We start from the raw sequence: 81,019 nt of genomic DNA, 5'->3' as shown, positions 1-81,019 counted from the left end.
TATATGATGATTCTTACAGAAGCACTTTAGCTAAAAATTAGTGAATTTTTACTTGTTTTTTACCACAGTACTTTGTTAGCAATATGTTTGGTTTCTTTAAAATGTCTTTTATCCTAATTACAAATTGTATTTAATTCTTGATACTCAGATATTGATACAGTTGAGATTTCCTGACTACTTGAAATTTTAATACAGGTTAAATTTGAATTTCTATCTACCCTCAAATCTATTAATTTTTGATTGTTACTAACATCGAGACTGGTAAGTAAGTTACTTGAACTATAAAGGTGTGTTAAACTAGTATTATTTTCTATATTTATGTCTTGAAGCTTGTTGCCAGAAATTAACAAACTTTCTAACAATGTATTAGAGCTAAAGTCTACTGTTGTAAGCTGATTAAGTGTTAATAACACATTTTTCAGATTTAAAGCATCATTAGTGTCAATAGATCTCAATAGGTTATCACTAATAAGTAAATCTTCAATAGATTCATTTTTAATATTAATTTCTTCAAAGTTATTATAGGATAAATTCATCTTTTTCAAATTTAACAATTTTGATACCCCATTAATTGAACTAAGTTTATTTGAATGAATATCCAATAAAATTAGATTTGAGTTGTTACCAATATCAATATTGGTAAGATGGTTTCCATAAAGAAATAAAGTATCTAACTTAGTGTTAAAGCTTAAGTCAACACTTTTAATTTCCTGCATAGCCGCAGACAATAATGTTATGTTCACAAACCCCTGAATTCCTGTCAAATCGATTATTTCACCAAAATTGGCAGAAAGGTTTAAATTCAATTGACTTACTGCTTCAGCATCTGATTTTAATATTTGTTGGTTAATGATACCGTCTGAATCTATGCCTTGCTCAATTAATTTTGTTTCAAAATGAATATCTGGAATACTTAAATAAATATCATTTATCGGGTTTTGGATTTCATTGTCATTTGAACATGATACAATGTGAAATAGTCCTAGGATAATAATTATGTAAGCTTTGTTATTATAGGTAATTTTCATTTTTTTAATTATTGCTAACTACATATAAACGCAACTCATTGCGTTTATTTCGCTAATATGGTTGTATAAACGCACATTTGGCTTGCTAGTTGTTTTATCTTTTTCATTTTTAAAAGCCAAATCAAAAGATTTGGCGAACTTAGTAAATATACACAAACCTTTGTTTAAACACCAAAAACCGTATAATTATAGCCATTGCTGCCCACAGTTATTTTTCAGGAGTTAGTTTAAATTCAGTTCGTTTATTTCCACCCATTCCCATAAGCGAAAAATTAGTTTCAACGTCCATAATTCCGTCATATGATATCCAATATCCTTTTTCTAAATCAAATTCAGCTATTGCTTTGTGGGACATTCTCATAAATGTTTTTTTATCAGCTTTATTTTTAGAAAACATATTCATAATTCTATTTCCGAAATCTCCAGAAACGAATTCTTCAATATCATATTCGACAACAGCAATCTTTTTTCCGTTATCGCTTTTAATGTCTTTAAGTTTTACCACGTTTTTTTTGGAAAGTGTATCCGCTTTAAAGTTTTGGTCCATCGAAATCATATCAACTTTCACTTCCCATTGGTCTCCAATTGAAACTGGTTTAGTCGGAAGTTCAAACAATATCGAAATCAAGTTGTTTTGAGCACTTTTGTAGTAGAAACTCAACAATTCTCCGTCAGGACTTACTTTCCCTCTTAAAACTACATTTCCATTCATTTTAGCCATTCCTGAAAATAAAGTTTTGGTTGTGTCTGCTTTCTCTTTTTTAAGCATCATAGCAATGTCCACATTTCCGTTTTTGTCAGGAAATAGTTTTGTTTCGTATTTCAAGTTAGATAATTGTTCTTGCATTGCTTTAAACATTCCGCTCATTTTTTTTGAAATAGAATCGTTCTCGGTTTGTTCTTCGCTTTTCTCTAGAACTATATTTCGCATTACTGTTTTATAAGTCAGCGTATCGCTTATTTTCCACTTTAAATCCACAGTTTCTTTTTGCTGTGCGTTTAATGATAATGCGATTAGTATAAATGGAAGTAATAGTTTTTTCATAATTATATACAGCGTTTATGTATAAGAATAGTTGCGGGTTTGTATTCTCGAGGATTCTCCGAAAGGAAATAAGACGTTACAAACACGCAACGCCCCTTGATTAAGCACTAAATCGCAATTATTTTTATAAGGTGTTGGCAATAGTTATTTTATTTTCTTTCCGTTTCGATATTCTTTTTTGGTTTCAGTACCGTCGTCATTCAGGCAGTATTCCGTTCCGTTTTTCTTTCCGTTAATAAATTCACATCGATATGTCATTTTCTCTCCGTTTTCTCCATAACAAAACTGAAGTCCGTGTTTCTTTTTTCCTAAATATTGACAACTATAAGTCAGTTTTCCGTTTTTAAATTGTTCAACAAGGATTTTTATTCCGTCATCATTATAAGTTGTAGTTTCAAAAATTTCGCCATCCAAATGATATTTAATTTCTTTTGAAAGGGCTAATGGTTTATTCGGATTATATATCGTTTTATTGGAAACTCTTATTTCTTTTCCATTATAATATAGATTACTCGACAGAATAACTCCATTTTTATATTCCTCTTCATAAACTAAATGTCCGTTTTTCCGTTTGCTTTGAGCAACTCCAGAAAACAGTTGGTCAGTAGCGTTTTTATAAACCAAATTAATCTCAATGTAGACTTCTTTCATTCCGATTATTTCTTGCGAAATCAGTTCGTTGAAAGTAAAAAACATTAATAAAATTAGTAGGTTTCTCATTTGGTTTTAATTACTGCCAACGTGTTTGTATATGGTTTGTTGCGGGAAATCCGCGAGGATTTTCCGCCGTGACCTAAAGATAGCAAATTGCAATGAATTCCGATTAGGAATTCAGCCGCAATGAGCTATACACGTTGTTGCCACACGTTTTTTATTTAAATATGTCATTAAAAACCTGATTAATGTCATTCGCAATATTGACATTTAATTCATTATCTGTTATTTGAAGCTTGTTAATATTTTTGCCAGCTGTCCAATCAACAAAAAATTTGCTTTCTACTCGCTCACCGTTGAGAATTTCTTCGTGCTTTTCGTTCAGTTTTTTGATTTTAACATCGAATAGCTGCATTTTCTCACTTGATTCAGTTCCGTACAAGAATTCAGATAGATTTTTCATATAGTTTTTTCTTTTATGTTATAGAGCAAAGATATGAAAAATATTAATACGATAGTTTTTACCTATGGCGCTCTTAGAGTTTATATGTCAAAACTATTTATCCCCTTGATGTGGAAGAGCCACTTTTAAACTGAACTTTATTCGGGACGTTGTTTCGTTAGTCAAATTTTCAGAAGTTGAAGCTCCCAAATTCAGAACTTGAATTTTAAGTCCGCCACCTATTTTGCTGTTTTCTTCATTAGAAGCAGTTACAGCAACGTCAAAATCCACAGTTGTTAAATGTCTTCTACCATCCTTACCATCCTTTCTCCAAATAGAAGTTGTTTGGTCGTGGTCTTCTATTTGTTCCATTATGACTGGATTTATTATTGCTCCATTCGATTCGGCAAATTCCTTTGAATCATTAACAGACTTAATAATCGATTTCAAGGTTGTGGTAATAAATTGGTCTAATTCCATATGTTTTTCTCAAATGTGTGGCAACTAGTGGATAAACGTAACTCATTGCGTTTGTTCCGCCAATATGGGTGTATAAACGCACATTTGGCTTATTAGTTGTTTTTTTTGGTTGTTAAATTTTCCTACAATGTAAAACTATTTTTTATACCCTAATTAGGGAAATGTGTAATTGGGTAGTTTTTTAGTATGGTTGGTAGTTTTTACATCTTAGATAAAATTTGAGCTTTTTTATCATCAAATTCCTGTTGGCTTATTAACTCTTGTTCTAAAAGTTGTTTTAGTTTTTTGAGATTTGTAACAGGATCATGATTAACATCTGGCTTTTGATTGTTGCCAGAGTTTGGTGTATTTACAATAATTCCACCACCCGCTCTAGCTCTTGAGTTTTCTAATTCTCTTTGTCTTCTATATTCATCCATTTCTTCTTCTCTTTCTTGTGCATACCTATATAAAAGTCTAGCTTGGGATTTTGGTAAGTAATCTAGAGATATAATACCACCACCTTTTAATTTTTTCACGGTGAATGTTGCTCCTAAAATTCCTTCTTTCATATGGCAATCAGCGATTTCCTTCCATAATAAATCTTGAAAGTTCATAGAAAGACCAAACGATTTTGGTCGGCAAAAGATTATCCTTTTGCTTGTTAATGCTATAGAGTCAGGCGAAAGGTTTACTGCTGGTTTTTTTTGAACAGCAACATATTCAACTATTTCATCCTTAGTTAGTAGCTCCCCAATTTTCCCCAAAACTTTTTCAACAGTTTTTGGGTCTTGTGATTCGTTCAGAAATTTTTTTAAATCCATTTATATCAATTTTAATTCTTTTTTTTAATGTTCTAAAAAAAAAGATTGTTATACGCATAAACTATTTATAGCGTCAAATTTTCACACAATGTATAATTAGTTTTCATACTTTAATTACGGATATCTGTAATTGGGTAATTTTTTAGTATAGTTGGTATTGGTTTTTTTGTTTTGGTAGTAAAAGCAGCACTAAGGCTTGCTTTTTGTTAATTTCTTTCTGTACCAACCCTAAAAAAAACCACCAATAAAAACCTATTTTTGTTTTTAGTTATGAAAGTATGTATTGCAGAAAAACCAAGTGTTGCCCGTGAAATTGCCGCCGTATTAGGTGCTAATGCCAAACATGATGGCTATTACCAGGGCAATGGCTATGCAGTAACCTATACTTTTGGCCATTTATGTACCTTGTTTGAGCCTAACGACTACAAACCACACTGGAAAAGTTGGGACCTTAACAACCTGCCAATGCTACCTAATAAGTTTAAAACTAAGGTGGTAGACAATGCCGGAATTCAGAAACAATTTGGTATTGTAAAAAAATTATTTGATAAAGCTAGTGTTGTAATTAACTGTGGTGATGCTGGGCAAGAAGGGGAGCTTATACAACGTTGGGTTATAGACCAGGCAGAGTACAAAGGTGAGGTACAGCGTTTATGGATATCGTCTTTAACTACAGAGGCCATAAAAGAGGGGTTTACTAAATTACAACCCGCTACACAGTATGATAATTTATACTACGCAGGTTTTTCTAGAGCCATTGGAGATTGGCTTTTAGGGATGAATGCCACACGCTTGTACACCGTTAAGCACGGTGGTTACAAACAAATGCTTTCTGTTGGGCGTGTGCAAACGCCTACTTTAGCAATGATTGTAAATAGGTTTAAAGAAATTGAAAACTTTAAACCACAACCATACTGGGAGCTGCAAACCTTGTATAGAGATACCTTGTTTAATTGTGAGGAAGGTAGGTTTTTAAAGAAAGAAGAAGGTGAGGCTTTTGCTAAAAAAGTACAAGAAAACGATTTTGAAATTGCATCTATAACCAAGAAAAAAGGAAAAGAGTATGCGCCTAAGTTGTTTGATCTTACTGGGCTGCAGGTGTATTGCAATACCAAGTTTGGGTTTTCTGCAGATGAGACTTTAAAAATAGTTCAGAAATTATACGAGCAAAAAGTGGTAACATACCCAAGGGTAGATACTACTTTTTTACCTAATGATGTGTACCCAAAAGTAGCCGGAATTTTAAAAAAGCTAACCAAATATCAAAATTTAACAACCACCGTATTAGCGGGTAAAATAAGAAAATCTACCAAGGTTTTTAACGATAAAAAAGTAACAGACCACCACGCAATTATACCTACAGGTGTAGAAATGAATCTGCAATACAGTCAGCAACAGGTGTATGATATTATTACCAAACGTTTTATTGCTGTTTTTTATCCAGATTGTGAGGTTGCTAACACCACAGTAGTAGGTAAGGCAGATACAGTAAGTTTTAAAACTACCGGAAAAGAAATTTTAGAAAAAGGTTGGCGTGTAGTTTTTGAAAATCCTGATGCTAAAAATAAACCAGAAAAAGGCATTTTACCAACATTTGTAAAGGGCGAAAAAGGAGCGCATGAGCCATCGTTTTTAGAAAAGGAAACAAAGCCACCAAATCAGTTTACAGAGGCTAGTTTGCTGCGTGCAATGGAAACCGCAGGTAAGCAGGTAGATGATGATGAAATGCGAGAGTTGATGAAAGAAAACGGTATTGGAAGACCGTCTACCAGGGCAAATATTATAGAAACACTTTTTAGACGCAAATACATAGAGCGTAAAAAAAAGCAGTTGTTGCCAACCCAAACAGGCATACAGCTTATAGATATTATAAAAAATAAATTGTTGACTTCTGCCGAGCTTACTGGTATGTGGGAAAAACAATTAAAACAAATTGAAAGTGGCAATTACCATGCTGGTGTTTTTATAAAGAACATGAAGCAAATGATTGATGATTTGGTGTACGAGGTGCGTACAGAAAAAAGGCACGTAAAAATATCGCACGCAGCAGCAAAAGCAGCAGCTCCAAAACCCAAAAAGGAAAAGAAAACGGCAGCAATGCAGGGCAAAACTTGTCCTAAATGTAAACAGGGTCAAATTTTAAAAGGAAAAACAGCTTACGGTTGTAGTGCTTATAAAACGGGTTGTACATTGGTGTTGCCTTTTGTTTTTAAGGATAAAAAAATATCAGAAAAACAATACATACGTTTACTAGATAAAGGTTGTACGGTAAACTTAAAAGGCTTTAAAACAGATAACGGAACCACAGAGGGCTTGTTGCGTTTTAATGATGATTTTAGCTTGGTTTTAGAAGAAAAAAAGACTGTTGTAAAACATAAAAAAGAGCAACAACAAGAGGTTCCAGACCCAATGCCGTGCCCTGTTTGTACTACAGGTAGTGTGCTAAAAGGCAAAACAGCTTATGGTTGTAGTAATTATAAAAATGGCTGTAATTTTAAGTACCCTTTTAGTTTGCTAAGAGAAAAAGCAGCAGACAAGCCTTTAACCAAAGAACTGGTGTATAAATTATTAAGCAAAAAGTAGTAATGCTTTTTTAAGCATTACTAGCAGTAGTTTTTACAAGCTTGTATTTTATCATTAAAAATATGCCGTAAATAAAACAAGGCAAGGCTAATACTGTAATTAGTGCAGCAGTCTCTAAAGACATAAGTTCGCTTATTTTTTCTTTTATAGGCATACCTACAACATCTAAATCTGCTACAAAATCTATTATGGTGTGCACAATAATTAAAGGGTACAGTCTTTTTGTTATTACTAATAAAAAGCCAAACATTACACCAATAAAAGTAGCGTAAATAAGCTGTGCCAACTCGCCATAAATACCGGTATCAAAATTTAAAAGATGAATAACACCAAAAAAAAGTGCTGCGGTAAAAACAGAGATAATACTATTTTTACGCGTGTTGCCTAAATAATTTATAAGGTGAGATTGTAAAAAACCTCTAATACTTAATTCTTCTGCAAAGCCTATAGAAATACAGTATGTTAAAAAAAGCAATACGTTTGGTAGCAATGTTTGTATATCTACAACATCTATAATTAGTATGTTTAAGAGTACTAAATATATTAGAGGAAATAGTAACAGGTACCATTTGTTTACTTTTCTTTTTTGAAGCCCTGCTAACTCTCCAAGCTTATTTTTTTGAATAAAAAAGTAAGAAACAGCAATTAAAATTAAATTGGCACAAATATTTAAAAGTGTGTGTATGGCATAGGATTCAATTTTTTTTTGAATGAAAAGGTATGATAGGTATTCTCTTATACTTAAAATTAAAAGTAGAGCTGTAATAAAAAGTATTAGCTGATTCCAGAACTGTTTTTTGGTCATAACAAATGGTCTTAGTAAGGTTGTTTACTTACTAGACGTTAATAACGCTTATAACGTTGCCTAAACAAAGTTGTTTTTAGTGTATTTTGTCTTTAAGTTCTAGTAATGCAGCATACGGGTCTCCTTTTAAACCTAATAATTTAGCAAAAGCGGGTTCTGTTTTTATGCCGCTATTTTTTAATTCTTTTATTTGCTGCTTAAAATCAATTCCCTTTTCTTGTAAAATCTGATGCTCTATAACCATATGCAGGTATGCATTTTGTTTGGTTGTAGGTATATCTTGACCAAATATTTCAAACAAAAAATGCTCTGTTCTAAACTCTGCAATTGTAGCTGTAATGTTGTTTTGTAAAGTGGTATAAACTTTAAAGTTTTTATAAGTAGAAAATTCCTGTTGCAAGTATGCTAAAAACTCAGCGTTATTTTTACATTCACAAATAATATCTAAATCACTCTCTGCAATATCAATATCTATTGGTATTGTACCAGTTAAAATAGGATTGTACTTTTTAAGTTTCTCTAGAATTTTATATTTGTTTAACTCAGAAAAAGCCAATCTTTGTCTTTGGTTTCCGTGTTTAAGGTATGCTATGTTTTTAAAGTTTATTGCCAAGCCTTTATGCTTTAATCGTAATACTCGTTTCCGTTAGCGTCTATATAACCTGTTTTATTATTGGTGGTTGTAAATTTAGCCAATCCGTTAGCAAAAGGCTCTACATTTTTGTATTTAACTTTTGTAATGTTGTAATACCCAACCTTATTGTTTGTCTGTACTTTTAAAATGCCGTTTGCGTAGGTTACAGCATCAAAATAACGTACCGTATTGTTGTATAAAACACCTTGTTTTTTGCCTTTGTTAATTAGTACAGCATTTAAAAATATTTCTGTAGCGTAAAACATAGATTCGTTAGCATCAAACGTTACTTTTTTTGTTCCATTTGGAAAATTAATTTTATCAATTCCCGCAGCACTTATACTTTCAATTTCTTTGGGTGCAACGTTTTCTTCACCATCGTAACCCACTAATTCTGTTACAATAAATGTATTGTTTTTGCGTAGTATTTTATAGGTGTAATTTGGTACTGTGCCACAAACTTCTGTTATTAAGTTAGCTTCTTTTACTTTAACGCCATTTTCGTTAATATAAAACATACTATTTTTTTCATCTAAAACTTGTAAAAAACCATTTAAGCGTACAGCTGTTTTTAGGTTTTTTAAAATCACTTTTTCATCATTCTTATGTACCTCAAAAGTGTTTGTATTTAAATTTTTATACAGCTTAAAATTGGTTCCAAAAGCAGAAATTAACGAATCTTTTTTTTGTGCAAAAGAACTCATTGTGCTAATTGTTAAAATAAAAATTAAAAGTGTTTTCATAGGTTGTTTTGTTACACTAAGCTAACAAATTAACAGGAGTAACCATATCATTACTCTTATAGCTTAATACGTAAACAGGTTTTTCTTTTTTTGATGGATTTGCTATTACAAACTCTATAGTGTTGTTTGTATACTTCTCAAACATAATATTAGCTTTTGCAGTAGCTTCTTCTTCGGTTATAGTGTTTGCTTCTAGTTCCTTATTAAGAGCTTCTATTTTAGGATTTACATCTTTATCGTTTACAATAAACTGCTCAAGAGCAATATTTTTTTTAGCTAAAATTTTAGCAGATTTATTGGCAATTATAACACCTCCAATTTGCCATTCTTTTTGACCTTGACCATTGGTTTCAAAAACAATATACCCAACAGTTCCAGATATAGAATATACAGGCGTATTTCGTTCTAATTTAATCTTGTATAGTTTTTTTAAACTGTCTATTTCTTTTTCTGTGAGGACTCTATCATGGGTTAAGTTTTCTAAAATACTGGCTTGTGTCCTTTTCATATCTCCTTTGCCTTGGTAATAGTTAATGATACTTATAATACCTACAACTAGCATAATAGCAAATAAGATTAATTTAATGTAGCCCATAATTTTTGGTTTTTTATAAAAGCAGAAATATGCTTTTTTATAGTTTGGTTTAAGTGCAATTTATAAGCACTACAGTAGTAACTAACGTCTTTTTAATAGAATAGTTGTGTGGTAAATTAGAAATTTAGGGAATGTTACTCCGTAGCCTTTATTTTTTTTGCAGCGTCGGATGCTATTATTAATCCGGCAGCCATCATAATAATATCTTTTAAAACTAGCCTCCCTGCTCCAGAAAGGTATGGGAACCCGTAGTGAGGAGTAGGCATATCTCCGCCTAAATTAGGGACATAAACCTCTGGAGTGGTGATTAAGAAAGTTAACGTAACAATAGACATTCCAAAAGTTAATAAACCTCCCCAAAGACCAATTTTAGGGAACCAAATTCCCAATAGAGTTAAAATTCCTATGGTTACAATAACAGTTCCTAATCCATAAGAAAAAATATAGGTATTGTTTAATTTGTGCCAGCTTATATTCTCCTGTACCATTTTACCCTCAGGGTTTTTGTGGAGCTTATATTCTTGAACATATTCACCATCTATATTATAGCTTTCTTTAGAAGCGTTTTCATAAAAAAAACTCATAAAAGGACTATTTGTTACAAAAGGAACAATTCCGTCAGCTTCATATTGATAGGCTTTTAAACCACCAATCCAGGCCATTACAATAAATATAGCGACTCTAATAAAATTTGTAAAATGTAGTTGTTTGTGTATTAAAAAGGTAAGTAAGTTGTTCATAATTATGATTCTTTTAAAGAACAAAATTATGTGTTGAAAAACGATTTAAGAATGGATAAAACAGGATTAATAATGGACTATTTTGCCACAATAGAAATTCCTACTTCTTCTCTAAAATGTGTTGGTGATAGTCCAACTTCTTTTTTAAAGTACCTGCTAAAATAAAATTCATCATCAAAGTTTAATTCTAGGGCAACCTCTTTTACCGTTTTGTGTGTTAAGTGCAGTAATTTTTTTGCTTCTAAAATAACACGCTCTTGTATTAGTTGTGTTGGTGTTTTTTTAAATCGATATTTTACTTTTTTACTGAAGGAAGATGGGGACATTGTTAGTTTATTGGCGTAGAATGAAGGATTTCGTTCTTCACGAAAATGCAACTCTAGCATTTCTTGTAACATAAATAAGTCATTGTTATTGCTTTTTAAACTGGGTGTAGATCCCAATTGATGATCTTTTTCATTACTGCAAATTGCTAAAATAAGTTGCAAGTAAGATTTAAGAACAGAGCTAGAAAACCGTTTGTTTACCTTAACTTCTTTTTCCATTTTAGTCAACAATTCCGATATTTCATCAAATACAACTTTGTCAAGTGTAATGTACGGTTGTAAATAAACATTGTTAAACAAAAGGCCATTACAGGCAACTTCGTCTTTTTGAAACTCAATGCAATAAAAGTCTCCATGAAACTGGAGTAATTTTACTTTTGAAGAAGTAGTGTTATGCCATTTTAAGGTCTGATAAGGAGAAAGAAATAATATAGATTTTTCCTTTGTAATGTATTCTACAAAGTTGACAGAAAAATGGGAATCTTCTTCTAGTAATAATATAGAGTATAAAGGAACATTATAATTTTCAGTAATTTTTTTTGCTTCCTTAAATTGAATTGAGAACATTTTCTTTTGTTTAAATTATTTAAAATTTATTCGGCATAGAAGCTATGTGTTTGTTATAGAGTTAAATGTATAAATTACAATTACGCTATTATAGGAAGTTTTGGTTATATACTATTTTTTAATGTAATTTGATGCTTATCAACTGTTTCAAAAATAATTTGATCTTCCTCTTTGTAAAAGGGAATATTGTTATGTAACAATCGTTCTTTAAAAATAGTTAAGTCTCCAATAAAATTTATACTTTTAAAACCGTTGTCTGGTGTTTTGTTTAGTGAAAAATCTGTTTCATTTTCGCTATTCCAATAGTACTGAATTTCAATAAATAAATTATTTTGTTGGTACATCCATTCTCTGTTTTCTAGTGCATCAATATCTGTTCTTGGAGCTTGTAAATTTTTATCGCCCAAAAAATATAATGTAAATCCTTTTCCTCGGTTTACATACATCCTAACAAATAATTTTAGATCTAAAACATCTTCAAAACACTTTATACTCTTTATAGGGTCTTTTGTCCTAATCGTAATTAGACCAAGTATTGGGTTGTCTAATAATGGAGAACTAGTGTTGGGAGGGGTTTGTTTGGTGTTTTGTTTAAATGTTTTTTGGATAAACTCTATCTGATGATTTTCTAAATCAGCTGTGTGCGATAAATACCCAATAGCACCAAATTGAAATGGTTCTTTAATAGGTATATGATACTCTTTAATTTTTTTATAAACTCTTTGTATATCATCTACAAAAAGACTGTATTTCCAATAATTATCTGTTGCTGTTTCTTGGTATTTTATTTTTGTTAATTCTGGGGTATATTTTAATTGAAGGTAAAAAGGAGAATCTTTAAAGCCTAAATTGTAAAATGTAGAGCCACTTTTCACGTATTTTTCTTCTAGTCTAAAACCAAGTATATCAACGTAAAAGGATATTGTTTTTTCTGGTTCAAAAATTTGTAGTGTAAAACTGTGTAACTTCATATATACGTATTTTGGCTGCTTTTATAACTTATAAAAACAGCCTTTTTTTATAATTAATATTGTTTTAAAACTTTAAACTCATCATAGCTTAAAAGCCATTGGTCATTTACTTTCTCCCATTTTTCTTGGTATATTCTGCCCTCACCAATGTTCATACTCCATTGCGATGCTAAAAACACGCTAGTATTTGTAGTAACTTTAAATGTTGGGTTGTGGTAGGTTAGGTTTGTAGCACCATCGTGAATTAGTTTATCCCAAAAACTATAAATGCCCTGTTTGCCATTAATGTTCGCAAATGGAAGCGCATTTAATGTTGCGTCTTCTGTATATCCATTACCACAAATGTCACTTTTTTTAGTATTAAAACCATTTGTAAACTTCATAGACGCTTTTATTGCATCTTCTAAAATTAGATGACTCGCTATAGGGTTTGTATCATTTTCTTTAGGGGATGTAAACTGCTCCAAAAGTTTAAAGTCGTCATATGTTAATACCCATTTTCCGTTTTTATTTTCCCATTTTTCTTGGTAAATAATACCTTGACCAATATTCATACTCCAATTTGCAGATAAAAATGCGGTTGTTTCGTCTACAACTTCAATACTAACGTTAGTGTATATTATATTAGTAGCTCCAGATGTAATTAAGGATGTCCAAAATTCAGAAATTTCTTCTCTTCCTGTTTTTATGCCAAAAGGCATAGAACGCATTACGGTGTTATCATCATAAGCTTGTACGCAGGCTTCTACATTGCCTTTGTTAAAATTTGTTATCCACGCCTTACTGGCACTTAATACGTCCAATGCTATTGCATGATGTGCCGTTGGTGTATGTTCTGTAAAAGATTGTTTAACTAGTTTTTTTTCAGTTTTTTGCCCATAAGAAGCAACCGCCATTAATGTTGTAAGTATAATAATAGTTTTTTTACTTTTCATTTTGAATGTTTTAGAATTGTAGAACAAAGAAAAATGAATTAACGGGGTATAACCTGTGACATTTGTTACAACATTAGCTTTTATCTAAAATTAGTATTTCTTTTTGTCCAAGATGTAGTTTGTTATTTTTTTCAAGCGTTTTTAGGAGTCTAGAAATTACTTCTCTGGTTGTACCTAATTCTTTTGCTAATTGTTGATGCGATTTATTTACGGTTAAATTACTTGCTTCTGAAACGAGATAATCAAACAAGCGGTCTTTAAGAGGTTGAAATGCTAAAATTGAATACTGATTAATTAGGTAGTTGTAACTTTCTCTAAAAGTATTGGTCGTAAAGGTGTTCCACGATTTGTATTTAAAGTTCCAATCTTGCACAAACCGTACAGGAATATTTAAAATGGTACAGTTTTCTTCAGCAATTGCATTTACAGTACTTTTACAGTCTTCAAAACAAGCAGATAAGGATAAAGTACAAGTTTCCATATCACCTAAATAATAAATAAGAATTTCTCTATTTTCATTTTTTTGGTAGACTCTTACTTTTCCTTTTAAGACTATTTTTAATACTTTTATATATTGATCATATTTAATTATAAAATCTCCTTTTTTATGTGTTGTAATAGTAGCATTCTGCCTAAGTTCATCTTGTAGCTCTTCTTCTGTAATTTGTAATTGAGTTATGAAATCGTTTAGCATTTGAACTATATTTAAATTTGGGTATTTTAATTTTTTCTTAATTGATGTTCGCCTTGGACTAACTTCCAAATTCCTAAACCAAAAAGTAATATTGCAGGTATGCTTATGCTTCCTTTGATAAGTAAAAAAATATTAATTAAAATAGAAACAACCAGTAATACAATACCAATTGTTATATTCTTTTTTCCTTTTTCTCTTAATTTATTTTTTACTTCATTTAAATAATTGGAGTCAACATTAAAGTTTTCTTTTAAATCATTATCTATTGTTTCTTTTGATTCTCCTTCAAGTTTTTTAGATTCAATATAGTTTACAATTATATTTTCTTGTGACTGTTCTTTCTTTATAACATCAAACATATCTATGCCCATTGTATTCAGCTTAAATTTGATATTTTCAATAGATTCTCCAGCTTCTAATTCTTTTTTAATATAATTTTCAGGATCAAAATTGTCTCTTAATTCTTGCTCGTTCTTTTGGTTTATAAGGTGTTTGGTTATTTTAGAAGCTTCCTCTAACTCATTTCGTTTAATTAACTCTTCTTGTAGTAAAACAATAGCTTCAGGTTTTAAACCGTCTATTTCTTTAGCAATGTTTAATAGTTTATCGGTAGTGAAAACTGAATAATTTTTACTTATTTCGTTTAAGTTAGACATTGTAATACGGTTGTTTTTTGGTTAAGAATTTGAGATCCTAATTTTAAAATGAATTATGTGATTTTTTTGGATATAAATTGTCTAAATATAGAGTTTATTAAATGGGAGGGAGACTTTTTAAAATAGTCTCTTTTTATTTAAAACGTTGTATTGTTTATAAATGTTGTTACTTTATTATTTTTTAATCGCAATACTCTATTCCTTCTCTGCTTACCCATCCCTTTTTACCATTGGGGTATTTAAACCTAGCGTAATTTTCTATATAGTCACTTAAATATTCATATTTAGGAGTTAGACCAATATACGGGTAGTACGTAACTAAATTATTTTTTTCTAAAAGTAGGTGAGTTCCTTTTTTTGGGGTGATGTTATTATAATTAAAAAGAATACTATTTTCTTCTTCTTTTATGTCCCAAACGCCAAACGTTTTTTTCTTTTTAACAACAATATAACTTGGTTTAAGTGGCTTGTAAAAACCGTTATAATACCAATAATCTTCAGCACTAATTTCTGTTGTTTTATTATTAACAAACCTTACTTTTTTAAATTCTTTAGGTAGCTGTATTGTAGTAGTTGTAATATCTGATAATAGGTAATAGCTTAATTTTTCTCTGTATTTGTCTGCTTTAAATATTTTTTTTAATAAAAATAAATCTTCAAGCTCTTTGTCACGAGCAAGATTCTCTATCTCCTTAAGTTTTAAATATTTTTTATCCTGATTTATACTTTTAACATCGTATTCTAACATACTCATAGTCATAATAGATTGAGTAGAGTCATTAAAAATGTCAAGTTTTTTACGGCTTAATTCTGTGTATTTGGTTAGACTAAAAGATTTGTGTCTGACTTTAAGAATTTTATTTTTAAAAGTGTAATATGTTGTACTCGTATTTGGATCACTATCATTACCCCACATAGTCCTTTGCTTTGTAGGTTTATCATAAGTAGCACCTAAAGAGTCTATAAAATACATTTTATTTTTTGCACCTATAACTTGATGATATATGGTTGAGTATGGGTAAAATGACTTTATATTTTCACATAATAATTTTCCTTTTAAATTATATAATGATGTTTGATCTAATTTGAAAACGGCGGCTATACTGCCATAAATTTTAAGGGAATCACAAACATTATCAATAATTTTTTTACCATTTAGAGTAACGCCTATTTTAGAATTAAGGACATCAAAACTAATATTTGGGTTGTAATAATTAATGTCGTTAACTATTTCGTTATCAATTAAAATAAGAGAGTCTCTGTAGGCTTTTCTTGTTTGAGTATATGTGTAATTCTTATAGTAATTCCAATCAACTTTATATTTATTATTGTTCTGTTTTACAACTAAAGCCTTATAGTTTGTATCCTGTTCACCAGATCTGCCAAAAAGAATAATCATAGGTATTTTATGAAGTACTTTAAACTTATAAGTGCCTAAAGTTTTTTTTCCGGATGCGTTAATGGTGATGTAGTACTTGTTGTTTACAAAATAGATGTCACTTTTAGAATTGCTTGCACCTTGTTGGGTTATTGTGCTATTTATAAGTTCGTTGGCGGTAAAACTAGTGTCTACGTTGCGAAATAGAATATTGTCCTTAAAAATGTGTTTTTCAATCTTTTGATAAACAGATTCCTGGTCTTGGGCAGCTATGGCTAAATGAAAAAATAATAAAAAAAATAAGGGTAATTTATTCATTCTTAATTCTGCATATTATTCTTACTCCTTAAAAAGTACTTCTTTAAACGTATTTTGGTTATCCTCTGTAATTGGTGGTAGCTCTAGATGAGCGTGACCTTCATCAAACATTTTACCAGTCACTTTTTTAACCTTATACCATGATTCTTGCGTTTCAGATACAACACTAATGTTGTAATGGTCTTTTTTTTCTAAAATGCGCATACTACCATTAAAATTGGCTATATCTGCGTAATTAAAAGAGTCTATGGCATTACATATAAACGCTATGTTTTTTTTAATTGATTCTGTTTGTAAATAATAAGGTGTTTTTTCTTGAGTATTATAACCTGCAGGATTAGCAACGGTGCTTTTGTAACCAGATCCAGTAGTTAAATTTACACCAACATGGTCATAAAAAACAGTATTTAATGGCAAGTACATAACAGGATTAGAAAAAGCAACATAAACCTCTGTGCCGTTACTTTGTACGCTAGTTTTAGAAAAATTTTCTAAGCTTACATTTTTATCTACTAAAGGCAGAGCTAGCTTAATAATAGAATCTCTACCTAATTCTATCAATTGCTTTACTTCTTTAGTCATTTTTAACTTGTTTGTTTTTTGGGCATAACTAGCAGAAGAAATAAGAGTAATTAGAATTAAAATTGATGAAAATTTTATTTTCATAAAACTCTATTTTAAAAGACCTATTCCAAACGGACTTTCTGCATCTTCTGAGTAATCTCTAAAAAATCCCCATCTGGTTTTGCTAGTAATATTTTGCTTTTTAGCTCCACCTTTAAATCCATCATTACAGTCAACATCAAATGAAATAGCTATTAATTCATTATTCTCATTAAAATCAAACGACTTATAAGTAAGAGTAATTCCGTTAGAAGCTAATTTCTTCTTTATATTAATTAAATCATCAGGCTGTAAATTACTATTAAATATAATTTCAATTTTTAGTCCGTTTGGCTTTGTTTCAGAATTTTTTTCATTAGTGTTAAACGCACTAAAGGTTACAAATAATAGTAGAATTGGTAATGTTTTTAATAGGTTTTTCATAATAATTATTTTTTTAAAATTTAAAAAATATGATAATACACACTAGTATTAAAGGCGTGTGCAACGGTTATTTTTATTAGTTATAGCAATTACTCACCAACTAGTCCTAATTCTTTCTTTATGTCTGTTCGTTTAGATAATACAGTAGGATTTACACTCCATTTACCAGCAATCTCCATAACTAACATTTCATCTGCATAGGTTAAATCTTGTCTTTCAAAATATGCTTTATTCTCAGCATCTTTAGAGAAAGAATTAAACAGAGTTAATTGGTCCTCGGCATTAGTTGGTTGTCCAAACACTTTAATGTTTTCCATACTTTCTCCAAGATACGAATAAATCCGTTCCATTTTTCCATTCTTAGACTTCATCCAACTATGGTATTCTACTACTCGGTTGGTACCAAAGAATTGAGCTTCTCCAAACTCTGCACTTAAATAATCTAAGAGAGTTTCTAAGGCAGCCATATTTTCTTTGTTATCTCCTTTGTTTACCAATCTATTTCCGGTAATTAAGGTCCATTCTCCAATTTGCGGAGTAATGTAAATTCCGTCCTCATAAGCTGTTTTAATACCACTTTTCCAATTTGCCGGTTTAATGCTTTTTAATTTAATAATTTCAGCAAGTCTTTTTTTCTGATTTGTTTTTACTGCAATCCAAACCATCTTGTATCCAAAATCTAAAGGATTATCTATAGTGTCAGAAACAGTTAGTGCTTTTTGTTTATTGTGAAATTCAGAATTTACACCAGTCTTTTTAGCATACCAAACAGAAATTATAATCAGTAAAACGACTCCAATGATAATTAAAAACTTCATTTTTTTGTGTTATAGCAAGTGGTTAGTATTATAGTTGGTATAAGAAATTAGTATTTAACTTAGATTAAATGTCAAAAATTATATCAATTAAGATCATTATTGCCTGTTTTTTTTATTCTAAAAGCACATATCAATACCCAAGTTAAAATTAATAATTCAATAACTCGTTGGTATAGGCCTAAAAAATCTGATTGAAGGTTAGAAAATAATAAAAAAACAGAACCAGCACTTAGAGTACCTAAAATAATAGATGAAAAAGAAAGAGCCTTGTATTTAGAGAATTTTGTTAAACCAATACCTGCTATAATAATGCTTATAGGAACAATAGCATATATTAATAAGGCTGATAAATTATGTATTACTTGCGAAATACTTGGGTTTATAAATTCGGGATTGCAACCGCTATCACAAGCAAATATAGACGTTACAATAGTTCCAATACCATAGAATACACCAACACCCAAAAATCCAGTTTTTATTAATTTAGAAGAAGGGAAATACTTAATTGCAGCAAAGCAAAAAATAGTAAATAAGATGCCACTAGGTATGTAGCCTAAGATTCTTAACCATAATCCATATTCTGTATCTACCGCATAAGTTTCACTTATGTATTGGCTAGTAACACTGTAATCATCAATTAATAAACCTCCAATAAGGGCGCTACTTATAAATATGATTGTGGCTAATACACCTATTAAATATACTGTTTTGTTACTCATTTATTATTTTTAAATTGTTGGTAAGGCACTTATGTATAAAATTTAGTAGAGGTAATAAGTACTATAGTTTTGGTTTGTAACTTAGCCAAAAATAAATATTATGTATTGGGTTTAAATAGCTAATTTCACAAAGGTTAATTTATGTTTAAAGCGGCACTAACTTCAGGTATTACAATTATATAGTCAAAGCCTTTTAATGTTTTTAGCAATACCTTATTGTCTATTTTTATTTTGTTAGAATTTACACCTTTTAAAATTTTAGATGTGTTAAACAAGTGCCATTCTTTTCCTTCTGTATTTTCAAAAAACACACTATAATGTTTTAAATCTTTGCTGTTTAAATCTATTTTTTGAACTTCCTTACTAAAAGGAATTCCTTGTGTTCCATTTTTGCCTATTATCATTACATGTAAAGAAGAGTCAAAATTTGCATCAGTTATATTAGAAACAAAATTACCAATGTCATAACCACCCAATATACTCTCGCCTTTATTTATATGAATTGCTCCATATTTAAATAAATTTTTATGTTCTTTTAAAAGTTCAATATTTTTGAAAACATTATTTTTCATTAATTGAATTCTTAAATAGTGATTTTGTGTAATATATATTTCTCTAGATAACTTTAAATCTTTTACAATCAGTTTTTCTTCTAAACTTAATTTAAGTGTTTCAAGTTTTTTAAGGTTTTGTTCAAACTTTTCAGAAAAAAAATAGGGACCTCCTTTTTTATTTATAAATAATTGAAAATGTTCATCAGACCTCTTTTTTATATCTTCATATATTGTTTTAGCAACTTCATTCTTTGTTATCTCAAGTAATTTTATTGCCATTAGTTTATCTGCAGTTAACATAATTTGGTCTGTGCCAATTATGTTTGTATTAGCTTGGACTAAATCTTTTAGCATATTAAATTCAGGTACCATAGAATAAAAAGAAAATGAAAGATTATTACTTAGGTCACTTACATATTGTGTAAGTTCATTTTCATTTAAGGTATGTATCTTTTGTTCAATTATTTTTGCAGAATAAGGATCTATTTCGCAAAAAAAGTTGTCAAATTTTACTTGTGATGTTGCTTTAGAGATAAATAAAGGAATTTCATTAAAGAAATGATCTTCACCAATTAGAACATTCTTGTGTTCTTTTATTTGACCCAATATTTCTTCCCATCCATCTCCTTTAAACTGATTATCCTGATAATGAAAAGTTGAAGTATTTTTCTTTATTATTTCGGAGAGCGTTTGCTGAGAATATGCATTAAATAGTGTAAATAATAATGCAATAGTTAAGTATAAGTGTTTCATGTGTTAGTTTATTCATAAGACAATTAACTAGCTAAAATGTTACAGTATATTTTTGTTAATTGTATTTTGTATAAACGTAGCGTGTAAAAAGACACTCATAAAGGTAGCAGAAAAGAAAATAGGATTAATGATGTAATCTTCTTCATAATTGTGTAAAACCACCTAATAATCTCAATGTATTACGTTTGTTCTTCCCATATGCTATAAACACATGCACTTAGGTTTTAAGCTTTATTTTTTTATAGTTTATGAATATTTTATTCGCTTCACAAAAGCAAATAAATGTAATAGTTCTTTTTTTTTGTTATAGTTGATAAAGCGTACATTTTTAAAAACAAAAAATCCAGAGAAGCTAGCTCCTCTGGATTTTGTAATTAAAATTATTAAGCTGTACTAAGTACAGTGTTATGCTTAAAAGGCGTAGCGTTGTGGGCCACCTCTTCTAATTTCTTCATTAGCGTAAGACTCAAACTTGGCAAAGTTTTCGCGGAACGCGTTAGACAATTTAAAAGCAGTTTTGTAGTATGCTTCATCATCATTCCAAGTTGTTCTTGGGCTAAGTACTTCTGTAGGTACACCTGGGCACTCTCTTGGTTGTGCAACACCAAATACAGAGTGTATGTGGTATTTATCATAAGAGTATAAACCTAAATCGCCATTTAATACAGCATTAATCATAGCGCGTGTGTACTTTAATTTCATACGTGTACCAACACCGTAAGGTCCGCCTGTCCAGCCAGTATTAACCAACCATACATTAACACCTGCTTCTTGCATTTTTGCACTTAGCATTTCTGCATATTTAGTTGGGTGTAATGGCATAAAAGGTGCGCCAAAACAAGCAGAAAAAGATGGTACCGGCTCTACAACCCCAGCTTCTGTACCTGCAACTTTAGCAGTGTAACCAGATATAAAGTGGTAAGCAGCTTGTGCAGGAGTTAGTTTAGATATTGGAGGCAGTACACCAAAAGCATCTGCTGTTAAAAAGAATATATTTTTAGGGTTAGTACCTATAGATGGTTCTTGTATGTTCTCTATATTATAAATAGGGTAACTAACTCTTGTGTTTTGTGTAATAGAAGTGTTTGCAAAATCTACAACACCTTTATCATCCATTACAATGTTTTCTAAAATGGCACCTTTTTTAATTGCACCAAAAATTTCTGGTTCGTTTTCTGCAGATAGGTTAATTACTTTAGCGTAACAACCACCTTCAAAATTAAAAACAGAATTTTCATTTGTCCAACCGTGCTCATCGTCACCAATTAATTTTCTGTTAGGATCTGCAGACAGGGTAGTTTTACCTGTACCAGATAAGCCAAAGAAAATAGCAGTGTCACCATCTTTACCAACGTTTGCAGAACAGTGCATAGGCAATGTGTCTTTGTAAACAGGTAAAATAAAGTTTAACGCAGAAAAAATACCTTTTTTAATTTCTCCTGTGTAACCAGTACCACCAATTAAAGCAATTTTTCTTGTAAAGTTTAAAATTGCAAAATTGTGTTGGCGTGTACCATCTACTTCTGGGTCTGCCATAAAACCAGGGGCATTAACAACAGTCCATTCTGGATCAAAGCCATTTAGCTCTTCTACAGTTGGTCTTAAAAACATGTTGTAAGCAAACATATTAGACCAAGGGTACTCGTTAATAACTCTAATGTTTAACTTGTAATCTTTATCAGCGCATGCGTAAGCATCTCTAACATAAAGTTCTTTTTCGTTTAGATAATCAATCACTTTGTCATAAAGTGCATCAAATTTATCTGGTGCAAAAGGAATGTTAATATCTCCCCACCAAACTTTGTCAGCAGTTACATCATCCTTTACAATAAATCTATCCATAGGAGATCTACCTGTAAATTCGCCAGTATTAATTGCTAAAGCTCCAGAAGAGGCTTCTTTACCCATATCTTTTTCCAAAGTTATTTTGTGCAATTCTGACGGAGATAATTGATAATTAATGTCAGTGCTTGTAATACCATATTCCTCCAACGAAATCGTTTTCGTGTCTGGACTATAAGTGCTCATAGTTTTAGTTTTAATGTTAATGCAAAGCTAAAAAAAAAATACAGTTATATGGTTTAATTATCAAATGTTTAGTTAAAATGTTTAAAAATGCGATAACCTAATAAAAACCATCCAATTATTAAAAATAATCCACCAATTGGAGTTGCAAAAGCAATAGATTTTGCATTAAATCCTAAAATAGTATCAATACTTAAAACATATATAGAGAAGCTAAAAAGAATAATACCTATTACTAAAACGTAAAAAATTGGTTTCTTTTGCTTTGCTGTAAGCTGCGGTATTAGGCCTAAAACAAGTAAAAGCAAGGCGTGATACATTTGGTATTGAGCTCCGGTTTTGTATGATGCAATAGACTTGGCATCTACTAAATTTTCTAATCCATGAGCACCAAATGCACCAATGATTACAGCTGTAAAACCAAAAAATACTCCTGTACTTAAAATTGTTTTGTTCATAACAAAAAACGTTTGTAAATTTATAAATGTAACAAAACTGATGTTTTCATCAGTATCACTATCAAAAGTAATAAAACATATGTTAAGACAAATACTTGTATTGGGAGCCGGAAAATCTACAGCTTATTTATTAGATTATTTACTTGGTAAGGCAAAAGAAGAAAACTTACATATAACTATAGGAGACCTACAACCGCAAAATATAGCTCCAAATATTGCAAACCACAATGCGTGTACAGTTGTTGGTTTAGATATTTTTAATATTGAAGAGAGACAAAAGCTAATACAAAGTGCTACTATAGTAATATCTATGCTGCCTGCTAGTTTACACATATTAGTAGCTAAAGATTGTGTTGGTTTTAAAAAGCATTTAGTTACAGCATCTTATGTTAGTGATGAGTTAATGGGCTTAGATAAGCAGGTTAAAGAAAATAAACTTGTTTTTATGAACGAGATAGGATTAGACCCTGGTATAGATCATATGAGTGCTATGCAAATTATAGATAATATTAGGGAGCAAGGCGGTAAAATGTTGTTGTTTGAGTCTTTTACTGGTGGTTTAGTAGCGCCAGAGAGCGATACTAATTTATGGAACTATAAGTTTACTTGGAACCCAAGAAACGTTGTTGTTGCGGGTCAAGGTGGTGCAGCAAAATTTATACAAGAGGGTACTTATAAATACATACCTTATAACAAACTGTTTAGAAGAACCGAATTTTTTAATGTAGAAGGTTTTGGTAGGTTTGAAGGCTACGCAAACAGAGACTCTTTAAAATATAGAGAGGCTTATGGCTTACAAGATGTACTTACTTTATATAGAGGAACAATGCGCAGAGTTGGTTTTTCTAAGGCTTGGAATATGTTTGTAGAACTAGGAATGACAGATGATAGTTATACTATTGAAAACTCTGAAAATATGAGTTACAGATCGTTTACCAATTTGTTTTTGCCATATTCACCAACAGATTCTGTGGAGCTTAAATTGCGTCATTACCTAAAAATAGATCAGGATGATGTTATGTGGGGTAAGTTACTAGAGCTTCATATTTTTGATGATTCTAAATTTATAACTTTAAAAAATGGTACTCCTGCTCAAATATTACAACAAATTTTAGAGCAAAGCTGGACGTTAGATAAGGATGATAAGGATATGATTGTGATGTATCATAAATTTGGCTACACACTTAACGGAGAACAAAAACAAATAGACTCTAACATGGTTGCCTTGGGTAAAAACCAAACGCATACTGCAATGGCAAAAACTGTTGGTTTGCCAGTTGCCATAGCAACCTTGCTAATTTTAAATAATAAAGTTAAAAATTACGGTGTGCAAATACCTATAACTAAAGACATTTACGAACCTATTTTAAACGAGTTACAAGAGTATGGTATTGTGTTTAAAGAATATAATACAGAGTATAAAGGGTATAATTCTACAGTAGAACATAGTTAGCATTTAAAGCTATATTGGTATATTTACGGTTAATTTATAACTAGACTTATGAAATTTGATAACGATAGAATAAAAATTGACGGAATAGACAAGAAAATTATAAGGTATCTAATGCAAGATGCTCGTAAGCCTATTTTAGAAATTGCTCGTAAAATAGGAATTTCTGGTGCTGCAATTCACCAACGTTTACGTAAGTTAGAAACGTCCGGACTTATGTCTGGTTCTAAGTTTGTTATAAACCCTAAAGTTTTGGGCTATACCACAATGGCATATATTGGTATTTTTTTAGATAAAGCTATGAGTAACCCAAGTGCAGTTAAAGAGCTAGAGAAAATTCCAGAGGTTTTAGAGTGTCATTATACTACGGGTAACTGGTCTATTTTAATAAAAGTTTTGTGTAAAGATAATGAGCACCTTATGCAGGTGTTAAATAAAGAAATACAACAAATACAAGGTATTTCTAGAACAGAAACCTTTATATCATTAGATCAGCAAATAGATAGGCAAATACAGATATAATTGTAGCTATTTATGACAAATGTTCTAGTTTTAAACTCATTTTAATAGTAAATTTGCGGCGTGAAACAAACGTTACTCATAATAGCATTTATTATATGTCTTAAACCAATATTCCCGTTTATGGAGTATGTGGTTAATTATGATTATATCTCTAAGGTTTTGTGTATAAATCAAGACAAGCCAGAGTTAGAGTGTAATGGTAAGTGTGCTTTAATGAAATCTATAGAGAAGTCTACCCAGGAAGAGCACAATGAGCAAGGTGTTGTAAAATCTGAGTTTCAGTTGTTGTTTCATCAAAATAGTGAAGATCTTTTTTTGAGTTCACAATCTACTTTAGAAAAAAAATCGAAAATACTTTCTGCAGAGAGTACCTATAACTACAAATCGGTTTTTGGCCTTTTACGTCCTCCTATTTCTTAAATTTTATTAGTTAAGCTTCGTATTAATGTGATTTTTCAGTCTTTGTAAAATCATAATTTCTTTGTGTTGTTTATTATCAACCTAAAGCTTAACAACGCCGCTGTTTATTTTTTTAAAAAAGTCAATACTCCCATTTCGTTTTATAGAAATATGGTGCTGTAATATGATTTTTTTAGAACTAAACGCACAATAAAATCATACAAAATAGAATAAGAAATAAGTAAAAGTTTAAAATGAAAACAAATTTTTTAAAATCGATAGTAGTAAGTTTTAGTTTAATAGCATTAGCATCTTGTTCGTCTGATGATGACGGAGAAATGGATAATGTAAATCCAGGACAGGTTACTTTAGAGTTTGATAGTGGCTTTGCAGGAAATGAGTTAACACTAGGAACAGCTAATACAGCAAATGCAAACGGTGAGGCTTTAACGGTATCTCGTTTAAACTACATAATAAGTAACATTGTTTTAATAGATGAAGACGGTATGGAGTATTCATACCCAAAAGAAAATAGTTACTTTATTATTAGTGAAGATTCTAATGATGAGCTTGCTGATAATACAGAAATAGTTTTAGAAGGTGTGCCAGCAGGTACATACAAAGCTGTTAAGTTTGGTATTGGTGTAGATAAAGAAAAATACGACCAAGGTTTAAGTGGGGCAGGAGATTTTTGGGATGCTGCTAGTGAGTATGATATGACATGGTCTTGGGCTTCTGGTTACAAGTATATCAATTTTGAAGGAGCTTATACATCTGGTACAACTACAGATGAAAATTTTAAAGTTCACTTGGGTAGAGCTAGTGATGAGGTTACTAATTATGCAGAAACAACTATAGAGGTTCCTGCAGGTTCTGCAATTATTGTAAATGAAGATATGGCTCCAGAAGTACATATTATTACAGATGCAAATGCACTTTTAACAGCTAAAGAAGCAGTAAGTTTAGAGGCTTATGGCAATGCAATTATGGGTGGCGAAGGTGCTGTAAAAGTAGCGGCTAACGTACCATTAGTTTTTAAGGTAGATCACGTACATAATAATGAAGCTGGTAACAGTAGTCATTAAAATTTAATAGTGTGTTACGGGCCTGGTTTTAGTTTTGGTTTTAGCTGGGCTTGTAGCTCCTATTTTTATTTAGTTGATATGAAGAAAATTAGTTTCTTTTTAGCTTTGTTAGCTGTTGTGGGTTGTCAAAATAATGACGATGGTTACACCAATGTTTCGGTAGAACTAGAGGTGCCAGCTCATTTTCCGAAGGTAACGTACAACTTAACTAACAACCCGTTAACAGAAAACGGAATAGAGCTTGGTCGTAAATTGTTTTATGATGGTGCAGTATCTTCTACAGGTACAATTTCTTGCGGATCTTGTCATGAACAAAAATATGCATTTACACATCACGGACATACATTTAGCCATGGCGTAAACGATTTAGAGGGAACAAGAAACACGCCGCCTGTGCAAAATATGGCTTTTTTAGAAAATTTTGCCTGGGATGGTGCAACTGGTCATTTAGACCTTTTTCCTGTAATTCCTATTACTACAGAGGTAGAAATGGATGAGACGCTAGAAAATGTTATAGAAAAACTGAAGAACAAATCTGGTTACAAAAAACTGTTTGCTGAGGCTTTTGAAGATGGAGAAGTGAATTCTGAAAACTTTTTGTTAGCATTATCGCAGTTTATGGTAACTATGATTTCTGCAGATGCAAAGTATGATAAGTACATAAATAAAGAAGTTCAACTAACCGAAGTGGAAGAACAGGGTTTAGCTCTTTTTGAGCAAAAATGTGCTAGTTGCCACGCTACAGCATTGTTTTCTGATGGAAGTTTTAGAAATAATGGCTTGCAACCTAATCCTAAATTAGATGATATAGGAAGAGGAAAAGTAACTGGTTTTGTGGCTGATAATTACAAATTTAAAGTGCCAAGTCTTAGAAATATAGCAGTAACAGCGCCATATATGCATGATGGGCGTTTTGGATCTTTAGAGGCGGTATTGGCTTTTTATAATGAAGGAGTTGTAGACTCAGAAACGCTAGATCCGTTGTTAAATAACAATGGTAATTTAGGTATTGCTACAACAGAGGATGAGAGGGTTGCAATTATTGCTTTTTTAAATACCCTTACGGATAATACCTTTTTAACAGACGAACGATTTTCAGAAAAATAGAATATGAAAAAATTAATAATAATAGCATGTCTATTGGTTGTGTGCAATGTGTTTGCCATACATAAAACGGAGCCAACAGATAGTTTGCAAACGGTGACAACTACAAAGCATTACATTTTTGAGGACTTTTGTGACACTTGTGGCTGTAGTGGTAATGGCGGTAGCATGGGGTTTGGTACTGGTTTAGATACTAATTTTGCAGGAGTGCGTTACATATCTCAAAGTTACCAATCTAGGGATGGTATTTTTAACGACTCTCCTTGGATAGATGAAAACTTTAATACACTACAGGCTTGGGGTAGAGTGCCAATTGGTAAGCGTTTTTTAGTAAATGCAATTGTGCCTTATCATTTTCATAATAGAGAGTTTGCAAACAAATCTTCTCAGAATATTAATGGTTTAGGAGATATAACAGTTTTAGGTTTTTACAAAATATTAGCAAAACAAGATAGTATTATGGTGGTTGGCCCACAACACTCTTTGCAAATAGGTGGTGGTGTAAAAATGCCAACCGGTAGTTTTGATAGAGCTAATAATACGGGCAGTGTAAACACCAGTTTTCAGCTAGGAACAGGGAGTTGGGATTATGTTACGGCAGTAAATTACGGACTTTCTCATAACAATTGGGGAATGTCTGCAATGGTAAATTATACTTTTAAAACAAAAAACTCTAAAGACTATCAGTTTGGTAATCAGTTAAATTATGGGTTAAACACTTATAAAACATATTACTTGTCTACTAATTTTGCGCTAACACCTGCAATTGGTGTTGGTGGTGAAAATTATAGTGAGGATGAGTCTTACAACTTAACGGTTTTAAATACGGGGGGCGATGTATTTTTTGGTAAGCTAAGCGTAGAGGCTAGTTATAAAAAGTACTCTTTAGGTGTTACAAGTATGTTGCCAATAGATCAGGATTTAAACAACGGAAAGGTTGAGGTTAAAAACAGGTTTTCATTGTATTTAAACATTAACATATAGCAAAGTAAAGTTGGGTGTAGTGAGCAACGCTAACTAGAGTTGGTTCTAATGGTTTGGGGAATTTTTTAGAGCAACATTATGCCCAATAAAAAAGGGTGTCTTTTAAAGACACCCTTTTGCTTTTTATGTACTGTAAATAGTTAATCTCTAGCAAATACTTGGTAAGCCCAGTATATTAAAGAGGCTAATGCACCTAAAGCAGCAACTAAATATGTTCTGGCAGCCCATTTTAAGGCGTCTTCAGCGCCAGCATATTCTTCTTGGCTAAGCATATTTTTATTTTTTAACCAAGCTAATGCACGGTTACTGGCATCGTACTCTACAGGTAAAGTAACAAAACTAAATAATGTAGCAAAACCCATCATTACCAAACCAGCAACTGCTATCCAAAATCCTACACCACCAGCAATACCAGACACTGCCATTAAAACAACGCCACCGTAAACTACCCATTGAGACATACTAGATGTTACACTAACAATAGGTACTAATTTAGAACGCATTGTTAGCCATTGGTATGCTGTAGCGTGTTGTACTGCGTGTCCGCATTCGTGAGCAGCAACCGCTGCAGCAGCTGCATTGCGTTGGTTGTAAACACCTTCACTAAGGTTTACTGTTTTATTTGCTGGGTTATAATGGTCTGTTAACATACCAGGAGTAGAAATCACTTTTACATCTCTAATGCCATTATCTGCTAGCATTTTTTCAGCTATTTCTGCGCCACTCATTCCGTTGCGTAATTGCACCTTAGAGTACTTTTTAAATTTGCTTTTAAGTCTATTGCTAACAATCCAGCTAACTAAAGCAACTGCACCAATAATAATATAATATGTATACATAGTTTGTGTTTTAAAAAATAAATATAACAATTAAAAAGCAAAAACCTCGCCAAATTTAGCGAGGTTTATTTTACTGACATGTGTTTAAGTTTATGCTAATGCTTCTTCCCAACCAAAAGCTTCAAGAATTTCATTGTAAACTATTTTACCTAATACAATGTTTAAGCCTTTATGTAAAGAGGCGTCTTTTTTACAAGCAGCTTCCCACCCTAAGTTGGCTAGTTTTAAGGTGTAAGGCAGTGTTACATTGGTTAATGCCATTGTAGAGGTGTAAGGTACAGCTCCTGGCATATTTGCAACAGAATAATGTACAACATCATCTATAATGTAGATTGGGTCTTCATGGGTAGTTGGTTTGGTAGTTTCTACACAGCCGCCTTGATCTACGGCAACATCTACTATTACAGTACCGGGTTTCATTTCTTTTAGCATATCTCTGGTGATAAGGTTAGGAGCTTTAGCGCCTTTTAAAAGTACACCGCCAATAATAAGATCATGTGTTTTAATGTGTTTTCTAATGTTAAACTCGTTAGAAAATTCTGTTGTAACATGTGGTGGCATTACATCATTAACATAACGTAAGCGTTTCATGTTTACATCTAGTATGGTGACGTGCGCGCCCAAACCAGCTGCCATTTTAGCAGCTTGTACGCCAACAACACCAGCGCCTAAAACCAAAACTTTGCCCGGAGCAACACCAGGTACGCCACCTAAAAGTACGCCCCTACCTTTAACTGGTTTCTCTAAGTATTTTGCACCTTGTTGTATTGCCATTCTTCCTGCAACTTCAGACATTGGAGTTAGTAGTGGCAAAGTGCCGTCATTGTCTTCAACAGTTTCGTAGGCAATACATATAGCTTTTTGCTTTATCATAGCTTTGGTTAATGCTTCACTAGATGCAAAATGAAAATATGTAAATAAAATTTGTCCTTCTTTTATAAGCTCGTATTCTTCTTCTATAGGTTCTTTAACCTTTACAATCATTTCACTCATTGCGTATACTTGTGCAATGGTGTCTAAAATTGCTGCTCCTGCTTGTTGGTAGTCTTTGTTGCTAAAGCCACTGCCTAAGCCTGCGCCAGATTGTACGTATACGGTGTGATTGTTTTTTGTTAACTCAAAAACTCCACCAGGTGTCATACCAACTCGGCTTTCATTATTCTTAATTTCTTGTGGGATACCAACAATCATAATTAACTATTTTAGATTTTGGTGCTAAATTAAATTAATTATTAAAATTATTTCTAATTAATTGATAAAATTAAGGGGTGCGTGGCTAAAATTATCATTTAAATAAAAAACACCCCTATAAAAATAGGGGTGTATCTAAAATATATTGTTTTTTTAAGGTTTTTACCCCACAATGTTTATTATTTTTCCTGGAACTATAATTACTTTTTTAGGTTCGCGACCTTGTAATTGAGCAATAGTTTTTTCATGTGCCATTACTGTAGCTTCAATTTCGTCTTTAGATAAGTCTAATGGCAATTCTAATTTAAAGCGCATTTTACCATTAAAAGAAACAGGATATTCTTTGCTGCTTTCTACAAGGTGTGATGCATCAAACTTTGGAAAAGGAGCTGTAGCAATAGAAGTTGTGTGTCCTAATTGCTGCCATAATTCTTCTGCTATATGTGGTGCATAAGGAGAAACTAAAATAGCTAAGGCTTCTAAAATTTCTTTACTAGTGCATTTTTGACTAGACAACTCGTTTACACATATCATAAAGGTAGATACAGACGTGTTAAAAGAGAAGTTCTCTATATCTTCTGCAACCTTTTTAATGGTTTTGTGTAATGTTTTTAAGTTGTCTTTTGTTGGTGCGGCATCTGTAAATTTAGCGCCATTGTCATCTAAATATAAACGCCATAGTTTTTTTAAGAAACCGTGAGTACCTGTAATACCAGCAGTGTTCCAAGGTTTAGATTGCTCTAATGGGCCTAAAAACATTTCGTACAAACGTAAACTGTCTGCGCCATAATCTTCGCAAATACTATCTGGACTAACCACATTGTATTTAGATTTAGACATTTTTTCTACCTCACGCTTAACCTTAAAAGTACCATCTTCTTCAGTAATAAATTCAGCGTCTTTGTATTCTGGTCTCCAGTTTTTAAAAGCTTCAATGTCTAACTCATCTGAAGCATTTACGAAAGAAACATCTGCGTGTATTAATCTAAAAGAAACTTCAGAAAGTTCATTTTCAGAAATTCCTTTGCTATTTAAAACTTTTAAATGTTCCTTATATTTAGGATGTTCTGAATCCAGGTAGTTTGGACCGTCAAATAACCCTGCTGATTCATAAATTTGTAAACTTTTATCATTGTGAAGAGCTTCATACACAAAAGCACTTGTACCTGTAATCATTCCTTGGTTAATCAGTTTTTTAGCAAACTCATTTTTAGGAACAACGCCTTTATCAAACAAAAATTTCTGCCAAAAACGTGCATATAATAAGTGTCCGGTTGCGTGCTCACTACCACCAATGTATAAATCTACATCTTGCCAGTAGTTAATTGCATCATCAGAAAATATGGCATCTGTATTATTTGGATCCATATAACGGTTAAAGTAAAAACTACTACCTGCCCAACCTGGCATTGTGTTTAACTCTAACGGAAATATAGTGTCATTGTTTATTTCACTATTGTCTACAACTTTATTTTCTTTAGTGCACCAAGCCCAAACGTTAGCGTTACCTAATGGTGGTTCGCCAGTTTCGGTTGGTAAGTATTTTTCTACCTCTGGTAATGTAATAGGTAAATGTTTGGCATCTATCATTTGTGGCATACCATCTACGTAATACACAGGAAAAGGTTCTCCCCAGTAACGTTGCCTGCTAAAAACAGCATCGCGCAAGCGGTAGTTAATTTTGCCTTTACCGTGGCCTATTTTTTCTAGCTCGTAAATGGCTAGTTTCATTGCTTTTTTATAAGGTAATCCGTTTAAGAAATCTGAATTGGCAATTATAGTTTTTTCTTTATCTGCATAAGCTTCTTCAGAAATATCTACACCTTCAAAAACATTAGGGATATCAATATTAAAATGTTTAGCAAAATCATAATCGCGCTGGTCGCCACAAGGTACTGCCATAACAGCTCCGGTTCCGTAGCCGGCTAATACGTAATCTCCAATCCAAATAGGAATAAGTTTTTTTGTAAAAGGATGTTCTGCGTAAGCACCAGTAAAAGCACCAGAAATGGTTTTTACATCTGCCATACGCTCGCGCTCACTACGTTTTGCAGTGGCTTGTATATAATCTTCTACTTCTTGTTTTTGCTCTGGTGTTGTTATAGTTGCAACAAGCTCATGTTCTGGAGCAAGAGTCATAAAACTAACTCCAAAAATAGTATCTGGGCGAGTAGTAAAAACATCTATTTGCTCTTTATGGTCTTTTACATTAAAAGTAACAGATGCACCTTGACTTCTTCCAATCCAGTTGGTTTGTGAGTCTTTTAAAGGTTGTGGCCAGTCTATTGTATTTAAATCATCTAATAAACGTTGTGCGTAAGCAGAAATACGCATACTCCATTGTGTCATTTTTTTACGAATAACAGGATGTCCGCCACGTTCTGACACTCCGTTAACAATTTCATCATTAGCTAATACAGTACCAAGAGCAGGACACCAGTTTACTTCGGTTTCTGCTAAGTATGTTAGTCTGTATTGTAATAAAATTTCTTGTTGCTTTTTAGTGTCGTATGCTTGCCACTCATCAGCAGAAAAAACATTAATATCATCATCAGAAACAGCATTTACGGTTGCGTTTCCTTCTTTTTCAAAAACCTGAATTAAGGTAGAAATATCTTCAGCCTTATTGGTGTTGTTATTGTACCAAGAATTAAATAACTGAATAAATATCCACTGTGTCCATTTGTAATAATCAGGATTAGAAGTACGTACCTCACGACTCCAATCAAAAGAAAAACCAATTTTATCTAGTTGTTCTCTGTACCTGTTAATATTTGTTTTAGTAGTAACTGCAGGGTGTTGCCCTGTTTGTATAGCATATTGTTCTGCCGGTAAACCAAAAGAATCGTATCCCATTGGGTGTAACACATTAAACCCTTGGTGTCTTTTATAACGAGCATAAATATCACTTGCAATATACCCAAGTGGGTGGCCAACGTGTAACCCCGCACCAGAAGGGTAAGGGAACATATCTAAAACATAAAATTTTTCTTTATCAGAATTATTTTCTGCCTTAAAAGTTTGGTTTTCTGCCCAATATTTTTGCCACTTGGCTTCAATTTCTTTAAAATCGTAGTTCATATGCTTGTCTTCTGCTATTTAGAATGGGGCAAATTTAAGAATTACAAGCCAAACAGCCTACTATTGCTTTTACTAGTATGTAAAAACTTAAACACCCTGCAAAACAAGGTGTTTAATGATATTTTTTAAAAGATATAGCCTAATGAAATTTGTAGTACGCCGTTTTTAATATCTGGGTTTTCTGCAACTGTAGTAATGCCAAAATTATACCTTGCTTCTGTAAAAATACCAGCACCTAAATTAAGTCCAAAACCGGTGTTAAAACCAAAATCTACACTTTTGGCGTCTGTATCTAAAGTGCCAATATTGTCGTCATAAAAAACAGCTTTATCAGAAACTAAAAAAGAAACCTGTGGGCCGGCTTGTAAAAACAACTTAGGTAATACGTTGTATTTAAATTGAATAGGAATAGCTATGTAGTCTAATTTTGCTTTGTACAGACTGTTTAAATCTGCACCTTGCCTAGAGTACAGTAGTTCTGGTTGAATATTTAACTTTTCTGAAATTTTGATTTGAGTAAAGAAACCAGCGTGAAAAGTAACAAGGCTATTTTTATCTTGATTGTTGCCGTACAAATTAGAAACATTTAAACCTGCTTTTGCGCCATAATTTATTTTTTGAGCAATGGCATTACTGCTGTAAACAAAAAGAGCTGCTAAAAGTAAAAAGGTAATTTTTTTCATAATTATATGTTTTTTGTTTTGTAGGATTTTACAACTACTATGCCAAAAAGTGTTAATTTACAATAAGCTTATTCTTGTTTTTTGTAGATTACTAATTACAAATACCTTTAAAATGTATTATTACAAATTACTTTACTATTTTTACGTATTGTTATAAGTTATGAGTAAATCTTTTGAACGTTATCAAAAAAGGAAATTAATTTCCTCTTATTTTTCTGTAGTGCTTAGTATAGCTTTAGTATTATTTTTACTAGGTATGCTTGGCTTATTGGTGCTTAATACCAAAAAAATGGCAGATCATTTTAAAGAGCAAATTACGGTTTCGGTATTTTTAAAGGACGAGGCAAAACAAGTAGAAATAGACCAATTGCAAAAAAGTTTAGCAATGGCAGATTATACTAAGCAGGCTATTTTTGTATCTAAAGAAGAAGCTGCCGAGCAACATACAGAGGTAATAGGTGAGAATTTCATAGAATTTTTAGGCTACAATCCTTTAAAAAATTCTATTGATGTACAATTAAAAGCAGACTTTGTATCGCCTACCCAAATTGAGGAAATAGCAGAAAATATACAAGCAAAAGATTATGTAGAGGAAGTAAGTTATGATAAACCCCTTATTTCTTTATTAAATGATAATGTAAAAAAAATTAGTTTGTGGATATTAGTAGCTAGTGGCATATTTGCATTTATTGCATTTTTACTAATTAACAGTTCTATACGTTTGTCTGTATATTCTAAGCGTTTTATAATAAAAACAATGCAAATGGTTGGGGCAACAAAACGCTTTATACGTAGGCCTTTTTTATGGACAAATATAAAGTTAGGAATGTTAGGTGCGCTAATAGCAATGATAGGTTTGGCTATAACTATATATTATGTAAACGATTTTTTTCCGGAATTAACTTTATTTCAAGATCCATTAACATTAGGGTTGTTATTTGCTGCAATTTTTGTTCTGGGTGTATTAATTTCGTTTATAAGTACATTTTTAGCTACACAACGTTTCTTAAATCTTAGGACAGACGATTTATATTATTAGATTTGCACTGTTAAAAATTAGATAAGGATTAAATTTTTTACAAAATGAAAAAAAATAGTAATACCACAGGAGAAGATTCTAAAAGAGAATTTATTTTTCAAAAGAAGAATTATATTTTTATGGCTGTAGGTCTTGCTTTTTTAACGCTAGGTTTTGTGTTAATGAGTGGTGGTGGTAGTGATGATCCAAATGTTTTTAATCCTGAAATATATAATTTTAGAAGAATTCGCCTTGCACCAACTTTGGTGTTAATTGGTTTAGGTATAGAGGTGTATGCCATTTTGTTAAATCCACACAAGAAGAAAAACTAAATTTTGGACATATTACAAGCAATTATTTTAGCAATTGTAGAAGGTATAACGGAGTATTTACCAGTATCATCTACAGGGCATATGATTATAGTTTCTTCTTTTTTTGGGATTGCCCAAGAAGAATTTACAAAATTATTTACCATAGTAATACAATTAGGAACAATACTATCTGTATTTGTACTTTACTTTAAACGCTTTTTTCAGAGTGTAGATTTTTATTTAAAGTTACTAGTTGCATTTATACCCGCAGTAGTTTTAGGTTTGTTGCTTAGCGACGTTATAGACTCTTTGTTAGAAAGTCCAATAACGGTAGCCATATCTTTAGTATTAGGAGGTTTTATTTTATTGCGAGTAGACCATTGGTTTGCAGACTCTGAAGAAAAAGAAATTACATACCTAACAGCACTAAAAATTGGCTTTTTTCAGTGCTTAGCTATGATACCTGGTGTTAGTAGAAGTGGAGCAAGTATAGTAGGTGGTATGTCTCAAAAACTATCTAGAACAGTAGCAGCAGAATTTAGTTTCTTTTTAGCGGTACCTACAATGTTAGGTGCAACTTTAAAAAAGAGTTACGATTTTTATAAGCTAGGATATACATTAACAGGGGAGCAGGTTAACTTGTTAATTATTGGTAACGTAGTTGGTTTTTTAGTAGCCTTATTTGCTATAAAAACTTTTATTGGCTACTTAAGTAAACACGGCTTTAAAATGTTTGGTTACTACCGTATTGTAGTTGGGTTAGCAATATTGGCAATTCACTATTTTGTATACCCATTAACAGTAATCTAATTTTTAAAGCGTGACAACCAAAGAAGAATTTTTAGAAGGGCAAATATTGCTTATAGATAAGCCATTAACCTGGTCATCTTTTCAGGCAGTAAATGCTTTAAAATGGGGTATTCGCAGAAAATTTGAATTAAAAAAAATTAAAATTGGCCACGCAGGTACATTAGACCCTTTGGCTACAGGTTTATTAATTATTTGCACTGGTAAATTCACTAAAAAGATACCAACACTACAAGGTCAAGTTAAAGAATATACAGGAACTGTAACATTGGGCGGTACAACACCATCTTATGATATGGAAACTGAAGTAGACCAAAGTTACCCAACAGAACATATTACAGAAGAGCAAATAAACGCTGCTACTGCTAATTTTATGGGGAAAATACAGCAAGTTCCACCCGTTTTTTCAGCATTAAAAAAGAATGGTAAACGTTTGTATGAGTATGCAAGAGAAGGGCAAGCTGTAGAAGTAAAATCTAGAGAAGTAGAGATTACAGAATTTGAAATTACAAAGATAAATTTACCAGAAGTAGAGTTTAGAGTAGTGTGTAGTAAAGGCACCTATATACGTTCTTTGGCCAACGATTTTGGTAAAGCATTGCAAAGTGGCGGATACTTATCTGCCCTTAGAAGAACCAAAATAGGTGATTTTAACGTAGATAAAGCAGTAACCCCTGCAGATTTTCATACCATAGTGTTGGGGATGCCTAAACCAAAAGAGTAGTTAAATCTATATTTTTTAAAAAGAGTATAAAATATTTTTTTAAAAAACGGGTTATTAGTTATATGCTTAAAGATAGTAGATACTTATCATTTTTAATCACATTCTTTTCTATGTCTATTGTAGTATTGTCTTTGTACAATATACACTTAGGAGCAAAGGAGAAGGAAGAGTATGTGGTAGAACTAGCAATGCTAGAAGAAGATGAAGAGTTAGAGGAGATGCAGAAAGAAGAAGAACAGCAGCCTACCCAACAAAAAGAGATTAAAAGCCATATGGCGTATAATGAAAAGGCAAAGCCAACTTATGGTAATCCAGAGCCTTTAAAAACGCTAGAAGAATTAATGGAGGAAGCTAAGTCTGATGCAGAAAGCGACCCAAACTCCAAACTAATAAGTTCTGAAAATGGTTACGCAGCTAGTCTAAAAGAATTAGCAAAAAAACGAGAAGAAGCCAAACAAAAGTTAGGTGAAAAAGATGCAAAAAAAGATGAGGTTTCTCACAACTTAGCAAAACGTAAAACATCTATTTCTTTTTCTTTAGTAAAACGAAATGCTTATGATTTACCACCACCAACATATACGTGTATAGAAGGTGGTAAAGTGGTTATAAACATAGAGGTAGATAGCTTTGGTAACGTTACAGATGCAGAATTTAATAAAAAGAGTTCTGGCACTAGTAATGGGTGTTTGGTAGATAATGCTATAGAGTACGCATTAAAATCTAAATTTAGTAACTCATCTAAAGAAAAGCAAAAAGGAACAATTACCTACCTATTCCAAGGCAAGTAATTGTGTTAAGTCTTCAATAGTATTTTGGCCTTTATCTTTATTGTACCAAACTTGTAACTCTTGTTTAAATTCTGGTGTTAAACCGCCATTTTTAGCCTTAAAATCTTCAACAATTTTAGTTAGCTTACTAGGCCTTGGTCCCCAATCACCTATAACTTCTTGCGTGTCTTCATTAAAGGCAATAAGTCTAGGTATAGATAATGTGTTGTTGTATAAAAAATGATTCATCAACTCTAGGTTTTCATCTCTAAGAATCACTTTTACATCAATATTAGGATTTTGATCTGCAAATTTTTGCATTACAGGCATAGACTGTGCAGCATCTCCACACCAGCTCTCTGTTAAAACCAACCACGTTGTTTTGGCTTTAACTTGTTTTATTTTGTTAATAGTAGCATCAGGTAGCTTTGTTGTTTTGTCTAAACGCTTCATACGTTTATCATTAAGCATAGTGTAATTTGCTAAAGCATCTGTTTGTACAATACCAGTAGATTTGTTGTTAGCAACCAAATTACGCATTAGTTCTCTATACTCTAAGTAAGGCATAGCAGAAGAGATTGCATTGGTTAATAATGCGGTTACTGTATCATTTGTTGTGTTTGTAGAATTCATAACTAAAGGCTTTACTTTTTTATTCAAAAATAATATAGAAACTATTTTTATAAGCTGATAATCGTCATATTGGTAGTAGAAAATTATAAAAACTTACAATGTATATTGTTAAGATAAGTTTAACAGAATTGCATTACAATTAGTTAACATAGTAGAGCAAACTTAAACTTTAAATAATAGATTTCTAACATAGAAAAAATAGATTTGATTTTTTTAATTGTTGATCCATTTTTTATGAAAAGTATACGACCAGACTTACGTGATTATGAAACATTTTCTCTTTATAAATTTTTAAAGGAGAAAAAGATGGATAGCTTAAATGAGAATGTTTTTGAAGTAGTTTTTGATAAAAATGAATATTTATACGAGCCGCCTAAAGTAGAAAACTATATTTATGAAATAGTAACAGGCGCTATAAAGCTGGGAGGGTACTCAGAAAAAGGAGATGAGTATACTTACGCTGTATTACACACAGGAGAGTTTTTTGGAAACTTAATGTATTTAAACGGTCAGTTTTCTGAGTTTGCTAAGGCATTAGTAGATGTAAGAGTTAGAGTATACGATTTAAATTTTTTTAAGAAAGAAGTAAAAAGTCACCCTATTTCTGCAGAATGGTTTTTTAGCTATCTAACCAAAAGGTGGTATATGGCAGAAAAAAAGCTTTGCAAAGTAAATGAAAAGTCAATTACAGATAAGTTAAACTTTTTAAAAACAGTATATAACTTTAAAGTTTTAGACGCTAACGGTAAAGCTTATAATATACATTGTTTGTTAACCCAAAAAGATAAGGGTGACCTTATTGGGGCCACCCGACAAACTATAGCTAATGCTTTAAAAAATAATCAGTTTGTTTTAGATAAAATACCTGGGTAAAGAATTCCGTCTTTTGCGGTAAAGTTTAATTTAAGTAACTCACTAATTACAGGAGCTACATCTTCTAAGCCCATTTTTTCTATGGTTTTACCCTTGTTAATGCCTGCTCCAAAAGCAACAAAACCAGTTTCTATTTCTTTAAAGTCCGGAAAAAAACCGTGCGTGCCTCCTCTTCTAGGAGATAGTATACTGCCATTGGACCTAGCAGACATTGCAATACCAGGTATTGGTGCTAAAGCTAATACAGCATTTGGGTCTGCACCAATTTTATCTAATTCTTCTCTGTTAACCACTCTAAATAATTTTTTAATATTATCAGGTAAATTATTTAGTTTGTTACGAACTTTTTCAATCGTTTTTTTGTCTTTTTTATCCTTTACCATTAAAAATGCAGAAGCTCCAGATGTGTGAAAAGTAGCTTTCCAATTTCCTCTATCTTTTTTACTCTCCATTAAACCTTCTTCTACCAACCAAATATTAGGATTTAATGCAGAATGTATGTCTACAAAACCGTGATCACCAGTTATAATAAATGTTGTTTTATTTTCTATGCCAGCTCTTTTAGAGGCTTCCATAATTTTACCAATAGCCCTATCTACTGCTGCAATAGAAGTGTATACTTTTTCGCCATCTCTGCCTTGCTCGTGCTGAAAATGATCTACAGCAAATAAATGAATAGAAATAAAGTTTGGCTTGTATTTTTCAAGTGTATATGCCGCCATCTCTCCAATTCTATCTTCTCTATTTAAATAATCGCCATTAAATGTATTCTTATTTAATTTTCCCAATACTTCTTCTTCCATTTCAGCTAAAAAACCTTTAGGAGTTTCGAAATCTCGCATAGGTTTAATACTACCGTAATCTCCTTTTAAATACCAATATTCTGGTATGTTATAGTTTACATCTGCGCCTACAGACACAGGCCAAAGAAAACTAGCGCTTGTTTTGTTAGCTTCTTTAACAGCGGTCCAAAGTGTTTTTGTTTTAATAAGATTGTTTTCCCAATACCAACGACCAGTTTGTCCTTTTTCTTCAAAAGGACTATTGTAATAAATGCCGTGTTCTTTTGGGTAAGCACCTGTAATTAAAGTAGTGTGTGAAGGGTATGTTACAGATGGAAAAATACCTCTAACTCCTTTAGCGGATACGCCTTCTTTAACCATTTTTTTTAAATTAGGAGCCGGCCACTTCTCTTCTAAATAAAAATCTGGTCTAAAACCATCTACAGAAATTAAGATTACGTGTTCTGTAATTAACTTTTCTTGCGCCTCACAAATTTGAGAGGAAATTAAAAGACTTAATAAGTATATAATTTTTTTCATATTATTTTTAAAATGAAGGGCTTGCTTAATTATTATTAGCAAACCCTTCTACTATTAAACAAAAATTAAAATTCTTAATTAAAGGTATATCTAGCACCCAATTGCAATCTCCAAGGAGTTCCGTTTATAGGCTCTGTTCCGCTAGAAGTTTGTACAGAATAATTATAGTTTTGGTTAGTTTGATCAAAGCCTGTTATTCTCATTAAATTTCTATTGCCAAAGTTGTGAGACTGTCCCCAATCTTTATTTAGCATATTGGCAAAGTTGAAAATATCCATAGATAACTCTAAGCCTTGTTTTTTATTTTTAGTTTCAAAACGCTTTTGCAATCTTAGATCTACAAATGCAGAAAAAGGGTTTTTTCCGCCGTTACGCTCAGCAAAACTGCCGTAACTATCTTTTAAATACTCTTTAAAACCATTTGGAGTTTTTGGGTCGTTTAGTATTTGGTTGTAGCCGTCTATAATAGTTTGTGGAGTACTTGGGTCATTTGGATCAAAAATATAAGCAACATCATTACTTAGGTTAAAGTCTCCGTTAGCACTAGTGTTACTATTTACTTTAAAAGTATATCTAGTACCTCCTTGGCCAATTACTTTTGCACCTAATGTAAAACCTTTCCAGGTAGGTGTAGCACCGTTTACAACAAGTTTAGTGTCAAAATGGTTGTCTGCAAAGCCGTAGTTTAAATCTCTAGGGTCTCCAGATACAGGTAAAAAAGTAGAGGTGTTAGCAACACAACAATTGTATGATGAGTTATCTTTAGATCTATTAAAAGTAACACTTGCGTTTACATAACCATCTTTCCCAATTTGTGCAGAGCCTTCTAAAACAAAAGCAAGGTTGTCTAACACACCATCAGAAGTCATTACTAAAGTTCTACCAACTTGGTTAGATATTCTAGAGTTTTTCCAGTCTACAGATCCGTTTTCTGTAATAGTATTTGCAGGTACAAAAACCTCTCTTCCTTGTTGTGTAACAAAGTAAGGTTCTTTAACTAAATTAGCTTCTTGGTATGTGTAATTATTTTTGGTATGGCTAAATAAAGTATTAAAGCCAAGACTATATTTACTGCCAAAAAAGTGAGTGTAGCTTAAGTTAGCCTTGTATGTTGTTGGTACTTCAAAATCTTTACCCACAGCATTTATTGTAGAAAAAGGAGTAACACCAGCAGGTACACCAGGGACAGTATTAGGGTTATTACGATATGATTGAAAATCTGGCGTAGGAACATTACTGCCAGTAACATCTATTGCGCCTAATAGCGTGCCACTATTTTGAATATTGTTTACTTGTGCGTAGTAGTGAGGTTGAGCAGAGAAAACGCCTCCTCCTAATTTAAATACGTCTTTATTTTCTCCTTTTAGGTTGTATGTAAGCTGAAACCTAGGTTGTATATTGTTGTAATCATCTAGCTTTTCATCTGTACGTATACCTAATTCTTGGTCTACTACCGGATTGTATTCTGCAGCGTCTAAAAACTTAGTTGCGTCCCAACGTACGCCGGCTACCAAATTTAAATCTGGGGTAATATCAAAATCTACTTGTGCAAATAAAGATAAATCTAAAACGGTTTGCTTAACAATAGGTAAACCTTGTAAAGGTACTTCTCTAGCGTATCTAGAAGGGGTTAGGTTTTCAAAATCATCTAAAGAATCAAAATAAAAACGACCATTTTGTTCATTAGAAAGTAATGTTTCTAATGACGTAATCATATTATCTGTACCAAATGTAAAGTTTGCATTGTCTGTATTAATGTAGGTAGTGTTTGTAAACTGTATTTGGTTTTCTACATTAGTTTCGGGAGAATAACGTTGCCCACCTAACTGTACACTTTTAGTACTGTTGTTCCCGTTTGGTAAAACAGATGATACTTGTACTATTGCTCTTGGCATATTAGATGGTGGCAGTTGTGAGCTAGGTGTGTAAGCCCTTTCTGCGTGTTGGTATTGAAACTTAAATTCGTTAGTAACAGTAGGACTAAACATAGAGCGTAAAGAAAGCATAGTACTATTTTCTTTAGATGCAAAATCTGAATATGTTTCTGCTAATTCTATGCTAGAGTTGTCACCAACACTAAAAGGATTATCCCATTTGTTGTATAAGTTACGTAGTGTAAGTCTGTGCTTGTCGTTTATTTGCCAATCTAAACGAATAAAAAGGTTATTTGCTTCAGTTTCACGATCAAACTGACCAATTTGTTGTTGGTTACCCAAGCCGTATGAGTTTCTGCCAATGCTTAAGTAGCGGTCTAAATTGTTTTGTGTTATGCCTAATCTATTCTCATCATCTGTACTTTGTATATCTGCAATATACCTAGGTTCTCCGGCATCTTGTCTTTCAAAAACAGCAAAAAAATGAAGTTTGTCTTTAACTATTGGTCCGCCTAAACTAACACCATACTGAGAATTGTAAAAATCTGCAGTACGTTCTTGTCCTTGAATGTTGTATTTACTTTGTAGGCCATCTGCTCTGTGGTAAAAGAAAGTACTACCTTTAAATTCATTAGTACCAGATTTGGTTACAGCAGATATAGATCCTCCGGCTTGTCTGCCTTGTGTAACATTATAATCATTAGTAGAAACTTCAAATTCTCTAATAGCTTCTTGTGATATTGTGTAAGGTCCGCTACCAATATCGCCAGCAGTTAGTTGGTTTCTTGCATTAGTGCCATCAATAGTTACATTGGTAGAAGTTCCTCTTTGTCCGCTTAAATTATAGCTTCCGCCACCTTGCAGTGGAGATAAACTAGTTAAGCCAGTAAAGTTTCTTCCTTCAGTAGCAAGTTTTTTAATTTGGGTAGCTCCAATTTTTGTAGAAGCACCAATTTGTTCAATTCTTTTAGATAAACTGTTAGATGATACTACAACTTCATTTAATGTTGTAGAAGACTCTTGTAGTTCAAAATTAATAGTAACTGCATCACTTAAATTAAGCATAATGCCTTCTCTAACAGATTCTGAGAAACCTAAGTATTTTGCCGTAACCTTGTATGGTCCGCCTAATGGAAGTTGCTGAAATTTAAAATCTCCGTTTTCATTAGTTAATGTACCAGAGATAAAGCCTGTAGAAATATCTTTTATTACAATTTCTGCACCCATAAGAGGTTCTCCAATGTTATCTTTTACAGAGCCTTTAATAGTTGCATTTGTAGCTTGTGAATAGGAGTTTAGTGAAGTTCCTAGTAAAATAAATAAAGCTATTACCCGTAAGTAATTCTTGTATTTTGTTTTCATTTTGTATAGTTTGTTATTTAATTGGCTGCAAAAGTAGTGGCAGCAACAAACTGAAAAATGTTAGTTTTTAACATTACTTACGGACTTAACCTTAAGTTTAATATTTGATAATATAGGAGTTGTAATGCTGAAAACTATAAATTTAGTTTTTTAATTATTTTTTGTGTGTTTGCAAGCATATTTTTGTTTGGTTCTTTAGATTTATTATTGTTTTAAATTAAATGAATTATAAAAATTTAAAATAAACTTACATACCTTTAAAACATATAACTAATTAAAATTATGGAAAAACATAGATGTGGTTGGTGTGTAGGAGATGACTTGTATGAAGCATACCATGATGAAGAGTGGGGAACTCCTGTAAAAGATGATAAATTGTTATTTGAATTTTTAATTTTAGAAACTTTTCAGGCTGGGTTAAGTTGGATAACAATTTTACGCAAGCGTGAAAATTTTAGAAAAGCCTTTGATAATTTCGATTATAAAAAAATTGCAAATTACAAACAAGATAAAATAGATGTTTTGCTACAAGATGCAGGCATTATTAGAAATAAGCTAAAAGTGAACTCTGCTATAACCAATGCAGCTGCTTATATAAAAATACAAAAAGAGTTTGGTAGTTTTAGTTCGTACATATGGAGCTTTGTAAACAACAAGCCAATAAAAAATGCGTTAACTAATTATAAAGAAGCACCTGCAAACACGCCTTTGTCTGATGCTATAAGTAAAGACTTAAAAAAAAGAGGATTTAAATTTGTTGGTAGTACAGTTGTTTATGCATTTATGCAAGCAACTGGTATGGTTAATGATCATGAGGTTAATTGCTTTAGATATAATGAAGTATAGTATGTTTAGATTAAAAAATATTGGTTTCTCTGTTGTTCTACTTTTTTTCTGTGTGATAACAGTTGCAGCTCAAAATAAAATAGAAAGAGAACACAGAATTTTAAAATCTCAGTTCCCAGAAATTAGCTACACCAAAGAATTGTTGGGTAATGATATAAAAAAAATAAAATATTACAAAGAAATTGGTGCGCAAGAAGTTGTGTACAGAGCCAAATTTAAAAAGGTAAAATTGCAATATCAAATGCAGTATTCTGCAAATGGAGATTTACAAAATATAGGATTTAGAATAAAGCAAGTAGATTTTCCTTTTGAAGCTTTTACCGCCATAAATAATCAGTTAGTAGAATCTTTTGATCAATTTAAAATTAGAAGAATGTACCAGCAGTATCCTGTAAAATCTAAAGAAGACGAAGATACTGTGTACAAAAGTGCTTTTATGAATTTAATGGTGCCAAATATGGAGTACAAATTATTGGTTAAAGGTAAAAAAGATAATAAAAAAGTATATAAAGAGTATTGGTTTTCTGCAACTGGTAAACTTATAAAAACAAGAAATATGTTACCAGCTAATTTTGATAGGGTTTTATATTAACGACTAAAATAAAAATATGAGAAATAATTTTTTAATGCTTGTTTTATTACTAACATTAATAAGCTGTGGTAATAGTGAGAAATCTGATCTTAGCAAGCGATTAGATATTTCTGATGCAAGCGAAAAGTATTTATCTGGCAATTCTGAAGTTGCTAGTCAGTTAATGGAAACTTATGTTTTAAGCGAAAAAGAGAATGAGTATGCTTGGGCACTTTTAGGTAATACGTATATTGATTTGGAGGAGGATGCTAAAGCTAAAAATGCCTTTGAAAATGCAGTAAGAGTAGATCCAAAAATGGAAGAAGCAATTACAGGTTTAGGAATTGTTGCTCGTATAGAAGGTGATTATGAAAAAGCAGCTGATTTGTATGAAAAAGCAATAGCAATAAACCCTAAATACGCAGAGGCTTACTCTAGTTTAGTTGTAATTTATTTAAAGCAGAAAGAGTTTGAAAAAGCAACAGAGGTAGGAGTTAAAAGTTATGAGTTAGATAAAGGAAATCCTGTTATAGCAGCAAATTTATGCGTTGCCTTTCATTATGCAGGAGATTCAATTTCTAGAGAAAAATATTTTAATGAAGCCAAAATTAATGGATATCCTAATCTGATAGGGATAAGAAACATTATAGATGGTGAACTAACTGTTTTTGATTAGTTTATAATACCAATAAATTACATCCTCTAATATCAGAATTGTCAAACCTACCAATAATTTCAAAACTTTGGTCATGGTGTACTTTACCTAAATCTTGTGTGGCAATAAACGAGCAAGAGTTTACATTGGCTAAATCTATAATATTAATTCCGCCTGTTTTTCCTGTTTTTTGTAGTGTTAGCGGATCTTCTGGGTCTCTAGTTAGCACTTTCATCCACGGAGGAGTATTAAAAATACCATTTTCTTTAGAATACCCTTGAGAAAGTAACTCGGTCATTCCGTACTCAGAATGTATGTTGTCAACGCCAAAACCATTTTTTAATTCTTGGTGTAGCTCTTCTCTAATTAATTCTTTTCTTCTTCCTTTCATACCACCAGTTTCCATAATAATGGTGTTTTTAAGGTGAAGTTTGTATTGTTCAGCAACATCTAATAGAGCAAAAGAAACGCCAATTAAAAGTACTTTTGTGCCTTTTTCTTCTAGTGATTTTAGTTTGCTAACCAGAGCATCAATATTATGCAAGTAAAAGCCGCTATCTGGGTGTTCACTTTTTTTAATAAGATCGTCTGCCATATATATTAAAGAAGATCCTTCTCGTTCTAAATAAGACGGTAGTAAAGCCAAAACACAATATTCTTTTATGTTACCGTAAAAGTGCTTAAACCCTTTTAAGTAACTATCTATATAAACTTGCACATTAGATACGTAGTGTTTGCTGGTGACCATACCAGTGGTACCACTGCTGCTAAAAGTTATTTGAGGAGTAGTATTATTTATAAGTACCTTTTTACTTTTAAAAAACTGAATAGGTAAAAAAGGAATATCTGTGTAATTAATTACGTTGCTACAATCTTTGTGTAGATGATTACAAAATTCCTGATAGACTAAATTATTGTTGTACTGAAATTTAAATACATCTAATGCAGTTGTATTAAAATCTTCTTTAGTCTGTATGTTAAAAATAGTTTCTGTATTCATTTTTACAAATAATAGTACAAAAGTAAGCAACTACTTAGTTGTAAAAAACAAAAAGCCCTAACAAGTTGTTAGGGCCTTTATGTGGTTGTTTGGGTTTAATTTTTATTTCACGACTAATTTGCGTGTCACTGTTTTTTTATTTTCTGTTACTTGCATTAAATACATCCCAGGAATTAACTTAGAAATATTTAATTGTTTAGCAATTAACCGTTGTTTTAAAACTACTTCGCCAAAAATATTATAAACAACAATGTCTTTAGCTCTGTTTTCTTTAGTAGTAATATAAACGGTTCTGTCCGCTACCGGATTAGGGTATAGTTTAAAATCTGCAATTTGGGGAATATTGCTATTTTGCATAGGTAAGTTAACTACCTTTTCTTGGGCAGAAACTAGCAAGCAAAACGTCATTAAAAACAAAATGTAGATTTTCTTCATTTTTTTTGCTGATTTGGGATTAGCTGTGTAAATGTAGAGTAAGTGTAAGCTTAAAAATATTTAATGTTGTGAAAAGGGAATTATTGTAGGTTAAATCACCTTTTTTAAGTTGTTAAGAAATAAAATTTTGAAAAATGCGTTGCTCGGATGAACTGCAACTCTCTATTTAATAATAAGTTTACGTGTGGCAACTTTATCTTTTTCAAAAATGCGTATTACATATACGCCAGCATCTAAATTAGAAACATTTAACTCTTTGCCAATTAATTTAGTATCTAGTGCTTTTGTTCCTAAAACATCAAAAACTAATATTTTTTTAGGAGCATTTTTTTTAGTACTAATGTAGATTTTGCCATTAGTCACAGGGTTGGGGTAAAGCTTTAAACCTTCAATATCAGACACCTTTTTAGTGTCTTGCCCAAAGGCAACCACTGTAGAAAAAGCAAAGAATAATACAAGGTATAATTGTTTCATATAAAGCTGTATACAATAAATATACTACAAATATACTAAACTGAAGCTTTTAACGTTGCAATAAATTTAACATTTTCGATAAACGGAAAAAACTTTTTTAAAAGAAAGAAAAAACTTCACAAACAATGAGTCTGTTTTAATCATAAAAAAACCGCCTAAACTGTGTTTAGGCGGTTAATTTTAATACGTAAATGCTTTTTTAGTCTATATAAATTTTTCTATCTCCATTTTTACTTTTTATAATATAAACTCCTTTTGGTATAAAGAGTGTTGCTTTGTTTTCTTCCTCTGTATTTTTCACTTCTTTACTTAATACTTTTTGCCCTTTAAAATTATAAACATCAATTATGTATGGTTTTTGTTTGATTGTTTGTGAATTAGTAGCTAGTGATCTAGATTTAGAAGATTCAGAGGAATAACTATAAGGTATAGAGTAATTAATGTCATTATTAATTGAAACAATTAAGTAACCAGATTGTTTTACTGTACAAAGCCCCATTATTGAATTGTATATAGATATCTCTCTTTTTTTAGTTCTTACTTCATCAGGAGCTAAATTTATCGAGTATTCTGAAGTACCGCCTCCTGTATTAGTGCAATCATTAAATTGATCAAACCTATTGTCTTTTGATTCGGCAATTACCCACATAATTTTTTTTTGGATTTCACCGCCAACATTTTTTATTTTAACCTCAATACTGTAATCATTATTATTATTTAGAATTAGCTTTGAATTGTTTACTTCTGAATTAAAAACAACTTTATCATCACTAACTTTATTAACAACTATTTTTTGGATTTCAATCTTAGCGGGTTCATTGGATACTGGGCATCCGTTATTAGAAGCTGAACCGGCTTCATTTGGGCAATTATCTTCTGAGTCAGGAACACCATCATTGTCTGAGTCTTTTATTGGACACCCATTATTGCTACTTGGCCCTGTTTGAGTAGGGCAATTGTCTTTGAAATCTGGAGTGCCGTCATTGTCTGAGTCTAAACACTCAATTTTTTGTATTCCATATGATGAATATAGTTCTTCATCAACATCATTAATATCAACATTTGAAGATGATAAGTAATAATAGTTTTTGCCTCTCCCAAGGTCTAAATAGTAGAATTTTTTAGGTTCTAACGCTTCGGTAAGTGGAATCTCAATTCTATATCTTCTACTTAATTGTTGAGTTGTATATACTTTATTACAGTTTTGTTTTGCTATTTCTTTAGTGATATTGCCCACTTCTCTTATTTCAGAATAAAATATGTGACCTATATAATTTGTTTGAATAGGACAGCCGTTATTTGAAATTGGACCTAATTCATATGGGCATTTGTCGTAATGATTAGTTGTGCCATCACCATCGTCGTCACGATCATCCTGTAAATCACAAACATCACCAATACCATCATTATCAATGTCAGATTGATTTAAATTTGATTTTGTTGGGCAATTATCCTTTGAGTCAGGTATTCCATCATTGTCAGTATCAAGTTCTTTGTTGCAGATAACTCTATCTATTTCTGTAGTATTAATTCTTTCATCAACATCATTTATATCTATATCTGAATATAGCAGATAGTAATATCTTTTCCCTTGACCAATATCTATATAGTAGAATCTTTTAGGTTCTAAAGGTGTTTCTAATTTAAGTTCAATTCTATATCTTTTACTTAATTGTGGATTTGTATATACTCTATTACACTTTTGTTTTGCTATTTCTTCAGTGATATTGCCTACTTCTCTTATTTCAGAATAAAATATGTGCCCTATGTAGGTTGTATTTTTCTTAATATTGTAATTTTCTGTTCTACAATTTGTATTTTGTGCTTTATCATCTTTATTTAAATTAGTGTAAGTTGACATAGCATTCACAGCGAATGAATGGCAAATAGTTAACAATAAAAATATTATTTTTCTCATAATTAAATAGGATTAAGTTTTTTTAAAAGTAGTATTTAGACTACTTAAATGCATTATATAAACATTAATACTTTGTTATTATAAGATGTAAAAAAACCGCCTAAACTGTGTTTAGGCGGTTTTTACCATTTATTATACTTGAATAATATTTAGAATATTATTTAATTCCTTCTAGCCAAGTAGGCTCATTAGCACCGTTACCAGCTCCTGTTGCAGTAGTTGCTCCAGAGAAAGTAGCTCCATTTAAATCTGCATCGGTAGCAGTAAATTGATAATCAGTTACTGTGAAATCACCAGCTTCAATTCTTGCAGTTGCACCAGAACCAGAATCTAATTTACAAGCAGTAGCAATACCATCTACAAATAAATTAGTGTATGCTTGCTTTCCACCACCTTCTTTAAAGTTAATTGCTTGCTCACTAGCTGTAAATTTAGCGTCAGCACCTTTAACTATAGATATGTTGTTGATTTTAGCATTAGTAATAGGCTCAGCAATATCATTATCACCATTGTTAGAACCTTCAACACCTGCTTTAGTAATACCAGAAATAAATACATTTGTTAATGTACCTGCATAACCATCAGCAAAATCTAAAGAATCATCATAAGAATTTACTATAGCTATGTTAGATGCGTTAACTGCTCCTCCAAAAAATTCAATACCATCATCACCACTTTCGTAAGCGTAGATGTTAGATACTTGTGTGCCACTACCTACTGCAAAAAAAGAAACTCCATTGAACTCTTTTTCAGCTGAAAACTTTGAACCAGTATATTCAATTTTTAAGAAGTTTATCTTTCCAGAAGAATCAGTATTGTCAGTGCCACCATAACTAAGACCACCTACTTCAGTAGTTCCATTTACTCCTGTATTTGCAATACCGTTACCACAAATAACTAAACCACCCCAATCACTTTGTGCAGGTGTAGCTTTACCAGAAGTCATTACTACTGGGTTTCCAGATTCTCCATTAATGTTTATTGTAGCGTCTCTTTCAACAGCTATATATAATGATGTGCTAGGTAAATTAGCATCAGTTTTGATTGTAGTTCCAGCAGGAATTATTAATGTAGCACCACTTTTTACTATAAGAGCTCCTGTTAGTGTGTAAGTTTCAGAAGGGTTTAGTGTTACTGTGCCGTCAGTAATATCTCCTTTTAAGTCATCAGCCATTAATTCAAATGTGCTTTTTGGAGTTGTAGGAGTATCGTCATCACTGTTACAACTTGTAAAAGTTAAAGCTATAATTGCTGATAAAGCTAAGATTGATTTTTTCATTTCGTTTTAAATTTTTGTTTTGTAGTTTTCTTTCGGCAAAGAAAGGGACTATCCTTTGATAAGGTGTTAAGTGAGTATTACATTGATGTTAACTATCATTTAAATAAAATAACAGAACTTAACTTAAAATTTACAATTAAAAAATTTGTAAAAAAAAGAGCAACTACGTTGATGTAGTTGCTCTTGTATTGTGAAAAGGATTGTTTTAGAATTTATAATTTAAAGACAGGCTAAATTTAGAGCCAACTTTAAAAGAACTTACTAATACATCTCCAGAAGTAGAACCAGGAACCTCACTTTGTTCTAGTACTCTTTCGTATTTAGGGTTTAATATATTTTTATAAGATAAACCAATATTTAAATTTTTAGTTATTCCAGTTTTTAAAACAAAATCTAAGTTATTTATGGCTTTGTCTACCATATTACCCTTGTTTTGTGTTCCAATTACAGCTAATTTATCAGAAAGGTATCCGTAAGATAATGTTGCAGAAACGTTTTTTGTTTCTGAAAACTCTTTAAGAAAAGATACATCTGCATTTGCTAATAAGTCAGAAGCTCCAGAAAGGTCAACTTCATCAAAAGTAAAATTAGCTCCAAAGCCATTTTCATTAAAAACTTTGTCTTTGTCAAGGTCTTGATTGGTGTATATATAAGATGCATTAACACCAAAAGATAATTTTTCTTTTAAATTATCATCATTTTCTTTTTCGTAAATGTTTTTTCGTAATTCAACTTCTACACCAACAGCTAGGGCCTTGTCTCCTGTGTTAGCATACGTAATATTACCAGAAGAAGAGTTGGTAAACATTTCATTTATTGGGTTTTGAATTAATTTACCAAAGGTAGTAACAGAGATTAATTCTGAGTTACTAGGGTATAATTCCCAACCTAAATCAATATTGTAATTTGTAGAAGCGTATAAGTTTGGATTTCCTTCGTAACCTTGGTTAACCTCTTCAAAAAGCAATCTTACTTTTTCTTTAAACTGCGGTAATGTATAGGTTTTACTAAAAGCAAATTTTAAATTTTGCTTTTCGTTTAGTTCGTACTTAGCAGTTAAACTTGGTAAGAAGTTAAGAGGAGAAAAATCTGAATTTCCTCCAGCTGGTTGTAAAGATGTTATAAAGAAAACACTTTGGTCTAATTGCTCAACTCTTGCTCCTAAAATGGCAGAAAGCTTGTCTGTTAACTTGTACTGTATGTTTGCGTATGCGGCGTGTACATCTAAGTTTCCGTCATAAGACTGAGGAATTTCACTAGATCTATCACCTTGTGTTGTATCATAGAAGCTTTCTCCTAAATAAGTATCCACATTATGTATGCCTTCTGCAGGAAAATTAATTCTGTTTGTAATTGGAAAAAAAGAATATTGATCAGATGAAAAAGAAATATCTTTTAATTTTCCAGAATACCCTACTGTTGCTTTTCCTTTAAACTCGTCTTCAACTTTATTAAAATTGTATGAAAGAGCTAGGTTTGCAGAAAGTTCCTTTTCTTCTAATTCTTGATAGTAACGGTGATTATGTATACTAGAGTCTGAGAAAAAAGTATAATTTGAAGATCCATCTCGTGATGGTACAAATGTATTTTGCATACGGTCTGGGATCTCATTGTCTAGTATGCTATATCCTACAGCCCAGTTTAAATTCCATTCTTCATTTATTTTATGTTTACCTAATAATTGGTTAACAAATAACTTTGTTTGGTCATATGTACCACGCTTAATAAAACCAGATAGGTCATTGTCTCCAGGCGCACCACCATCAAAATTTTGGTTTTCTCCTTCGTACTCACTGTAATCTTGTGATGTAGAATTTAAAAATAAAGAGGTAAAAGATATAGAGTTTCTGTAGTTTAGTTTGTAATTAACAGAACCCATTACTGTTGTATTGGTATTGTGCTTGTATGATTTTCTGTAAAAATCAGAGTTAATTGTTCCTTGAGCTGTAATGCTACCTCTGTCAATACCTTCTGTGTATTTGTTTTCGGCGTCAAATGAAGCTGTAATAAAAGTACTTAAGCTACTTTCTTCGCCTAAGTTAAATCTTTTTCCTCCAGATAAAGAATAACTGTTGTTTATTCTATTTTTACTGTTTTGTCTGTCCCAACTTGTATTGTAGCTAGATGGGTCTAAAGGAGTGCTAGGGGCTTTAACGGTATTAAAACCACTATATGATGGGCCGTCTTGCAAGTAAAATTTGTCTAAGTCTAAAACATTAGAGTTTCCTCCAATTCCAACTCCTACATTAATGTAAGGTTTCCCAGAGAAGTTTTTAGACACAATATTTATGTTTGCACCACCAAAATCTGCATAGTTTTGAGTTTCAAAAGTTTTACTAATTCCAACATATTCAACTATGTCCGTAGTAAAAATATCTAAGATGATATTTTTATTAGACGGGTTGTTAGATGGTAGTGGTAAGCCATTAAGTGTTGTAATGTTGTAACGATCTCCTAAACCACGAACAAAAATACTACCAGAACCTTCTTGTTTAGATACTCCAGTTGTTTTAGTAACTGCACCAGCAACATCGCTTACACCTTTTCTAGAAAGTTCTTCTGCTCCAATAGCAGTTTTAAATGCAACTGCTTTCTTTTGGTCTAATAATAAAGCAGTTTCAGAATCTTTTCTTGTAACTGTTGTAATAACAATTTCATCTAGCATCATACCTTCGTTAGCTGCCATTGGTACATTTATTGTGGTAACCTTACCAGCAACAATTGCTACATTTGGTATTTCTACAGTTTCATAACCCACATAACTAAACTGTACAGTGTATGTTCCTGGCTCTAGATTTGCAATTTCATATAAACCATCAAAATCTGTTGTAGTCCCTTTAGTTGTTCCTTTAATTAGTACGTTAGCAAATGGTAACGGGTCATTATTCATTTCTTTGTCTGTTAGTTTCCCAACAATGCTTCCTGTTTCTTGTGCCTTTGATACTAAGCACGTTAGTAGGCAAAATGTCAATAATAAAAGTCTCATTAATTTCGTTTAATAGTTGGCGCAAAGAACGTGTCAACCTGTGAACGCGATGTTATCTACGTGTTAACAATTTAAAACCTAATTGTTATTTAAATGTTACGATATTAAATGAATGTTAAGCGGCTTTGAAGTATAAGTATTATCTTTACTTTTGGCGAACCAATCAATAAAATATAAAAATGAAAAAGAAGGATATTAAGATACTTTTAGTAGACGACGAACCAGACATTTTAGAAATTGTTAGTTACAACCTTTCATCAGAAGGATACGAGGTTTTTACAGCAAAGAATGGGGTTGAAGCCGTTGCAAAAGCTAAGAAAAAACATCCTCATTTAATTATTTTAGATGTAATGATGCCAGAAATGGATGGTATTGAAGCGTGTGAAATTATACGTAGCACTCCTGGTTTGCAAAACACTATTATTACCTTTTTAACAGCTAGGGGAGAAGATTATTCTCAGGTTGCAGGTTTTGATGCTGGTGCAGATGATTACATTACAAAGCCTATTAAACCAAAAGTATTGGTTAGCAAAGTAAAAGCCTTGTTAAGAAGACTAAAAGAAGATAATGCTGCAGAGCAAGAAGATATAGTTAAAGTTGGTAACATTGTAATTAATAGAGAAGAGTACAAGGTTATTAATGATGGTGAAGAAATAGTATTGCCAAGAAAAGAATTTGAACTTTTAGCTTTGCTAACTTCTAAGCCTAACAAAGTATATAAAAGAGAAGTTATTTTAGACAAGGTTTGGGGTAACGAGGTTGTTGTTGGTGGTAGAACCATTGATGTACACATTAGAAAATTAAGAGAAAAAATAGGAGACGACCATTTTAAAACTGTAAAAGGTGTTGGTTATAAGTTTGTTTTATAATGGCAAAAAGACTAAAAAAGTCATATAAATTCGCATTCCGTTCATCATTTTTTATTGTAATAACACTAACACTGTTGTTAGGATTGTATATGTATTATGCAGCTGCTGTAGAGTGGCTGTTTTTGTTGTGTTTTGCGCTTGCTAGTTTTTGTATATCTTTCTTAATTATACAACATAGGGTAGAGCGTTTTATATACCGAAGAATTAAAAAAATATATGATGATGTTTCATTGTTAGAATCTACTTCGTTTTCATCTGCTCCTATTACTACAGATATTAAAACTTTGACCGAGGAAATTGAAAAATTTGCCAAAGGAAAAAAGATAGAAATTGACACACTTAAAATTAGAGAAGAATACCGAAAAGATTTTTTAGGCAACGTATCTCATGAGTTAAAAACGCCATTATTTACTGTGCAAGGCTATATTTTAACCTTGTTAGATGGTGCTATGGACGATAAAAAAGTGCGCGAAAAATACTTAGAGCGTGCCAATAAAGGTGTAGAGCGTTTAATATACATTGTTAAAGATTTAGATATGATTACCAAGTTAGAAGCTGGTGGTTTAACAATGGAGTTTGAAGATTTTGATATTGTAGAGTTAATACAAAATGTGTTTGATTTGCTTGAAATGCGTGCAGCAAAAAAACAAATTACATTAACTTTTGATATGGAATATAAGGAACCTATAATGGTTAGGGCAGATAAGGAGCGTATGCAACAAGTAGTGTCTAACTTACTGGTAAATTCTATAAAATATGGTCATACTAACGGTACTACAGAGGTTAGTGTAGAGAACCTTATAAAAAGTAAAGTAATTGTGCGCGTTACAGATAACGGTGAGGGTATATCTAAAGAACACTTATCTAGACTTTTTGAGCGTTTTTACCGTGTAGAAAAAAGTAGAAACAGAGAAGTTGGTGGTTCTGGTTTAGGTTTGTCTATAGTAAAACATATTATTGAGGCGCATAACGAGAAAATTTATGTAGAAAGTGTTGTAGATGTTGGGTCTGAGTTTTCTTTTACTTTAGAAAAAATAGAGAACAAAACAGCATAATCTAAGTTGTTTTTAAACTTAGTTAACCCTTTGTAATCCTTTACTTTTTTTAATAATTCTAGCGTAAAATCATCTTGTTGGCAAGTTGGTGCAATTCCTTTTTTGTCTAAACGCTTGGCTAAGTATTCTTGCTCAAACTGTCCAGGAGTTGGTATAAAAAAGGCTTTCTTTTCTAGCTTTGCTAAATCCATTACAGTGGTGTAGCCAGATCTGCAAAGTACCATTTTGCTCTCATTTACAGCGCGTTCTAAAGCTTTAGAGCTCATAAAATTATAAATAATAGTATTACCTCTTAAAGATGATATTTTTTGTTCTTCCTCTATAATGCCTTTTACAAAAAGCACATCATTGGGGTAGCCAATAAGCTCATCAAATATCTTTTCCTCAAGCATAGAGCGTTGCGGTTCTGGCCCAGATAAAAGCACCATCAAATCGTACTTTTTAGGAACATCTGTTTTTGTAAATCTACTCAACGGTCCTAAGTATTTAATTTTAAGCTTAGAGTTTTTTAAATGTCCTAATTTGCCCGATAGGTTGGGTTGTTTTTTTGTGTCAGGAACCCAGCACTCATCAAACTTTTTAATAATATTTTGGTGTAGTTTGGTGGTCATCCAAGTGGTATTGCCAGTTAGCACATTTAGTTGGTGTGTAATAAAAACACTAGGTACTTTTTTGTAACATACTCCCAAGCGATTATCAGAGATAATACCATCAATGTTAAATTCCTTAACCAGTTTTTTGGTTTGTTTTTTTTCTTTCTGTATTGCTTTTAGCATTTTAGGAGAATCCCAAAGTAGTTTTATTTTAAAATTTTTACCGTTTTTAGCATATTTTATTTTGTACGATGGCAATTCGTGAAATTCTAAACCGGGAAACTCCTTCTTTAAAAGGTTAAGTGCGTCACCATCTGACGCAATAACAGGAGTAAATCCTTGGTCTAACAAAGCATTTATTATAGGAATACACCTTGTAGCGTGCCCTAAACCCCAGTTTAATGGGGCAACTAGTATACGTTTGCTTTTATTCATACCTATAAAGAAACTACTATAAAAACATAAATAGATTTCCTTAGCTTTGCCAAATCATTAAATTTATGTTGTGGGAAGTAAAAACAAGCTAAAGAGGTTTAAAGAGAACGAAACGTTTGATAACGTAATTCAGCCAACCAGAGAAGAAATTGTAGACCAGACTTTTGCATTAAAAGGCAAGTGGAATACTTTTTTTAAAAACGATAATCCAATTATATTAGAATTAGGTTGTGGTAAAGGAGAGTACACTGTTGGTTTAGCAAAACAAAGTCCTGACAAAAATTTTATTGGTGTAGATATTAAAGGAGCTCGTTTTTGGAGAGGTGCTAAAACCGCAACCGAAGAAAGTATGAATAATGTTGGTTTTATTAGAACTCAGATAGAGTTGATAGACCAACTTTTTGCAGAAGGCGAAGTTTCTGAAATTTGGATTACTTTTCCTGATCCTCAAATAAAATACAAGCGTACCAAGCACAGATTAACTAACGAGGCTTTTTTAGCTAAGTATAGGCAAATATTAAAACCAGACGGTGTAGTTAATTTAAAAACCGATAGCGAGTTTATGCACGGTTACACACTTGGTTTGTTACATGGTAAAGGTTTAGAAGTAATTTATGCCAATCATGATGTGTATAAGAACGAAGGAAGCCCAAAAGAGGTGTTAGAGATTCAGACTTTCTATGAAAATCAGTATCTTGAAAAAGGAAAACCAATCACCTATATAAAATTTAGAGTCAATTAACCAATGACACACTTACTGATACTCTTTTTTGCAACATTTTCTGGTGCCTTTATGGCAACAGTACCACCTGGGTTGTTAAATATGAATGCTGCAAAAATTAGTGTAGAAAAGGGTAAGTTAAACGGTATTATTTTTAGTATTGGAGTGTCTGTAACTGTAATTTTACAGGCATACATTGCTGTAATGATTTCTAAATTTTTACACAATAATCCAGACTTTGTTGGAGTGCTTTTAAAAATTGCCTTAGGAGTATTTGCTTTGTTAGGAATTTATTTTTTTGCAATGGCAAAAGAATGGATTAAGCCAAAAAAGAAGGCAAAGCCAAAAATTAGCAAGCGAAATAGTTTTTTTAAAGGTGTTTTTTTGGCAGCAATTAACCTGCTAACTATTCCGTATTATAGTGGAATGAATGCAATGTGGAAAGCATCAGGTTGGATCAAGTTTCAGTCTTGGGATATTCTAGTGTTCATTTTTGCTGCAGGTTGCGGTACATTTGGTGTACTGTATTTATACACCGTATATTTTAATAAGCTAGAGAAAAAATCTAACGGATTTTCTAAAAACTCAAACTACATTATAAGTGCTTTAATGTTATTATTATTTGTAATAACGTTGGTTAGAGTCTACAATCACTAAATATGGCGGCAGATAATCAAAATTTTTTTGAAAGAGTCTATGCTGTAGCAAAGCAAATACCATATGGCAAAGTAACTTCTTATGGTGCTATTGCAAAGTATTTGGGTGCTGCGCGTAGTGCACGTATGGTTGGCTGGGCAATGAATGCATCTCACTTAAAAGATGAAATACCAGCGCACAGAGTGGTAAACCGTAAGGGTTTGCTAACAGGTAAACATCATTTTGACGGCACCAACTTAATGCAGCAGCTTTTAGAGAATGAAGGTGTTTTGGTTATAGATAGCCAAATACAAAATCTAGAAGACTATTTTTGGGATCCGTCTACAGAGTTAGAATAGCGTATAATATCAATTTCTAATTTGTTAAAAGTTAGTCAAAAATATAGCATCAACTAAACTTATAAAAGTATGTTATATTTCAATTCTGCGGCTTCTTAATCTCATATCGATACACTATCTTTGCAATTTAGAATCAGTTTAAGTAAAAAGCTGAAAAAGAAAGTAATACACATGAAGCTAAATAAACAAGATGTCTTAAAGGCATTAGAAAAGATAACAGTTCCTGGTGAAGGTAAAAATATGGTTGAAAGCGGAGCTGTAACTAACGTTATGGTTTTTGGAGATGAGGTTGTTGTAGATGTTACTATAAACAATCCTAGTTTACAAGCGCGTAAAAAAACCGAAGTTGAGATTTTAAAAGCAATACATGCAGAAGTGTATGAAAAAGCTAAAATTAAAATTAACGTAAAGGTAGATGCTGAGGCTGCTAAGCCAAAAACAAACGAAATTAAAGGGAAACCACTTCCTGGAATTAAAAATATTATAGCTGTTGCCTCTGGTAAAGGAGGAGTAGGTAAATCTACAGTAACAGCAAACCTTGCAGTAACTTTAGCAAAAATGGGCTTTAAAGTTGGCTTGTTAGATGCAGACATTTACGGGCCATCTATGCCAATTATGTTTGATGTTGCCCAAGAAAAACCATTAGCAGTAAATATAGATGGTAAGTCTAAAATGAAACCTGTAGAAAGTTACGGAGTTAAATTACTATCTATTGGCTTTTTTACACAACCAAACCAAGCAGTAATTTGGAGAGGACCAATGGCATCAAAAGCATTAAACCAAATGATTTTTGACGCACATTGGGGAGAAATAGATTTTATGCTTATAGATTTACCTCCAGGAACAGGAGATATACATTTAAGTATAATGCAAGCAATGCCAGTAACTGGTGCTGTTGTTGTAAGTACACCGCAAGAAATAGCTTTAGCAGATGCACGTAAAGGTGTTGCAATGTTTCAGCAAGATTCTATTAACGTACCTGTGTTAGGAGTAATAGAAAATATGGCGTATTTTACACCAGAAGAATTACCAGAAAATAAATATTATATTTTTGGTAAAGAAGGAGCTAAGCATTTGTCTGAAGACTTAAAAGTGCCATTTTTAGGAGAAATTCCTTTGGTACAAAGCATTAGAGAAGCTGGTGATGTTGGTAGACCTGCAGCAATGCAAGAGAGTACGCCTATAGAAACTGCTTTTAACGAGCTTACAAAAAATGTAGTGCAACAAGTGGTAAGCAGAAATACAGATTTGCCACCAACAGAGGCTATTAAAATAACAACTATGGCGGGTTGCTCGCCTGTTAATAAGCAATAAAAGATGACAACAGAAGAGGTAAGAACTAACGTAGAAAAAGCATTAGAAGAAATTCGTCCATTTTTACAGAGTGATGGTGGTGATATTTCTCTAATTTCAATAGATAATGATACTTCTGTAAAAGTAAAGTTAGAAGGTGCATGTGTTGGTTGTAGTGTTAACCAAATGACACTTAAAAGTGGTGTAGAAATGACCATTAAAAAATATGTACCACAGATTGAAGAAGTAATTAACGTTGGTTAATTAGTGCTGATAATTGTCATATTATAAGCATAGCAACTTCTGTAATTTTACATTTATTTTTAAGACTACTTTTACATGATTAAGACAGATATACTAATTATAGGTGCTGGTCCAACAGGATTATTTGCTGTTTTTGAAGCCGGATTATTAAAATTAAAATGCCATTTAATAGATGCCTTGCCACAAGCAGGCGGACAATGCTCTGAGATTTACCCTAAAAAGCCAATATATGATATTCCTGGTTTTCCAGAAGTATTAGCTGGTGATTTGGTAGATAATTTAATGGAGCAAATAAAAGCATTTCAGCCAGGTTTTACTTTGGGAGAACGTGCAGAAACTATAGAAAAGCAAGAAGATGGTTCTTTTATTGTAACCACAAATAAAGGTACAAAACACCACGCGCCAATAGTTGCAATTGCGGGTGGTTTAGGTAGTTTTGAGCCTCGTAAACCACTTTTGGAAAACTTATCTAAGTTTGAGGATAATGGTGTTGCTTACATGATAAAAGACCCAGAAGTTTATCGCAATAAAAAAGTAGTTATAGCTGGTGGAGGAGACTCTGCTTTAGATTGGAGTATTTTTTTAGCTGATGTAGCTGATGAGGTTACTTTGGTGCATAGAAGAAATGAGTTTAGAGGAGCTTTAGACTCGGTAGAAAAAGTACAGCAACTTAAAAATGCGGGTAAAATTAATCTTGTAACGCCAGCAGAAATAGTTGGTTTAAAAGGAGATGATACACTTACTGCTGTAGAAATTAAAAAAACAGGAGAAGAAGAAAATATTGTTTTAGAGGTAGATAATTTTATAGCATTATTTGGACTGTCTCCAAAATTGGGGCCAATTGCAGATTGGGGATTAGAAATAGAGAAGAATGCTATTAAAGTAGACAATGCGCTAGATTACCAAACAAACATACCTGGTATTTATGCTATTGGTGATGTAAATACGTACCCAGGAAAACTGAAACTAATATTGTGTGGCTTTCATGAAGCTACATTAATGTGTCAGAGTGCTTATCAAAAAATATATCCAGACAAAAAATATGTTATGAAGTATACTACCGTCGGTGGTGTGTCTGGTTTTGATGGTACTAAAAAAGAAGCACCTAAAGCAGTTGTTAAAGCAATAGAATAGTATGAGTGATATTAAAATTAAAATAACAGACAGAGAAGGTGTTTTACACGAGGTAGATGCACCAACTGATATGAATATGAATTTAATGGAGGTTGTACGTTCTTACGAGCTTGCTCCAGAGGGTACAATTGGTATTTGCGGTGGTATGGCAATGTGCGCTTCTTGTCAGTGTTATGTTAAGTCCGCTCACAATTTACCAGAAATGTCTGATGATGAAGATGCTATGTTAGCAGAAGCTTTTAATGTAGAAGATAACAGCAGATTAGGTTGTCAAATACATATGACGCCAGATTTAGATGGTTTAGAAGTTGAGTTGGCTCCAGAGAGTTAAAATCAACTTAATTAAAAATATAAAAAGCTCAAATTCTTAATTTTAGAATTTGAGCTTTTTACTTGTAATATTCTTTGTTATTATATTCTTGCTTGGTAGGTAAACAAGTTAAAATAGCGTCCTTCTTTAGCAATAAGTTCATCGTGTGTACCGCTTTCTGCAATTTCGCCATTTTCTATCACTAAAATCTGGTCTGCCTTGCGTATAGTACTTAGTCTGTGAGCAATAACAAAAGTAGTTCTGCCTTGTGTTAATGTGGCCAAACTTTTTTGTATTAAAGCTTCACTCTCTGTATCTAAATTAGAGGTGGCTTCGTCTAAAATTAATATTTTAGGATTGGCCAAAATAGCTCTAGCAATAGCAATACGTTGGCGTTGTCCGCCAGATAATTTAACCCCACGTTCTCCAATTAATGTTTCTAAACCATCATCAAACCTATCTGTAAATTCATTTACGTAGGCAGCTTCAACGGCGTTTAAAAGTTCTTCTTCAGTGGCATTTGGCCTAGGAAAAAGTATGTTATTGCGTATAGTTCCCTCAAACAAAAAGTCGTCTTGTAAAACAACGCCTAAATGTTGTCTAAAACTGTTTAAGTCTATTTTAGATAAGTCGTTACCATCTATAGTAATTGTGCCGCTATCCGGATTTAAAAAACTAGCGGCTAAACCAGCAATAGTAGATTTTCCTGAGCCAGAACTACCAACCAAAGCAACTACTTTACCAGAGTTTACAGTAAAATTTACATTGGTAATAACTTCTTTATCTTCTTCATAAGCAAAAGATACATTGCTAAACGCAACATCACCCTTAATATCATTTAATACAATTGTACGGTCTTTTTCATCTGCTTCTGCCGTCATATTCATAAGTTCCTCTGTACGGTCTAAACCTGCAAGGGCTTCTGTAAGCTGACTACCAACATTACTCATCTGTACAATAGGGGCAACCATAAGTGCAAGTAAAAATGTAAACTGAAAATACTCACCCGTTGTTAAGTCGCCCGTAATTAATAAATAACCACCATAACCCATCATAATCCCTGTTGTGGCAAGTCCTAATAAAAAAGTAGATGAGCTTGTCATTACAGCGGTTGCCGTTAAACTCTTTTTTACATTTTTATATAATTTAGCAACACCTTTTTCAAAAATTTTATTTTCTTGTTCTTCGGCGTTAAAACCTTTAATAACTCTAACTCCGCTTAAAGTTTCTGTTAACCTGCCTTTTACTTCAGCGTTTATTTTACCACGTTCTCTAAAAACAGGGCGTATAATTTTAAATGCTTTTATAGAAATAAAGGCAAATAAAATTAAGGGTGCAAACGCCATTAGCGTCATTGTTAAACTAATTTGCACCAACAAAACAACAGATACTACAGCGGTAATTGTACCGCCAACTAGTTGTACCAAGCCTGTGCCAATTAGGTTACGTACGCCTTCTACATCACTCATTATTCTAGATACCAATGCGCCAGACTTGTTATTGTCAAAAAAACTAATAGGTAAAGACAATACTTTTTTCTGTACTTGAGCTCGTAACTCAGATATTAAATACTGTGCCTGTATACTTAATACTTTGGTAAGTAAAAATGATGTTATTGCTTGTACCAAAAAAGCAGCAATTACCAATGCAACTAAAAACTTTAAAAAAGGAATGTCTTTATTTGGTACAATATCATCCATTAAATATTTAAGAGATATTGGCGCAACAAAACTTGCTGCTTTGCTTATTACAATTAATAAAAGACCAATAAAAACAAGTTTTCGTCTAGGCCAAATTATAGTTTTAAATGCGGTTAAAATGCTTACTTTTTTCTCTGCCATCGTTCTATTTTCAATTTATATGCAAGGTAATTTAAATCTGTCTTAATTTTAGTTATCTGCTTTATTAATAAGGTTATCAACTTAAAAAAACCTTTAAAATTAGTTTTTAAAACAGAAGTCTAGTATTTTCACACAAACCATTTTTAATAGCTCTTTCAGATGAAAATTAGTGTATTTACCCTTGTGTTTTTAAGCTTGTTAGTCGGTTGTAAACAAGCAACCAAACAAAATGAAAATTTTAACCGTTGGCAAGCACATGCAGACAACACTACTATAATTAGAGATACATTTGGTGTACCACATATTTATGGTAAAACAGATGCTGATGCTGTTTTTGGCTTGTTGTATGCGCAATGTGAGGACGATTTTAACCGTGTAGAACAAAATTATATTTGGGCAACTGGTAGGTTGGCAGAGGTAGATGGTGAAGAAGCTTTGTATAGTGATCTGCGAGCTAAATTATTTATGACAGAAGAAGAGGCAATTGCAAACTACAATAAGAGTCCGGAATGGTTAAAGGAGTTGTGCAATGCATTTGCAGATGGCATTAACTATTATTTACACACGCACCCAGAGGTTACACCTAGGTTGTTAACTAAGTTTGAGCCTTGGATGCCAATGTATTTTAGCGAAGGCTCTATTGGTGGTGATATAGAACGAATTTCTACACGAAAAATAAAAGCTTTTTATGAGGGTGATATGGAAATTCCTGAAGCAACAGAATTAAAAATTGAAGAAGAAAAAGCAGAGTTAGAACCGCAAGGATCTAACGGAATAGCAATATCTGGCGACTTAACACAGTCTGGTAATGCAATGCTTTTAATTAATCCGCATACCTCATTTTTCTTTAGAGGAGAAGTTCACGTGGTTAGTGAAGAAGGTTTAAATGCTTACGGAGCAGTTACTTGGGGACAGTTTTTTGTTTACCAAGGTTTTAATGAAAAAACAGGTTGGATGCACACCTCTACATACACAGATGTTATGGATGAGTTTAAAGAAACTATTGTAAATCTTAAGGGCGATTTAAAATACCAGTACGGAGAAGAACTTAGAGATGTTGCTCAAGATTCGGTTACTTTAAAGTATAAGGTTGGTGAATCTATCAAACAAAAAACATTTAAAACATACAGAACTCATCACGGACCAATTACACATAAAGCAGATGGTAAATGGACAGCCTCTGCTATGATGTGGGAACCTGTAAAAGCATTAGAACAGTCTTACATTAGAACTAAACAAAATGGATATAAGGGTTTTAGAGAAATGATGGATATACGTACCAACTCATCTAACAATACAGTGTACGCAGATACAGAAGGCAACATAGCTTATTTTCACGGTAATTTTGTGCCAATGCGCGATACTGTTTTTGATTATACTAAGCCAGTAGATGGTAGTAATCCGCAAACAGATTGGAAAGGGTTGCATACCGTAGATGAGAATATTTTGCTCTTAAATCCTAAAAACGGATGGTTGCAAAACTGTAATTCTACACCTTATACAGCAGCATTAGAAAACAGTCCAAAAAAAGAAAACTATCCTAAATATATGTCTAAAGATCAAGAAAACTTTAGAGGCGTACACGCAATAAGTTTATTAAAAGACAGAAAAGAGTACACATTAGATAGTCTTATAAAATTAGCACACGATCCTTATTTACCTGCTTTTAAAGCTTTAATTCCGGGTTTAATTGAAGCGTATGACAAAACAGACAGAACTAAACTTTTAAGTTTGCCAATAGAGGAGCTACGCAACTGGGATTATAAAACTTCAAAAGAATCTGTAGCAATGACATTAGCACATTATTATGGCACCCTGTATGGTAGAAACGGAAAACGACCACATAAAATGAGTGATATGGAGGCAATGACTTACTTTGGGTCTGCTTCACCAATGGCTGAGCGTTTATCAGTTTTTAGGGCAGTTATTAAAAAATTAGAGTCAGACTTTGGAACTTGGAATATTCCGTGGGGAGAGGTAAACAGATATCAACGTTTAAATGGCGATATAAAACAAGCTTTTAATGATAATGAGCCGAGTGTTGCAGTTGGTTTTGCATCGGGTCGTTGGGGAGCTTTAGCAGCTTACGGTGTTAGCTATACCAATAATACTAAAAAAATATATGGTACTCGTGGTAATAGTTTTGTTGCAGCGGTAGAGTTTGGAGAAAAAGTAAAAGCTAAGACAATTTTGGCTGGCGGACAAAGTGGAGACCCTGCTTCACAACATTTTAATGACCAAACTGATGCATACATAAATATGAAATTTAAAACGGTAGCTTTTTACAAAGACGATGTTTTAAAACAAGCTAAAAAAACATACCATCCTGGAGAAGTAGAGTAATTAAGTATGATTAAAAAAATAGTTTTTTTACTTCTTGTTTGTTTTACTGCTATTGGTTCTGCACAAGATTATGAGTATCCTGTAATTAAAGATATAGTAACTGATAATGCAGGTATATTTGAGACAGAAGCAGCACAAGCTTTGCGTAATAAATTGACAAATTTTGAAACAAAAACAACTACGCAACTGGTGGTGCTAACTATTAACTCTCTTAATGGGCAAACTATAGAAGATTTTGCGAATAAAACATTTAACCAAAATAAACTAGGGCAAGCAAAGGAAGATAATGGTATTTTAATTTTGTTTTCTAGTTACGATAGAGAGGTTAGAATAGAAGTTGGTTACGGTTTGGAACCTTATATTACAGATATAGTAGCAAAGAGAATTATAGAGGGTACTATGATTCCTGAGTTTAAAACAGGAGCATATTTTACCGGTATAAACAAAGCTACAGACCAATTGATAAACTTTATTAAAAACCCAGAAGCTTTAGATAAATTTAAAGAGCTAATAAAAGACAGAGATCGTAAACAAAATAGAATTGCAAACATAGTATTATCCATCTTTGGTTTTTTCTTTTTAATTGCAGGTGGTTTTATTATTTATCAGTCAGTAAAAACAGCACTAAAAATTTTTAAAAAGTTTTTTACAGCAGAAATTGGACTTATTTTTTTTACAATAAACTTGCTAGTTTATACACTGTATTTTTGTGTTGGCTTTGTACTGCTAGGAGTTGTTGTTTTTGGAATATTACAAAAAAATGGTTTTAATGTTAAGCCATTTTTAGCATCTAATACAGTATTACTTTTGTGTGTTTCTGTTGGCTCGTTTGTTATAACTTGTACAGTAATTGCAGTTGTAAAACTTGTAGTAAAAAATAAAACTAAATTGTCTTTTTCATTATTTAAGAGCGATTATGATTCTTTTATTACGGCAATAAAAAGTATTGGCTCCACAAGAGTTGGTGGTGGTTCTTCAGGCAGCTCATACAGTAGTTACAGTAGTAGCGGCTCTAGTAGTAGTTCTAGTAGTTTTTCTGGTGGAGGAGGAAGCTCCGGTGGAGGAGGAGCAAGTGGTAGTTGGTAAGTTTTTATCACGCAAAAACTAGAAGTAAAAAGCTATCTTATTTTTATATCTTAAAATTTATAATGATATTGTAAATTGGAATAATATCAAGGTTATTCTACATAACACATAAACCATTGCAACAACAAAAAGCACTAGCATTATTAAAATCTGGTAAAAATGTATTTTTAACAGGTTCTGCAGGTACAGGTAAAACATATGTTTTAAACCAGTACATTACCTATTTAAAAAAACGTAGAATACCAGTTGCTATAACTGCATCTACAGGTATTGCGGCTACGCATATGAATGGGATGACCATACATTCTTGGGCTGGTTTTGGTATAAAAGAACAACTTACCAGAGCCAATCTAAATTCTATGAAGGAGAAAAAGTACCTTAAAGAACATTTAGAAAATGCAAAAATTTTAATTATTGATGAAATATCTATGCTGCATAAAAAACAGTTAGATATGGTAGATACTGTTTTACAATTTTTTAAAGAAAATGATGAGCCTTTTGGAGGTATACAAGTTGTGGTCTGTGGCGATTTTTTTCAGTTACCACCAATTGGTAATCAAAACGAAAAAAGTAAAGATAAATTTGCATTTATGTCTGCCGCTTGGGTTGCTGCCAAATTTAATGTTTGTTATTTAACAGAGCAATATAGACAAGCAAATGAAGATGTTTTAAATACTATTTTAAATGAAATTAGAATAGGAAAAATATCTAAAAAAAGTATTGAAGAACTTAAAAAGGCAGAACAAAATACGTTTGGTAAAGATGACGAGCCAACCAAATTGTTTACACACAATTATGATGTAGATCAGATTAATAACGAGCATTTACAACAATTAAAAGGTAAGGTTAAAAAATTTAAGGCTACAACTAAAGGGAACAAAAAACTGGTAGAGACTTTAAAAAAATCAGTTTTAGCTAAAGAAGAATTAGAGCTAAAAATGCACACAAAGGTTATGTTTGTGCGTAACAACCAAGAACAAGGTTATGTAAATGGTACTTTAGGTACTATTGTTAGTTTTAATGATGATGGATTTCCTGTTGTAAAAACTGCTCAAGGGAAGCGAATTTCTGTAAAGCAAGAGAATTGGGGTGTGCAGGACGATACCGGAAAAGTTTTGGCTAGTTTAGACCAAATACCTTTGCGTTTAGCTTGGGCAATAACAGTACATAAATGTCAGGGTATGACGTTAGATGGTGCACTTATAGACCTATCTAAAACCTTTGAAAAAGGTCAGGGCTATGTAGCCTTGTCTCGTTTAAAAAATATTGAGAATTTAAAGCTTTTAGGTTTTAATGAAATGGCTTTGCAGGTAGATGGTTTGGCGCACAAAGCAGATAGGCGCTTTTTAGAACTATCTACAGAGGCAGATAAAAAATATGCATTAGATAGTTTAGAAGAGGAAGCAATTAAATTTGTAGTCGATTGCGGTGGCTTAACCAATATAAAAGCTATAGAAAAGCACGCTAAAAAAATTATAGACAAGAAGCTTAAAAAAGATTCTACATACGATGTAACCCTAGATTATTTTAGAAAAAAGCTAAGTATTGAAGAAATTGCAGATCAAAGAGGGCTATCTAGTGGAACTATTGCAGGACATTTAATTAAATTATGTAAAGATTATCCAGAGGAGGATTTTAGTTTTTATCAGCCTAAAGAACAAATAATTAAAGATGTTGAAAAAGCTAAAAATAAACAGAAAAAAGGAGAGCCTGTTAGTTTAAAAGCAATTTTTGAAGCATTAAATAAAAAAGTAGATTATAATGATATTAAGCTTGCATTAGCTTTTATTGGTAGAGAGTAACTTACTCTTGTATTACAATAATAGTAGCTTTAGACCCTGTAGAAAGCAACCACTTTTTAGAGGATATAACTTTTCCAGTGTCGTCATAAATATTTACTTGTGCAGTATTTGGTCCAGATGTACCTTGGTTTAACGCTTCAAAATCTATGCGATTAAAACCTTTTTTTAATGTATGGTTTACACCTTTAAAAGCACCGCCTAGCATTAGGTTGTGTTCTATTACTTTGCCGTCTGCATAAATTTTTACGCGGTCGCCATCTACATATTCGTGATCTCTACAAACAATGCCAACAAATTTTCCAGTAGTTTTTACATCACCTAAATATTGGTCACCGTGAAAAGATTTAGAATCTTTTTTTTCTTCAAAACCTAAACGCGGATTTAATTTAACATCACGCCCAGGTTTAACAAGTCTGTTATCTGGAGTCATATCTATCCTAGGTTTCATCATAGAATCTAAAAAGTTAGTATTGTTGGGTTGCTTTTTAGGCTCTGGAATTATGATAGTAACAGGCGGAGCTGTTTTTACTTCTTTTTTTGCTTCAATTTTTAAAGGTATCACAGTCGTTTCTTGTGCCACAACTGGTGCGGCAAAAAATAGAACTATTAATAATGTGAGGACAGAAAAACGCATTAAATTACTTTAAAAATTTTAAGATAAAGATAGCAAATACCTTGCCACGTAGTAAGTTTTTGTTGTTAAATTAACAGTTTAGAGTTATTTATTAGGTAAACTACTTATTGCTTTTAAACCAGTTTTTTAGCTTCATTTTAGACCTACTGCGCTAAACTCTTTTTATTAGCTTCAATTAAATTACTAATGGCATCCCAAAGATATATGCGTTGCTGCAATGCTTCTTTGGCTACAGTTAAAGTTTCTTGCCATTTAGTGTCGTCATCACCACATAATTCAGAAATCATTTGTAAAGATAAAGGTCCGTGTTCATCACCATCTAACTCTATGTGCCTTTCTAAGTAATACGTTAACTTGTTGTAATGTTTATTTTCTGCATCAGCATTTTTAAGAATTTCTACAAACATATCTGGTATAAGATCCTCTCTTCCAAACGTAAATGCCGAAGCAATTAAATGTGGTTTATTTGTATCAATTATTTTAAAAGTATAGTTTACAAAATTAGCTACAGTAGTGTCTAGGTTTATTTTTTTTAAGGCAGATGAAACAGGTTCTTTTTGTAGTATAAGATTGATGAAGTTTTCGATAGAATTGGTATTTGCTCCTATTTGGTGCATTGCATCTAAGTACATTGTAAAATGGCTTTTAGGTTCACCAAGTTCATTAATGTCACTTTCTTCTCCGTGTACAATTTCATTAATAAAACGAGCCAATGTTGGGTTGCTGGCAGGTGCCCAAGGAGTATTTGTGCAAGTTAAGTTTTTTTGAAGAGCTTTTAATAGAGACATAAAATCCCATACCGCGTAAACGTGGTTTTCCATAAAAACTTTAATATCGTTTACATCTTTTAAATTGGTATAAAGCTTATGGTTTTGAAGTGCTTGTCTTAATTCAGAAATTTCTTTTTCTATGTTCTCAATTCTACTCATTTTCTCTAAAATTAAGGTGCAAAATTAAGTCATACTATTTAGTTTAAAGCATTTTTAAAAGCAAAAAACTCTATTCTTCATCTAGAATAGAGTTTCCTGTAGATTTGTCTCCAGAGGTCCATTGCCATTTTTCGTGCAATCTAATTTTTCCATTTGGTAAAATTTCTGGCGTAGACGTACATTTTCCGGTCATTAATTGGTTGTCTGTGTTTACTTGGTGGTATCTCATTTCAATAATACCACTAGCATTAACCAAGCCAATTAAATGCCCTTTTTTTATTTTTCCACCTGTATAGTTAGATGTTACTATGGCGCCATCTTGTTTGTATATAAAAACGGTGTCATTAGAAGTCTCAGAATTTACAGAACTATTAGCGGGTCTAAATATTTTACCGTTATAGTTTATCATCAATTTTAATTTCTACTAAGTTTTTTCATTACAACCCATTGTTTTAGCATATCTCTAGAGTCTTGTGCAGGGTAGCCTAGAACAGTTTTTCCAGGTGCAATATTCCCCATAACTCCAGATCCTGCGCCAACAATAGCACCAGAACCAATGGTAGTATGGTCTTTTATAGATGCGCTACCACCAATAATAACACCGTCACCTAAAGTAACAGAACCAGCTAAACCACTATGGCCTGCCATAATACAAGACCTGCCCATTACACAGTTATGAGCAATTTGTACTAGGTTATCTATTTTACAGCCATCACCAACAATTGTAGAACTAAATTTACCACGATCTACGCAAGAGTTGGCTCCAATTTCTACATCATTACCAATAACAACATTTCCAATTTGTGGTATTTTAACTAAGCCTCTACCGTCATCACTTGGTCTGTAGCCAAACCCATCTGCACCAATGCTAACATTAATATGAAAAGTACAACGAGCTCCAATTTCACTACGTTCTCTAACAACAGTTCCAGACCACATTACTGTTTGGTTACCTATAGTAGAATCATCTAAAACAGTAACATTTGGGTATAAAATAACACCCTCTCCTAAAACAACATTTTTGCCTACATAGCAGCCGGCACCAATTTTTGTTCCCGCCCCAACTGTAGCAGTACTATCTACAACAGCAGTTGGGTGTATGTCTACATCAAAAACAGGTTTTCCAGGATCAAAAGCTTCTAAAAGTTTAGCTAAAGAAATGTCGGCATTTTTTACTTTTATTAACGCTGTATTTTCTCTTGGTTCTATTTTTAAATTATCATTTACAATAGCAACACTTGCGTTAGAGTTTTTCCAAAGACGAACATATTTAACACTACCTATAAAAGTAATTTGATTTTCGGTAGCCTTTTCTATTTGCTCTGCGCCTTCTATTTTATATGTAGTATTACCTACTAATTCTCCTTCTAAAAGTTCGCTGATTTCTTGTACTGTAAATGATTTCATTCTTAAATTATAAGATATTAATGGTTAAGGTTATTTAAATATGATAAGCTTTAAAAGTACTTATAAAAAGTAATTAAAGTTTATATTTTGACTGTTTTTGTTATAAAAACTACAGTTTTTTAGATTTTATTGCATCGTAAATTACAATACTAACTGCATTTGCCAAATTTAAACTTCTAATATGCTCGCTAAAAAGAGGTATTTTGTAAAGAGAATCTTTGTATTTTTCTACAACGCTTTTAGGTAAACCTTTAGATTCTTTTCCAAAAACAAAAAACATATTGTCCTCGTAATCAATTTCGTAATAATTTTTTTCTGCTTTTGCTGATAAAAATGTAAACTTTTTATCAGAATGAACTTCAAAAAAATGGTCAATACTATCGTAAATTTTTAGGTCTAGATGTTTCCAATAATCTAGACCAGCGCGTTTAACTCTTTTATCATCCAACTCAAAACCAAACGGCTTAACCAAGTGCAATGTAGAACCAGAAGCTAAACTTAGCCTACCAATGTTGCCTGTGTTATTAGGTATTTCGGGTTCAAATAATACAATGTTAAAGCTCATAAATAGTTTTTGCGTTTAAGCAAAGAAACGCAATAGAAATAGAATAAGGAAAATGTTATTTTAATTTAATTCATTTTTTCATGTAAAGCTTGTTGCATAAAACTAACATTATCTAATGCTTTTTTAGAAAAATCAAAAAGACTAAAACATCTATCTAAATTCTGGTTAGGATAAGCAACTTTGTAATAAGCATCATTCTGTAAAAAATCTGTAAGTGCACGTAAGCCATGTATAAAAGGCATAAATACAGCCCCAAGTGGTAAACTGTCTATTTCTTCTTTGGTTAGTATACTTTTATGGAGGCTTAAACCGTCTATAAAAGAGATGAATAGTTCTTTGTTAAATGTTATTTTAGATAAGTCTTTTTCGTCTTCAGGAGCTGTGTTTACAATAGTACGCACGGCATCACCAAAATCATAATAAAAGTAGCCCTTCATTAAAGTATCTAAATCTATTAAACACAATGCTTTGTCTGCACTTTTAGAAAACAGAATATTATTTAGTTTGGTATCGTTATGGCAAACTCTAATTGGTAATTCTGTAAAGCAAAAATCTAATAAATCTGGCAATAGTTCTTCCGCAAAATCTATAGCTTCTTTTGCTGCAGAAACACGATCTTTTTTGGCTTTTTCTAAAGCATCAAAAAACTGATTATTTCTGTGTATTAAATTATGAAAATCAGGAATTGTATCTTGATAATTTGTTACATCTTCAGTGGTTAATAAGTAGTGAAATTCTCCTATAATTTTACCTGCTTCAAAAGCAATACTATTCTTAGTTGTTGTGTTATAGGTTACACTGTCATCAATATAAGAAAGCACTCTCCAAAACCCATTTTCTTTGTGGTAACTTGTGTTTTTTTTAGTCTTAACTACAGCAACGCTAGTATAGTTTTTACTATTTAATACATTTAGTGCTTTATCTATATTTTGCATTATACCAGCTACATTTTTAAACACATTGTTATTAATGCGTTGCAAAATATATACAGGTTTGTTGGTATTTAAAACCAAATACGTGTCATTAATAAGCCCGTTGTTTATAGTTTTAAAAGCATACTTTTCTTTAGGAATAGCAAAATGACTTAAAATTTTAGCAGGTTCTATTGACATAGTTTTTAATTTATGTTCCATAAGTTAAATGGGTAATCCTCATTTTTTGTCATTTCAGCAAGCTTAGAAACCGCCATTGCTCTGTCTTCTGCATAGGTAACGCCAAACCAATTACTTTCAGAATTTACTACAGGTACGTTTAGTTTGTGTTTGCTAATCATTTCCTGGATAATAAAAGGCAAGAAAACTTCACTGGATTTGATCTTTTCTTCGTCTTGAAGAAACAATTTAAAAGCTTGTTCTATAGTTCTAAATATAGAGGTGTCACAAACCCAAAAATTCATACTAACTTCTTCGTTTCCTGTAAACTCAATTCCTGTATTGGTATCTATTATTTTTTTTCCTTGCTGTTCTAGTTTTAAACGTTCTTCAACCTTAGTCAAAATACCATTGTCTATTTTGCAAACACCTCTAGATACAGAGCCGTGAGTAGACAATGTATCTTTTAGTGTGTAAGATATTAGTCCGTACGTGTCAGCAGTACTAGTTTGCATAATTTTAGCTGCATTTTTAAAAGCTAAACTGCCGTAAAAATCATCAGCATTTAACACAGCAAACGAACCGTTTATTACATTTCTTGCAGTCCAAACTGCGTGTGCAGTTCCCCAAGGCTTTAATCGTTCTGTAGTGTAACTTGTACCTTCTGGAACATCAGAAATTTCTTGAGCTAAAACATCTAACTTTATATTGCTTGGCAAGCGTTTGGCTAAATGCTCCTGTAAATAGTCAACTTTATCTTTTTTAGTTATAGCAACTATATGTGTAAAGCCATATTTAATAGCATCAAAAATGCTAAATTCCATAAGAAATTCGTGGTGTGGGCCAAGATCATCAAATTGTTTTAATTTTCCGTATCTGCTACCATTACCTGCAGCCATTAAAAGTAGTGTCATTGTTTTAATTTTGTGCAGCAAAAATAAGGTTTTGGAATGTTCTAATGGGTGGTATTTTAGTTAAATACTGTAGTCTAAATAGTTTTTTTTGATTGAAAAATAACTTAATAGAAAAGAAGCAAAACGGGTATTTTACACATAAAACTTTAAATATTAAAAACCTTTACTATCTTTGTGGTGTTGTGTTGTGTCTCAATTAATTTTGAGGCAATGTTGAAAACCATTTTAGATGGTATCAACCAATGAAAGGCTTTCCTATTGGAAGGCTTTTTTTATACCCAAAAATATTTAATTTATTAATTATATAATTTTAGGCTTATTTTTTAGATAAAGTTCAAATTATTGTACTTTTATTGTCTATTTACAAAGAACAATAGAAATATGCCGTTATATCATAAATTAGGAAAAATACCACCTAAAAGACATACCATTTTTAAAAAAGAAGATGGGACTTTGCATTACGAGCAACTGTTTGGAACCATTGGTTTTGACGGTATGTCATCGTTAATGTACCATATGCACAGGCCTACAATGGTAAAAGAGGTTGGTGAAACTATAGATGTATCTCCAAAAGCTGCAGTGGCTCATAATATTAAATCTAGATTGTTAAAAGGTTTTGATATTAGACCAGAAGATGATTATTTAGAGAGTAGAAAAACCGTGTTGTTTAATAATGATGTACACGTTGGTTTGGCTGCCCCAAAAAAATCCTTGACAGATTATTTTTATAAAAATGCAGATGCAGATGAGCTTTTGTTTATTCATGAAGGTACCGGAACATTAAAAACAATGTTGGGTGAAATTCCTTTTGAATATGGAGATTATATTGTTATTCCGCGTGGAATGATATATCAGATAGCTTTTGATACAGAAGAAAACCGTTTGCTGGTAACAGAATCTTATCACCCAATTTATACGCCTAAAAGATATAGAAACTGGTTTGGACAGCATTTAGAGCATTCTCCTTTTTGTGAGCGCGATTTTAAACTGCCAGAAAATTTACAAACGTATGATGAAAAGGGCGACTTTTTAATAAAAGTGAAAAAACAAGGACAATTACACCACTTAACATACGCATCTCACCCGTTTGATGTTGTTGGTTGGGATGGTTACAATTTTCCGTATGCTTTTTCTATTCATAATTTTGAACCTATAACTGGGCGAGTACACCAACCGCCACCAGTGCACCAAACTTTTGAAACTAGCGCTTTTGTAGTGTGCTCTTTTGTACCAAGATTATATGATTATCACCCACAGTCTATACCTGCACCATACAACCACTCTAACATAGATTCTGATGAGGTTTTGTATTATGTAGATGGCGATTTTATGAGCAGAAAAAGTATAGATAAAGGATATATTTCTGTGCATCCGGCTGGCATACCTCACGGTCCGCACCCAGGAACCTATGAGGCTAGTATTGGAAAATCTAAAACTGAAGAATTAGCAGTAATGATAGATACTTTTAAACCATTGCAATTAACGCAATTAGCGTTAGATATAGATAATGGTACTTATTACCAATCTTGGATGGAGTAATATTTATAAATTACATAAATAAAAAAGAGGTCAATTGGCCTCTTTTTTTTATGCGCTATGTATAACCGTGTGTACTATTGAGGCAGCTAATTTTGCTGTTTGGTTATCAATATCATATGTAGGGTTCATTTCTGCAATATCTAAACTTATAAGTTTGCCAGATTTTATAATAGTATATAAGCATTGTAATGCAATATCTGGAGAAAAACCCATTGGCGATGCAGCACTTACTCCTGCTGCGTAGGCAGATGAAAACCCGTCTAAATCTATAGTGGTATACACAACATCTACATTAGTTATAAAAGTAGAAATTTGTTCTTGTATTTTTATAGATTGATGAAGGTTAAAATCTTCATTTTTAATAACCGTTACACCAAGTTCATTAGCTGTTGTAAAAAGAGAAGCATCATTGGCGTCATCTCTAATCCCTAAACACAAATAATTAAAAGTAGTATTGTTGGTTTTACAATCTTCAGCTATTTGATAAAATGGTGTGCCAGAATTATTTCCGTTAGTATTGACTCTTAAATCAAAATGTGCATCAAAATTTATAATACCAATAGTTTTATCTTTTTCAATCGCATTAAAAATACCATTGTAATGGCCATACGCTATGTCGTGTCCGCCACCTAAAACAACGGGGAAAGTATTATTTTTTAGTAAAGTTGTAATAGTTTTAGCTAGCGTTTGTTGTGCTTGCTCCATATTATCATCAACACAAAATACAGTGCCAACATCTAAAAATTGTGTATTGTTTTTTAAATGATTTGGCATTTTAGCTAATTGCTTTTTAATAGCTTCTGGGCCAGTAACCGCACCAACTCTACCTTGGTTGCGTTTAACACCTTCATCACAAGCATAGCTTAAAATAGCAAAAGTTTTAGCGCTTTCTTTTTTTATAGCATCTACGCAGATTACTTTTTCGTGAAGATATAAATCGGCGTTGGATTTTCGGCCTTGCCATAAAGAAGAATCTGGTTTTTTAAAGTTGTTCATTATGCAATTTTATACATCAAAAATAAACTGTTATTTCTGTTTTTAATCTTCAAATTAAATAAAAAAGAGATTAGCAAAGGAAAAGTGATTGTTTTGCTGTAAAACTTTTAATTTAGTAGTTTAATATTTGCTAATGGTAAGTGCGAGTAAAAGTAGCTTTGTAGCTGCCTTAACTTTATTTTTTTTATTGATTGGGTGTAAAAATAAGCAGGAGCAAAAAGCGCTTTTGTTGTATTGTGCAGCCGCAGTTAAACCTGCTTTAGAAGAAGTGGCAAAAGTGTATTATAAAGAAACAGGAGTGCAAATAGATTTGCAATATGGAGGCTCTGGAACATTATTGTCAAATTTAAGAATAGCAAAGCAGGGCGATTTATATTTGTCTGCAGATGCAAGTTATATGCAGCAAGCAATAAAGTATAACTTAATAAAAGAGAGTAAACCGTTGGTTGTAATTACGCCAGTACTTGCTGTTGCAGAAAATAACCCTAAACAGATAAGTAATATTACAGAAGTGTGTAAAGAGGGTATTAAATTTGGTATTGCAAATCCTGATGCAGCATCTATAGGTAGTGTTACAAGAAATATGCTATTACAATCTGGAGATTGGAATGTACTTAAAAATTGTATTTATGTACAAATGCCAACCGTATCTGATGTTGCAAATGCTTTAAAATTAAAGACCATAGACGTTGGTGTTATTTGGGACGTTACGGCAAACCAATACAAAGAAATAGATACTGTAAAAATTAATTTTTTTAAAGAATATAAAGAGTATGCAACCATAGGGGTTTTAAAATCATCTAGTCAAGTAAAAGAAGCTTCAGAGTTTATGAATTTTTTAATTTACAATTCTAAAAGCAAGCGTGTGTTTAAAAAATTCGGGTATAATATATCTAATTAAATTTATAGAATATTAAAAAAGAAAACCAACATATAAAACACAAAGTAAAGTCTAGCTTGCCATTTTATTTGGTAATGGGCATTGTGGCATCTACCTATATAATTTTAATATTGGCAATGGTTTTAGCCGATTTTTTTTATACCACACCAGGTCATATTTTTAATGCTTTAGCTAGTAAAGAAATTCAGTATGCCATAAAATTAAGCTTGCTAAGTAGTACTATTACAATGATTTTAAGTGTTTTGGTAGCTATACCTATTGGGTATTTTATGGCACGTTATAACTTTAAATTTAAAAAAATTATAGATGCTATTTTAGATATTCCTATTGTGTTACCACCATTAGTGGTTGGTTTAAGTTTGTTGTTGCTTTTTCAAACAACATTAGGGCAATTTATAGAAAGTCATTTAAGGGTAACTTATACTGTTTATGCGGTTGTTATAGCGCAATTTATGGTAGCTTGTGCATTTGCTGTGCGTACAATGTATGTTACATTCTCACAAATAAACAACAGACAAGAGCAAGTTGCATTAACTTTAGGATGTAATGAGAGGCAATCTTTTTTTTATATTTTGTTACCGCAAGCAAAAAACGGAATATTAACAGCTGCATCTTTAGCTTGGGCAAGAGCATTGGGGGAGTTTGGGCCTATTTTAATTTTTGCGGGAGCAACAAGAATGAGAACAGAGGTATTGCCTACTACAGTGTTTTTAGAAATGTCTGTTGGTAATATAGAGGCTGCTGTTGCTGTGTCTTTAATAATGATAGCATCTGGATTTTTAGCCTTGTTGATGGTTAGAATGTTTGGAACTAAAAAAAATGCACTTTAGCCTATGTTACAATGTATAGATTTAGAAATAGAGCAAGGCAATTTTAAGTTGCCTACTATAAATTTTAAGGTTTACAAAGGCGATTACCTAGTTTTAAAGGGGAAAACGGGTAGTGGAAAAACAACACTTATTGAAACTATTTGTGGCTTGCGTAAGCTTAAAAGCGGGCAAATATTACTAAATACAATAGACATTACTAATGAAGTTCCAGGGCAAAGAGAGATAGGGTATGTGCCACAAGACGGAGCATTATTTGTTACTATGACTGTGGCAGAGAATATTGGTTTTGCCTTAAAAATAAGAAAATGGTCTAAATTGAAAATTAAAGAAAAAGTACAAGAATTAGCGGCTTTATTAGGTATAGAAAATTTATTAAACAGAACCGTTAATAACCTAAGCGGAGGAGAAAAACAACGTGTTGCTTTAGGTAGGGCGTTAAGTTTTGGTCCTCAAGTTTTATGTTTAGATGAGCCTTTAAGTGCATTGGACCAAGAAACAAAGACAGAAATTATACTTTTACTTCAAAATTTAGCACAAAAGTTACAACTTGTAATTATCCATATATCGCACTCAGAAAGTGAGGCTAAAAAACTAGCAACTAGTATTTTAAGTTTAGGAGACGGTGGCTTGCAAAAGGTTAGTTTGTAGACTGTTTTATTTTCTTATTTAAAACCCTAGCTGTAATGCTTATGGTATAAATAAATAATTCTTATTTTTGAAGCACATAAACTGTAGATAGTCATACTATTACACTAACCAAATATTTATGGATGACATTTTGATTAACATTGGCAGACAGCTAAAGCTGGCTCGCCAAAAAAGAAACTTGACCTTGCAGCAAGTAGCCAAGAGAACGGGCGTAAGTGCAGGGTTAATTTCAAAGATTGAGAACCTTAGGACAACTCCGTCTTTACCTGTTTTGCTAAAAATAATGCAAACATTACAGATAGAACTTTCTGAGTTAGAACTTTCTTCTAGTATTGATGGAGATTACATTCTTATTAAAAACGGAACAGGCGTTAAAGAGGATCGTGAAGATTCAGAACAATTAGAGTATACACATTTATTATCAAACTCTTCTAAAGGAGAAAGTATTCGTGTGTATTTAATTACCGTACAACCGCATGCAATTAGAAAACCAATTTCTACAAATGCTAATGAACTTGTTTACGTTTTAAGTGGTGCGCCAACTTATACGTTAAAAGGCAATGATATTACGCTAGATAGGGGAGATTTGTTGTTTTTTGATGGTACCGTAGCGCACGGTATATCTAATAGGTTTAATGAAGCTGCATTATTGCTAAAAATTTATTTATTACATTAATTAATGTAATTGTATAAAAGTAAAAAAACCTTCAGTTAATAGCTGAAGGTTTTTTTATGTTTCAAAGAGTACTGTTTTTTAGTGCTCTTTTTTCTTTTTACCAAAAAGCTTTTTAAACAAACCAATAATAGGTAAAGTTAAAAGTCCAATTACTAGTCCTAGTAAAAATTCTTTTAGCATAGCTGGTAATGGGATATCTTCTATTAGGTGGTGTAAAAATTCTATATTGTGTGCAAATACACCGCCAGCAACAGAAAGTAGAGCAAGTGTGCCAACAACAGCTAAAAACTTTATAACCCACGGTAAAGCGTTTACAAGGAGTTTTCCAACCTTGTCAGAGAAGCTATCATCTTGTTCGTTTAGGTTTATTAGTTTTAAACCAAATTCATCCATTCTAACAATTAAGGCAACAATACCATAAACACCAACAGTAGCAATAATTGCAATTACAGTAACCACCATTATTTGCGTAGTTATGGGCTGGTCTGTAACAGTGCCTAAAGCAATAATTACAATTTCTACAGAAAGTATAAAGTCTGTGAAAATAGCAGATTTAATTCTCCCTTTTTCTAGTTTTTGTAATTCTTCAATAGTAATGTCTTCATCTAAGAGCTCATTGGTATCGTGTTTGTGGCCAGCTAAAAATTCATATATTTTTTCTGCACCTTCATAGGCTAAATACAATCCGCCTAGCACAAGAATAACAGTTACAGCAACGGGTATAAAAGCACTTAATAAAAAAGCAAAGGGAAGTATTATAAGTTTATTTAAAAAAGAGCCTTTAGTAATTGCCCAAAGTACAGGTAATTCTCTGTCAGATATAAAACCAGATGCCTTTTCTGCATTTACAGCTAAATCATCTCCAAGGATACCTGCTGTCTTTTTAGCTGCAACTTTACTCATTACAGCTACGTCGTCCATAAGCGCTGCTATATCATCTAATAATGCAAAAAAACCTGATGCCATATGTGTCTATCTTTTTTTAAAGTTTAAAAGTATACTTTTTCTTTAAACTGATGAAGTCACAAATATAAATCATTAAAATAAAGTGAAGTTTGTAAATGTGTCTTATGAGGAGATTTAAAAAAAAAGAATAAGAATTGAAACTGAAAACTTTTTGTAGTAAACTATTTTTTTATGTTTCAAAAAGGTATAAAACCAAAAAAACCTTCAACAAATGTTGA

At 32.1% G+C, this 81,019-nt stretch carries 81 protein-coding genes; 33 read left to right on the top strand and 48 right to left on the bottom strand.

Annotation, left to right across the window (positions count from 1 at the left end; genetic code table 11):
• Positions 1-113: 113 nt before the first annotated feature.
• From Q4487_RS12735 to Q4487_RS12710, 6 genes are all read right to left on the bottom strand, one after another.
• On the bottom strand, positions 114-1,028 hold the full coding sequence (locus Q4487_RS12735) for a hypothetical protein (RefSeq protein ID WP_303542846.1): 915 nt from the start codon (positions 1,026-1,028) through the stop codon (positions 114-116).
• 208 nt (positions 1,029-1,236) lie between these two features.
• Complete coding sequence (locus tag Q4487_RS12730) at positions 1,237-2,073, bottom strand: hypothetical protein (RefSeq protein WP_100894776.1); 837 nt, start codon at positions 2,071-2,073, stop codon at positions 1,237-1,239.
• A gap of 144 nt (positions 2,074-2,217) precedes the next feature.
• Positions 2,218-2,724: a hypothetical protein gene (locus Q4487_RS12725; RefSeq protein WP_303542850.1), complete on the bottom strand. Its 507-nt coding sequence runs from the start codon at positions 2,722-2,724 to the stop codon at positions 2,218-2,220.
• A gap of 220 nt (positions 2,725-2,944) precedes the next feature.
• Positions 2,945-3,190 carry a hypothetical protein gene (locus Q4487_RS12720; protein WP_303542852.1) on the bottom strand — a complete coding sequence of 82 codons (246 nt, stop codon included), beginning with the start codon at positions 3,188-3,190 and terminating at the stop codon, positions 2,945-2,947.
• Positions 3,191-3,283: 93 nt separating this feature from the next.
• The gene (locus Q4487_RS12715; protein ID WP_303542854.1) at positions 3,284-3,649 is read right to left on the bottom strand and encodes a hypothetical protein; all 366 of its coding nucleotides are present in this window, start codon (positions 3,647-3,649) and stop codon (positions 3,284-3,286) included.
• A gap of 200 nt (positions 3,650-3,849) precedes the next feature.
• Positions 3,850-4,452: a PH domain-containing protein gene (locus Q4487_RS12710; protein ID WP_303542855.1), complete on the bottom strand. Its 603-nt coding sequence runs from the start codon at positions 4,450-4,452 to the stop codon at positions 3,850-3,852.
• Positions 4,453-4,722: 270 nt separating this feature from the next.
• Here Q4487_RS12710 and Q4487_RS12705 point away from each other — a divergent pair, with 270 nt between their 5' ends.
• A complete protein-coding gene (locus Q4487_RS12705) occupies positions 4,723-7,035 on the top strand; it encodes a DNA topoisomerase 3 (protein WP_303542857.1) in 2,313 nt (770 codons plus the stop codon).
• A gap of 10 nt (positions 7,036-7,045) precedes the next feature.
• On the opposite strand, the gene Q4487_RS12700 is transcribed toward Q4487_RS12705, so the two are convergent.
• The 18 genes from Q4487_RS12700 to Q4487_RS12615 all read right to left on the bottom strand — a co-directional run bounded on the left by Q4487_RS12700 (position 7,046) and on the right by Q4487_RS12615 (position 22,771).
• The gene (locus tag Q4487_RS12700; protein ID WP_303542859.1) at positions 7,046-7,840 is read right to left on the bottom strand and encodes a CPBP family intramembrane glutamic endopeptidase; all 795 of its coding nucleotides are present in this window, start codon (positions 7,838-7,840) and stop codon (positions 7,046-7,048) included.
• Between the two features lie 76 nt (positions 7,841-7,916).
• The gene (locus Q4487_RS12695) at positions 7,917-8,453 is read right to left on the bottom strand and encodes a DUF4269 domain-containing protein (protein WP_303542861.1); all 537 of its coding nucleotides are present in this window, start codon (positions 8,451-8,453) and stop codon (positions 7,917-7,919) included.
• A gap of 11 nt (positions 8,454-8,464) precedes the next feature.
• Positions 8,465-9,217, bottom strand: coding sequence for a hypothetical protein (locus tag Q4487_RS12690; RefSeq protein ID WP_303542863.1), 753 nt, complete (start codon positions 9,215-9,217; stop codon positions 8,465-8,467).
• 16 nt (positions 9,218-9,233) lie between these two features.
• Positions 9,234-9,812 carry a hypothetical protein gene (locus tag Q4487_RS12685; protein WP_303542865.1) on the bottom strand — a complete coding sequence of 193 codons (579 nt, stop codon included), beginning with the start codon at positions 9,810-9,812 and terminating at the stop codon, positions 9,234-9,236.
• A 134-nt stretch (positions 9,813-9,946) separates the two neighbouring features.
• Entirely contained in the window at positions 9,947-10,552 is a 606-nt protein-coding gene (locus tag Q4487_RS12680; protein WP_303542867.1) for a DUF417 family protein, read from the bottom strand.
• Positions 10,553-10,629: 77 nt separating this feature from the next.
• Positions 10,630-11,445 carry an AraC family transcriptional regulator gene (locus Q4487_RS12675; RefSeq protein WP_303542869.1) on the bottom strand — a complete coding sequence of 272 codons (816 nt, stop codon included), beginning with the start codon at positions 11,443-11,445 and terminating at the stop codon, positions 10,630-10,632.
• 104 nt (positions 11,446-11,549) lie between these two features.
• Positions 11,550-12,416: a VOC family protein gene (locus tag Q4487_RS12670; RefSeq protein WP_303542871.1), complete on the bottom strand. Its 867-nt coding sequence runs from the start codon at positions 12,414-12,416 to the stop codon at positions 11,550-11,552.
• A gap of 53 nt (positions 12,417-12,469) precedes the next feature.
• Positions 12,470-13,351 (bottom strand): nuclear transport factor 2 family protein, encoded by an 882-nt coding sequence (locus tag Q4487_RS12665; protein WP_303542872.1) that lies wholly within the window; start codon positions 13,349-13,351, stop codon positions 12,470-12,472.
• 73 nt (positions 13,352-13,424) lie between these two features.
• Positions 13,425-14,045: a Crp/Fnr family transcriptional regulator gene (locus tag Q4487_RS12660; RefSeq protein ID WP_303542874.1), complete on the bottom strand. Its 621-nt coding sequence runs from the start codon at positions 14,043-14,045 to the stop codon at positions 13,425-13,427.
• 26 nt (positions 14,046-14,071) lie between these two features.
• On the bottom strand, positions 14,072-14,701 hold the full coding sequence (locus tag Q4487_RS12655; RefSeq protein ID WP_303542876.1) for a hypothetical protein: 630 nt from the start codon (positions 14,699-14,701) through the stop codon (positions 14,072-14,074).
• Between the two features lie 181 nt (positions 14,702-14,882).
• Positions 14,883-16,397, bottom strand: a complete 1,515-nt coding sequence (locus tag Q4487_RS12650; protein WP_303542878.1) for a hypothetical protein — start codon at positions 16,395-16,397, stop codon at positions 14,883-14,885.
• Positions 16,398-16,418: 21 nt separating this feature from the next.
• Positions 16,419-17,063 carry a hypothetical protein gene (locus Q4487_RS12645; protein WP_303542880.1) on the bottom strand — a complete coding sequence of 215 codons (645 nt, stop codon included), beginning with the start codon at positions 17,061-17,063 and terminating at the stop codon, positions 16,419-16,421.
• A gap of 6 nt (positions 17,064-17,069) precedes the next feature.
• A complete protein-coding gene (locus Q4487_RS12640) occupies positions 17,070-17,444 on the bottom strand; it encodes a hypothetical protein (protein ID WP_100894787.1) in 375 nt (124 codons plus the stop codon).
• A gap of 89 nt (positions 17,445-17,533) precedes the next feature.
• Positions 17,534-18,262, bottom strand: coding sequence for a hypothetical protein (locus Q4487_RS12635; RefSeq protein ID WP_303542882.1), 729 nt, complete (start codon positions 18,260-18,262; stop codon positions 17,534-17,536).
• An 83-nt stretch (positions 18,263-18,345) separates the two neighbouring features.
• A complete protein-coding gene (locus tag Q4487_RS12630; RefSeq protein ID WP_303542884.1) occupies positions 18,346-18,981 on the bottom strand; it encodes a DUF998 domain-containing protein in 636 nt (211 codons plus the stop codon).
• A 134-nt stretch (positions 18,982-19,115) separates the two neighbouring features.
• On the bottom strand, positions 19,116-20,288 hold the full coding sequence (locus Q4487_RS12625) for a hypothetical protein (protein ID WP_303542886.1): 1,173 nt from the start codon (positions 20,286-20,288) through the stop codon (positions 19,116-19,118).
• Positions 20,289-20,699: 411 nt separating this feature from the next.
• On the bottom strand, positions 20,700-22,316 hold the full coding sequence (pckA, locus tag Q4487_RS12620; RefSeq protein ID WP_100894792.1) for a phosphoenolpyruvate carboxykinase (ATP): 1,617 nt from the start codon (positions 22,314-22,316) through the stop codon (positions 20,700-20,702).
• A gap of 68 nt (positions 22,317-22,384) precedes the next feature.
• The gene (locus tag Q4487_RS12615; protein ID WP_303542889.1) at positions 22,385-22,771 is read right to left on the bottom strand and encodes a DUF423 domain-containing protein; all 387 of its coding nucleotides are present in this window, start codon (positions 22,769-22,771) and stop codon (positions 22,385-22,387) included.
• Between the two features lie 79 nt (positions 22,772-22,850).
• Here Q4487_RS12615 and Q4487_RS12610 point away from each other — a divergent pair, with 79 nt between their 5' ends.
• The 6 genes from Q4487_RS12610 (at position 22,851) to Q4487_RS12585 (ending at position 28,315) form a co-directional block, all read left to right on the top strand.
• A complete protein-coding gene (locus Q4487_RS12610) occupies positions 22,851-24,224 on the top strand; it encodes a saccharopine dehydrogenase family protein (protein WP_303542890.1) in 1,374 nt (457 codons plus the stop codon).
• A gap of 48 nt (positions 24,225-24,272) precedes the next feature.
• On the top strand, positions 24,273-24,743 hold the full coding sequence (locus Q4487_RS12605; protein WP_100894795.1) for an Lrp/AsnC ligand binding domain-containing protein: 471 nt from the start codon (positions 24,273-24,275) through the stop codon (positions 24,741-24,743).
• Between the two features lie 120 nt (positions 24,744-24,863).
• Positions 24,864-25,163 (top strand): hypothetical protein, encoded by a 300-nt coding sequence (locus tag Q4487_RS12600; protein WP_100894796.1) that lies wholly within the window; start codon positions 24,864-24,866, stop codon positions 25,161-25,163.
• A 233-nt stretch (positions 25,164-25,396) separates the two neighbouring features.
• Positions 25,397-26,227, top strand: coding sequence for an MbnP family protein (locus tag Q4487_RS12595; RefSeq protein WP_303542894.1), 831 nt, complete (start codon positions 25,397-25,399; stop codon positions 26,225-26,227).
• A 78-nt stretch (positions 26,228-26,305) separates the two neighbouring features.
• Entirely contained in the window at positions 26,306-27,334 is a 1,029-nt protein-coding gene (locus tag Q4487_RS12590; RefSeq protein ID WP_303542896.1) for a cytochrome-c peroxidase, read from the top strand.
• Between the two features lie 3 nt (positions 27,335-27,337).
• Positions 27,338-28,315, top strand: a complete 978-nt coding sequence (locus Q4487_RS12585; RefSeq protein WP_303542898.1) for a transporter — start codon at positions 27,338-27,340, stop codon at positions 28,313-28,315.
• Between the two features lie 140 nt (positions 28,316-28,455).
• Here Q4487_RS12585 and Q4487_RS12580 read toward each other — a convergent pair whose 3' ends face one another.
• The 4 genes from Q4487_RS12580 to Q4487_RS12565 all read right to left on the bottom strand — a co-directional run bounded on the left by Q4487_RS12580 (position 28,456) and on the right by Q4487_RS12565 (position 34,109).
• The gene (locus tag Q4487_RS12580) at positions 28,456-29,154 is read right to left on the bottom strand and encodes a zinc metallopeptidase (RefSeq protein WP_100894798.1); all 699 of its coding nucleotides are present in this window, start codon (positions 29,152-29,154) and stop codon (positions 28,456-28,458) included.
• A gap of 90 nt (positions 29,155-29,244) precedes the next feature.
• Complete coding sequence (ald, locus tag Q4487_RS12575; protein ID WP_100894799.1) at positions 29,245-30,345, bottom strand: alanine dehydrogenase; 1,101 nt, start codon at positions 30,343-30,345, stop codon at positions 29,245-29,247.
• Positions 30,346-30,507: 162 nt separating this feature from the next.
• A complete protein-coding gene (locus tag Q4487_RS12570) occupies positions 30,508-33,426 on the bottom strand; it encodes a leucine--tRNA ligase (protein ID WP_303542902.1) in 2,919 nt (972 codons plus the stop codon).
• A 125-nt stretch (positions 33,427-33,551) separates the two neighbouring features.
• Complete coding sequence (locus Q4487_RS12565) at positions 33,552-34,109, bottom strand: porin family protein (RefSeq protein ID WP_303542904.1); 558 nt, start codon at positions 34,107-34,109, stop codon at positions 33,552-33,554.
• A gap of 160 nt (positions 34,110-34,269) precedes the next feature.
• Between Q4487_RS12565 and Q4487_RS12560 the strand changes: the two genes are divergently transcribed.
• The 5 genes from Q4487_RS12560 to Q4487_RS12540 all read left to right on the top strand — a co-directional run bounded on the left by Q4487_RS12560 (position 34,270) and on the right by Q4487_RS12540 (position 37,757).
• Positions 34,270-35,148, top strand: a complete 879-nt coding sequence (locus Q4487_RS12560; protein WP_303542906.1) for an ABC transporter permease — start codon at positions 34,270-34,272, stop codon at positions 35,146-35,148.
• Between the two features lie 44 nt (positions 35,149-35,192).
• Positions 35,193-35,459 carry a DUF3098 domain-containing protein gene (locus Q4487_RS12555; protein WP_100894803.1) on the top strand — a complete coding sequence of 89 codons (267 nt, stop codon included), beginning with the start codon at positions 35,193-35,195 and terminating at the stop codon, positions 35,457-35,459.
• 3 nt (positions 35,460-35,462) lie between these two features.
• Positions 35,463-36,248, top strand: coding sequence for an undecaprenyl-diphosphate phosphatase (locus Q4487_RS12550; protein WP_100894804.1), 786 nt, complete (start codon positions 35,463-35,465; stop codon positions 36,246-36,248).
• 10 nt (positions 36,249-36,258) lie between these two features.
• Positions 36,259-36,969: a tRNA pseudouridine(55) synthase TruB gene (truB, locus tag Q4487_RS12545; protein WP_100894805.1), complete on the top strand. Its 711-nt coding sequence runs from the start codon at positions 36,259-36,261 to the stop codon at positions 36,967-36,969.
• A gap of 62 nt (positions 36,970-37,031) precedes the next feature.
• The gene (locus Q4487_RS12540; protein ID WP_100894806.1) at positions 37,032-37,757 is read left to right on the top strand and encodes a hypothetical protein; all 726 of its coding nucleotides are present in this window, start codon (positions 37,032-37,034) and stop codon (positions 37,755-37,757) included.
• Here Q4487_RS12540 and Q4487_RS12535 read toward each other — a convergent pair.
• On the bottom strand, positions 37,740-38,369 hold the full coding sequence (locus tag Q4487_RS12535; RefSeq protein WP_303542911.1) for a thioredoxin family protein: 630 nt from the start codon (positions 38,367-38,369) through the stop codon (positions 37,740-37,742). The genes Q4487_RS12540 and Q4487_RS12535 overlap by 18 nt on opposite strands.
• A 234-nt stretch (positions 38,370-38,603) precedes the next feature.
• Here Q4487_RS12535 and Q4487_RS12530 point away from each other — a divergent pair, with 234 nt between their 5' ends.
• Positions 38,604-39,242 carry a Crp/Fnr family transcriptional regulator gene (locus Q4487_RS12530; RefSeq protein ID WP_303542913.1) on the top strand — a complete coding sequence of 213 codons (639 nt, stop codon included), beginning with the start codon at positions 38,604-38,606 and terminating at the stop codon, positions 39,240-39,242.
• On the opposite strand, the gene Q4487_RS12525 is transcribed toward Q4487_RS12530, so the two are convergent.
• Both Q4487_RS12525 and Q4487_RS12520 read right to left on the bottom strand, forming a co-directional pair.
• A complete protein-coding gene (locus Q4487_RS12525; RefSeq protein ID WP_303542915.1) occupies positions 39,212-40,564 on the bottom strand; it encodes an alkaline phosphatase family protein in 1,353 nt (450 codons plus the stop codon). The two genes, Q4487_RS12530 and Q4487_RS12525, sit on opposite strands and share 31 nt — an antisense overlap.
• A 74-nt stretch (positions 40,565-40,638) precedes the next feature.
• Entirely contained in the window at positions 40,639-43,800 is a 3,162-nt protein-coding gene (locus tag Q4487_RS12520; protein ID WP_303542917.1) for a carboxypeptidase regulatory-like domain-containing protein, read from the bottom strand.
• A 282-nt stretch (positions 43,801-44,082) separates the two neighbouring features.
• On the opposite strand from Q4487_RS12520, the gene Q4487_RS12515 reads away from it, so the two are divergent.
• From Q4487_RS12515 to Q4487_RS12505, 3 genes are read left to right on the top strand one after another with little or no spacing between them, the layout of a single operon-like run.
• Positions 44,083-44,646 carry a DNA-3-methyladenine glycosylase I gene (locus tag Q4487_RS12515; RefSeq protein WP_303542919.1) on the top strand — a complete coding sequence of 188 codons (564 nt, stop codon included), beginning with the start codon at positions 44,083-44,085 and terminating at the stop codon, positions 44,644-44,646.
• A gap of 1 nt (position 44,647) precedes the next feature.
• The gene (locus Q4487_RS12510) at positions 44,648-45,238 is read left to right on the top strand and encodes a hypothetical protein (protein ID WP_303571894.1); all 591 of its coding nucleotides are present in this window, start codon (positions 44,648-44,650) and stop codon (positions 45,236-45,238) included.
• Between the two features lie 16 nt (positions 45,239-45,254).
• The gene (locus tag Q4487_RS12505) at positions 45,255-45,893 is read left to right on the top strand and encodes a tetratricopeptide repeat protein (RefSeq protein WP_303542921.1); all 639 of its coding nucleotides are present in this window, start codon (positions 45,255-45,257) and stop codon (positions 45,891-45,893) included.
• Between the two features lies 1 nt (position 45,894).
• Here the strand turns inward: Q4487_RS12505 and Q4487_RS12500 are convergent, their stop codons facing one another.
• The 6 genes from Q4487_RS12500 to Q4487_RS12475 form a co-directional block, all read right to left on the bottom strand.
• Complete coding sequence (locus Q4487_RS12500; protein ID WP_303542923.1) at positions 45,895-46,872, bottom strand: acyl transferase; 978 nt, start codon at positions 46,870-46,872, stop codon at positions 45,895-45,897.
• 102 nt (positions 46,873-46,974) lie between these two features.
• Complete coding sequence (locus tag Q4487_RS12495) at positions 46,975-47,307, bottom strand: T9SS type A sorting domain-containing protein (protein WP_100894812.1); 333 nt, start codon at positions 47,305-47,307, stop codon at positions 46,975-46,977.
• A gap of 162 nt (positions 47,308-47,469) precedes the next feature.
• Entirely contained in the window at positions 47,470-47,781 is a 312-nt protein-coding gene (locus Q4487_RS12490) for a T9SS type A sorting domain-containing protein (protein WP_100894813.1), read from the bottom strand.
• A gap of 199 nt (positions 47,782-47,980) precedes the next feature.
• A complete protein-coding gene (locus Q4487_RS12485; RefSeq protein WP_303542926.1) occupies positions 47,981-49,699 on the bottom strand; it encodes a thrombospondin type 3 repeat-containing protein in 1,719 nt (572 codons plus the stop codon).
• 157 nt (positions 49,700-49,856) lie between these two features.
• Positions 49,857-50,978 (bottom strand): hypothetical protein, encoded by a 1,122-nt coding sequence (locus Q4487_RS12480; RefSeq protein WP_303542928.1) that lies wholly within the window; start codon positions 50,976-50,978, stop codon positions 49,857-49,859.
• A 205-nt stretch (positions 50,979-51,183) separates the two neighbouring features.
• The gene (locus Q4487_RS12475) at positions 51,184-53,964 is read right to left on the bottom strand and encodes a TonB-dependent receptor (protein ID WP_303542930.1); all 2,781 of its coding nucleotides are present in this window, start codon (positions 53,962-53,964) and stop codon (positions 51,184-51,186) included.
• 179 nt (positions 53,965-54,143) lie between these two features.
• Between Q4487_RS12475 and Q4487_RS12470 the strand changes: the two genes are divergently transcribed.
• On the top strand, positions 54,144-54,833 hold the full coding sequence (locus tag Q4487_RS12470) for a response regulator transcription factor (protein WP_100894815.1): 690 nt from the start codon (positions 54,144-54,146) through the stop codon (positions 54,831-54,833).
• Positions 54,833-55,888, top strand: coding sequence for a cell wall metabolism sensor histidine kinase WalK (locus Q4487_RS12465; protein ID WP_100894816.1), 1,056 nt, complete (start codon positions 54,833-54,835; stop codon positions 55,886-55,888). The genes Q4487_RS12470 and Q4487_RS12465 overlap by 1 nt, the downstream gene beginning before the upstream one ends.
• Here the strand turns inward: Q4487_RS12465 and Q4487_RS12460 are convergent.
• Positions 55,813-56,916, bottom strand: coding sequence for a glycosyltransferase (locus tag Q4487_RS12460; RefSeq protein WP_100894817.1), 1,104 nt, complete (start codon positions 56,914-56,916; stop codon positions 55,813-55,815). The genes Q4487_RS12465 and Q4487_RS12460 overlap by 76 nt on opposite strands.
• A 70-nt stretch (positions 56,917-56,986) precedes the next feature.
• Here Q4487_RS12460 and trmB point away from each other — a divergent pair, with 70 nt between their 5' ends.
• From trmB to Q4487_RS12425, 7 genes are all read left to right on the top strand, one after another.
• Positions 56,987-57,658 carry a tRNA (guanosine(46)-N7)-methyltransferase TrmB gene (trmB, locus tag Q4487_RS12455; RefSeq protein WP_100894818.1) on the top strand — a complete coding sequence of 224 codons (672 nt, stop codon included), beginning with the start codon at positions 56,987-56,989 and terminating at the stop codon, positions 57,656-57,658.
• A 3-nt stretch (positions 57,659-57,661) separates the two neighbouring features.
• Positions 57,662-58,294 (top strand): LysE family transporter, encoded by a 633-nt coding sequence (locus Q4487_RS12450; RefSeq protein ID WP_100894819.1) that lies wholly within the window; start codon positions 57,662-57,664, stop codon positions 58,292-58,294.
• A gap of 2 nt (positions 58,295-58,296) precedes the next feature.
• Complete coding sequence (locus Q4487_RS12445) at positions 58,297-58,632, top strand: MGMT family protein (protein ID WP_303542936.1); 336 nt, start codon at positions 58,297-58,299, stop codon at positions 58,630-58,632.
• A 171-nt stretch (positions 58,633-58,803) separates the two neighbouring features.
• Complete coding sequence (locus tag Q4487_RS12440) at positions 58,804-59,946, top strand: Mrp/NBP35 family ATP-binding protein (protein WP_100894821.1); 1,143 nt, start codon at positions 58,804-58,806, stop codon at positions 59,944-59,946.
• A 3-nt stretch (positions 59,947-59,949) separates the two neighbouring features.
• Complete coding sequence (locus Q4487_RS12435) at positions 59,950-60,189, top strand: NifU family protein (RefSeq protein ID WP_013620460.1); 240 nt, start codon at positions 59,950-59,952, stop codon at positions 60,187-60,189.
• A 75-nt stretch (positions 60,190-60,264) separates the two neighbouring features.
• Complete coding sequence (locus tag Q4487_RS12430) at positions 60,265-61,323, top strand: NAD(P)/FAD-dependent oxidoreductase (RefSeq protein ID WP_303542938.1); 1,059 nt, start codon at positions 60,265-60,267, stop codon at positions 61,321-61,323.
• A 1-nt stretch (position 61,324) separates the two neighbouring features.
• Complete coding sequence (locus Q4487_RS12425; protein WP_303542940.1) at positions 61,325-61,654, top strand: 2Fe-2S iron-sulfur cluster-binding protein; 330 nt, start codon at positions 61,325-61,327, stop codon at positions 61,652-61,654.
• Positions 61,655-61,734: 80 nt separating this feature from the next.
• Here the strand turns inward: Q4487_RS12425 and Q4487_RS12420 are convergent, their stop codons facing one another.
• Positions 61,735-63,474 carry an ABC transporter ATP-binding protein gene (locus tag Q4487_RS12420; RefSeq protein WP_303542942.1) on the bottom strand — a complete coding sequence of 580 codons (1,740 nt, stop codon included), beginning with the start codon at positions 63,472-63,474 and terminating at the stop codon, positions 61,735-61,737.
• Positions 63,475-63,633: 159 nt separating this feature from the next.
• On the opposite strand from Q4487_RS12420, the gene Q4487_RS12415 reads away from it, so the two are divergent.
• The 3 genes from Q4487_RS12415 to Q4487_RS12405 all read left to right on the top strand — a co-directional run bounded on the left by Q4487_RS12415 (position 63,634) and on the right by Q4487_RS12405 (position 68,705).
• Positions 63,634-65,817, top strand: a complete 2,184-nt coding sequence (locus Q4487_RS12415; RefSeq protein ID WP_303542944.1) for an acylase — start codon at positions 63,634-63,636, stop codon at positions 65,815-65,817.
• 6 nt (positions 65,818-65,823) lie between these two features.
• Entirely contained in the window at positions 65,824-66,903 is a 1,080-nt protein-coding gene (locus Q4487_RS12410; protein ID WP_303542946.1) for a YgcG family protein, read from the top strand.
• Positions 66,904-67,019: 116 nt separating this feature from the next.
• Complete coding sequence (locus tag Q4487_RS12405; protein WP_303542948.1) at positions 67,020-68,705, top strand: helix-turn-helix domain-containing protein; 1,686 nt, start codon at positions 67,020-67,022, stop codon at positions 68,703-68,705.
• A 1-nt stretch (position 68,706) separates the two neighbouring features.
• Here the strand turns inward: Q4487_RS12405 and Q4487_RS12400 are convergent, their stop codons facing one another.
• The 7 genes from Q4487_RS12400 to Q4487_RS12370 all read right to left on the bottom strand — a co-directional run bounded on the left by Q4487_RS12400 (position 68,707) and on the right by Q4487_RS12370 (position 74,245).
• Positions 68,707-69,339: a hypothetical protein gene (locus Q4487_RS12400; RefSeq protein ID WP_100894828.1), complete on the bottom strand. Its 633-nt coding sequence runs from the start codon at positions 69,337-69,339 to the stop codon at positions 68,707-68,709.
• Positions 69,340-69,482: 143 nt separating this feature from the next.
• Positions 69,483-70,268 (bottom strand): DUF3050 domain-containing protein, encoded by a 786-nt coding sequence (locus tag Q4487_RS12395; RefSeq protein WP_303542952.1) that lies wholly within the window; start codon positions 70,266-70,268, stop codon positions 69,483-69,485.
• 70 nt (positions 70,269-70,338) lie between these two features.
• Positions 70,339-70,677 carry a n-acetylglutamate synthase gene (locus Q4487_RS12390; protein WP_100894830.1) on the bottom strand — a complete coding sequence of 113 codons (339 nt, stop codon included), beginning with the start codon at positions 70,675-70,677 and terminating at the stop codon, positions 70,339-70,341.
• Positions 70,678-70,682: 5 nt separating this feature from the next.
• On the bottom strand, positions 70,683-71,675 hold the full coding sequence (lpxD, locus tag Q4487_RS12385; RefSeq protein ID WP_303542954.1) for a UDP-3-O-(3-hydroxymyristoyl)glucosamine N-acyltransferase: 993 nt from the start codon (positions 71,673-71,675) through the stop codon (positions 70,683-70,685).
• 109 nt (positions 71,676-71,784) lie between these two features.
• Positions 71,785-72,240: a tRNA (cytidine(34)-2'-O)-methyltransferase gene (locus tag Q4487_RS12380; RefSeq protein WP_303542956.1), complete on the bottom strand. Its 456-nt coding sequence runs from the start codon at positions 72,238-72,240 to the stop codon at positions 71,785-71,787.
• Positions 72,241-72,305: 65 nt separating this feature from the next.
• Positions 72,306-73,352: a phosphotransferase enzyme family protein gene (locus tag Q4487_RS12375; RefSeq protein ID WP_303571893.1), complete on the bottom strand. Its 1,047-nt coding sequence runs from the start codon at positions 73,350-73,352 to the stop codon at positions 72,306-72,308.
• Between the two features lie 5 nt (positions 73,353-73,357).
• Positions 73,358-74,245: a sugar phosphate nucleotidyltransferase gene (locus Q4487_RS12370; RefSeq protein ID WP_303542960.1), complete on the bottom strand. Its 888-nt coding sequence runs from the start codon at positions 74,243-74,245 to the stop codon at positions 73,358-73,360.
• A gap of 381 nt (positions 74,246-74,626) precedes the next feature.
• Between Q4487_RS12370 and Q4487_RS12365 the strand changes: the two genes are divergently transcribed.
• Entirely contained in the window at positions 74,627-75,784 is a 1,158-nt protein-coding gene (locus tag Q4487_RS12365; RefSeq protein ID WP_100894835.1) for a homogentisate 1,2-dioxygenase, read from the top strand.
• 48 nt (positions 75,785-75,832) lie between these two features.
• On the opposite strand, the gene hutG is transcribed toward Q4487_RS12365, so the two are convergent.
• On the bottom strand, positions 75,833-76,780 hold the full coding sequence (gene hutG / locus Q4487_RS12360) for a formimidoylglutamase (RefSeq protein WP_303542963.1): 948 nt from the start codon (positions 76,778-76,780) through the stop codon (positions 75,833-75,835).
• Between the two features lie 229 nt (positions 76,781-77,009).
• Here hutG and modA point away from each other — a divergent pair, with 229 nt between their 5' ends.
• The 4 genes from modA (at position 77,010) to Q4487_RS12340 (ending at position 79,835) form a co-directional block, all read left to right on the top strand.
• Positions 77,010-77,681 carry a molybdate ABC transporter substrate-binding protein gene (gene modA, locus Q4487_RS12355; RefSeq protein WP_303542965.1) on the top strand — a complete coding sequence of 224 codons (672 nt, stop codon included), beginning with the start codon at positions 77,010-77,012 and terminating at the stop codon, positions 77,679-77,681.
• 56 nt (positions 77,682-77,737) lie between these two features.
• Positions 77,738-78,511, top strand: a complete 774-nt coding sequence (locus Q4487_RS12350) for an ABC transporter permease (RefSeq protein WP_303571891.1) — start codon at positions 77,738-77,740, stop codon at positions 78,509-78,511.
• Between the two features lie 3 nt (positions 78,512-78,514).
• Positions 78,515-79,159, top strand: coding sequence for an ATP-binding cassette domain-containing protein (locus tag Q4487_RS12345; RefSeq protein ID WP_303542970.1), 645 nt, complete (start codon positions 78,515-78,517; stop codon positions 79,157-79,159).
• Positions 79,160-79,277: 118 nt separating this feature from the next.
• Positions 79,278-79,835, top strand: a complete 558-nt coding sequence (locus tag Q4487_RS12340; protein WP_100894840.1) for a helix-turn-helix domain-containing protein — start codon at positions 79,278-79,280, stop codon at positions 79,833-79,835.
• Between the two features lie 78 nt (positions 79,836-79,913).
• Here Q4487_RS12340 and Q4487_RS12335 read toward each other — a convergent pair whose 3' ends face one another.
• A complete protein-coding gene (locus Q4487_RS12335) occupies positions 79,914-80,801 on the bottom strand; it encodes a DUF808 domain-containing protein (RefSeq protein WP_303542973.1) in 888 nt (295 codons plus the stop codon).
• Positions 80,802-81,019: the final 218 nt, after the last annotated feature.

This window comes from Cellulophaga sp. 3_MG-2023, assembly GCF_030546975.1.
Taxonomy (GTDB): Bacteria; Bacteroidota; Bacteroidia; order Flavobacteriales; family Flavobacteriaceae; genus Cellulophaga.
This window is presented reverse-complemented; position numbering and strand designations above follow the sequence as displayed.

Coding starts and splice junctions, on each gene's coding strand:
- Q4487_RS12735 (WP_303542846.1), bottom strand. CDS start 1,028: ATGAAAATTACCTATAATAACAAAGCTTACATAATTATTATCCTAGGA.
- Q4487_RS12730 (WP_100894776.1), bottom strand. CDS start 2,073: ATGAAAAAACTATTACTTCCATTTATACTAATCGCATTATCATTAAAC.
- Q4487_RS12725 (WP_303542850.1), bottom strand. CDS start 2,724: ATGAAAGAAGTCTACATTGAGATTAATTTGGTTTATAAAAACGCTACT.
- Q4487_RS12720 (WP_303542852.1), bottom strand. CDS start 3,190: ATGAAAAATCTATCTGAATTCTTGTACGGAACTGAATCAAGTGAGAAA.
- Q4487_RS12715 (WP_303542854.1), bottom strand. CDS start 3,649: ATGGAATTAGACCAATTTATTACCACAACCTTGAAATCGATTATTAAG.
- Q4487_RS12710 (WP_303542855.1), bottom strand. CDS start 4,452: ATGGATTTAAAAAAATTTCTGAACGAATCACAAGACCCAAAAACTGTT.
- Q4487_RS12705 (WP_303542857.1), top strand. CDS start 4,723: ATGAAAGTATGTATTGCAGAAAAACCAAGTGTTGCCCGTGAAATTGCC.
- Q4487_RS12700 (WP_303542859.1), bottom strand. CDS start 7,840: ATGACCAAAAAACAGTTCTGGAATCAGCTAATACTTTTTATTACAGCT.
- Q4487_RS12690 (WP_303542863.1), bottom strand. CDS start 9,217: ATGAAAACACTTTTAATTTTTATTTTAACAATTAGCACAATGAGTTCT.
- Q4487_RS12685 (WP_303542865.1), bottom strand. CDS start 9,812: ATGGGCTACATTAAATTAATCTTATTTGCTATTATGCTAGTTGTAGGT.
- Q4487_RS12680 (WP_303542867.1), bottom strand. CDS start 10,552: ATGAACAACTTACTTACCTTTTTAATACACAAACAACTACATTTTACA.
- Q4487_RS12675 (WP_303542869.1), bottom strand. CDS start 11,445: ATGTTCTCAATTCAATTTAAGGAAGCAAAAAAAATTACTGAAAATTAT.
- Q4487_RS12670 (WP_303542871.1), bottom strand. CDS start 12,416: ATGAAGTTACACAGTTTTACACTACAAATTTTTGAACCAGAAAAAACA.
- Q4487_RS12665 (WP_303542872.1), bottom strand. CDS start 13,351: ATGAAAAGTAAAAAAACTATTATTATACTTACAACATTAATGGCGGTT.
- Q4487_RS12660 (WP_303542874.1), bottom strand. CDS start 14,045: ATGCTAAACGATTTCATAACTCAATTACAAATTACAGAAGAAGAGCTA.
- Q4487_RS12655 (WP_303542876.1), bottom strand. CDS start 14,701: ATGTCTAACTTAAACGAAATAAGTAAAAATTATTCAGTTTTCACTACC.
- Q4487_RS12650 (WP_303542878.1), bottom strand. CDS start 16,397: ATGAATAAATTACCCTTATTTTTTTTATTATTTTTTCATTTAGCCATA.
- Q4487_RS12645 (WP_303542880.1), bottom strand. CDS start 17,063: ATGAAAATAAAATTTTCATCAATTTTAATTCTAATTACTCTTATTTCT.
- Q4487_RS12640 (WP_100894787.1), bottom strand. CDS start 17,444: ATGAAAAACCTATTAAAAACATTACCAATTCTACTATTATTTGTAACC.
- Q4487_RS12635 (WP_303542882.1), bottom strand. CDS start 18,262: ATGAAGTTTTTAATTATCATTGGAGTCGTTTTACTGATTATAATTTCT.
- Q4487_RS12630 (WP_303542884.1), bottom strand. CDS start 18,981: ATGAGTAACAAAACAGTATATTTAATAGGTGTATTAGCCACAATCATA.
- Q4487_RS12625 (WP_303542886.1), bottom strand. CDS start 20,288: ATGAAACACTTATACTTAACTATTGCATTATTATTTACACTATTTAAT.
- pckA (WP_100894792.1), bottom strand. CDS start 22,316: ATGAGCACTTATAGTCCAGACACGAAAACGATTTCGTTGGAGGAATAT.
- Q4487_RS12615 (WP_303542889.1), bottom strand. CDS start 22,771: ATGAACAAAACAATTTTAAGTACAGGAGTATTTTTTGGTTTTACAGCT.
- Q4487_RS12610 (WP_303542890.1), top strand. CDS start 22,851: ATGTTAAGACAAATACTTGTATTGGGAGCCGGAAAATCTACAGCTTAT.
- Q4487_RS12605 (WP_100894795.1), top strand. CDS start 24,273: ATGAAATTTGATAACGATAGAATAAAAATTGACGGAATAGACAAGAAA.
- Q4487_RS12600 (WP_100894796.1), top strand. CDS start 24,864: ATGGAGTATGTGGTTAATTATGATTATATCTCTAAGGTTTTGTGTATA.
- Q4487_RS12595 (WP_303542894.1), top strand. CDS start 25,397: ATGAAAACAAATTTTTTAAAATCGATAGTAGTAAGTTTTAGTTTAATA.
- Q4487_RS12590 (WP_303542896.1), top strand. CDS start 26,306: ATGAAGAAAATTAGTTTCTTTTTAGCTTTGTTAGCTGTTGTGGGTTGT.
- Q4487_RS12585 (WP_303542898.1), top strand. CDS start 27,338: ATGAAAAAATTAATAATAATAGCATGTCTATTGGTTGTGTGCAATGTG.
- Q4487_RS12580 (WP_100894798.1), bottom strand. CDS start 29,154: ATGTATACATATTATATTATTATTGGTGCAGTTGCTTTAGTTAGCTGG.
- ald (WP_100894799.1), bottom strand. CDS start 30,345: ATGATTGTTGGTATCCCACAAGAAATTAAGAATAATGAAAGCCGAGTT.
- Q4487_RS12570 (WP_303542902.1), bottom strand. CDS start 33,426: ATGAACTACGATTTTAAAGAAATTGAAGCCAAGTGGCAAAAATATTGG.
- Q4487_RS12565 (WP_303542904.1), bottom strand. CDS start 34,109: ATGAAAAAAATTACCTTTTTACTTTTAGCAGCTCTTTTTGTTTACAGC.
- Q4487_RS12560 (WP_303542906.1), top strand. CDS start 34,270: ATGAGTAAATCTTTTGAACGTTATCAAAAAAGGAAATTAATTTCCTCT.
- Q4487_RS12555 (WP_100894803.1), top strand. CDS start 35,193: ATGAAAAAAAATAGTAATACCACAGGAGAAGATTCTAAAAGAGAATTT.
- Q4487_RS12540 (WP_100894806.1), top strand. CDS start 37,032: ATGCTTAAAGATAGTAGATACTTATCATTTTTAATCACATTCTTTTCT.
- Q4487_RS12535 (WP_303542911.1), bottom strand. CDS start 38,369: ATGAATTCTACAAACACAACAAATGATACAGTAACCGCATTATTAACC.
- Q4487_RS12530 (WP_303542913.1), top strand. CDS start 38,604: ATGAAAAGTATACGACCAGACTTACGTGATTATGAAACATTTTCTCTT.
- Q4487_RS12525 (WP_303542915.1), bottom strand. CDS start 40,564: ATGAAAAAAATTATATACTTATTAAGTCTTTTAATTTCCTCTCAAATT.
- Q4487_RS12520 (WP_303542917.1), bottom strand. CDS start 43,800: ATGAAAACAAAATACAAGAATTACTTACGGGTAATAGCTTTATTTATT.
- Q4487_RS12515 (WP_303542919.1), top strand. CDS start 44,083: ATGGAAAAACATAGATGTGGTTGGTGTGTAGGAGATGACTTGTATGAA.
- Q4487_RS12510 (WP_303571894.1), top strand. CDS start 44,648: ATGTTTAGATTAAAAAATATTGGTTTCTCTGTTGTTCTACTTTTTTTC.
- Q4487_RS12505 (WP_303542921.1), top strand. CDS start 45,255: ATGAGAAATAATTTTTTAATGCTTGTTTTATTACTAACATTAATAAGC.
- Q4487_RS12500 (WP_303542923.1), bottom strand. CDS start 46,872: ATGAATACAGAAACTATTTTTAACATACAGACTAAAGAAGATTTTAAT.
- Q4487_RS12495 (WP_100894812.1), bottom strand. CDS start 47,307: ATGAAGAAAATCTACATTTTGTTTTTAATGACGTTTTGCTTGCTAGTT.
- Q4487_RS12490 (WP_100894813.1), bottom strand. CDS start 47,781: ATGAAACAATTATACCTTGTATTATTCTTTGCTTTTTCTACAGTGGTT.
- Q4487_RS12485 (WP_303542926.1), bottom strand. CDS start 49,699: ATGAGAAAAATAATATTTTTATTGTTAACTATTTGCCATTCATTCGCT.
- Q4487_RS12480 (WP_303542928.1), bottom strand. CDS start 50,978: ATGAAAAAATCAATCTTAGCTTTATCAGCAATTATAGCTTTAACTTTT.
- Q4487_RS12475 (WP_303542930.1), bottom strand. CDS start 53,964: ATGAGACTTTTATTATTGACATTTTGCCTACTAACGTGCTTAGTATCA.
- Q4487_RS12470 (WP_100894815.1), top strand. CDS start 54,144: ATGAAAAAGAAGGATATTAAGATACTTTTAGTAGACGACGAACCAGAC.
- Q4487_RS12465 (WP_100894816.1), top strand. CDS start 54,833: ATGGCAAAAAGACTAAAAAAGTCATATAAATTCGCATTCCGTTCATCA.
- Q4487_RS12460 (WP_100894817.1), bottom strand. CDS start 56,916: ATGAATAAAAGCAAACGTATACTAGTTGCCCCATTAAACTGGGGTTTA.
- Q4487_RS12450 (WP_100894819.1), top strand. CDS start 57,662: ATGACACACTTACTGATACTCTTTTTTGCAACATTTTCTGGTGCCTTT.
- Q4487_RS12445 (WP_303542936.1), top strand. CDS start 58,297: ATGGCGGCAGATAATCAAAATTTTTTTGAAAGAGTCTATGCTGTAGCA.
- Q4487_RS12440 (WP_100894821.1), top strand. CDS start 58,804: ATGAAGCTAAATAAACAAGATGTCTTAAAGGCATTAGAAAAGATAACA.
- Q4487_RS12435 (WP_013620460.1), top strand. CDS start 59,950: ATGACAACAGAAGAGGTAAGAACTAACGTAGAAAAAGCATTAGAAGAA.
- Q4487_RS12430 (WP_303542938.1), top strand. CDS start 60,265: ATGATTAAGACAGATATACTAATTATAGGTGCTGGTCCAACAGGATTA.
- Q4487_RS12425 (WP_303542940.1), top strand. CDS start 61,325: ATGAGTGATATTAAAATTAAAATAACAGACAGAGAAGGTGTTTTACAC.
- Q4487_RS12420 (WP_303542942.1), bottom strand. CDS start 63,474: ATGGCAGAGAAAAAAGTAAGCATTTTAACCGCATTTAAAACTATAATT.
- Q4487_RS12415 (WP_303542944.1), top strand. CDS start 63,634: ATGAAAATTAGTGTATTTACCCTTGTGTTTTTAAGCTTGTTAGTCGGT.
- Q4487_RS12410 (WP_303542946.1), top strand. CDS start 65,824: ATGATTAAAAAAATAGTTTTTTTACTTCTTGTTTGTTTTACTGCTATT.
- Q4487_RS12400 (WP_100894828.1), bottom strand. CDS start 69,339: ATGCGTTTTTCTGTCCTCACATTATTAATAGTTCTATTTTTTGCCGCA.
- Q4487_RS12395 (WP_303542952.1), bottom strand. CDS start 70,268: ATGAGTAGAATTGAGAACATAGAAAAAGAAATTTCTGAATTAAGACAA.
- Q4487_RS12390 (WP_100894830.1), bottom strand. CDS start 70,677: ATGATAAACTATAACGGTAAAATATTTAGACCCGCTAATAGTTCTGTA.
- lpxD (WP_303542954.1), bottom strand. CDS start 71,675: ATGAAATCATTTACAGTACAAGAAATCAGCGAACTTTTAGAAGGAGAA.
- Q4487_RS12380 (WP_303542956.1), bottom strand. CDS start 72,240: ATGAGCTTTAACATTGTATTATTTGAACCCGAAATACCTAATAACACA.
- Q4487_RS12375 (WP_303571893.1), bottom strand. CDS start 73,352: ATGTCAATAGAACCTGCTAAAATTTTAAGTCATTTTGCTATTCCTAAA.
- Q4487_RS12370 (WP_303542960.1), bottom strand. CDS start 74,245: ATGACACTACTTTTAATGGCTGCAGGTAATGGTAGCAGATACGGAAAA.
- Q4487_RS12365 (WP_100894835.1), top strand. CDS start 74,627: ATGCCGTTATATCATAAATTAGGAAAAATACCACCTAAAAGACATACC.
- hutG (WP_303542963.1), bottom strand. CDS start 76,780: ATGAACAACTTTAAAAAACCAGATTCTTCTTTATGGCAAGGCCGAAAA.
- Q4487_RS12345 (WP_303542970.1), top strand. CDS start 78,515: ATGTTACAATGTATAGATTTAGAAATAGAGCAAGGCAATTTTAAGTTG.
- Q4487_RS12340 (WP_100894840.1), top strand. CDS start 79,278: ATGGATGACATTTTGATTAACATTGGCAGACAGCTAAAGCTGGCTCGC.
- Q4487_RS12335 (WP_303542973.1), bottom strand. CDS start 80,801: ATGGCATCAGGTTTTTTTGCATTATTAGATGATATAGCAGCGCTTATG.